The organism is Marinibacterium profundimaris (assembly GCF_002210095.1).
Lineage (GTDB): Bacteria > Pseudomonadota > Alphaproteobacteria > Rhodobacterales > Rhodobacteraceae > Marinibacterium > Marinibacterium profundimaris.
In genome coordinates this window covers 284,828-395,701 of sequence record NZ_AQQR01000002.1, presented here as the reverse complement: position 1 = coordinate 395,701, position 110,874 = coordinate 284,828, and the positions used below count along the sequence as shown (strand labels likewise).

113 protein-coding genes and 1 tRNA gene (2 of these 114 only partly in view) are annotated in these 110,874 nt (G+C 66.7%); 60 read left to right on the top strand and 54 right to left on the bottom strand.

Features of this window, described 5'->3' with window-relative positions:
• The 3 genes in view from ATO3_RS06830 to ATO3_RS06820 are tightly spaced (at most 55 nt apart) and all read left to right on the top strand, a layout consistent with a single transcriptional unit that may run on beyond the window.
• A protein-coding gene (locus tag ATO3_RS06830) for an ABC transporter permease (RefSeq protein ID WP_088649073.1) crosses the window boundary here: on the top strand, positions 1-717 show its 3' portion. The gene continues 99 nt to the left of window position 1, outside the view; 717 of the gene's 816 nt are visible here — the last part of the coding sequence; its start codon lies off the left edge, out of view; its stop codon occupies positions 715-717.
• The gene (locus ATO3_RS06825; RefSeq protein ID WP_088649072.1) at positions 714-2,300 is read left to right on the top strand and encodes an ABC transporter ATP-binding protein; all 1,587 of its coding nucleotides are present in this window, start codon (positions 714-716) and stop codon (positions 2,298-2,300) included. The genes ATO3_RS06830 and ATO3_RS06825 overlap by 4 nt, the downstream gene beginning before the upstream one ends.
• Before the next feature lie 55 nt (positions 2,301-2,355).
• Positions 2,356-3,261, top strand: coding sequence for a DMT family transporter (locus tag ATO3_RS06820; protein ID WP_088649071.1), 906 nt, complete (start codon positions 2,356-2,358; stop codon positions 3,259-3,261).
• A 105-nt stretch (positions 3,262-3,366) separates the two neighbouring features.
• On the opposite strand, the gene pncB is transcribed toward ATO3_RS06820, so the two are convergent.
• On the bottom strand, positions 3,367-4,656 hold the full coding sequence (gene pncB, locus ATO3_RS06815; protein ID WP_088649070.1) for a nicotinate phosphoribosyltransferase: 1,290 nt from the start codon (positions 4,654-4,656) through the stop codon (positions 3,367-3,369).
• Between the two features lie 235 nt (positions 4,657-4,891).
• Positions 4,892-5,482 (bottom strand): bifunctional nicotinamidase/pyrazinamidase, encoded by a 591-nt coding sequence (gene pncA / locus ATO3_RS06810; protein ID WP_088649359.1) that lies wholly within the window; start codon positions 5,480-5,482, stop codon positions 4,892-4,894.
• A gap of 124 nt (positions 5,483-5,606) precedes the next feature.
• Here pncA and ATO3_RS06805 point away from each other — a divergent pair, with 124 nt between their 5' ends.
• Positions 5,607-6,491 carry an aminoglycoside phosphotransferase family protein gene (locus ATO3_RS06805; RefSeq protein WP_158217916.1) on the top strand — a complete coding sequence of 295 codons (885 nt, stop codon included), beginning with the start codon at positions 5,607-5,609 and terminating at the stop codon, positions 6,489-6,491.
• A gap of 43 nt (positions 6,492-6,534) precedes the next feature.
• Positions 6,535-7,434 carry an oxygen-dependent tRNA uridine(34) hydroxylase TrhO gene (gene trhO, locus ATO3_RS06800; RefSeq protein WP_088649068.1) on the top strand — a complete coding sequence of 300 codons (900 nt, stop codon included), beginning with the start codon at positions 6,535-6,537 and terminating at the stop codon, positions 7,432-7,434.
• Between the two features lie 37 nt (positions 7,435-7,471).
• On the opposite strand, the gene ATO3_RS06795 is transcribed toward trhO, so the two are convergent.
• From ATO3_RS06795 to ATO3_RS06770, 6 genes are all read right to left on the bottom strand, one after another.
• Positions 7,472-8,257 (bottom strand): carnitinyl-CoA dehydratase, encoded by a 786-nt coding sequence (locus ATO3_RS06795; RefSeq protein ID WP_198963223.1) that lies wholly within the window; start codon positions 8,255-8,257, stop codon positions 7,472-7,474.
• 5 nt (positions 8,258-8,262) lie between these two features.
• Positions 8,263-10,323, bottom strand: coding sequence for an acetate--CoA ligase family protein (locus tag ATO3_RS06790; RefSeq protein ID WP_233152052.1), 2,061 nt, complete (start codon positions 10,321-10,323; stop codon positions 8,263-8,265).
• A gap of 22 nt (positions 10,324-10,345) precedes the next feature.
• Positions 10,346-11,506 (bottom strand): acyl-CoA dehydrogenase family protein, encoded by a 1,161-nt coding sequence (locus tag ATO3_RS06785; RefSeq protein ID WP_088649065.1) that lies wholly within the window; start codon positions 11,504-11,506, stop codon positions 10,346-10,348.
• Between the two features lie 101 nt (positions 11,507-11,607).
• Complete coding sequence (locus ATO3_RS06780; protein ID WP_088649064.1) at positions 11,608-12,363, bottom strand: class II aldolase and adducin N-terminal domain-containing protein; 756 nt, start codon at positions 12,361-12,363, stop codon at positions 11,608-11,610.
• Positions 12,364-12,670: 307 nt separating this feature from the next.
• Entirely contained in the window at positions 12,671-14,068 is a 1,398-nt protein-coding gene (locus ATO3_RS06775; protein WP_088649063.1) for an aspartate aminotransferase family protein, read from the bottom strand.
• 87 nt (positions 14,069-14,155) lie between these two features.
• The gene (locus ATO3_RS06770) at positions 14,156-14,839 is read right to left on the bottom strand and encodes a GntR family transcriptional regulator (protein ID WP_233152051.1); all 684 of its coding nucleotides are present in this window, start codon (positions 14,837-14,839) and stop codon (positions 14,156-14,158) included.
• Positions 14,840-14,987: 148 nt separating this feature from the next.
• Here ATO3_RS06770 and ATO3_RS06765 point away from each other — a divergent pair, with 148 nt between their 5' ends.
• The 5 genes from ATO3_RS06765 to ATO3_RS06745 are packed head-to-tail and all read left to right on the top strand — an operon-like array spanning position 14,988 to position 20,269.
• Positions 14,988-16,070, top strand: a complete 1,083-nt coding sequence (locus ATO3_RS06765) for a polyamine ABC transporter substrate-binding protein (RefSeq protein WP_088649061.1) — start codon at positions 14,988-14,990, stop codon at positions 16,068-16,070.
• A 54-nt stretch (positions 16,071-16,124) separates the two neighbouring features.
• The gene (locus ATO3_RS06760; protein ID WP_088649060.1) at positions 16,125-17,246 is read left to right on the top strand and encodes an ABC transporter ATP-binding protein; all 1,122 of its coding nucleotides are present in this window, start codon (positions 16,125-16,127) and stop codon (positions 17,244-17,246) included.
• A 1-nt stretch (position 17,247) separates the two neighbouring features.
• Entirely contained in the window at positions 17,248-18,129 is an 882-nt protein-coding gene (locus tag ATO3_RS06755) for an ABC transporter permease subunit (protein WP_088649059.1), read from the top strand.
• Positions 18,126-18,944 carry an ABC transporter permease gene (locus ATO3_RS06750; protein WP_088649058.1) on the top strand — a complete coding sequence of 273 codons (819 nt, stop codon included), beginning with the start codon at positions 18,126-18,128 and terminating at the stop codon, positions 18,942-18,944. Before ATO3_RS06755 ends, ATO3_RS06750 begins: the two co-directional genes overlap by 4 nt.
• Positions 18,941-20,269 carry an NAD(P)/FAD-dependent oxidoreductase gene (locus ATO3_RS06745; protein WP_088649057.1) on the top strand — a complete coding sequence of 443 codons (1,329 nt, stop codon included), beginning with the start codon at positions 18,941-18,943 and terminating at the stop codon, positions 20,267-20,269. Before ATO3_RS06750 ends, ATO3_RS06745 begins: the two co-directional genes overlap by 4 nt.
• A gap of 58 nt (positions 20,270-20,327) precedes the next feature.
• Here ATO3_RS06745 and ATO3_RS06740 read toward each other — a convergent pair whose 3' ends face one another.
• Positions 20,328-21,020: a flagellar hook capping FlgD N-terminal domain-containing protein gene (locus ATO3_RS06740; RefSeq protein ID WP_088649056.1), complete on the bottom strand. Its 693-nt coding sequence runs from the start codon at positions 21,018-21,020 to the stop codon at positions 20,328-20,330.
• An 8-nt stretch (positions 21,021-21,028) separates the two neighbouring features.
• Positions 21,029-22,666, bottom strand: coding sequence for a flagellar hook-length control protein FliK (locus ATO3_RS06735; RefSeq protein ID WP_088649055.1), 1,638 nt, complete (start codon positions 22,664-22,666; stop codon positions 21,029-21,031).
• A 112-nt stretch (positions 22,667-22,778) separates the two neighbouring features.
• Between ATO3_RS06735 and ATO3_RS06730 the strand changes: the two genes are divergently transcribed.
• The 7 genes from ATO3_RS06730 (at position 22,779) to ATO3_RS06700 (ending at position 27,087) form a co-directional block, all read left to right on the top strand.
• Entirely contained in the window at positions 22,779-23,102 is a 324-nt protein-coding gene (locus ATO3_RS06730; RefSeq protein WP_088649054.1) for a rod-binding protein, read from the top strand.
• Position 23,103: 1 nt separating this feature from the next.
• Positions 23,104-23,463 carry a flagellar biosynthesis protein FlgN gene (locus ATO3_RS06725; RefSeq protein WP_088649053.1) on the top strand — a complete coding sequence of 120 codons (360 nt, stop codon included), beginning with the start codon at positions 23,104-23,106 and terminating at the stop codon, positions 23,461-23,463.
• 202 nt (positions 23,464-23,665) lie between these two features.
• Entirely contained in the window at positions 23,666-24,493 is an 828-nt protein-coding gene (locus tag ATO3_RS06720) for a flagellin N-terminal helical domain-containing protein (protein ID WP_088649052.1), read from the top strand.
• Positions 24,494-24,616: 123 nt separating this feature from the next.
• Complete coding sequence (locus ATO3_RS06715; RefSeq protein WP_088649051.1) at positions 24,617-25,444, top strand: flagellin N-terminal helical domain-containing protein; 828 nt, start codon at positions 24,617-24,619, stop codon at positions 25,442-25,444.
• Positions 25,445-25,514: 70 nt separating this feature from the next.
• Entirely contained in the window at positions 25,515-25,886 is a 372-nt protein-coding gene (gene flaF / locus ATO3_RS06710) for a flagellar biosynthesis regulator FlaF (RefSeq protein ID WP_088649050.1), read from the top strand.
• The gene (gene flbT / locus ATO3_RS06705; RefSeq protein ID WP_088649049.1) at positions 25,886-26,290 is read left to right on the top strand and encodes a flagellar biosynthesis repressor FlbT; all 405 of its coding nucleotides are present in this window, start codon (positions 25,886-25,888) and stop codon (positions 26,288-26,290) included. Before flaF ends, flbT begins: the two co-directional genes overlap by 1 nt.
• The gene (locus tag ATO3_RS06700) at positions 26,287-27,087 is read left to right on the top strand and encodes a DUF1217 domain-containing protein (protein ID WP_088649048.1); all 801 of its coding nucleotides are present in this window, start codon (positions 26,287-26,289) and stop codon (positions 27,085-27,087) included. Before flbT ends, ATO3_RS06700 begins: the two co-directional genes overlap by 4 nt.
• 46 nt (positions 27,088-27,133) lie before the next feature.
• On the opposite strand, the gene ATO3_RS06695 is transcribed toward ATO3_RS06700, so the two are convergent.
• Entirely contained in the window at positions 27,134-28,465 is a 1,332-nt protein-coding gene (locus ATO3_RS06695) for a FliI/YscN family ATPase (protein ID WP_088649047.1), read from the bottom strand.
• Between the two features lie 88 nt (positions 28,466-28,553).
• Here ATO3_RS06695 and ATO3_RS06690 point away from each other — a divergent pair, with 88 nt between their 5' ends.
• Genes ATO3_RS06690 through ATO3_RS06650 form a run of 9 tightly spaced genes read left to right on the top strand, consistent with a single transcriptional unit; the run spans position 28,554 to position 33,265 of the window.
• Complete coding sequence (locus tag ATO3_RS06690) at positions 28,554-28,967, top strand: FlgB family protein (RefSeq protein WP_088649046.1); 414 nt, start codon at positions 28,554-28,556, stop codon at positions 28,965-28,967.
• A gap of 43 nt (positions 28,968-29,010) precedes the next feature.
• On the top strand, positions 29,011-29,400 hold the full coding sequence (gene flgC / locus ATO3_RS06685; RefSeq protein WP_088649045.1) for a flagellar basal body rod protein FlgC: 390 nt from the start codon (positions 29,011-29,013) through the stop codon (positions 29,398-29,400).
• 25 nt (positions 29,401-29,425) lie between these two features.
• Entirely contained in the window at positions 29,426-29,722 is a 297-nt protein-coding gene (gene fliE / locus ATO3_RS06680; RefSeq protein WP_088649044.1) for a flagellar hook-basal body complex protein FliE, read from the top strand.
• Between the two features lie 4 nt (positions 29,723-29,726).
• Entirely contained in the window at positions 29,727-29,996 is a 270-nt protein-coding gene (locus ATO3_RS06675; protein WP_233152050.1) for a flagellar biosynthetic protein FliQ, read from the top strand.
• Positions 29,996-30,706 (top strand): flagellar hook-basal body complex protein, encoded by a 711-nt coding sequence (locus tag ATO3_RS06670; protein ID WP_088649042.1) that lies wholly within the window; start codon positions 29,996-29,998, stop codon positions 30,704-30,706. The genes ATO3_RS06675 and ATO3_RS06670 overlap by 1 nt, the downstream gene beginning before the upstream one ends.
• A 44-nt stretch (positions 30,707-30,750) precedes the next feature.
• Positions 30,751-31,536, top strand: coding sequence for a flagellar basal-body rod protein FlgG (gene flgG / locus ATO3_RS06665; RefSeq protein ID WP_088649041.1), 786 nt, complete (start codon positions 30,751-30,753; stop codon positions 31,534-31,536).
• A complete protein-coding gene (gene flgA, locus ATO3_RS06660; RefSeq protein WP_088649040.1) occupies positions 31,536-31,955 on the top strand; it encodes a flagellar basal body P-ring formation chaperone FlgA in 420 nt (139 codons plus the stop codon). Before flgG ends, flgA begins: the two co-directional genes overlap by 1 nt.
• Before the next feature lie 8 nt (positions 31,956-31,963).
• Complete coding sequence (gene flgH, locus ATO3_RS06655; protein WP_233152049.1) at positions 31,964-32,680, top strand: flagellar basal body L-ring protein FlgH; 717 nt, start codon at positions 31,964-31,966, stop codon at positions 32,678-32,680.
• Positions 32,681-32,692: 12 nt separating this feature from the next.
• Positions 32,693-33,265 (top strand): flagellar basal body-associated FliL family protein, encoded by a 573-nt coding sequence (locus tag ATO3_RS06650; RefSeq protein WP_088649038.1) that lies wholly within the window; start codon positions 32,693-32,695, stop codon positions 33,263-33,265.
• A 139-nt stretch (positions 33,266-33,404) separates the two neighbouring features.
• Here the strand turns inward: ATO3_RS06650 and ATO3_RS06645 are convergent, their stop codons facing one another.
• From ATO3_RS06645 to ATO3_RS06600, 10 genes are all read right to left on the bottom strand, one after another.
• Positions 33,405-33,794 carry a hypothetical protein gene (locus ATO3_RS06645; RefSeq protein WP_143747238.1) on the bottom strand — a complete coding sequence of 130 codons (390 nt, stop codon included), beginning with the start codon at positions 33,792-33,794 and terminating at the stop codon, positions 33,405-33,407.
• 29 nt (positions 33,795-33,823) lie between these two features.
• Positions 33,824-34,912 (bottom strand): flagellar type III secretion system protein FlhB, encoded by a 1,089-nt coding sequence (flhB, locus tag ATO3_RS06640; RefSeq protein ID WP_088649036.1) that lies wholly within the window; start codon positions 34,910-34,912, stop codon positions 33,824-33,826.
• A complete protein-coding gene (locus ATO3_RS06635) occupies positions 34,909-35,682 on the bottom strand; it encodes a flagellar biosynthetic protein FliR (RefSeq protein WP_088649035.1) in 774 nt (257 codons plus the stop codon). The genes flhB and ATO3_RS06635 overlap by 4 nt, the downstream gene beginning before the upstream one ends.
• Positions 35,679-37,763: a flagellar biosynthesis protein FlhA gene (gene flhA / locus ATO3_RS06630; protein ID WP_088649034.1), complete on the bottom strand. Its 2,085-nt coding sequence runs from the start codon at positions 37,761-37,763 to the stop codon at positions 35,679-35,681. Before flhA ends, ATO3_RS06635 begins: the two co-directional genes overlap by 4 nt.
• A 12-nt stretch (positions 37,764-37,775) precedes the next feature.
• Positions 37,776-38,504 carry a transglycosylase SLT domain-containing protein gene (locus tag ATO3_RS06625; protein ID WP_088649033.1) on the bottom strand — a complete coding sequence of 243 codons (729 nt, stop codon included), beginning with the start codon at positions 38,502-38,504 and terminating at the stop codon, positions 37,776-37,778.
• Between the two features lie 64 nt (positions 38,505-38,568).
• A complete protein-coding gene (locus tag ATO3_RS06620) occupies positions 38,569-40,833 on the bottom strand; it encodes a hypothetical protein (protein ID WP_088649032.1) in 2,265 nt (754 codons plus the stop codon).
• Positions 40,830-41,699 carry a flagellar motor stator protein MotA gene (gene motA / locus ATO3_RS06615; protein ID WP_088649031.1) on the bottom strand — a complete coding sequence of 290 codons (870 nt, stop codon included), beginning with the start codon at positions 41,697-41,699 and terminating at the stop codon, positions 40,830-40,832. The genes ATO3_RS06620 and motA overlap by 4 nt, the downstream gene beginning before the upstream one ends.
• A gap of 73 nt (positions 41,700-41,772) precedes the next feature.
• On the bottom strand, positions 41,773-42,393 hold the full coding sequence (locus ATO3_RS06610) for a MotE family protein (protein WP_088649030.1): 621 nt from the start codon (positions 42,391-42,393) through the stop codon (positions 41,773-41,775).
• The gene (locus ATO3_RS06605; protein ID WP_088649029.1) at positions 42,393-42,821 is read right to left on the bottom strand and encodes a hypothetical protein; all 429 of its coding nucleotides are present in this window, start codon (positions 42,819-42,821) and stop codon (positions 42,393-42,395) included. Before ATO3_RS06605 ends, ATO3_RS06610 begins: the two co-directional genes overlap by 1 nt.
• A gap of 9 nt (positions 42,822-42,830) precedes the next feature.
• Entirely contained in the window at positions 42,831-43,328 is a 498-nt protein-coding gene (locus ATO3_RS06600; protein ID WP_088649028.1) for a flagellar basal body-associated FliL family protein, read from the bottom strand.
• A 120-nt stretch (positions 43,329-43,448) separates the two neighbouring features.
• Between ATO3_RS06600 and fliF the strand changes: the two genes are divergently transcribed.
• Genes fliF through fliP form a run of 4 tightly spaced genes read left to right on the top strand, consistent with a single transcriptional unit; the run spans position 43,449 to position 46,707 of the window.
• Entirely contained in the window at positions 43,449-45,080 is a 1,632-nt protein-coding gene (gene fliF, locus ATO3_RS06595; RefSeq protein ID WP_088649027.1) for a flagellar basal-body MS-ring/collar protein FliF, read from the top strand.
• Complete coding sequence (locus tag ATO3_RS06590; protein WP_088649026.1) at positions 45,080-45,688, top strand: FliH/SctL family protein; 609 nt, start codon at positions 45,080-45,082, stop codon at positions 45,686-45,688. Before fliF ends, ATO3_RS06590 begins: the two co-directional genes overlap by 1 nt.
• Positions 45,672-45,965: a FliM/FliN family flagellar motor switch protein gene (locus ATO3_RS06585; protein ID WP_408630804.1), complete on the top strand. Its 294-nt coding sequence runs from the start codon at positions 45,672-45,674 to the stop codon at positions 45,963-45,965. The genes ATO3_RS06590 and ATO3_RS06585 overlap by 17 nt, the downstream gene beginning before the upstream one ends.
• Positions 45,966-45,969: 4 nt before the next feature.
• Positions 45,970-46,707, top strand: coding sequence for a flagellar type III secretion system pore protein FliP (fliP, locus tag ATO3_RS06580; protein ID WP_088649024.1), 738 nt, complete (start codon positions 45,970-45,972; stop codon positions 46,705-46,707).
• A 265-nt stretch (positions 46,708-46,972) separates the two neighbouring features.
• Here the strand turns inward: fliP and ATO3_RS06575 are convergent, their stop codons facing one another.
• The 7 genes from ATO3_RS06575 to ATO3_RS06545 form a co-directional block, all read right to left on the bottom strand.
• Positions 46,973-48,070 carry a flagellar basal body P-ring protein FlgI gene (locus tag ATO3_RS06575; protein WP_088649023.1) on the bottom strand — a complete coding sequence of 366 codons (1,098 nt, stop codon included), beginning with the start codon at positions 48,068-48,070 and terminating at the stop codon, positions 46,973-46,975.
• Complete coding sequence (locus ATO3_RS06570; RefSeq protein ID WP_088649022.1) at positions 48,070-49,074, bottom strand: flagellin; 1,005 nt, start codon at positions 49,072-49,074, stop codon at positions 48,070-48,072. The genes ATO3_RS06575 and ATO3_RS06570 overlap by 1 nt, the downstream gene beginning before the upstream one ends.
• Positions 49,075-49,076: 2 nt before the next feature.
• Positions 49,077-50,522, bottom strand: a complete 1,446-nt coding sequence (gene flgK / locus ATO3_RS06565) for a flagellar hook-associated protein FlgK (RefSeq protein ID WP_088649021.1) — start codon at positions 50,520-50,522, stop codon at positions 49,077-49,079.
• Between the two features lie 22 nt (positions 50,523-50,544).
• Entirely contained in the window at positions 50,545-51,834 is a 1,290-nt protein-coding gene (locus tag ATO3_RS06560; protein WP_198963216.1) for a flagellar hook protein FlgE, read from the bottom strand.
• Between the two features lie 159 nt (positions 51,835-51,993).
• The gene (locus ATO3_RS06555) at positions 51,994-52,833 is read right to left on the bottom strand and encodes an OmpA/MotB family protein (protein WP_088649019.1); all 840 of its coding nucleotides are present in this window, start codon (positions 52,831-52,833) and stop codon (positions 51,994-51,996) included.
• Between the two features lie 90 nt (positions 52,834-52,923).
• Positions 52,924-53,676 (bottom strand): maleate cis-trans isomerase family protein, encoded by a 753-nt coding sequence (locus ATO3_RS06550; RefSeq protein WP_088649018.1) that lies wholly within the window; start codon positions 53,674-53,676, stop codon positions 52,924-52,926.
• Positions 53,673-54,842 carry a M24 family metallopeptidase gene (locus ATO3_RS06545; protein ID WP_088649017.1) on the bottom strand — a complete coding sequence of 390 codons (1,170 nt, stop codon included), beginning with the start codon at positions 54,840-54,842 and terminating at the stop codon, positions 53,673-53,675. Before ATO3_RS06545 ends, ATO3_RS06550 begins: the two co-directional genes overlap by 4 nt.
• A gap of 473 nt (positions 54,843-55,315) precedes the next feature.
• On the opposite strand from ATO3_RS06545, the gene ATO3_RS06535 reads away from it, so the two are divergent.
• Genes ATO3_RS06535 through ATO3_RS06515 form a run of 5 tightly spaced genes read left to right on the top strand, consistent with a single transcriptional unit; the run spans position 55,316 to position 58,797 of the window.
• Entirely contained in the window at positions 55,316-56,143 is an 828-nt protein-coding gene (locus tag ATO3_RS06535; protein ID WP_088649015.1) for an ABC transporter substrate-binding protein, read from the top strand.
• 1 nt (position 56,144) lies between these two features.
• Positions 56,145-56,978, top strand: coding sequence for an amino acid ABC transporter permease (locus ATO3_RS06530; protein ID WP_088649014.1), 834 nt, complete (start codon positions 56,145-56,147; stop codon positions 56,976-56,978).
• Positions 56,975-57,703, top strand: a complete 729-nt coding sequence (locus tag ATO3_RS06525; RefSeq protein ID WP_088649013.1) for an amino acid ABC transporter ATP-binding protein — start codon at positions 56,975-56,977, stop codon at positions 57,701-57,703. Before ATO3_RS06530 ends, ATO3_RS06525 begins: the two co-directional genes overlap by 4 nt.
• A gap of 40 nt (positions 57,704-57,743) precedes the next feature.
• Positions 57,744-58,070 carry a hypothetical protein gene (locus ATO3_RS06520; RefSeq protein WP_088649012.1) on the top strand — a complete coding sequence of 109 codons (327 nt, stop codon included), beginning with the start codon at positions 57,744-57,746 and terminating at the stop codon, positions 58,068-58,070.
• Positions 58,071-58,107: 37 nt separating this feature from the next.
• On the top strand, positions 58,108-58,797 hold the full coding sequence (locus ATO3_RS06515; protein WP_088649011.1) for a L,D-transpeptidase: 690 nt from the start codon (positions 58,108-58,110) through the stop codon (positions 58,795-58,797).
• A 43-nt stretch (positions 58,798-58,840) separates the two neighbouring features.
• Here the strand turns inward: ATO3_RS06515 and ATO3_RS06510 are convergent, their stop codons facing one another.
• The 7 genes from ATO3_RS06510 to ATO3_RS06480 form a co-directional block, all read right to left on the bottom strand.
• On the bottom strand, positions 58,841-59,890 hold the full coding sequence (locus ATO3_RS06510; RefSeq protein ID WP_088649010.1) for an extracellular solute-binding protein: 1,050 nt from the start codon (positions 59,888-59,890) through the stop codon (positions 58,841-58,843).
• A gap of 39 nt (positions 59,891-59,929) precedes the next feature.
• Positions 59,930-60,736 (bottom strand): ABC transporter permease, encoded by an 807-nt coding sequence (locus tag ATO3_RS06505; RefSeq protein WP_088649009.1) that lies wholly within the window; start codon positions 60,734-60,736, stop codon positions 59,930-59,932.
• Between the two features lies 1 nt (position 60,737).
• On the bottom strand, positions 60,738-61,661 hold the full coding sequence (locus ATO3_RS06500; protein WP_088649008.1) for an ABC transporter permease: 924 nt from the start codon (positions 61,659-61,661) through the stop codon (positions 60,738-60,740).
• On the bottom strand, positions 61,661-62,749 hold the full coding sequence (locus tag ATO3_RS06495) for an ABC transporter ATP-binding protein (protein WP_088649007.1): 1,089 nt from the start codon (positions 62,747-62,749) through the stop codon (positions 61,661-61,663). Before ATO3_RS06495 ends, ATO3_RS06500 begins: the two co-directional genes overlap by 1 nt.
• A 221-nt stretch (positions 62,750-62,970) precedes the next feature.
• Positions 62,971-64,101 carry an acetylornithine deacetylase gene (gene argE / locus ATO3_RS06490; protein ID WP_088649006.1) on the bottom strand — a complete coding sequence of 377 codons (1,131 nt, stop codon included), beginning with the start codon at positions 64,099-64,101 and terminating at the stop codon, positions 62,971-62,973.
• A 115-nt stretch (positions 64,102-64,216) separates the two neighbouring features.
• Complete coding sequence (locus tag ATO3_RS06485) at positions 64,217-64,891, bottom strand: DUF1028 domain-containing protein (RefSeq protein WP_088649005.1); 675 nt, start codon at positions 64,889-64,891, stop codon at positions 64,217-64,219.
• Positions 64,892-64,895: 4 nt separating this feature from the next.
• The gene (locus tag ATO3_RS06480; RefSeq protein WP_088649004.1) at positions 64,896-65,312 is read right to left on the bottom strand and encodes a RidA family protein; all 417 of its coding nucleotides are present in this window, start codon (positions 65,310-65,312) and stop codon (positions 64,896-64,898) included.
• Positions 65,313-65,504: 192 nt separating this feature from the next.
• Between ATO3_RS06480 and ATO3_RS06475 the strand changes: the two genes are divergently transcribed.
• Entirely contained in the window at positions 65,505-66,776 is a 1,272-nt protein-coding gene (locus tag ATO3_RS06475) for a flavin-containing monooxygenase (RefSeq protein ID WP_088649358.1), read from the top strand.
• A 7-nt stretch (positions 66,777-66,783) separates the two neighbouring features.
• Positions 66,784-67,554, top strand: coding sequence for a carbon-nitrogen hydrolase family protein (locus ATO3_RS06470; RefSeq protein WP_088649003.1), 771 nt, complete (start codon positions 66,784-66,786; stop codon positions 67,552-67,554).
• 169 nt (positions 67,555-67,723) lie between these two features.
• On the opposite strand, the gene ATO3_RS06465 is transcribed toward ATO3_RS06470, so the two are convergent.
• Complete coding sequence (locus tag ATO3_RS06465; RefSeq protein ID WP_088649002.1) at positions 67,724-69,310, bottom strand: trypsin-like peptidase domain-containing protein; 1,587 nt, start codon at positions 69,308-69,310, stop codon at positions 67,724-67,726.
• 111 nt (positions 69,311-69,421) lie between these two features.
• Positions 69,422-70,963, bottom strand: a complete 1,542-nt coding sequence (locus ATO3_RS06460) for a helicase HerA-like domain-containing protein (RefSeq protein WP_088649001.1) — start codon at positions 70,961-70,963, stop codon at positions 69,422-69,424.
• A 292-nt stretch (positions 70,964-71,255) separates the two neighbouring features.
• Here ATO3_RS06460 and ATO3_RS06455 point away from each other — a divergent pair, with 292 nt between their 5' ends.
• Both ATO3_RS06455 and ATO3_RS06450 read left to right on the top strand, forming a co-directional pair.
• A complete protein-coding gene (locus ATO3_RS06455; protein WP_143747237.1) occupies positions 71,256-71,603 on the top strand; it encodes a hypothetical protein in 348 nt (115 codons plus the stop codon).
• A 102-nt stretch (positions 71,604-71,705) separates the two neighbouring features.
• Positions 71,706-73,058 carry a PepSY-associated TM helix domain-containing protein gene (locus ATO3_RS06450; protein ID WP_088648999.1) on the top strand — a complete coding sequence of 451 codons (1,353 nt, stop codon included), beginning with the start codon at positions 71,706-71,708 and terminating at the stop codon, positions 73,056-73,058.
• Between the two features lie 204 nt (positions 73,059-73,262).
• Here the strand turns inward: ATO3_RS06450 and ATO3_RS06445 are convergent.
• From ATO3_RS06445 to ATO3_RS06430, 4 genes are all read right to left on the bottom strand, one after another.
• Positions 73,263-73,338 (bottom strand) — tRNA-Thr (locus ATO3_RS06445).
• A 99-nt stretch (positions 73,339-73,437) separates the two neighbouring features.
• Positions 73,438-74,964 (bottom strand): heme biosynthesis protein HemY, encoded by a 1,527-nt coding sequence (locus ATO3_RS06440; protein ID WP_088648998.1) that lies wholly within the window; start codon positions 74,962-74,964, stop codon positions 73,438-73,440.
• A gap of 10 nt (positions 74,965-74,974) precedes the next feature.
• Positions 74,975-76,669, bottom strand: coding sequence for a hypothetical protein (locus ATO3_RS06435; protein WP_088648997.1), 1,695 nt, complete (start codon positions 76,667-76,669; stop codon positions 74,975-74,977).
• 52 nt (positions 76,670-76,721) lie between these two features.
• Positions 76,722-77,432 carry a uroporphyrinogen-III synthase gene (locus tag ATO3_RS06430; protein WP_158217915.1) on the bottom strand — a complete coding sequence of 237 codons (711 nt, stop codon included), beginning with the start codon at positions 77,430-77,432 and terminating at the stop codon, positions 76,722-76,724.
• Positions 77,433-77,561: 129 nt separating this feature from the next.
• Between ATO3_RS06430 and tsaD the strand changes: the two genes are divergently transcribed.
• From tsaD to ATO3_RS06405, 5 genes are all read left to right on the top strand, one after another.
• Positions 77,562-78,659 (top strand): tRNA (adenosine(37)-N6)-threonylcarbamoyltransferase complex transferase subunit TsaD, encoded by a 1,098-nt coding sequence (tsaD, locus tag ATO3_RS06425; protein WP_088648995.1) that lies wholly within the window; start codon positions 77,562-77,564, stop codon positions 78,657-78,659.
• A complete protein-coding gene (locus tag ATO3_RS06420) occupies positions 78,656-79,609 on the top strand; it encodes an NAD(P)H-dependent glycerol-3-phosphate dehydrogenase (RefSeq protein ID WP_088648994.1) in 954 nt (317 codons plus the stop codon). Before tsaD ends, ATO3_RS06420 begins: the two co-directional genes overlap by 4 nt.
• A 4-nt stretch (positions 79,610-79,613) precedes the next feature.
• Positions 79,614-79,886: a YciI family protein gene (locus ATO3_RS06415; RefSeq protein ID WP_088648993.1), complete on the top strand. Its 273-nt coding sequence runs from the start codon at positions 79,614-79,616 to the stop codon at positions 79,884-79,886.
• The gene (locus tag ATO3_RS06410) at positions 79,886-80,305 is read left to right on the top strand and encodes an EVE domain-containing protein (RefSeq protein ID WP_088648992.1); all 420 of its coding nucleotides are present in this window, start codon (positions 79,886-79,888) and stop codon (positions 80,303-80,305) included. Before ATO3_RS06415 ends, ATO3_RS06410 begins: the two co-directional genes overlap by 1 nt.
• 143 nt (positions 80,306-80,448) lie before the next feature.
• Positions 80,449-80,847 (top strand): DUF1761 domain-containing protein, encoded by a 399-nt coding sequence (locus ATO3_RS06405; protein WP_088648991.1) that lies wholly within the window; start codon positions 80,449-80,451, stop codon positions 80,845-80,847.
• 387 nt (positions 80,848-81,234) lie between these two features.
• Here ATO3_RS06405 and ATO3_RS06400 read toward each other — a convergent pair whose 3' ends face one another.
• From ATO3_RS06400 to ahcY, 3 genes are all read right to left on the bottom strand, one after another.
• The gene (locus tag ATO3_RS06400) at positions 81,235-81,576 is read right to left on the bottom strand and encodes a DUF2853 family protein (protein ID WP_088648990.1); all 342 of its coding nucleotides are present in this window, start codon (positions 81,574-81,576) and stop codon (positions 81,235-81,237) included.
• Positions 81,577-81,773: 197 nt separating this feature from the next.
• A complete protein-coding gene (locus ATO3_RS06395) occupies positions 81,774-82,334 on the bottom strand; it encodes a hypothetical protein (RefSeq protein ID WP_088648989.1) in 561 nt (186 codons plus the stop codon).
• Between the two features lie 273 nt (positions 82,335-82,607).
• A complete protein-coding gene (ahcY, locus tag ATO3_RS06390; RefSeq protein WP_088648988.1) occupies positions 82,608-84,002 on the bottom strand; it encodes an adenosylhomocysteinase in 1,395 nt (464 codons plus the stop codon).
• Positions 84,003-84,433: 431 nt separating this feature from the next.
• Here ahcY and ATO3_RS06385 point away from each other — a divergent pair, with 431 nt between their 5' ends.
• Complete coding sequence (locus tag ATO3_RS06385; RefSeq protein ID WP_088648987.1) at positions 84,434-85,027, top strand: HD domain-containing protein; 594 nt, start codon at positions 84,434-84,436, stop codon at positions 85,025-85,027.
• A 50-nt stretch (positions 85,028-85,077) separates the two neighbouring features.
• Here the strand turns inward: ATO3_RS06385 and ATO3_RS06380 are convergent, their stop codons facing one another.
• From ATO3_RS06380 to ATO3_RS06370, 3 genes are all read right to left on the bottom strand, one after another.
• Positions 85,078-85,380, bottom strand: a complete 303-nt coding sequence (locus ATO3_RS06380; protein ID WP_088648986.1) for a hypothetical protein — start codon at positions 85,378-85,380, stop codon at positions 85,078-85,080.
• A gap of 329 nt (positions 85,381-85,709) precedes the next feature.
• Positions 85,710-86,264, bottom strand: a complete 555-nt coding sequence (locus tag ATO3_RS06375) for an ActR/PrrA/RegA family redox response regulator transcription factor (RefSeq protein ID WP_088648985.1) — start codon at positions 86,262-86,264, stop codon at positions 85,710-85,712.
• Positions 86,265-86,333: 69 nt separating this feature from the next.
• A complete protein-coding gene (locus ATO3_RS06370; RefSeq protein WP_088648984.1) occupies positions 86,334-86,951 on the bottom strand; it encodes an SCO family protein in 618 nt (205 codons plus the stop codon).
• Between the two features lie 80 nt (positions 86,952-87,031).
• Here ATO3_RS06370 and regB point away from each other — a divergent pair, with 80 nt between their 5' ends.
• The 11 genes from regB to ATO3_RS06315 all read left to right on the top strand — a co-directional run bounded on the left by regB (position 87,032) and on the right by ATO3_RS06315 (position 102,354).
• A complete protein-coding gene (regB, locus tag ATO3_RS06365) occupies positions 87,032-88,429 on the top strand; it encodes a sensor histidine kinase RegB (RefSeq protein ID WP_088648983.1) in 1,398 nt (465 codons plus the stop codon).
• An 89-nt stretch (positions 88,430-88,518) separates the two neighbouring features.
• Positions 88,519-90,102: a PAS-domain containing protein gene (locus ATO3_RS06360; RefSeq protein WP_088648982.1), complete on the top strand. Its 1,584-nt coding sequence runs from the start codon at positions 88,519-88,521 to the stop codon at positions 90,100-90,102.
• A gap of 53 nt (positions 90,103-90,155) precedes the next feature.
• A complete protein-coding gene (gene tsaE / locus ATO3_RS06355) occupies positions 90,156-90,638 on the top strand; it encodes a tRNA (adenosine(37)-N6)-threonylcarbamoyltransferase complex ATPase subunit type 1 TsaE (protein ID WP_088648981.1) in 483 nt (160 codons plus the stop codon).
• Positions 90,635-91,633: an aminoglycoside phosphotransferase family protein gene (locus ATO3_RS06350; protein ID WP_088648980.1), complete on the top strand. Its 999-nt coding sequence runs from the start codon at positions 90,635-90,637 to the stop codon at positions 91,631-91,633. The genes tsaE and ATO3_RS06350 overlap by 4 nt, the downstream gene beginning before the upstream one ends.
• Positions 91,630-92,307 (top strand): nucleotidyltransferase family protein, encoded by a 678-nt coding sequence (locus tag ATO3_RS06345; RefSeq protein WP_088648979.1) that lies wholly within the window; start codon positions 91,630-91,632, stop codon positions 92,305-92,307. The genes ATO3_RS06350 and ATO3_RS06345 overlap by 4 nt, the downstream gene beginning before the upstream one ends.
• The gene (gene addB / locus ATO3_RS06340; protein WP_088648978.1) at positions 92,300-95,236 is read left to right on the top strand and encodes a double-strand break repair protein AddB; all 2,937 of its coding nucleotides are present in this window, start codon (positions 92,300-92,302) and stop codon (positions 95,234-95,236) included. Before ATO3_RS06345 ends, addB begins: the two co-directional genes overlap by 8 nt.
• Positions 95,233-98,631: a double-strand break repair helicase AddA gene (gene addA, locus ATO3_RS06335; protein ID WP_088648977.1), complete on the top strand. Its 3,399-nt coding sequence runs from the start codon at positions 95,233-95,235 to the stop codon at positions 98,629-98,631. Before addB ends, addA begins: the two co-directional genes overlap by 4 nt.
• A gap of 42 nt (positions 98,632-98,673) precedes the next feature.
• Complete coding sequence (trxA, locus tag ATO3_RS06330; RefSeq protein ID WP_088648976.1) at positions 98,674-98,994, top strand: thioredoxin; 321 nt, start codon at positions 98,674-98,676, stop codon at positions 98,992-98,994.
• A gap of 102 nt (positions 98,995-99,096) precedes the next feature.
• Complete coding sequence (gene hslV / locus ATO3_RS06325; RefSeq protein WP_088648975.1) at positions 99,097-99,654, top strand: ATP-dependent protease subunit HslV; 558 nt, start codon at positions 99,097-99,099, stop codon at positions 99,652-99,654.
• Positions 99,655-99,738: 84 nt separating this feature from the next.
• Positions 99,739-101,049: an ATP-dependent protease ATPase subunit HslU gene (gene hslU, locus ATO3_RS06320; protein ID WP_088648974.1), complete on the top strand. Its 1,311-nt coding sequence runs from the start codon at positions 99,739-99,741 to the stop codon at positions 101,047-101,049.
• Between the two features lie 93 nt (positions 101,050-101,142).
• A complete protein-coding gene (locus ATO3_RS06315) occupies positions 101,143-102,354 on the top strand; it encodes an MFS transporter (protein WP_088648973.1) in 1,212 nt (403 codons plus the stop codon).
• Positions 102,355-102,381: 27 nt separating this feature from the next.
• Here the strand turns inward: ATO3_RS06315 and ATO3_RS06310 are convergent, their stop codons facing one another.
• From ATO3_RS06310 to ATO3_RS06300, 3 genes are all read right to left on the bottom strand, one after another.
• Positions 102,382-102,978, bottom strand: a complete 597-nt coding sequence (locus ATO3_RS06310) for a Smr/MutS family protein (protein WP_088648972.1) — start codon at positions 102,976-102,978, stop codon at positions 102,382-102,384.
• Positions 102,978-103,982 carry a murein transglycosylase A gene (gene mltA, locus ATO3_RS06305; protein WP_088649357.1) on the bottom strand — a complete coding sequence of 335 codons (1,005 nt, stop codon included), beginning with the start codon at positions 103,980-103,982 and terminating at the stop codon, positions 102,978-102,980. The genes ATO3_RS06310 and mltA overlap by 1 nt, the downstream gene beginning before the upstream one ends.
• A 247-nt stretch (positions 103,983-104,229) precedes the next feature.
• Positions 104,230-104,886 (bottom strand): Tim44/TimA family putative adaptor protein, encoded by a 657-nt coding sequence (locus tag ATO3_RS06300; RefSeq protein ID WP_088648971.1) that lies wholly within the window; start codon positions 104,884-104,886, stop codon positions 104,230-104,232.
• Between the two features lie 129 nt (positions 104,887-105,015).
• Here ATO3_RS06300 and ATO3_RS06295 point away from each other — a divergent pair, with 129 nt between their 5' ends.
• Positions 105,016-105,558: an FxsA family protein gene (locus tag ATO3_RS06295; protein WP_088648970.1), complete on the top strand. Its 543-nt coding sequence runs from the start codon at positions 105,016-105,018 to the stop codon at positions 105,556-105,558.
• 54 nt (positions 105,559-105,612) lie between these two features.
• Positions 105,613-106,131 (top strand): protein-export chaperone SecB, encoded by a 519-nt coding sequence (secB, locus tag ATO3_RS06290; protein WP_088648969.1) that lies wholly within the window; start codon positions 105,613-105,615, stop codon positions 106,129-106,131.
• 164 nt (positions 106,132-106,295) lie between these two features.
• On the opposite strand, the gene dnaQ is transcribed toward secB, so the two are convergent.
• From dnaQ to ATO3_RS06270, 4 genes are read right to left on the bottom strand one after another with little or no spacing between them, the layout of a single operon-like run.
• Entirely contained in the window at positions 106,296-106,976 is a 681-nt protein-coding gene (dnaQ, locus tag ATO3_RS06285; protein ID WP_088648968.1) for a DNA polymerase III subunit epsilon, read from the bottom strand.
• Positions 106,969-107,559, bottom strand: a complete 591-nt coding sequence (gene coaE, locus ATO3_RS06280) for a dephospho-CoA kinase (RefSeq protein WP_088648967.1) — start codon at positions 107,557-107,559, stop codon at positions 106,969-106,971. Before coaE ends, dnaQ begins: the two co-directional genes overlap by 8 nt.
• Positions 107,556-108,389, bottom strand: a complete 834-nt coding sequence (locus ATO3_RS06275) for a shikimate dehydrogenase (RefSeq protein WP_088648966.1) — start codon at positions 108,387-108,389, stop codon at positions 107,556-107,558. The genes coaE and ATO3_RS06275 overlap by 4 nt, the downstream gene beginning before the upstream one ends.
• Entirely contained in the window at positions 108,386-108,985 is a 600-nt protein-coding gene (locus tag ATO3_RS06270; protein WP_088648965.1) for a Maf family protein, read from the bottom strand. The genes ATO3_RS06275 and ATO3_RS06270 overlap by 4 nt, the downstream gene beginning before the upstream one ends.
• Positions 108,986-109,437: 452 nt before the next feature.
• Between ATO3_RS06270 and hemJ the strand changes: the two genes are divergently transcribed.
• Together hemJ and rho are read left to right on the top strand one after the other, a co-directional pair.
• A complete protein-coding gene (hemJ, locus tag ATO3_RS06265) occupies positions 109,438-109,887 on the top strand; it encodes a protoporphyrinogen oxidase HemJ (protein WP_088648964.1) in 450 nt (149 codons plus the stop codon).
• A gap of 175 nt (positions 109,888-110,062) precedes the next feature.
• Positions 110,063-110,874, top strand: the 5' portion of a protein-coding gene (gene rho / locus ATO3_RS06260) for a transcription termination factor Rho (protein ID WP_088648963.1). 460 nt of this gene lie beyond the right edge of the window; the window shows 812 of its 1,272 coding nt (coding positions 1-812); it begins with the start codon at positions 110,063-110,065; its stop codon lies beyond the right edge, outside the window.

Genomic DNA, 110,874 nt, shown 5'->3' with positions numbered 1-110,874 from the left:
GACATCCCGAACAAGCTGCAGGGCCCCTCGGCCGCCCATTGGCTGGGCACCGATCACCTGGGCCGCGACATGCTGTCGATGACGATGGTGGGGCTGCGCACCTCGATCGCCATCGCCGCCATGGCGATCACCGTGGGGTTGATCTTCGGCATTCCGCTGGGGCTCGCGGCGGCGGCCAACCGGGGCCGCTGGCTGGACGAGGTCATCATGCGGGGCAACGACATCGTCTTCGCCTTCCCCTTCCTCGTCATGGCGATCCTGATCACCGCCGTCTTCGGCCCCTCGGCCGTCAACGCGGTGCTGGCCTTCGGCATCTTCAACATCCCCGTCTGCGCCCGTGTCACCCGTGGCGCGGCCCTGTCGCTGTGGCAGCGCGAATTCATCATGGCCGCCCGGGTGTCGGGCAAGTCGACGACGCGGATTTCGGTCGAACATATCCTGCCCAACGTGACCGACCTGCTGATCGTGCAGGGCACGATCCAGTTCGCGCTTGGCATCCAGGTCGAGGCCGCTTTGTCCTTCGTGGGCCTCGGCGTGCAACCGCCCACGCCCTCGCTCGGCCGGATGCTGGCCGATGCCCAGACGCTGGTCACCATCGCGCCGCTGATGGCGCTGGTGCCGGGGCTGGCCGTGGTGCTGACGGTGCTGGGGCTGAACCTGCTGGGCGACGGTCTGCGCGACATGCTGGACCCAAGGCTGAGGCTGCGCCGGACATGAGCCTGCTCGACATCCGCTCCCTCTCGCTGACGATCCGCGATTACCCGATCCTGCGGAACGTGTCCTTGTCGGTCGCGCCCGGCGAAATCGTGGCCGTGACCGGCGAAAGCGGGTCGGGCAAATCCATGACCGCGCTGGCGGTGATGCAGCTCTTGCCCGAGGGCACGGCGACCTCCGGCGCGCTGCTGCTGGACGGCACCGACCTGCTGCAAAGCTCCGAAGCTGCGATGTGCGCCATTCGCGGCCGGTCGGTCGGCATGATCTTCCAGGAGCCGATGACCGCCCTGAACCCGGTGAAGACCATCGGCGACCAGGTGGTCGAAACCATCCTCGTGCACCGCGCCATGAGCCCCGAGGCGGCCCGGCAAAGGGCCGAAGAGGTGCTCACCCGCGTCGGCCTGCCCAAGGACCGCTTCCCGCTCTCCCGCTTCCCGCACGAACTCTCCGGAGGCCAGCGCCAGCGCGTGGTCATCGCCATGGCCATCGCGCTCAAACCCCGGCTGCTGATCGCCGACGAGCCCACGACCGCGCTCGATGTCACGACGCAGGCGCAGATCCTCGACCTGCTCAAGCAGCTCGTCGCCGAGGACGGCATGGGCCTTCTGATGATCACCCATGACCTCGCCGTCGTTGCCGACATGGCCGATCGTATCGTCGTCATGCAGACCGGCGAAGTGGTCGAGGCCGCGCCGACGCAGGACCTGCTGCGCAACCCGACCCATCCCTACACGAAGATGCTCTTCGCCGCCTCCGCGCATCAGGTCGCCCTGCCGCCGCGCCCCGCGCCGGCGCCCCTGTTCGAGGTCCGCAACCTCGTGCGCAGCTACCGCACCGCGCGCCCGCATCCCTTCGCCCGCCCCGGCAGCTTCGAGGCGGTGAAGCGCGTCAGCTTCACGCTCGAGCGCGGCGAACGCCTGGGCCTCGTCGGCGAATCCGGCTGCGGCAAGTCCACCCTCACCCGCGCGCTTCTGGGGCTTGAGCCGGTCCAGGGCGGAGAGATCCTGCTCGACGGTCAGCCGCTCTGGGCCGACGGCCCGGCCAACCCGGCGGCGCGGCGGCGGATGCAGGTGGTGTTTCAGGACCCTTACGGGTCGTTCAACCCGCGCCACCGGGTCGACCGGCTGATCACCGAACCCTTTCACCTGCTGGACAATCCGCCCACCGGCGCCGCGCGGCAAACCGCCATCGGCGAGGCCCTGACCGCAGTGGGCCTCGGCCCCGGGGACGCGGGCAAGTACATCCACGAATTCTCCGGCGGCCAGCGCCAGCGCATCGCCATCGCCCGCGCGCTGATCGTGCGCCCCGACATCATCCTCTTCGACGAGGCGGTCTCGGCGCTCGACGTCTCGGTCCGGGCGCGGATCCTCGACCTGATCGCCGATCTTTGCGGCGCCTACGGGCTGACCTATCTCTTCATCAGCCACGATCTCTCGGTCGTCCGCTCGGTCACAGACCGGGTCATGGTCATGCAATCCGGCGAGATCGTCGAACAGGGCGCGACCGAAACGGTCTTCACGGCCCCGACCCACCCCTATACCCGCACCCTGATCGAGGCCGCCCCGGTGCTGCCCGAAACCGCATGAGCGCCGCCCCGCAGACCGGCAGGTCCGCCGCCCGCGTGGCCAGGGACCCCCGAAGATGACCAGCCGCTCAACCGACAATGTCCTGCTCGCGATCCTGCTGTCGCTTCTGGCGCTCACGCTGTTCCAGGCGATGGGTATGGTGGTCAAACATCTCTCGCCCCGGTTCTCCGCCGCCGAGCTTTCGGCCTGGCGCAATTTCTTCGGGCTCTTCCCCAGCTTCATGGCGCTGATGGCCTCGAAATCCTGGCACCGGGCCGGGCGGCCCCTGCGGATGCGGCAATGGAAACTGGCCTGCGGACGCGGGATCGCCGTGGCCGTCGCACAGCTTTCTTTCTACATCGCGCTCTCGCGCCTGCCCTATGCCACCGCGACGACGATCAGCTATTCCAACGCGCTCTTCATGATCGCCCTGGCGATCCCGCTGCTGGGCGAAAAGGTCGGGCCGGTGCGGCTTTTCGCGGTGCTCATGGGGTTCCTCGGCGTCGTTCTGGTGATGCGCCCGGGCTCCGGTACGTTCGAGCTCGCCTCGCTGGCGCCGGTGGCCGCAGCCTTTCTCTACGCGCTCTCGGGCATCACCTCGCGGCTGATGGATGACGACGTTCCCAGCCCGGTGATCAATCTCTATGCCATCGGCACCTCGCTGATCGCCTCCGTCGCGCTGACCTTCGCCACCGGCGGCTTCTCCCCGATCACCAGCTGGTCCGACGCGGGCTGGCTGCTGGCGATGGGCGGCTTCGGCGGCACGGCGGTGCTGCTGATCGTGATCTCCTTCCGGATGACCGAACAATCGAACCTGGCACCCTTCACCTATTTCGGGATCCCGGTGGCCTTCATCTTCGGCTGGATCTTCTTCGGGGAAACCCCGTTCCAGACGCTCTTCCCCGGGGGCCTGCTGATCATGGCCGGCGGGCTGATGGTGATCTGGCGCGAACGCCAGCTGAAGCGCCGCGCGCTGGCCTGAGCGCGGGATCGCGCCGCCTGTCCGGTGTGCACCGACTCCCCCTTTCGCGGGATCGCGGGGTCACCGGGGTGGGCGGGCGGGAGGTGGCCCCGCGATCCCGCCCTCTCAGACGATCACGTCCATCCGTTCCTGTTCGCCCACGTCGAAGACCCGCTTGTAGCGCGCGATCTCGTCTTCCGGCCCCATCGCCTTCTCGGGATTGTCCGACAGTTTCACCGTCGGCCGCCCGTTGGCCGACACCGCCTTGCACACCAGAGAGAACGGCGCCAGCCGGTCGCCCGGCACCAGCCCCCGGAAATCGTTGGTCAGCAGCGTGCCCCAGCCGAAACTCGCCCGCACCCGGCCCTGGAACTGGTGGTGCAGGTCGATGATCTTGTCCACGTCCAGCCCGTCCGAGAAGATCACCAGCTTCTGCGTCGGATCCTCGCCGCGCTCCTTCCACCAGCGGATCGCGGTTTCCGCCCCCGCCGCCGGATCGCCGCTGTCGATGCGGATCCCGGTCCAGCCGGCCAGCCAGTCCGGCGCGTGTTTCAGAAAGCCCTCGGTCCCGTAGGTGTCGGGCAGGATCATGCGCAGGTTGCCCTCGTGCTCCTCGTGCCAGTCCGACAGCACGTCGTAGGGGGCCCGCGCCAGCGCCGCGTCATCCTCGGCCAGCGCGGCATAGACCATGGGCAGCTCATGCGCGTTGGTGCCGATCGCCTCGACCTCGCGGCGCATGGCGATCAGGCAGTTGGAGGTGCCGATGAACTTGTCGCCCAGCCCCTCCATCATCGCCTGCACGCACCAGTCCTGCCAGAGGAAGGAATGCCGCCGCCGCGTGCCGAAATCGGCGATCTTCAGCGTCTCGACCTCGCGCAGCCGCTCGATCTTCTCCCAGACCCGCGTCATCGCCCGGGCATAAAGCACCTGCAGCTCGAACCGCCCCATGTCGTTCAGCACCGCCCGTCCGCGCAGCTCCATCAGCACGGCCAGCGCCGGGATCTCCCACAGCATGACCTCGGGCCAGGTGCCCTCGAAGGTCAGCTCGTACTGATCGCCGCGCCGCTCCAACTCGTAGGCGGGCAGGCGCAGGTTCTCGAACCACTCCATGAAGTCCGGACGGAACATCTGCCGCTTGCCGTAGAACGTGTTGCCGCGCAGCCAGGTGCTTTCGCCGCGCGACAGCGACAGCGATCGGATATGATCCAGCTGCTCGCGCAGCTCACCCTCGTCGATCAGCTTGGCCAGCGGCACCGAGGTGGTGCGGTTGATCAGCGAAAAGGTCACCCGCGTGTCGGGCCGGTTGCGAAAGACCGACTGGCACATCAAGAGCTTGTAGAAATCCGTGTCGATCAGCGAGCGGACGATCGGATCGATCTTCCATTTGTGATTGTAGACGCGCGTCGCGATGTCCAAGGCCCGGACCCTCCAGAGATGCGCGGGACCTCCGCCCGTGCCGGGGCGCACAAAATCAGGCTTCCGCACCGGCTGCAACCTGTGGCCGGGCCGCGCCGCCCCCACCCGAGGCCCCGCACGCTCAGGATCGGCCGCGCAGTTGCTACGATGCGCTGCTTCTCAGGCAGACCCGCGCGCCCGGTGCGATTGGCAAGATCCCGCCCGTTTGCCCCTTCGGGACAGTGGGGCGCTCCGGTCAGACCAGCTTCACGCCCGCCGCTTCCATCCCGGCCTTCGCCGCCGCCAGCGAGCCGTCCAGATCGATGGCCCGCGTCGCCGCAAGGTCCACGGTCACGTCGAACCCCAGCTTCGCGGCATCCACCGCCGAGAAGTTCACGCAGAAATCCAGCGCCAGCCCCACCAGGGTCAGCTTTTCGATCCCCCGCGTCCGCAGGTAGCCCTCAAGCCCCGTGGGCGTTTCGTGGTCGTTCTCGAAAAACGCCGAGTAGCTGTCGATCGCACGGCGGAAGCCCTTGCGAACAATCAGGTCTCCGCCGGTGCGCAGCTGCGGGTGAAACGCGGCGCCCGATGTCCCCTGCACGCAATGCACCGGCCACAGGACCTGCGGACCATAGGGCATGTCGATCATCTCGTAGGGCGATTTGCCCTCGTGCTGGGCCGCGAACGACGAATGATCCGCCGGGTGCCAGTCCTGCGTCAGCAGCACGGCGTCGAAATCGTCCATCATCTCGTTGATGCGGGGCACGATCGCGTCGCCATCCGCGACGGCCAAGGCGCCACCGGGGCAGAAATCGTTCTGGACGTCGATCACCAGAAGGGCATGCATGGTCTTTTCTCCTCGGACTGGGGCCGATTACCGGGGTAGGCGGCGGCCCGCCGCCGGTCAAGCGATGCTGCGGCTCTCGCCAAATCCGGCAAATCGCGGTAGCGGATCTGCCAAGGAGAGCGTCATGCACGGTGATGAGATCAGGGTGAGCACCGCGCTCGCCAAACAGCTGGTGGATCGCGAACTGCCCGAGTTCGCGGGGCAGCCCGTGCGGCCCCTGGCCGCGACCGGGACGGACAACTGGATGTTCCGCCTGGGCAGCGACAGGATCCTGCGCCTGCCGCGCCGGCCCTCGGCCGTGATGCTGCTGCGCCGCGAATGGGAGTGGCTGCCGCACCTGAAGGACCTGCCGCTGCGGGTGCCGAAGCCGCTGGCGCTGGCAGACCCCTCCGAGGACTATCCCTGCCCCTGGATGGTGCTCGACTGGCTGCCCGGCGATACCATGGCCGCGCGCCCTCCGGAGGATACCGAAACCGCGGCACTCGGCCTTGGCCGGTTCGTGCGCGCGCTGGCCGATCTGCCCGGCGGGACAGGCCCCATCGCCGGATCCGCCAATCACAACCGCGGCGTGCCGCTCGACGTGCTCGATGCCACCACGCGCCGCGCCATCGGCGATATCGCCCGCGATTACCCGGTGGCCGAGCTTTCCGCGATCTGGGACGACGCGCTGGCCGCCCCGCGCTGGACCGGCGCGCCGGGGTGGGTGCACGGGGATCTGTCGCCCAACAACCTTCTGGTGCAGGAGGGCCGCCTGTCCGGGGTGATCGATTTCGGCCTGATGGCGCGCGGCGACCCGGCCGTGGATCTTGGCCCGGCCTGGGCGCTTTTCGACGGCCCCGCCCGCGAAACCTTCCTCGATGTCGCCGGGCACGATCCCGACACGGCCCGGCGCGGCCGCGGCTGGGCGCTTTACGGTGCGGTGATCAACCTGTCCTACTACGGCGACAGCCACCCGACCCTGTCGCGCCAGGCCCGCGCGGTGGTCGAACGGCTTCTGGGCGCGGCTTAAGCGCCTCTTGAGCGATCCGGGCGCCGGGTTTATGCCCCGCGCCATGTACACGATCGCAGCCCTGTATCACTTCACCCGATTCGACGACCCCGCCGCGCTGAAACCGCCGCTTCTGGCGCTGTGCGAGGCGGAGAGCGTGAAGGGCACCCTGCTGCTTGCGCGCGAAGGGATCAACGGCACCATCGCCGGCCCCCGCGCTGGCATCGAAGCGGTGCTGGCCCATATCCGCGCCCTGCCCGGCTGCGACGGGCTGGAGTGGAAAGAGGCGCAGGCCGATCAACCGCCCTTCGGCCGCATGAAGGTGCGCCTGAAGAAAGAGATCGTGACCATGGGGCAACCGGATGTCGATCCGCTGGCGCGCACCGGGCATTACGTCGACCCCGCCGACTGGAACGCCCTGATCCGCGACCCCGACACCGTGGTGATCGACACCCGCAACGATTACGAGGTCGCCATCGGCACCTTCGAGGGCGCCATCGACCCGCAGACCCAATCCTTCGGTGATTTCCCCGCCTGGTGGCAGGCCCATCGCGAAGAGTTCAGGGGCAAGCGTGTCGCCATGTTCTGCACCGGCGGCATCCGCTGCGAGAAATCCACCAATTACCTGCTGAACGAGGGGCTGAACGAGGTCTATCACCTCAAGGGCGGCATCCTGAAATATCTCGAGGACATGCCCGAGGAGGACAGCACCTGGCAGGGCGAATGTTTCGTCTTCGACAACCGCGTCAGCGTCGGCCACGGGCTGAGGAAAGGCCCGCACGAGCTGTGCCACGGCTGCCGCCGCCCGATCCTGCCCGAGGACCGCGCGCGCCCCGAGTTCGAGGAGGGCGTGTCCTGCCACCTGTGCATCGCCGAGACGACGGAGGCCGACAAGACCCGCTTCCGCGAGCGCCAGAAGCAGATCCGCCTGGCTCGCGCGCGGGGCGAAGAGCACCTGAAATAGGTGCTTCCCCGGCCCTTCCGGGCCGGGTCAGGTCAGCTCAGCGCCCCTTCCAGACCGGATCGCGCTTTTCCGCAAAGGCGCGCGCGCCTTCCTTCTGGTCCTCGCTTTCATAGAGGATATCGACCGAATCCAGCTGCCGCTTGGTGATCCGGTTCATCATGTCCTGGAACTTCGTGTCCTCGGCCTCGCGCACGATCTCCTTGATCGCCGCATAGACCAAGGGCGGCCCGCTTTCGAGCAGCCTTGCCACCTCCCAGGCCCGGTCCATCAGCTGATCGGCGGGGATGATCTCGTTCACGATGCCCCAGTGCTTGGCCTCGTCCACCTCGAACCAGCGTCCGGTCAGCAGGATTTCCATCGCCACGTGGTAGGGGATGCGCTTGGGCAGCTTGACGGTGCCGGCATCGGCCACGGTGCCCGACCGGATCTCGGGGAAGGCGAACCGCACGTGATCCGCGGCCAGGATGATGTCAGCCGACAGTGCCAGTTCGAACCCACCACCGCAGCAGATGCCGTTCACGGCGGCGATCACCGGCTTGTTCATCGCCCGCATCTCCTGCAGGCCGCCGAACCCGCCGACGCCGTAATCGCCATCCACGGCGTCGCCGTCCGCTGCGCCCTTCAGGTCCCATCCGGCACAGAAGAACTTCTCCCCCCCGCCAGTGACGATCGCCACGCGCAGCTCGGGATCGTCGCGGAACTCGCGGAACACCTCGCCCATCCGGCGGCTGGTCTCCAGGTCGATCGCGTTCGCCTTGGGCCGGTCGAGCACGACCTCAAGGATCCCGCCCTCGCGCCGTGTCTTCAACGGAGCATCCGTCATCTCTGTCATCCTTCCTCGCCGCTGTCCCCGCCGCCATAGCGGATCAGCGCATCCACCGCCACGGCCCCGCCGGGTCCGCAGATCAGCGGGTTGATCTCCAGTTCCTGCAGCGTCGAGGCCTCGGCCTCCACCAGCCGCTGCACCGCCGAGATGGCGTCCATCAGCGCATCCATGTCCACGCCGCAGCGCCCGCGATAGCCTTCGATCAGCGGCCAGCAGCGCAGACGTTGCAGCGCCCCCAGCACCATCTCCGGCGGGCTCGGCACCAGAAGCGACACGCTGTCCTTCAGCATTTCGGTCAGCACGCCGCCCGCGCCCAGCGTCAGCACGAAGCCATGCGCCGGGTCGCGCAGCACGCCCACCAGAAGCTCCACGCTGCCGCCGCGTACCATCTGTTCGACCAGCACGCGGTCGGTGCCGATATCGGCGGCGGTGGCGGCGACCTCCTCGGCCGTGATCCCCAGATGCACGGCCCCGCTGTCGGATTTATGCGCCAGCCCCAGCCCCTTGACCGCGAAGGGCCCCGAGAGACCCGCCAGCTCAACCGGCTGCCCGGGTGTGATCACAACATGCCGGGGCACATGCACGCCGGCCTTCGCCAGCCGCGCCTTGCCCTCGACCTCGTCCATCACCCGGCTGCCCTCCAGCGCCCCGGCCCGCAGCGCCGGACCCGCATCCGGATCCTCGCGCCGCGCGGCGGCGGCCACGGCGTTCAGCGCCTCGGCCATGCCGTTGAAGGGCACGACCCCGCCCTCCATCAGGTGCATCGCCACCTCGCGCGGCATCAGCTCGGGCAGCGAGGCGACCACGCCGAAGGGCTTCCCGCTGGCCTCGCGCGCTCCGATGGCCGCCTGCGTGGCGCAGATCCAGTCGCTGGCATCCGTCACCGGGTAATCGACGACAGACAGCGTCATCGCCTGCGCGCCGCTGGCCATGGCGCCCCAGGCCCGGGTCATCGCCGGCACGTCGCGCCAGATATAGGTGTGGTAATCCAACGGGTTGGCCAGCGCCACCATGGGCCCAAGCGCATCACGCAGCGCCGCCCTCTGGCCCGTCTCCAGCGCCGGAAACTCCAGCCCCCGCGCCGCCCCCATGTCGGCCATCAGGCTCGCCTCGCCCCCCGAACAGCTGATCGCCCCGATGCTGCGCGCAGGCAGCGGCCCGGCGACATGCAACAGCTTCAACGTCTCCAGGAACGACGGCAGATCGGACAGCCGAGCAAAGCCCAGCCGGTCCAGAAGCGCCTGCGCCCCGGCATCCGACCCGGCCAGCGAGGCGGTATGCGACACGGTCGCCGCCCGCGCCTGCGCCGATTGCCCGACCTTCAGCACGACAACCGGCACCCCGCGCGCCCGCGCCGCCTCGGCCAGCGCCTCCCAGTCTGCGATCTCGCCGAAGCCCTCGACATGCAGGCCCAGCGCCGTGATCCTCGGATCCTCCAGCAGCGCCGTGGCGATCCGCGCCTGGCTCTGCTGCGCCATGTTCCCGCAGGTGATCATCATCGCCAGCGGCAGCGCGCGCTGCTGCATGGTCAGGTTGATCGCGATGTTCGAACTTTGCGTCAGCACTGCCACGCCGCGCGCCACCGGCGCCATGCCGTGCTGATCCGGCCAGATCGCCCCGCCATCCAGCGCATTGACGAACCCGTAGCAATTCGGCCCCAGGATCGGCATCTCGCCCGCCGCCGCCACCAGCCGCGCCTGCAGGTCCACGGCGCCGGCATCCTCCGCCTGCGCCTCGGTAAACCCGCTCGCGAAACAGACCGCCCCGCCCGCCCCCATGGCGCGCAGCTCGGCCACCGCGTCGACACTGGCGTGACGGTTGATGCCCAGGAACACCGCATCCGGCGCCGCCTCCAGCTCCGACAGCGCCGTCACCACCTTCGCCCCCTCGGGCGCCTTGCCCCGGGGATGCACGAAGGTGATCTCGCCCGAGAACCCGACACGCTCGGCCGCCCCGGCGACCGCGGCGCCCCAGGCCCCGCCGCCCACGACGGCAATCCGCTTCGGGGCCAAAAGCCGCCCTAACCGGCCGGGCGCCACGTCCCTGTCTTCATCTTTGCCCAAATACCTCAATCCGACGCCCGCCTCACGCGCCCAACGCCCGCAACAGCTCGCGCGAGATGATATGGCGCTGGATCTCGCTGGTGCCATCCCAGATCCGCTCGACCCTTGCGTCGCGCCAGAACCGTTCCAGCGGGTAATCGTCCATCAGCCCCATGCCGCCGTGGATCTGGATCGCCGCATCCGTCACATGCGCCAGCATCTCCGAGGCAAAGACCTTCGCGCTGGCGATCTCGCGGTTCGCCGGCAGGCCCTTGTCCAGCCGGTCGGCGGCGGCCAGCGTCAGCAGGTCGGCGGCGTCGATCTCGGTGATCATGTCGGCGATCTGGAACGACACGCCCTGGAACTTCCCGATCTTCTGCCCGAACTGCTCGCGCTCGGCGGCATAGGTCAGCGCATAGTCGAACACCCGCCGCGCGCGGCCGACCGACATGGTCGCCACGGTGATCCGCGTCGCGTAAAGCCACTCGTTCATCACGGCAAAGCCGCCGTCGACCTCGCCCAGCACCTGCGCTTGCGGCAGGCGGCAATCGTCGAACTCCAGGATCATGTTCTTGTAGCCGCGATGACTGACCGATTTGTAGCCGTCCCGGATCGTGAACCCCGGCGTCCCCCGGTCCACGAGAAACGCGGTGATCCGCTTCTTCGGCCCCTTCGGCGTCTGGTCCTCTCCGGTGGCGACAAAGACGATGACGAAATCCGCGTGATCGGCGCCGGAAATGAAATGCTTCGTCCCGTTCACGACCCAGTCGCCGCCATCGCGCCTTGCCGCACAGGTCATGCCGCGCACGTCCGACCCGGCGCCCGGCTCGGTCATCGCCAGCGCATCCATCCGCTCCCCCCGCACGGCGGGCATCAGATAGCGCTCCACCTGCTCGCCCTCGCAGGCCATCAGGATGTTCTGCGGCCGCCCGAAGAAATGGTTCAGCGCCATCGACCCGCGCCCCAGCTCGCGCTCGACCAGAGCGAAATCCACGTGGCTCAGCCCCGCGCAGCCCACGCTTTCGGGAAAGTTGCAGGCGTAGAAGCCCAGTTCCAGCGTCTTGCGCTTGATCTCCGCCGCGATCTCCGCCGGCACCTCGCCGGTTCGCTCCACCAGCTCCTCGTGCGGATAGATCTCCGCCTCCACGAAACGCCGCACCGTGGAGACGATCATCTCCTGCTCGTCACTCAGCCCGTATTGCATGTCTTGTCCAATAGTCGTCCGACCGCCCCGAGGCGGTCCTGTCATCCCCAAAACCGGGCCCGCTCCCGGACCCGGCGCACGCCGTCACGCGGCCGCCCCAGTCAGCCCGCGTAATCGGAGCCCTCGGCATCCAGCAGCAGCTTGATCTCCGACAGGTGCCGGTCCGCCTGCTCGGGATAGCTTTCGATCTCGGCGGCGGTCTTCTCGGCCACCTCGTCCGAAAGCACCCGCAGCGGCTGGCCGGTCTGCAGCGCGCGGATATAGGTCTCGGCCGCGCGCTCGAAGTAATACATGCGGTTGAACGTCTCGGCGACGGTCTGGCCGATCACCATGATGCCGTGATTGCCCATGATCAAAACCGTCTTCTTCGGATCGCTCAGCAGATCGGCGCAGCGCTTCGCCTCCTCCTCGAAGGCGAGCCCGCCGTAATTCTCGTCGATCGTCTGCCGGCCGAAGAACATGGCCGAATTCTGGTCGATGGGCAGCAGCCGGCTGTCGGCCAGCGAGGCCAGCACGGTGGCGTGGATCGAATGGACATGCATGGCGCAGCGCGCATGCGGGCACAGTCGGTGCAACGTGCCATGCAGGCCCCAGGCGGTCGGGTCCGGCGCGTCGGGCCTGTCCATGGTCGCGGGATCGTTGGCGTCGATCTCCAGAAGGTTGCTTGCCGTGATGCGGTCGAAATGCATCTGGTTGGCATTCATCAGGAATTTCGTGCCGTCGTCGTTCACGGCCAGCGAGAAATGGTTCGCCACCGCCTCGTGCATGTTCAGCCGCACGGTCCAGCGGAAGGCCGCGGCAAGGTCCACGCGTTCCTGCCAGTGGTCGAGGTTCGGGCGAAGTTCGGCGATGCTCATGGAAGGATGCTCCGGCTGCGGTCTCTGGGCGCCAAGGTGCACCCCTTTGCCCCGCTTTGCAAACGGACGCCGCGTCCTGGACGTGGCGTGACCTTTCGCCCCTGCGCCGCCGCGACCGGGCCTGACCGGACAAGACCGGATCGGTCCCGACCATCCCGGCGCGCGCGCTCCCTGCATGCGAAAGGCCGCGCCAACCCACGGGTCCGCGCGGCCTTCATGTCTTGCCAAAAGGTAAATCCGCCTCTGTAACCCCTTGAAATCACAGAAACCGCAACATGTCCCACGCGTGGGACATGCCGGCGTCCGGTCAGGACGGTTTGACCATCAGCCCCTTTTCCTCAAGGCTATCCAGCGTCTCGGACAGGGCGGTCCGGGCGCGCTCGATCAGGGTGTCGATCTCGGTTTCCGAGATCACCAGCGGCGGCGAGATGATCATCCGGTCGCCCACGTGGCGCATCACCAGGTTGTTGGCAAAGCACCGCTCGCGGCAGATGAACCCGGCGGTGCCCGCATCCGCCGCGAAGGGCGCGCGCGAGGCCTTGTCCGGGGTCAGCGCGATCGAGGCCATCATGCCCACGATCTTCGCCTCGCCCACCAGAGGATGATCGGCCAGCGCCTCCCATTTGCCCTTCAGATAGGGCCCGGTCACGTCGCGGACCTGGTCGACGATCTTTTCCTCTTCCAGGATCCGCAGGTTCTCCAGCGCCACGGCGCTGGCCACCGGATGGCCCGAATAGGTGTAGCCGTGGTTGAACTCGGTCCCCGCGATCACGCTGGCCACCTCGTCCGACACGACCGACCCGCCGATCGGCTGGTAGCCCGAGCTGAGCCCCTTGGCGATGGTCATGATGTCGGGCCGGATATCCACGGTCTGGCTGCCGAACCAGTTCCCGGTCCGCCCGAAGCCGCAGATCACCTCGTCCGCGATCAGCAGGATCTCGTACTTGTCGCAGATCCGCTGAATCTCGGGCCAGTAGGTGGCGGGCGGAACGATCACGCCGCCGGCGCCCTGGATCGGCTCGGCGATGAAGGCAGCGACCTTGTTCTCGCCCAGTTCCTTGATCGCGGCTTCCAGTTCCTGCGCGCGCATCAGGCCGAAATCCTCGGGGGACATGTCGCCGCCCTCGGCCCACCAGTTCGGCTGGCCGATGTGGTGGATGCCCGGGATCGGCATGCCACCCTGCGCATGCATCCCCACCATGCCGCCAAGGCTGCCCGAGCCCATGGACGACCCATGATAGGCGTTCCAGCGCGAGATGATCACGGTCTTCTCGGGCTTGCCCTTCTCTTCCCAGTAGGTGCGCACCATGCGGATGTTGGTGTCGTTCGCCTCGGACCCGGAGCCGGCGAAGAAGACGTTGTTCAGATCGCCCGGCGCCAGCTCGGCGATCTTCTGGGCCAGCGCGATGGCCGGCACGTGCGTCGTCTGGAAGAAGGTGTTGTAATACGGCAGTTCCTTCATCTGCCGCGCCGCGACCTCGGCCAGTTCGTCCCGGCCATAGCCGATGTTCACGCACCACAGGCCGGCCATGCCGTCGAGGATCTCGTTGCCCTCGCTGTCGGTCAGCCAGACACCCTTGGCCCGGGTGATCACCCGCGCGCCCTTGGCCGCCAGGCCCGAGCCCTGCGTGAAGGGATGCATGTGATGCGCCGCATCCAGGGCCTGAAGCTCGGACGTGGGCATGTGGTTGGTGATGGCAGACATGAATGCGGACTCCGGTTTTCGGGGGGTGTCCGCAGAATATGATCAAATTTTTCGGAGTCAATCAGAAGACGCCGAATCGCCGTTCCGTCACGGGTGCGGCGCCCCCTCGCGAAGCACTTCGAGCACCTGGGTCATGCCGTCCGTTACGTCACGGTCCATCGCCCGGGCCGCGGCCTCCGGGTCGCTTGCGGCGAAGGCGTCGAGGATCTCGCGGTGGCGGTCGGGCAGGTTCTGCGTCCCGAAGCGGCCACAGACCACCCGCAGCGACGGGCCGAAGCGCAGCCACAGCCGGTCGACCGTCTGCGCCAGGATCGGCGCGCCGGCGGCCTCGTAGAGCAGGTGGTGAAATCGGTGGTTGTGGCGCAGGTAGCCGGCGATGTCCCCGGCCGAGATCGCGGCGTCGAGGGTGCGGTCCGTCGCGGCCAGCTCGTCCAGCAATTCCGGGGTTTGCCGGGCGCAGGCGCGGCGCGTCAGCTCGGGTTCGATGCGGCGGCGGAGGAACTGGATCTCTTCGACATCCGACGCGCCCAGCTGCGGGACCGACACCCGCCGGTTGCCCTGGAAGATCAGCCCGCCATCCGAGGTCATGCGCCGAATCGCTTCGCGCACCGGGGTCATGCCGGCGCCGATTTCCGAGGTCAGCCCCTGGATGGTCACCGGTTGACCCGGCCGCAGCTCTCCGAACAGGACAAGCGCGCGCAGCGCCCGGTAAACCCTTTCGTGTTCAGGCAAGTCGGCGGTGCCAGGGGGTATGGATGCCTTTTCGTTCATCACGTCTTCGCGGCTCTGCCTCATTCCACATCAACGCCGCTTGCGCGTTCGCCTGTGCCATGGAAACATAAGCCAGCTGCGTGGAAAAGCGCAACTTGATCAAAATATGACGGGCGGGACACACCCGGCCTGATTTGGGGAGATTGACATGAAACAGCACCTGCTGACGCTGACCGCCGTGGCGGCACTGGCCACTGCGGCCGCCGCAGACGAGGTACGGGTCTACAACTGGTCCGACTATATCGACGAGGACCTGCTGACCAAGTTCGAGGAAGAGACCGGCATCGACCTGGTCTACGACGTCTTCGACAGCAACGAACTGCTCGAGACCAAGATGCTGGCCGGCGGGTCGGGTTACGACGTGGTCGTGCCTACGGGTACCTTCCTGCAGCGCCAGATCATGGCCGGCGCCTTCCAGCCGCTGGACAAGTCCAAGCTGCCGAACATCGACAACATGTGGGACGTGATCGAAAAGCGGACCGCACAATATGATCCGGACAACGAATATTCCGTCAACTACATGTGGGGCACCACCGGGCTGGGCGTGAATGTCGGCAAGGTCAAGGAAATCCTGGGCGAGGATGCGCCTCTGAACTCCATGGACCTGGTCCTTGATCCGGCGAACATGGAAAAGCTGGCCGAATGCGGCGTGCATTTCCTGGACGCCCCGACCGAGATCCTGCCGATGACGCTGAAGTACCTCGGCGAGGATCCCGACAGCCACGACCCCGACGTGATCGCCAAGACCGAAGAGGTCCTGATGGGCGTCCGTCCCTACATCCAGAAGTTCCACAGCTCGGAATACATCAACGCGCTGGCCAATGGCGACATCTGCGTCGCGGTCGGCTGGTCGGGTGACGTGCTGCAGGCGCGCGACCGCGCGGCCGAGGCCGACAATGGCAACGAAATCGCCTATTACCCGTTCAAGGAAGGCGCGCTGATGTGGTTCGACCAGATGGCGATCCCGGTCGATGCGCCGAACCCCGAGGCGGCCCATGCATTCCTGAACTTCATCATGGATGCCCAGAACATGGCCGCCGCGTCGAACTATGTCTATTATGCCAACGGCAACCTCGCGAGCCAGGAATTCCTGAACGAGGACGTGATCGGCGACCCGGCGATCTACCCCGACGAGGAAACGCTTGAAAACCTCTACACGGTGACGCCCTACCCGCCGAAGGTACAGCGGACCGTGACCCGCCTTTGGACCAAAGTGAAATCGGGCGTCTAAGCCCCCTGGCCGGGGCGGCGCGCCTGCCCCGGCCTGTCCTGCCGGAGTGATCCCTTGTCCCAAACCGTTTTCGCGCCCTGGACCGACCCGGCGGCCAAGCCCCTGATACGCTTCAAGAACGTGACCAAGCGTTTCGGCACGTTCACCGCGATCGAGGAACTGACGCTCGATATCTACGAGCGGGAATTCTTTGCACTGCTGGGCCCTTCGGGCTGCGGCAAGACCACGATGATGCGGATGCTCGCCGGGTTCGAGGACCCGACCGAGGGCTCGATCGAGCTGGCCGGCGAGGACATCGTCAAGGTGCCGCCGAACCAGCGCGCCGTGAACATGATGTTCCAGTCCTACGCGCTGTTCCCGCACCTGACCGTGCGCGACAATATTGCCTTCGGCCTCAAGCGCGAGCGCAAGCCCAGGGACGAGGTCGACGCCCGCGTCGAAGAGATGCTGCGGCTGGTGCAATTGCAGCCGTTCGCCTCACGCAAGCCGCACCAGATTTCCGGGGGGCAACGCCAGCGGGTGGCGCTGGCGCGGTCGCTGGCCAAGGCGCCGAAGCTGCTGCTTCTGGATGAACCGCTGGGCGCGCTGGACAAGAAGCTGCGCGAAGAAACCCAGTTCGAACTGATGGACATCCAGGAAAAGACCGGCACGACCTTCGTGATCGTCACGCACGACCAGGAAGAAGCGATGACCGTGGCCTCGCGCATTGCCGTCATGAAGGACGGCGCGCTGATGCAGGTGGCGACGCCGTCGCAGATCTACGAGAATCCGAATTCGCGCTATGTCGCCGGTTTCATCGGCGATGTGACCATCCTGGAAGGCAAGGCGACGAAGCTGGGTGACGCCTATGAGGTCCGCTGGGCCGAAGGCCAGCCGCCGCTGCGCGCGAAATCCACGCTGGATCTGGCCGACGGCGCCGAATGCCAGCTGGCGATCCGGCCGGAAAAGGTCGAGATCCACGGCGAAAAGCCCAGCGACGACAACGTGTTGCAGGGCAAGGTGATCGACATCGGCTATCTTGGAAACATCTCTACCTACCACGTGGAGCTGGCCAACGGGCAGATCATCCGCGCGCAGAATTTCAACACCGAGCGCGACACGCGGCGGGCCTTTACCTGGGACGACAACGTCTGGGTGAACTGGACCGAAAACTGCGCCGTGCTGCTGGATCACTGAGATGCGGCGCTTTCTTCTCATCGCCTTTCCCTATGTCTGGCTGCTGGCGCTTTTCCTGATCCCCTTCGCGATCGTGCTGAAGATCTCGCTCTCGGACGTGGCGCTGGCGCGGCCGCCCTACATGCCGCAGTTTTCCTGGGACGAGGGCATCGGCGCCTTCCTGTCGCAGCTGGATTTCGAGAATTTCACCTTCCTGACGACCGATGACCTCTATTGGAAGGCCTACCTGTCGTCGCTGAAGATCGCCGCGATCTCGACGGTTCTGACGCTGTTCGTCGGCTACCCGATTGCCTATGGCATGGCCCGCGCGCCCGAGGCCTGGCGCCCGACGCTGATGATGCTGGTGATCCTGCCGTTCTGGACGTCGTTCCTGATCCGGGTCTATGCGTGGCGCGGGATCCTCAGCCAGGAGGGGTATCTGAACCAGGTGCTGATGTGGACAGGCGTGATCAGCGAGCCGCTGACGATCCTGAACACCAACATCGCTGTCTATATCGGTGTGGTCTATACCTACCTGCCCTTCATGATCCTGCCCATTTACGCCGCGCTCGACCGGCTGGACGGATCGCTGATCGAGGCGGCCGAGGATCTTGGCTGCTCGCGCCGCTCGGCCTTCTGGCTGGTGACCATCCCGCTGTCACGGCCGGGGATCATCGCCGGGTCCTTCCTGGTCTTCATTCCGACACTGGGCGAATTCGTGATCCCCTCGCTTCTGGGCGGGTCCGGGACGCTGATGATCGGCAAGGTGCTGTGGGAAGAGTTCTTCAACAACCGCGACTGGCCGGTGGCCTCGGCGGTGGCGATCATCCTGCTGCTGATCCTGATCGTGCCCATCGTGCTGTTCCAGAAGAACCAGCAGCGCCAGGCGGAGGCCGAAGGATGAGCAGGCTTTCCCCCTTCAACGTCGTCTCCCTGACGCTCGGCTTCGCATTCCTCTACCTGCCGATGCTGATCCTGATCGTCTACAGCTTCAACGAAAGCCAGCTGGTCACCGTCTGGGCCGGGTTCTCGACCAAGTGGTACGGCGAACTTGCCCGGAACGAGGCCTTTCTCGATGCGGCCTGGGTCACCCTGCGCGTGGCGTTCTTCTCGTCGACCATCGCGACGGTGCTGGGCACCATGGCGGCCTATGTGCTGGTGCGCGGCGGGCGGTTCTTCGGGCGCACGCTGTTCTCGGGCATGATCTATGCACCGCTGGTGATGCCCGAGGTGATCACCGGCCTGTCGCTGCTGCTGCTGTTCATCGGTCTGGGGCTGGACCGCGGGATCCTGACCATCGTGCTGGCGCATACCACGTTTTCAATGTGTTACGTGTCGGTGGTCGTCTCCTCGCGGCTGGTCACCTTCGACCGTTCGCTGGAAGAGGCGGCGCTGGACCTGGGCTGTTCCCCAGCCGAGGCCTTCCGCCTGGTGACCCTGCCGATCATCGCGCCGGCGGTGATCTCGGGCTGGCTTCTGGCCTTCACGCTGTCGCTCGATGATCTGGTGATCGCGTCCTTCACCGCCGGCCCGTCGGCCACGACCCTGCCGATCAAGATCTTCTCGGCCGTGCGCCTGGGCGTCACGCCGGAAATCAACGCGCTGTCGACGATCATGATCGGCATCGTGACGGTGGGGGTCATCATCGCCTCGATCTCGACCAAGCGGGCGCGGGTCAAGGCCGAGGCGGACGAACGGATGGCGCAGCGCACCGCATGACACGTATCTTTCCGGACTACACCTATGGCCCGGGCCCGCGGGCCAAGTGCTGGTGGGACGAGACCATCGCCGCACCGGACTGGCCGACCTTCGAAGGCGAGGCACGGGTCGACGTGGCCATCGTCGGCGGCGGCTTTACCGGCATCAACGCCGCGCTGAGGCTGGCCGGGGCAGGCCTGTCGGTCACGGTGCTGGAGGCCGGCCCGCCGGGCTTTGGCGCCTCGGGGCGCAATGGCGGGTTCTGCTGCCTGGGCGGGGGCAAGATCTCGAACGCGGCGCTCACCCGGCAGTTCGGGGCGGAGGGGCGTCGCGCCTACCGCGCCGCCGAGATGGCCGCGATCGAGCATGTCGCGGCGCAGCTGAAGCTTTTCGGGATCGACGCCGACACCCATTCAAAGGGCGAGACGGTCCTGGCCCACAATGACCGCGCCGCGTCGCATTTCATAAAGGAAGCCGCCAGCGTGGCCGAGGATTACGGGGTGGAGCCCGGGATCCATTCCGCGCAGGATCTGACGTCGATGGGCATGGCCACCAGTGCCGCACGCGGCGGGTTGTCGATCCCGCTGGGCTTCGCGCTGAACCCGCGCAAGTACCTGTTCGGCATTGTCGATGCGGCCATTGCCGCCGGCGCGACGCTGGCCGCGCACAGCCGGGTGACGTCCATCGCGCCCGAAGGCGACGGCCATGTCCTGCGTACCGAACAGGGCCGGCTGCGCGCCGATCGTGTCATCATCGCCACCAACGGCTATTCCAGCGAGGACCTGCCCGGATGGCTGGCCGCGCGCTACATGCCGGCGCAATCCAGCGTGCTGGTCACCCGGCCCCTGACGCAGGCCGAGCTGGAGGCGCAGGGCTGGACCTCGCACCAGATGGCCTATGACAGCCGCAACCTGCTGCATTACTTCCGGCTGATGCCGGACAACCGGATGCTCTTCGGCATGCGGGGCGGGATCCTGTCCTCGCCCCGGGTCGAGAAACTGTCGCTGCAGCGCGTGCGGCAGGATTTCGACGCGATGTTCCCGGCCTGGAGCGACGTGGAGTCGCCCTTTGGCTGGTCGGGCATGGTCTGCCTGGCGCGGAACCGGACGCCCTATATCGGTCCGGTCCCCGGGCGCCCGGGGCTTTTCGCGGCGATGGCCTATCACGGAAACGGCGTGGCCATGGGGTCTTATGCCGGGCACATGGTGGCCGGGGACCTTCTGAACCAAGACGCCGATGCCGTACCGGCCGCGATGCGTCGGCCCATGGGCCGCTTCCCCTTCGGCCGGTTCCGCCGGGTCGTCGTCCCGGCGGCCTATCTTGCCATGAAAGTCGCCGATCTCTGATGCATCGCGCGGGCGGCCCCTTGCAGGGCGGCCCGCGCGACATGCGGTGCAAAGGGTGTCAGGTGTCGTCCGGCGGTTGGCGCAGACCGGTGATGGCAGAGCTGTCCACCTGGATCCCACCCTTGAGGATAACCACCGTCCGCCCGTCCAGCGCCTGCGCCTCCTCGATTTCGGAGTAGGTAAGCGCCGCTTCGTCGAGCAGCTTCTCGTCGTCGGCCCAGCTTTCCACGTGGAAGCGGTACTGCCCCTCGGGCAGCGGAATGCCATCGCGGGTGACGCCGTTCCAGTTCACCGGCTCCGCCGAAACGGGCAGGACACGGCGATCGACCTCCATGCCCTGAGAATTGTAGACCACAAGGTAAACGGTATCCGACGCGGCGGCCGGGTTCGGCGTGATGCTGATCGGCTGCCCGTCGTAATAGGCTCCGGCATCGCTGCGCGCCTCCAGCCCGATCATGCCCGACAGAAGCTCCATGTTGGTCATGGCGATCTGGGTTTGGACGATGCCGAGGTTCTCGTTGGTGAGAACCTGTTGTTCCACCATCGAGAATTGCGCCAGCTGCGAGGCATACTCGGTGGAATCCAGTGGCTCCAGCGGGTCCTGATAGCGGGCCTGGGCGGTCAGCATCTTCAGGAAGGTTTCGAAATCCGACGACAGGGTCGCCTCGGACGTGGTGGTGGTCGTGTTGGTGGCCGCCGAAGCCGGCGGGGTGGCCAGGGAGAAGGCCGAGGAAGTGGCGAGATCGCTCATGTCAGGTCCTAGATTCGGAGGTCGAGGCCGCGGTCACCGGTGACGCGGGCGGTCGTGTCGGGCTGTCCGGTGTCGGAGGCCAGGGCAACGGGATCACCGCCGCTGCCCCCGGACGGCGCGCTGTTCTGGTCGTTGCCGTCCCCGGGCTGTCCGGCGCTGCCGCCGGTGCCGAAGGAAAAGGCGATGTTTTCATAGCCCATGTCGCGGAAGGCGGCGCTGAGGTCGTCGGCATGGCGGCGCATCAGGTCCATCGTGTCGGCCCGGTCACCGCTGACCGTCAGGATCACGCCGCTTTCGGTGACTGACAAGGACATGCGGACATGTCCCAGCTCTTTTGGGTTGAGCGCAATGTCGACGGATCCGTCGGCCGCCGCGGTGATCGAGGCCGCCATCTGGCGCCCGATGTCACGGGCAAGCTCGGGCCGGGCCGTCTGCGTGTGCTGTCCGGGCGGAAGGCTCTGCTCAAAGCTGCGCGTGGGCGCATCCGCCGCCTGCAGCACCGGCGAGGCAACGGAGCCGTCCGACCCGCCCAGGCTCGCCTGCCCCTCACCCCCGCCAAGACCCGCCGCCTGGGCGGCGGCAGAGAGGTTGGCGGCGGGGGAGCCCGTTGCCGCTCCGCCTCCGGCCGTCAGGGCGGCGGTGGCCGCGGCTGTCGCGCCGGACGCCGCCGGAGCACTTCGGATCGGCGCCGGGCCGTCGTCGGAGCGCCGGGCCTCGCGCGAGCGGCCCTCGGGCGCCTGGCCGGGCTGCGGCACCTGTGTCAGGCCCGCGGCGCCCGCCTGTCCCTGGGCGGCCAGCTGCACACCCACCGTGGCGCCAGGCGGACCGGAAAGGGCGACTTGTGCCGGGGTCCCGGCCTCGCCGGTGGTCTGAGCCGCGCCGAACGCCTGCGCCGAGCTCTGGATCGTCCCACCCGCAAAGGCAGACCGGGCCGCGGCCGGGTCAGGGGCGGTGGCTCCGGAGCCGTGCGCCGCAATGGCACCGACCCGGGCGGCGGTCCGAAGCTCGGCCGCGACCCGGGCATCCGGCGTGCGCAGCGCGGCCTGCTGCATCTGCTCCTCGGTCAGCGCACGGCCGGCCTCCCGGCCGGTGCCGCCCAGCGCCGCGTCCTCGGTCCCGGCCGGAGGCAGGGCAGACGTGGCCACCGAGGGCGGACGGACCAGCACCGCCGGGACCTCCTGCGCGGCGGGGGCCCGGCGGGACCCGGGCTCTGCCCCGGTGACGGGGGAGGCAAGATCGCCACCAGCCCCGCTGCGCGCCTCGGCAACGGCCAGCAGGTCGGGGCGGGTCTTGCCCTCGGCAGTGGCCGCTTCGGCCAGGTCAGCGCCGTTGGGGGCGACCGGCTTGCCTGGGGTCGCTATGTCAGTCTCTGATTCGGCGGCGAGCGCCAGGGCATCGGCATCCCCTCCATCGGGAAGGCCCGCGGCGGGATCGCCGGCGGCCTCCTCTCCGGGCAAGGGCCCTGTGCCGGCAGTGCCGGCCGGCAATCCAGGGGCAAGGCCGGGCGGGACAGCCTCGTTCAGCGCAAGAAAGACATTGGAGAATACCGTTTCGCTCTTGGGTGTCCCGATATCGGACAGGCGAACGGCCCCCTTCGCGCCGCCGTTGGCAGGCGCGGCACCCAGTATGGACAGCAGGTCGGACATGACGTCTCCAGGATTTCTTCCCACGAAAGCACTTTGACCGAAAGCGATTACCGGTTTCTTTACTGCTCTGTGTGAAAACGGAAAAAATGTTGAACGAATTCGAGGTATCGAAATGATCAGCTTTCCCTCCGCTCCACCGGCCTCCCGATCCGATCCTCCCTCCCTGCCTCCGGCACCGGATCCCGCTGCACCATCCGTGCAGGACAGAATGGCGGAAACGGATCCGCTGCGCCGGGCGGCGGAAGAACTTGAAACGGTTTTTATTGCGGAAATGCTGAAATCCGCCGGATTGAACGACACGCCCGACGGTTTCGGCGGCGGCGCCGGAGAAGAGCAGTTCCAATCCTTCCTCGTCCGCGCCCAGGCCGAACAGATTGTCCGCTCCGGCGGGGTCGGGCTGGCCGAATCCCTTTTTCACGCATTGAAGGACGACTGACATGTCACGGGACAAGATCGATTCACTCATCGAAGAGCTCGACCAGCTGCTTGACGCCGAGCGCCGCGCGCTCGTCTCCGGCGAACTCGAAGAGCTTGCGCGGCTGCATGACACCAAGGAGCGGCTGGTCTCGGGCCTGAGCACGCTGGACCGGATGGAGGCCGCCGAGCTGAAGGACCTGCGCGATAAGATGACCCGCAACCAGGCGCTTCTGGACAGCGCGATGGAGGGCATTCGAAGCGTCGCCGAACGGATGGCGGAACTGCGGCGTCTGCGGCAAAGCCTGTCGACCTACGACCGCGACGGAAAGCGCCGCCAATACGAAACCCCGACGGAGCAGAAACTCGAGAAACGCGCCTGAGCCCTTTAACTTAAATCCGTCAGAAGTCTGGAGACCGATTTAGCACTCCATTAGCATCTTAAGGCCAAAACTGCACTCGCATCCACAACGATGGATGGCGCGCCAGGGAACCTGATTGGCGCAAAGGTCAGAATGACGCTCAAGCCCGCAAAGGGGTGTAACCGGGCAGTTATTGAGGCCCAAGGACGCAAGGAACCTAACTATGTCCAGTATTCTGACCAATAGCAGTGCGCTTGTTGCTCTGCAGACTTTGAAATCCGTCGGCACCGACCTGGCCAAGACCCAGGACATGATCTCCACTGGCCTGGAGATCGGATCGGCCAAGGACAATTCGGCCATCTGGGGTATCTCGAAAGTGATGGAATCCGACGTTTCCGGCTTCAAGGCCGTGTCGGATTCGCTTTCGCTGGGTGAATCCACCGTCGCCGTCGGCCTGGCCGGCGCCGAGCAGATCGTGGATATCCTGAACGAGATGAAGGAGAAGGTCGTCGCCGCAACCGGCGAGAACGTCGACCATACCAAGATCTCGGCCGATGTGGACGAACTGAAGGCGCAGATCTCCTCGATCATCCAGGCGTCGCAGTTCAACGGCACCAACCTGCTGAACACCGCAGGCAACGCCGGCATCACCGTGCTGTCTTCGCTTGACCGTGACGCGTCGGGGTCGGTGACCGCGGCCAACATCACCGTGGCATCGGTCGACTTCGAGACCAACCTTGACCTGACCACCGTGGACGTCACCAGCTCGACCGCTGCGGACGCCTCGATTGCCACGATGGAGACGCTGATCCAGACCGCGGTCGACGGGGCTGCCGCCCTTGGCGCCTCGGCCGCCCGGATCGAGGACCAGAACGAGTTCGTGACCAAGGTCATGGACGCTATGAAGGTCGGCATCTCGTCCCTGGTCGATACCAACATGGAAGAAGCTTCGGCCAAGCTGAACGCGCTGCAGACGCAGCAGCAGCTTGGCGTGCAGGCCCTGTCGATCGCCAACCAGGCGCCGCAGACGATCCTGTCGCTCTTCCGGTAATCGAACCGCATCGCCCCGGCCGATCATCGGCCGGGGCTTTCAGCCGTCCGAATGACGTTCAAGCCCTGAAACGGGGCGTAACCGCGGGTTAAGAAGGCCCAGCGGGATGCAAGGAATTATCAAATGTCCAGTATTCTCACGAACTCAAGCGCCCTGGTGGCACTGCAAACCCTCTCCTCGATCAGCAAGAACCTCGACAAGACACAGGACATGATCTCAACCGGCCTCGAAATCGGGTCGGCCAAGGACAGTTCGGCCATTTGGGCCATTTCCAAGGTCATGGAATCCGATGTCGCCGGGTTCAGGGCGGTGTCCGACAGCCTGTCGCTGGGTGAATCGACCGTCGCCGTCGGCCTGGCCGGTGCGGAACAGATCGTGGACATCCTGAACGAGATGAAGCAGAAGGTCGTCGCAGGCACAAGCGGCAACGTCGATCATGCCAAGATCACCGCCGACGTGGACGAGCTGAAGAACCAGATCACCTCGATCATCCAGGCCTCGCAATTCAACGGCAGCAACCTGCTGAACACCGCCGGCAACGCCGGGATCACGGTGCTTTCGTCGCTTGACCGGGATGCCTCGGGCAGCGTCACGGCGGCCAGCATCACCGTGGCCTCCGTCGATTTCGAGACGAACCTTGACCTCGCTACCGTCGACGTCTCGAGCGAGACGGCCGCCGATGCCTCTCTCGACGATATCGAAACGCTGATCCAGACCGCCGTAGACGGGGCCGCCGCGCTGGGTGCCTCCGCCTCTCGGATCGAGGATCAGAACGAGTTCGTGGGCAAGGTCATGGATGCCATGAAGATCGGCATATCGGCCCTTGTCGACACGGATATGGAAGAAGCCTCGGCCCAGCTCTCTGCGCTCCAGACGCAGCAGCAGCTGGCGGTGCAGGCCCTGTCGATCGCCAACCAGGCGCCTCAGACGATCCTGACGCTCTTCCAGTAATCGCTTTGCCCCGGCCCGGCGGGCAAATGCCGGGCACCCCTTCATTCCCCAATCTGAATAGGTTCACACCGTGACCAACATTTCTGCTGCACGCCAGGGCTACGGTTCTGCCAGCGCACCCACCCGGTCCTATAAATCGATCGAGTACGATGTGCTGGCCCAGATCACCCGCCGCCTCAAGGCCGCTGCCGACAAGGGACCAAGCGGGTTCGCCGCCCTTGCCTCGGCCCTGCACGACAACAAGCGTCTCTGGAACGTCTTCGCACTCGACGTTGCAGATCCCAACAACAAGCTGCCGGACTCGCTTCGGGCCCGGCTGTTCTATCTGGCCGAATTCACCCACAGCCATACCACCGCCGTGCTGCGGCGCCGGGCCCAGGTGACACCGCTGATCGACATCAACATGGCGATCCTCCGCGGCCTCAGAGGGGGGGCCGACTGATGGCAGGACTCGTACTCAAGCTCGGACCCAAGGAAAGGATCCTGATCAACGGAGCGGTGATCGAGAACGGAGACCGGCGTGGCCGGTTGCAGATCCTGACCCCGGATGCCCGCATCCTGCGCCTGCGCGATGCGATCCATCCCGAAGAGGCGACAACACCGGTGCGGCGCGCCTGCTATTCCGCGCAGCTGCTGTTGTCGGGCGATCTTAACCCGGCGGAGGCGCGCCTGCCGCTCCTGCGCCGGATCGAGGAGCTGAGCCAGGTATTCACCGACCCCGACAGCCGCGCCGCGCTGGCCGAGGCCACCGACGCGCTGATCGAGGATCGCCACTACCGGTGTCTCAAGGCGCTGCGCGCACTGCTGCCAAGGGAGGACCGCCTGCTGGCGTCCCACGTATCATGACCTATCAACCCATCGTCGCGGGCACCGGCCTTCAGGGCTGGCGCTTTCTGCAAGCCACCTACGACAACCAGTTCAAGGCCTTCACTCAATCGGCCGAGCTTCAGAGGGATGTCGATTACTTCCGGGAGAACCTCGCGAAGATCACGACGGCCGAGGAGCTGGTCGCCGATCGGCGGCTGCTGAGCGTGGCGTTGGGCGCCTACGGGCTTCAGGACGACATCAACAACCGTGCCTTCATCCAGAAGATCCTGGAAGACGGCACGACCGCGGATGACGCCCTGGCCAACAGGCTGGCGGATGATCGCTACAAGGACCTGTCCGAGGCCTTCGGCTTCGGCCCCGGGCAGGTCCAGCGGACGCAGCTGTCCTATTTCGCCGAAGAAGTGATTGACCGATACGAGGCGCAGTCCTTCGAAATCGCTGTCGGCAACACGGACGACACGATGCGGATCGCACTGTACGGAGAGCGGGTGCTGCAGGACATGGCGCTGGAGGACAAGAGCGAGAATGCCCTGTGGTTCAACATCATGGGCGAACCGCCTTTGCGCAAGCTGTTCGAGACGGCGCTTGGCCTGCCCAAGGGCATCGGCACCGTCGATCTCGACCGGCAGCTCGTCTACTTCAAGGACAAGGCCCTGCGCATGTTCGGAGACGATTCCGTCGCGCAATTCGCCGACCCCGAGAAGCGCGAGAAGCTCGTCACCGCCTACATGGCCCGCGTGCAGATCGAGCAGAACGCAGCGGCCTTCAGCTCCGGTGCGGCCGCGCTGCAGCTGCTGCAGGCCACCCAGCGATAAACCTTATCCCGCGGCCGGTTCAGCCGGCCGCGGGATCCCCTTCGCCCTATCGGCCCGATCCGCTGCCCGAGCGGCGCAGGATCAGGTTCAGCCGATCGAAGCTCGACGCGATATCGCCGGCCTCGGCCCGGGCGAGGAACCCGTCAAGCTCAGGCCAGGCGCGCACCGCCTGGTCCAGCAGCGGATCGCTGCCCGACGCGTAAAGCCCCGACTGGATCATCACCTCGGCCTGCTGATACGCGCCCAGCAGGCGCCGCGCCTCGCCGATACGCTCGTTCTCCTGCGGGTTGGCGGCATCGGGCAGGCTGCGCGACACCGATTGCAGCAGGTCGATCGCCGGATAGCGGCCGCGCTCCGCGATGGCCCGCGACAGCACCACGTGGCCGTCAAGCACGCCGCGCAACATGTCGGCCACCGGCTCCTCCATGTCCGACCCGGCCACCAGGACCGAAAAGACCGCTGTGATGTCGCCCTGCGCGTTCATCCCGGTGCCGGCGCGTTCGCACAGGCCGCCGATCATCGCCGCGGTCGAGGGCGGGTAGCCGCGCAGCGCCGGAGGTTCGCCGGCGGCCACGGCGATCTCGCGATGGGCCTCGGCAAATCGGGTGACGGAATCGGCCAGCAGAAGCACCTGCTTGCCCTCGTCCCGGAAATGTTCGGCCACCGCCATGGCGGACAGCGCGCAGCGGCGGCGCATCAGCGGCGACTGATCCGACGACGCGGCGACGACGACCGACCGCGCCATGCCCTGGGGGCCCAGGACATCACGCACGAAATGGCCGACCTCGCGACCGCGTTCGCCGATCAGCGCGATGACGACGACGTCAGCCTCGAGCTGGCGCGCAAAGCTGGCCATCAGCTGCGATTTGCCCACGCCGGAGCCCGCAAAGAGCCCGATGCGCTGGCCGCGTACGATCGGCAGCAGCGTGTTGAACACGCATTGCCCGGTGTTCAGCCGCGCGCCCAGCCCGCGCCGCGCCGCGGCCGCGGGCGGACCGGCATGGATATCGCGGCTGTGCAGCCCGCGCACCAGCGGCATGCCATCCACCGGCCGACCCATCGGATCGACCACCCGGCCGATCCAGCAGGCGTCCGGCGCGAAATCAGGCGGCGCGCTCAGCCGCACCGAATCGCCGACCGCCACATGGGTCGAGGGGCCGTCGGGCAGCGCCCGCACGCTGTCCTTGCACAGCCCCACCACCTCGGCCGCCAGCGCCGTTCCGCCGCGCCGCGAGATGCGCAGGTGATCGCCGATTCCCGCCGTTTCCGACAGGCCGGCCACGTCCACCAGCCCGCCCTGCACGCCCGTGACATGGCCCAGCGGGAAGCATGCGCGCGCCCTGCCGATCCGGGTGGCGAGTTTCTGCATTTCCATCATGGTCTCGGTTCTCCGGGTTAACCCTGAGAACGGTTTCTAAAGGAATCGGAGTTAAGCCTTGATTGAAACCGAACGAGGGAGAAGCCCGATGTTCAGCAACCTGACCGTCTTCAAGACCGCGCATGCCATGGCCGTTCACGCCGGTGCGCGGCAAGCGTTGATCGCCCAGAACGTGGCCAATGCCGATACCCCCGACTATCGGCCGCGCGACCTGCCGTCCTTTGCCAAAACATTCGATTCGCAGCGCGGCGCGGCCAATACGGGCAGTGCCACGGCCGGCGGCATGCGTGCCACCCGGCCGGGCCACGGCGCCACGCTGGCCGCGGTGAATGTCGCCGACCTGCAGCCCCTGACCGAGGATGGCGCGGACCCCAACCGCAACGGCGTCTCGCTCGAAGAGGAAATGGTGCGCGGCGCCGAGGTGCGGAAGGACCATGACCGTGCCATCGCCATCTACCGCTCGGCCATGACCGTGCTGCGGATGAGCCTGGGCAGCCGCTGAGCCCCGCGACGCCCACAGGACACAGGACCAGGAGACCGGACCGATGAGCGATTTTTCCAATTCCCTGATGATCAGCGCCGGCGCGCTGCGGACCCAGGCCACGCGCCTGCGGCATGTGGCGGAAAACATCTCGAACGCCGACACGCCGGGCTATCGCCGCAAGTTCACGACCTTCGAAACCGATACCAATCCCGATGGCGTGACGACCGTGCAGCCCGGCGACGTGCAGCTCGACCGCAGCGATCTGCGCCAAGTCTACGACCCGTCGCACCCACTTGCCGACGACACCGGCCATTACGACGGCTCGAACGTCGACCTGATGATCGAGATCGCCGACGCGCGTGAGGCCCAGCGCAGCTACGAGGCCAACCTCAAGATGTTCGATCAGTCGCGGCAGATGTCCTCCGCACTGATGGAGCTGTTGCGGAAGTAATCCGCCAAAACCAGGAGAGACCAGAATGGACTTGAACGCGATTTCCGCGGCCCGGGGCTATGCCCAGGCCAGACCCGCAACCGAAGCCGATACCGCGACAGCGGCGGTCACCCCCGCCGAGGCGGCGAAGGAGGCCGTCACCGACTTTGCCCAGACACTCGCCGAGGGCGAAGCCGTCGCACGGTCTGCGATGACCGGCGATGCCGATCCTCACGCGTTGGTGCATGCGCTGGCCCAGACCGAGCTGGCGGTCGAGACCGCAATCACGGTCCGCGACAAGGTGGTCGAGGCCTACCAGGAAATCCTGCGGATGCCGGTCTGACCCCGTGGATGAGGCCATCTTTTTCGATGTCCTGCGGCAGGGGCTCTGGGTCGCGGTGGTCATCGCGACCCCGATCCTGGTCGTCGCCCTGGCCACCGGCCTCATCATCGGCCTGTTCCAGGCGCTGACCTCTATCCAGGAAATGACCCTGACCTTCGTGCCGAAACTCGCGGCCATCGTCGCGGTGTTCTGGATCTCGATGGGCTTCATGACCGAAACGCTGGTGGCCTTTTTCGAAACCCAGCTTGTCCCCCTCATCATCGGAGGTTCCTGATGGACGCATCGTCTTATGCCACGCTGTCCCGCCAATCCGGCCTGATCAAGGAAATGCAGGTCGTGGCCAACAATATCGCCAATGCCTCCACCACGGGGTACCGGGCCGGCGGGCTTGTCTTTTCTGAATACATCAAGGGCGACGGCGACGGCGCCATTTCGATGGGCCATGCCGGCGCCCGGATGACCGACCTCGCGCAGGGCCCGCTGACCCGGACCGAAGGCACCTTCGACCTCGCGATCGAGGGCGACGGGTTCTTCCTGGTCCAGACGCCGGACGGCCCGCGCCTGACCCGCGCCGGCGCCTTCACCCCCAACGGCGAAGGGCTTCTGAGCACGGCCGAGGGGCACCAGGTGCTGGACGCGGGCGAGGCGCCGATCTTCGTCCCGGCCGAGGCCGACGGCATCCACATCGCCTCGGACGGCACGATCAGCGCCGGCGGCCAGCCGCTGGGCCAGATCGGTGTCTTTCTGCCCAACGACCCCCAGGCGATGAGCCGGGCCCGCGGTGTGCTTTTCGACGCCCCCGGCGGCTATGAAGGCGCGCCCGACGCCCGCGTGATGCAGGGCGTTCTCGAAGGGTCCAACGTCAACGCAATCGAGCAGATCACCCGGATGATCGAGGTCCAGCGCGCCTATGAAATGGGGCAGAGCTTCCTCGAAACCGAAGACGAGCGGATCCGGGCCGCCGTCAAGACAATGATCAAGTAACGAGCAGATAAAACGTCAGAAAATGACATATGAAGTGAGGCAGAATGCGCGCATTGAAAATCGCCGCAACAGGCATGAGCGCCCAGCAATTGCGGGTGGAGACGATATCCAACAACCTGGCAAACATGAACACCACCGCCTACAACGCACGGCGGGCGGAGTTTTCGGACCTGCATTATCAGCAGGTGTCCCGCGCGGGGTCGATCAACGCCAATGACGGCACCGTGCTGCCCACCGGCGTGCAGGTCGGCCTGGGCGTGCGGCCGTCCTCGATCACCGTTCACCTGGCCCAGGGCGCCCTGTCACAGACCGGCAACGATCTGGACATCGCGATCGAAGGCCGCGGCTATTTCGAGGTCACGCTGCCGTCGGGCCAGGCCGCCTATACGCGGGACGGATCGTTCAAACGCTCTCCCGACGGGCTGATCGTGACATCGGACGGCTTCCCCGTCGTGCCCGAGATCACCATCCCGACCGATGCGCGCAGCGTGTCGATCAACGCCGCGGGCGAGGTCTATGCCTATTTCAACGACAACACCGCCGGCCAGCTGCTGGGCGAATTCACCCTCTCGGGCTTCGCCAATTCCAAGGGGCTCGAGGCGATGGGCAGCAACCTCTTCACCGAGACCGAAGCCTCGGGCCCCGCGCTGGTGACCAACGCCGGGGAGGACGGTCTTGGCTTTCTCCGCCAGGGTTACCTGGAGGACAGTTCTGTCGATGCCGTCCGCGAGGTGACCGAACTGATCGAAGCCCAGCGCGGCTACGAGATGAACGCCAAGGTCATCTCGGCCGCGGACCAGATGATGGGCGCAACCACACAGGTGAGATAATGCGCAGCCTTTTCCTCCTCCTTCTCCTCGCGGTGCTTGGCACGTCTGCCATGGCGGACGTGCTGATCCCCCTGCGCACGATCCGCGCGCAGGAGATCGTGACCCGATCCGATTTCCGGGTCGAACCGGTCGATATTCCCGGTGCCTGGCCCGCGGAGAAGACGGTGGACGGGCTGGAAGCACGGGTCGCCCTCTATGCCGGGCGCCCGGTGCTGGGCAATGACCTCGGCCCGCCGGCCGTTGTCGAAAGAAACGATGTCGTGACGCTGGTCTTTGCGCGCGGCGGCCTGCTGATTTCGGCCGAGGGCCGCGCATTGTCGCGCGGCGGGGTCGGGGATTCGGTCCGGGTGATGAACCTGTCGTCGCGGACGACGGTGACCGGACTGGTGCAGGAAAACGGGATGATCGAGGTACGCTGATGCGACAAATGACATGGGCCACCGGGCTGCTGATCTGCGCCCTGGCCGGCTGTGACCTGGACCCGACGGGCAAGCCGAATTTCACGCCGGTCGAGGATGGGGACGAACAGGTCGCGATGCGCTGGCCGGGCTTGCCGATGTATGCCGAACCCAACCGCGTGGTCGACGGCGCCTCTTTGTGGAGCGGGTCGCGGCAATCGCTGCTGGGCGACCGGCGCGCGAGCTCGCGGGGCGATATCCTCACGGTGGTGATCGAGATCGACGAAAGCGCCGAGATATCCAACGATACGGCCCGCGAACGCAGCGGGTCGGAAAGCTTGTCGGTGGAAGGCCTTTTCGGCCTGCCGCAGCGCATCAACGACGGCCTGCCCGACGGGGCCAGCCTGGATGACGCGGTGGCGATCGGATCCTCTGGGTCGAGTTCGGGCAAGGGATCGGTCAAGCGCAACGAGAAGCTGGAGCTGCGCGTCGCGGCGACCGTGGTAAACGTCCTGCCCAATGGCGTGCTCGAAATCGAGGGTACGCAGCAGGTGCGCGTGAACTTCGAGCTGCGCGAACTGATGGTGGCGGGTTTCGTACGGCCCACCGATATCTCGCGCCAGAACCAGATCACCTACGACAAGATCGCGGCGGCGCGGATTTCCTACGGCGGACGCGGGCAAATCACCCAGGTCCAGCAGCCGCGGTACGGGCAGCGTGCGCTCGACTACGTTCTGCCGTTCTGAGGAGGGACCGCCATGGGCAAGTTGCTTCCCATCCTTATGTTGCTGGTCGGCGTCGGGGCCGGGATCGGCGCCGGCATCGTGCTGGCGCCCGCGCCCGAACCCATGGAAAACGCGGAAGCCGGCGGCGAGGGTGTCGCTGATGACGGCGCCGCCGACAGCACCGGCGAAGACGAAGAGGGCGCGGCAAGACCCGCGGCCCGGCCGGCGGCCAAGCCGGCGCCTTCGGGCGGGGCCGACGCCGAAGATGGCGAAGACCCGAATGCGCCGGAATTCATCAAGCTCAACAACCAGTTCGTCGTGCCTGTCGTGGCCGCCGGCCGGGTCGAGGCCCTGGTGGTGCTGACGCTTAGCCTGGAAACCGCATTGGGCCTGCGCGAGGCGATATACAATCGAGAGCCGAAGCTGCGCGACGCCTTCCTGCAGGTGCTGTTCGACCATTCCAACATGGGCGGCTTCCAGGGTGCCTTCACCCGGTCCAACAACCTTGACGTGCTGCGCCGCGCGCTGCTGGAGGTGGCGCAGCGCGAGTTCGGCCCCAATGTCTTCAACGTGCTGATCGTCGATATCGCGCGGCAGGACGTCTGACATCCTTGCCCGCTCAGGCCGGGCAACATCCAAGAAAAACGAAATCTTCGGGCCCGGGGCAGTCGGGCCTTAAGCCGTTTCCGACACCGCGTCTTGCCTGTCGGAACAGCCGGTTGCGCGCCGGTCCCTCGCGTCCGGATCAGTCGTGTGGCAGGGTGTCCAGCCAGGGCGCAAGTGCCGCGTCACGTTGACGTTGGGCGCGCTCGCGGGCGGCCTCGGCCTCCAGCCGTTCCTGCGTGATCTCGATCGCGCGCTTGCGGCCGAAGGCCCGGCGCACCTTCACCATCGCCGTTTCCTTCCGCGCCAGGATCCGCGCCAGGTCACTGTTCAGCCGCGACCTGTTGCGCTCGATATTCTGCTCGAACAGAACATCCGCCCCCAATAGCTGCATCGGCCCCGGCGTCCTGGCGTGGTCGCGCGCCTCCTGCGCCATCGCCTCCAGCCGCGCAAGCTGGCCCCGGCAATGCGCCTCGGCCTGCAGAAGGGCGCGGATACTGGCGAACTCCGCCTCGTATTTCGCGCGGGCCACGGGAAGGATCCTGCCAAGCCGGTCACGGGTCATATCTTCGATTTCGCCTTCTTGCGCATCGCTTCCGCGAAGCGGATCGCGACCGCCACGGCGCGATAGAGATCCTCGGGGATTTCCTGGTCGAGCTCCACCGTGGCATGCAGCGCGCGGGCCGTGGGCGGATCGCTGTGGATCGGCACGTTGTGCTCTTCGGCGGCGCGGCGAATGGTCAGCGCGACCTCGTCCACGCCCTTGGCCACGCAGACCGGCGCGGCGCCCGGCAGGCGGCTCCATTGCAGGGCGACAGCGTAATGGGTCGGGTTCACGATGACCACGTCGGCCTTCGGCACCTCGGCCAGCATCTGGTTCATCGCAATGTCATGGGCCTTGCGCCGCCGCGCCATCTTCAGGTGCGGGTCGCCCTCCGATTCCTTGTTCTCGTCGGTGACCTCCTTGCGACTCATGCGATTTTTCCGCATGAATTCAGCATGTTGCCAAAGCGCGTCGATCACGCCCAGCGTTCCGGCGATCAGGCAGACGAAGATCATGAATTCCACGAACAACCGCCCCAGCTGCGCCACCGCGATACCCGGGCTGGAATGGATGACCCCGATCAGCCGGTCCGACCGGGCGATCAGGAAGAGCCCCACGCAGATCGTGTAAAGCAGCAGTTTCGTCGCGCTCTTGAAGAACTCGAACAGCCCGGAGCGGCCATACTTGTTCTTGGCATTGCTGATGGGCGAAATGCGCGAAAGCTTCGGCTTGATCCGGTCGGGCGCCACGACAAAGGCACGCTGCGCCAGGATCGCCAGCAGCACCGCCGCAGCGGGCAGGGCGAACCAGCCCCAGAGCGCGCGACCGGTGCCAAGGATCAGCATCCCCATCGGCCCGCTTGGCGGCCCCTCGAAGAACAGCCCGGCCAGGTCGTCAGACCGGTCGATGAAGGTCATCAGCCCGCTGCCGAGCTCCCGCATCGACCCGGTGCCAAGCGATACGGCGGCGACGACCAGCCCGATATAGGAGGCCGCGACGGCCAGGTCGGTGGATCGTGGAACATCGCCCTTCTCCCGCGCCTTGCGGATCTTCTCGGGCGATGCCTCGTGCGACTTCTCGGTTTCGTCCTGGCCCTTCTGGCTCATGGCAGAAGCCCGCCGCCGCTGCCGAAGAAGGCATGCATCTCGCGGATCCAGACTCCCAGCAGCACGGGCGCGGCCACCAGCAGCAGAACCATGCCCCCCCAGGTGATCGCCGGCGCGCCGACAAAGGCAACCATCAGCTGCGGCATGGCCCGGTTGATGACGCCAAGTGCCAGGTTGTAAATGAAGGACGCGATCACGAAGGGCGCCGCCAGCAGGAAGGCGAGTGAGAAGGCCTCGGCCACCCGCGACAGGCCCCAGGCCGACACTGCCTGCGCATCGGGGCGCAGGCCGATCGGGAAGAGATCATAGCTGAGCAGCAGGAATTCCGCCGCGCGGACATGCAGGCCGGTCATCACGGCCAGCGCCAGCCCGCCCATAACCAGAAGGTGCCCCATCGCGGGCGAGGGATCGGCATTGGCCGCGCCCAGGATCTGGGACAGGGATGTGGATTGCGCGGCGATGGTGCCACCGGTCTGCAGGGCCAGGATGAACAGCCTGATGCTGATGCCCAGGCCCAGGCCGATAGCACTTTCCAGCAGGGCCAGCCCGCCATATCCCAGGATATCGCCGGGCGGGGTCGCCGGCGGGACGGCGGGCGCGACAATTGCGGTGAAGGCCACCGCCATAGCCAGCCGCACACGCACCGGCACCGCCCGTTCGCCAAAGGCCGGCAGCACCGACACCAGCGCCGCGACCCGCAGGAAAACGATGCCACCATGCCACAAAAGGCCGCCGAACAGCTCGGCAATCTCGGGTGGCAGTCCCGTCATGCGGCCACCACGCCCACCAGCGACGGCTTCGCTTCCAGCCCGATTTCCTCGAACGACAGGACCGGTGCGCTCAGCCCGTGGGCCTGCATCACCGTCCGCAGAAAGCGCCGCCGCCGCACCGGTGTGACCAGTGCCGCGGTGATCCCGCGCGACGAGATCTCGTTCAGCCGTTCGCCGAGGTTGCCGGCCAGACGGTTGAACTGTTCCGGCGGCAGGGCGATGTCGATCCCACCCGAGCCGGTGTCGACCTGGTGCGCGGCAAAGGCTTCTTCCCATTCCGGGGCAAGCTGCAGCAGCGGAATGGTGCCGTCGGGGCGCTTCAGGTCGGCGACCAGCTGGAAGCCCAGCCGCTGCCGGACCAGTTCGCAGATCCCTTCGGGCTGGGTCACGGTCAGCCGCGCCTCGGATATGGATTCGAGGATCAGAGGCAGGTTCCGGATCGATACCTGTTCGTCCACCAGCAGACGCAGCACCGCATGCAGCGTGTCCATCGGCACCTTGTCGGGGATCAGTTCGTCGATCAGCTTGCGGTTGGCCTCGGACCGGGCGGGATCGCTGAGCCGCGTGAGCTCGGTCAGAAGCCGCCGCAGGGCCTTGAGCGTCAACAGGCGGCTGAAGTTGGACTTGATGACCTCCAGCAGGTGGGTCGCCAGGATTTCCGGCGGCGTGACGATGGTGGCGCCGCTCATCGCGGCCTCGTCCTGCCTGGTGGGCGCGATCCAGCGGGCAGGCGCGCCATAGACGGGCTCGGTCACGTCATGGCCTGGCGGCAGGGCATCGGGATTGTCCGGCAAGAGCGCCAGGACCATGTCCGGGTTCAGCGCGCCGGTGGCCTGTTCGACGCCCTGGATGCGCACGCGGTAGGTGCCGACGTCCAGCGCCGGTTGGTCGGTCAGCCGGATCTCGGGCAGGATGATCCCGTAGGAGGTGGCCACGTGGCGTCGCATGTTGGCGATCCGCGTGTCCAGCCCGGTGCCCGGATCCAGCACCATCGCCACGAGGTCGGGCGCGAATTCCACGTGGATGTCGTCGAGGTCGAGAATATCGCCCATCGGCTTGGCCTGGGCCGGGGTCGCCTCGGCCTTCGCCTCCTCTGCGGCTTCGGCGGCCTGGTTGCGCCGGCTGATGGCCCGCGCCGCAAGGCCCAGGATCACACCACCGACGATGAACGGCAGGAAGGGCAACCCGGGCACGAGCGCGAAGATCACCATCAGCACCGCAACGGTCGACAGGGCGGCCGGATACTTGCCCAGCTGATCGAAGACGGCGATATCCGTCGCCCCCTGGTTGCCGCCGCGCGCCAGCAGCAGAGCCGAAGCGATCGAGATCACCACCGCCGGGATCTGCGTCACCAGCCCGTCGCCGACGGTCAGGATCGCGTAGGTCTCAAAAGCGGCGCCGATCGGCATGTCATGCACGACGATGCCCATGGCGAGCCCCATCACCAGGTTCAGCAGCGTGATCAGCAGGCCGGCGATCGCATCGCCCTTCACGAACTTCGACGCGCCGTCGAGCGAGCCGAAGAAGGTCGTCTCCTGCTGTTCCATGGTGCGGCGGCGCTTGGCCTCGGCATGGTCGATGGCGCCGGCGGACATGTCGCTGTCGATGGCCAGCTGCTTGCCGGGCATCCCGTCCAGGGCAAAGCGCGCGCCGACCTCGGCCATCCGCGCGGCGCCCTTGGTGATGACCATGAAGTTCACGATCAGCAGCACGCCGAAGACCACGAGGCCGAGGAACACGCTACCGCCCATGATGAAGGCGGCGAAGCCTTCGATCACACCGCCGGCGGCGTCTGGACCGGTGTGGCCCTGGCCGATGATCAGCTTCGTGGACGAAACGTTGAGCGACAGGCGCAGCATCAGCGAGGCCAGCAGGATCGTCGGGAAGGCCGAGAAATCCAGTGGACGTTCGATGAAAAGCGTCACGGTGAAGATCAGGATCGCGAGCGAGAACGACCCGGCCAGGCCGATGTCGAGGATCCAGGCCGGCATCGGCAGGATCATCATGATGATGACGGTCATCAGCGCCAGCGCAAGAAGGACGGTCGGGCTGAACAGCGATTGCAGTGTCACACGGGGCATGAACCGTCTCCGTCAGTCAAAGGAAATCAGCGCGCCGCCGGAACCGGACAATGGCACCAGCGACCCGGCGCTCCGGTGTCCGCCCGGCGCCGCGCCGATCAGGCTGCCCGGTGCTTGCGGCGTCCGGGGCCGCGCCGCGGATCGGGGCAGAAGTGCCGTCCGGCCTGTGCCAAGGTCGTCCGGCAGGTCGAGCTCGGCGAAGATCTGGCGGAAGCGCGCCTTGTACCGGTCCGCGAATTTCTTTGTGCGGGAATGATAGGCGCCCGCCGCAGCTTCCCAGTTCCCGAATTCGCCATGCAATTCCGCAAGGAAGCGCGCGGCGTAAAGCGCGTTTCGATAGGGGTCGAACATGTCCTCGATCGATACGAAGGCCTCTCCGTGCCAGCGGTAGTTGATCTGGAAACAGCCGACATCGAAGTTGCGCGCCCCGCTCTTCACCTGCCGGAAGGCGAAGGCCAGCGCCTCGTCCTCGTGATCGAACCAGTGGCCGGCGCCGGCGACGTTTATCGCCCAGGGCCAGGGCTGCACCTGCCCGTCGCGGGGGCGTCCGGTTTCCACGCGGGTGACGGTGCGCAGCACCTCCGCCGGGACCCCGGTCTCGGACGAAGCACGCTCCGCCGCCGCGTCACAGACGTTGCGCGCCGCCGCAAGCGGCAGCGTGTTCAACAGGAAAATCGCCAAGGCGATGGGCCAGGCACGCAGCCGCGCGGGCGCGGCCGGTCGGCGCAGGACATCAGGCATTCTGCCAGCTCACCCTTTCTGGTGGATCCGGACCCAAGGCTAGCTCCGGGGCTTTGAGATTCGGTTACTGACCGCTTGCCTCAGCGTCTTCGGACAGCAGCCCGATGTCGCGACGCAAGGCTTCCGCCTGCTCCAGCAGGGTGCGCGCGGCGGCAAGCGAAAGGTCGGTCGGCGAGGCCGGCCCCTCGGTCAGGCGCTGCGAGGCAGCCTTGCGCGTGGCATAAAGGCCCTCCTGTTCGTCTCCCGACGGCGGCAACCCGGCAAGCCATTCGGACCGCAGCGCTTCTTCGGGCGATTCCAGCGCATCGAACAGCTCGGCCGCCTCGGAATGCAGCCCGCTCATCTGCAACGCCTCGGCCCGAAGCGCATCGGCCGCGGGTCCGGTGCGCCCGACCAGTTCCAGAAGTGCCCGGCGCGGCTGACCCGCATCGAGCGCGGCCTGGCCGCGCAGCATCGAATATTCCTCGGCCGGGGCGCCGGGCAGCGGACCGTCGAGCAGCGCCATCACCCGTTCCGGAAACCCGAGCCCGAGATAGCGGCGGGCGATCTGCATCACCAGGTCGGCGGGCAGGGCCCCGGCGCCGGCTCCCGTCGTGGCCAGCGAATATTCCAGGAAGGTCAGGTCATCGGCGGATTCGGTCAGAAGCGTGAGGATCTTGACAAGAGTCTCCTGCGTCCCGGCGCGGTCCAGCTTTTCCGTTGCCGCGAAGGCCGCGGGGAAATCGCCGGCCAGCGCCAGGGCCAGGGCGCGGGTGCGGGCAAGCTGCGGGCCGATCTCGGCGCGGCGCAGTTCGGTGACGTAGGATTCCAGCAGATTCACCGTGTCGTTCGGCAGGGACTGGCGCATGTCGAAGTGGCGATTAACCAAGGTGATCAATGCGTCAGGCGATTCGGCCACGCCACTGTGCGCGACCTCCTCGACGATGGTGTCGGCTTCGTCTTCGGCGCCATTGAGGCGCGCAAGCTCCGCCTCAGCCAGTTGCATCGGCGGGCCGTCCTGCAGAGCGGCACGGTTGATCATGCGCAAAAGCAGCTCCGACGTTTCGGCGTCGCCGGCATTGGTGAAGCGGCGCACGAGGCCCGGGCCGATATGGCTGCGGATATGAACCGGAAGCTCGGCGAAAGCGCGCAGGATGGCGCCGGAATTGACATCGTCCTGCGACGTGATCGGATTGGCGTAGACCGACCACAGCGCCACGACGGAATCGCAATGCACCTGGTCGTCGAGCGGATGCGGCTTGGCCAGCCCGCCTTCGTCCAAGAGGCGGGCCAGGGCGATCGGTACCGACAGGTCTCCGGCCTCGGGGCCGGCCAGTTCCAGCATCTGCCGCGCCTCGGCGCCGAAGCCGAAATAGAGATAGGTGCGCGCCAGGCCGGTCACGTCCGCGGGCGAGAGGTCGTCGAATTCTCCGGCCATGCGCGCGCGATAGGCGCCGACCTGGTGGCCGAATGGCCGGTCATCGCCCCAGGCCTTCAGGTCGACCTTGCGCGGGTCGAGACAAGCGCCATGCGAGCCCGACAGCGCCTGTGGCGTGGTCACCAGGACCATGTCGCGGTCGACGCTGGTGGTCGCGCGGATGTTCGAGGAAAGCGGCGTGCCGTCCTCCGGCTCCGGCCGATCCAGCTGTGCCGCGATCTCGGCCAGGGCATCGGGATCGATCTCGACGAGGCCCTGGGTCGCGGCGCGGGACAATTGCTCGCGCAGGGCCCGTTCCGAGCGGCTCAGATCCGGGCCGGGATCGGGTTCCGGGGACACCGCCTGATTGGCGGGCGGGTCCGAGGCAAGCTGTCCGGTCACGGGATCGCCGACGGCGGCGGCTGCACTCGGTGAATGGCCGTTCATCGTCAGCTGCGCCGCGGCGTTGCCGGCCAGCAGCGGCAGGGCGGTCGGCATGCGCCGGGGATCCCGTTCGATCTCGATGACCGGAACAGGCTGCTCGATCAGCCCGAACCGGACCGGGTCTTCACTGACCTGATTGCCGATATCCAGCACCACGTAAGCTCCGTCATCGACGAAGCTGGTCACCGGACAGTTGCAGGCAAGATCGAGCGTCAGGGGATCCCCGGGCCCGGCCTGTGAAAGGCTGGCCAGCCGGTCGCGGGGGATAAGGCGGAAGACGCCCGACGTGTCGAAGATTACATCCGGGTCGTCGATGAAAAGCCGTGCCACCGGCCCGTCCTGCTCGATCCGCCAGGTCGCGCCATCGGGCAGGCGCGTGACCAGGCGAGTGAAGGTCGCGTGTTCACCCGATTGCACCGTCAGCGTCTGGGCCAGCACGGGCCCCGCGCCCAGAAGCAGCAGGGCCGAAATCAGGAACCTTGGTATCATGCGGCATCCTGTTTGACGGCCTTCAGGGCCTCTTCCAGTTCCGAGAACCCGGGACGGAAATGATGCGGCGTGTTCTGACGCCCGACCTCGATACAGATCGGCGGTGCGTGGTTGTGCAGGTTGGCGACAAGGACTTCGCGGATCAGCTGATAGAAGTGTCCATCCTCCTCGACCACGGTCTTGACCTTGGCGGCGAAGGGGCCGACGAGCCCGTAGGCGAGGAACACGCCCAGGAACGTGCCCACCAGCGCGCCGCCGATCATCTTGCCGAGGATCTCGGGCGGCTGGTCGATCGAGGCCATGGTCTTGATCACCCCCAGCACGGCGGCCACGATGCCCAGCGCGGGCAGGCCGTCGGCGACATTCTGCAGCGCGTGGCTGGAATGCAGCGCATGGTGCTGGTTGGCCTCGATCCGCTTCTCCAGCACCTCTTCGACCTGGTGTGGATCGTCGTAGTTCATCGAGGCGGAGCGCAGCGTGTCCGCGATCAGATCCACCGCCTCGTGATCGTCGCGGATCTTGGGATACTTTCCGAAAAGGTCGGAATTCTCCGGATCCTCGATATGCGCCTCGAGCGAGACGGGATTCTGTCTAGCGATCCGGATCAGGGAGAACAGGAGGCACAGAAGATCCCGGTAATCGTCGGGCTTCCATTTCGGCCCCTTGAAGACCTTGCCGATATCCTTCGCCGTCTGCTTGACCGCGCTCATGTCGTTGCTGATGAGGAAGGCACCAATGGCAGCCCCGCCGATCATCATCATTTCGAAGGGCAGGGACTTGAGAATGATCCCCAGCTTGCCCCCGGCAAGCAGATAGCCGCCGAAGACCATCACGAAGATCACAACGATTCCGATCAACCCGAACATGTACTGCCTCTTGGATTCTTGCCTCGGATCCAGAGTGGACCCTTGACCTTAAGAATTCGCTTAACCCGAAAGGTTACTCGATCGGTGCCTGGGCATTTCTTCCCGCCATGAGGACAGAGATCGTGTAGGCCACCTCGGCGCTCAGGCCGGTCATGATCTGCGCCGCGGCTTCCGGGCGCATGCGGGCCAGGAAGCCGGCGGCGAATTCCGGGGCCATCTCTTCGAAGAGTGCAGCGGCCTCCTTCGGTTTCATCGTCTCGTAAACCACTGTCAGGCGGGCGATATCCTTTTCGACCGCGCCATCTGCCAACGACAGGGTCTCGCGCAGAGCGGCCTCGGCCTCGACCAGGGCCTGCAGCTTCTCGGTCACGGCCTGGTCGGCGATATCCAGCGCATGTGCGCGCTCTTCGAGCATGCGTTCGCGTTCACTCAGACGCGCCTCGCGTTCGCGGAAGGCGTCGAGCATCTCCTGCATGCCGGAACGATCGGGCAATTGCAGCGCTGCATTGCGTTCGTCCCCGCCGGACGCGTCATGCCCGTCGCCGTCGGACACCCTGTTGGCCTCGGCCCGGGCCAGTGCCGGACCCGCCTCGGTCACCAGGCGCAGGGCGCCAGAGCCGATCAGCAGCGTGGCGATCATCAGCAACGACCCTCCGCGCGAGCGCAGGATCTTCGGCTTGCGAATCTTGCCCATCAGGCGGCCCCTTTCCGGTCGGCGGCATGGCGCATGAACATCGGACCCTCGGGGGCCCTGGTGACAGGCTCCTCGGCCCGCGGCGCCGGGTCTGCCGCCGGAGCCGGGGCCGCCGCATCCGGGGCGGGGGCGGGCGGCGCGGCTTCGGTCACGTCGTGCATCGAGGCCATCATCAGCTCCAGACGCTGGGCCACCGCCTCGGCCCGGTGGGTAAGGTCGGCCAGCGCCTCGGTCGAGTCGCCCGATGCCGACTGGGCCTGGTTCAGCGCCTTGCTGAGATCGTCGACCTGAGCCGACAGCACGGCCACCGCCCCACCAACGCCCTTTTCCAGATCATTGAACTTGGTCAGGCGCCTGGCCAGCACGAAACAGTAAAATCCGGCTCCAAGGGCGCCTGCAACCAGCAGGATGTCGGCAATAAGCTCCACCTCGTTCTCCTATGTCAGTACGAATTCCATGATCAGCAGGTCGCGGACCATGTCGCGTCCGGTGACGATCTGAATGCGCCGCAGCATCTGCGCGCGCAGCCGCGTCAGGGCCATCGGATCGTCGATATCCGATACTTCCAGCGCCCTCAGGTAGCCGTTCAGAACATCTACGATCCGTGGCAGCAGGACCTCCACGTCGGGCTTGTAGGCCTTGCTGACCTCAAGCTCGGCCGAGAAGCGCAGCAGCTGCCGCCGCCCACCGCCGGTGAAGGACACGACCATGCCGGGCACCTCGATGAACTCGATATCGTCGGTGGCAACCACGTCCGGTTCCGGCGCGGCGCCCTCTTCGTGCGCGTCGGCCTGCGGGCCGAAAGGCAGCATCCCGGAGCTTACGGCGAAGAACCCGCCGCCGGCACCGACAAGCAGCAGGACCAGGCCGACAAGCAGCGGGCCCTTGCCCCCTTTCTTCGGTTCTTCCGTCGGTTCTGCGGCAGCGTCCGTCATCGGTCTTTCCTTGCTGAGCGTCTGCCTTGTCATAGCCCGGGAGGGACTAACCGATTGTTAAGCGAGATCGTCCAAAGATGACCTCAATCCCGGCAGGACGTCGGGCAAAAGGAGGTTGACGTGCAGCAGATCTTGGGTGCCTGGGCAGGGCTGGACCCGCGGAAGCGGATCATGGTCGTCGTGACCGCGCTTCTCGTGGTGGCGACCCTTTACGGGATGAGCAGACTGGCCGCGCGGCCCAACATGGCGTTGCTCTACGCCGGGCTCGACGCGACATCGGCGGGCGACGTGGTGCGCGCTCTGGACCAGCAGGGCGTCGCCTACCAGGTGCGGGGCGATTCGATCTATGTGCCGATGCGGGACCGCGATGCGCTGCGGATGACCCTGGCCGGAGACGGCCTGCCTGCGACAGGCGGCCGCGGCTACGAACTGCTTGACGGACTGTCGGGCTTCGGCACCACCTCGCAGATGTTCGATGCCGCCTACTGGCGCGCGAAGGAGGGCGAGCTGGCGCGCACAATCGTCGGCAGCCCGCATATCGCCCAGGCCCGCGTGCACATTGCCAACGGGTCATCCAACCCCTTCCAGCGCAGTGTGACTCCCACCGCCTCGATCGCCGTCGTGCCCTCGGGCGGTCCGATCTCGGCCGAGCAGGCGCAGGCGCTGCGGTTCCTCGTGGCCTCGGCGGTGGCGGGGCTGGATATCGCCGACGTGGCGGTGATCGATTCGAACGGCAAGGTGATCGGCGCGGCCGAGGAAACCGTCGCCACCAGCGCCGCGCAGGACCGCGCCGAGGATCTGCGCGAGAAGGTCCTGCGCCTGGTCGAGGCCCGCGTCGGCCGCGGCAACGCGGTGGTCGAGGTGACGGTCGACACTGTGACGGAAACCGAATCGATCCGCGAACGCCGCTTCGACCCGGACGGCCGCGTGGCAATCAGCACCGATACCGAGGAGCGGTCGAACACGTCCACGGAAACCAACGGCGCCGTCACCGTCGCATCCAACCTGCCCGACGGGGATGCCGCCGGCGGCGGATCCGGCCAGGCCGAAACGAGCGAGACGCGCGAACGCATCAACTACGAGGTTTCCGAGGTTGAACGAGAAGTGCTGCGCAGCCCTGGCGCTGTGCGGCGGCTGACCATCGCGGTCCTGGTGAACAACCTGATCGTTCCGGACGAGGCCGGCGCGCCGCAGTCCGTTCCCCGGGAGGAGGCCGAGCTTGACGCGCTGCGCGAACTCGTCGCCTCGGCCGTCGGATTCGACGCGGAGCGCGGCGACGTCATCACCCTGAAGACAATGGAACTTCCCGCGCTCGAGCCCGAGGGCACGACGGCACAGGGCGGATCCCTCCTCGATCTTACCGGGGTCGACATCATGCAGCTCGCGCAGGTGGGGATCCTGGCCCTGGTGGCCCTGGTGCTTGGGCTTTTCGTGGTGCGCCCGATCCTCGCTGGTTCAGCGCCGGCCCTGGCCTCGGACACGATGCCCGCGCTTCCGCCGGCAGATGGCGGATCGGATTACGGCAGCGCGCTCGACGGCGAAATCGACGGGGACTCCGACTCCTTCCTGCCCCCGCTCATGGGCGGCGGCATGGGGGGCATGGGGGGCATGGACGACGGAATCGGCGGCCTGCCCTCTCTGGGTGGCGGCGACGACAGCCCGGCCGACCGCCTGCGCAACCTGATCGGCGAACGCCAGGACGAAACCATCGAGATCCTGCGCAACTGGCTTGAAGACGAGGAGAATGCCTGATGCCGATTTCCCATCTTCTCGAGGATTTCAAGACGACCGATCCGGCCGAGACGGCCACCATCCTGATGAGCAATCTCGAGCTTGAGGAACAGCGCCTGGCCGCCTTCGAAAAGGGCTATTCCGCCGGCTGGGAAGACGCGGTCGCCGCCGATGCCCAGGGCCGGACCCAATTGTCGGCCGCGCTGAGCCAGAACCTGGAGGACGCGGTCTTCTCCTACCACGAGGCTCTTACCCAGATGCAGCAATCGCTGATCCCGGTCTTCGATGCGATTGCCGAGCAATTGCTGCCCGGGATGATCCGCAGCGGCCTTGCCCCGCATATCGTAACCGCGATGCAGGACATCGCGACCCAGGCCATGGGCCGCCCCCTGGTTCTGGCGGTGCCGCCGGGCACCGAACAGGCGATCGCCCCCCTTCTGCCCGAGACCGGCAACCTCGACGTCATCATCGACGAAGATCCAGCCCTGGCCGAGGGACAGGCACGCCTGCATCTCGAGGACGGCGGAGTCGAGATCGATCTTTCCGCCCTGGCAGACGAAATCCGCGATGCCCTGGCGGCCCATGTCTTTGAAACCCGCAAGGAGACCTCCAGTGACCGAACTGCCTGATGGCGATGCCCGCCCCGATTCCCATAACCCCTTTTCCGCCGTCCCGATCGAGATCGTCGTGAGCGTCGGCAAGGCCCGTCCCCTGGTACGCGACCTCATGCGGCTCGGCGAAAACGCGGTCCTGGGTCTTGACCGCCGCGTCGAGGACCCGGTCGAACTTTATGTCGGCGACAAGCTCGTCGCCCGCGGTGAGCTGGAAGAGCTTGAGGGCGATGTACCCGGCCAGCTGGCCGTGCGCCTGACAGAGATCGCCAATCTTCGTGACGAACTGGGATAAGCCCATGTCCCGCATGGTCTGGGCCGCCGGGCTTGTCCTGCTGGTCTGTACCCTGCCGGCCGGCCTTCACGCGCAGGAGATCTCGGTCTCGCTGGGCGACGGCGAATCGCTGACGGCGCGGTCCATCCAGCTGATCCTGCTGATCACCGTCCTCAGCATCGCGCCGGGGCTGGTGATCATGATCACCTGTTTTCCGTTTCTCGTCACCGTCCTTTCGATCCTGCGCCAGGCCATCGGCCTGCAGCAGGCGCCGCCGAACATGCTGATCGTCAGCCTCGCGCTGTTCCTGACCTATTTCGTGATGGAGCCGGTGTTCATGACGGCCTGGCAGGCAGGGATCGAACCACTGCTGTCGGAAAGCATCGATACCGAAACCGCCTTCGTGCGGACCATGGATCCGTTCCGCGACTTCATGGCCGCCCGTCTGGATCCCGACACCTTCACGGCCATGGCCACCCTGCGCCCCGACGCCGATCTCGACGCGCCGGCCCGCGATGCGCAGCTGTCGCTGCTCGTCCCCAGCTTCCTGCTGTCGGAAATCGCCCGCGCCTTCCAGATCGGCTTTGTCATCTTCCTGCCGTTCCTGGTCATCGACCTGGTGGTCGCGGCGATCCTCATGTCGATGGGGATGATGATGGTGCCCCCGGCCGTCGTTGCCCTGCCGTTCAAGCTGGCCTTCTTTGTGGTCGCCGACGGCTGGAGCCTGATCGCCGGCGCCCTCGTCCGCAGCTACTTCAACTGAACAGCCACTGGCAGCATCTGCCAGGCGGGTCCCGAGGGACCCGCCTGGAGGAGTGCCGTCCCCACAGAAGATGGGGAAAGGCCAGAGGCGACGCCAGCCTCGCCAATGCGCGCCGGCTCCGGCAGTCGCCCGGCCGGAGAAGGTTCCGCGGCGAACTTGACCGCCCTGACAAATGCGAATGCGCCTCGGTCGAAAGACCGACCGGCGCAAGAAAAAGGGACCGCGCAAAGCGGTCCCTTGGGGCGCGGTGGCAGGGGCCGGTGCGTCAGCGCACCACGAACTCCGCATGCAGTGCCCCGGCCGCCTTGATCGTCTGCAGGATGTCGATCATGTCCCGCGGGGACACGCCCAGCGCGTTGAGCCCCGCGATCACCTGCGCCAGGGATGTCCCCTCGGGCACCTCGGCCAGGCTGATGCCCGGATCCTCCTGGATGCCGGCATTGGTGCGCGGCACCACCACCGTCTCGCCCCGGGCAAAGGGATTTGGCTGCACCGCGATCGGTGCCTCCTCGACCCGCAGGGTCAGCCCGCCCTGAGACACCGCCACCCGCGAGATCCGCACGTCATCCCCCATCACGATCGTCCCGGAGCGCTGGTCGACGACCACGCGCGCCTTGCGTTCGGGCTCGACCAGGATGTTCTCCACCCGCTGCAACGCATGAGCCGTCGAGGCCGTCCGCGTGGCACCGATGTTCAGCTCGATCGTGCCGGAATCCGTCATCACTGCCACATTGCGGCGGAATTCGCGGTTTATGGCGCTCTCGATCCGGCCCGCGGTGGTGAAATCGGGCTCTCGCAGGGCCAGCCGCACGGTGCTGAGCGAAGACAGCTGGAACTCGATCTCGCGCTCGACCCGCGCGCCGGAGGGGATCAGCCCCGAGGTGGGCACACCAGTGCTGACCTCGGCCGCATCACCTCCGGCGGAAACGCCGCCGGCCAGTACGGTGCCCTGGGCCACGGCATAGATCTGGCCATCCGCGGCGTTCAGCGGTGTCATGATCAACGTGCCGCCCAGCAGGCTCTTGGCATCGCCGATCGCCGACACCGTCACGTCGATCTGCGACCCGGCCCGCGAAAACGGCGGCAGGCTGGCCGTCACCAGCACCGCCGCCACGTTCTTGGGCCGGAATTGTTCGCCCGTCACGTTGACACCAAGACGTTCGAGGATCGTCGCCATGATATCTTCGGTGAAGGGCGCGTTTCTCAGCCCGTCGCCGGTCCCGTTCAGCCCGACGACCAGCCCGTAGCCGACCAGATCGTTGCCTCGGACCCCGTCGAATTCCACGAGATCCTTGAGCCGGACCGGGGCGGCCGACACGGTGGCGGGCAGGACGAGCAGGAGCAGAAGAACGATCAGTCGCATCAGAAGTAATTCACCAGGCTTAGGCGCGACATGCGCGCGGTCACGGCGTACAGGCTTTCCAGCCGCAGCTGGACATCGTCCAGCCGTGTTGCCGTCTCGAAGGGATCGGCGCCGACAAGGGACAGGCGCGCCTGTTCAAAGCCGATCCGGGCGGCGGCGTTGCGGGTCAGGGTGGTCTCGATCCGCTCCTGCGCCGCGCCGATGTCGGATTGCAGGGCGGTCAGCCGGGATTGCGCCGTCAGCATGATCCCCGACGCCGCATCGAAGACCTCGACCTGTTCGAGATGGTCGAAACCCCAGGCCGGATCGGTGGCGACGGCGGCAAGGGCCAGGCCCTTCATCACCTCCTTCAGGGGGTCGGAATCGGCGCGCACCGACATGTTGACCAGAAGGTCCTCGCCGATCGGAACCGGAGAAATGTCGTTGGTCGAGCCCTGGTAGGCCATCGCATCGAACCCGGCCGGATCACTGAACCAATCCTCAACCGCTGTCACCAGGCTGGCGGGGTCGGTGATCGGGGGCAGCGCCGCAAGCATCGTGTCGATGAAGACGGTCGACGAGATCAGTGGCAGCGTGTCGGTGGCGGCGCCGGCAAAGAGGCTGCGGCCCGCCGAGGTCCCGTTGAGCGAGGCGATCACCGCTTCGAGATCGTTGCGCGCGTCCATCGACGCGTGATCGCGCACATCCTGATAGGCGGTGGTCGCCGCGGGCAGCGTGCTTTGCACCGAGGAACCCAGCAAGCTGGCGACGCGGTCGAGCACCGATTGCGTCGAATCGGCGAACTGGCTCGCCTCTTTCGCGGCCAGGTCGTAGCCGTCCAGCAGGCGCAGGTTCTTTTCCACGTCGGCGTAATACCCCAGGTCCCCGGCCAGGTGCACGCCAACGTCGGCCACCATGCCGGTGCTCAGCTCCTGCGACAGCTGCAGCAGGTCGGCCTTCATCCGGGTGCTTTGCAGCCGCAACAGCGAGGACTGGGCGAGGTCGCCAATCGAATACTGGCCCATGATCAGATCTCCATCAGGGTCTGGAGCATGCTGTCGATCGTCTGCATGACCTGCGCGTTGGCGGCGTAGACCTGTTCGACCAGCATGAGCGATGCCAGTTCGGCATCTGTATCCACGCCATCGGCGTCCAGAAGGGCCGACATCTCTGTCTGCCGGATCGCGGCAAAGCTGTTGTCGGATTCCGCCCGTGCGCGTTCGGTGCTGATCAGGGATGTCACGTAATCCGCAAGCCCGGTGGCCGAATAGCTGCCGGTACCGACGCTGGTCGGTGCGGTACGCGCCCCTTCCATCGCGCCCATCAGGTCCTGGATCAGGTCCGCATTGCCGATCTCGCCGGGGGCCGCGGCGCCCAGCCCGTCCCGCAGGCGCCAGCTTTCGCCGCCCTGGTCCGGATCCACCGCCGCGTTCAGAGCCAGCCGCTGCGCGAGGCCCAGTTCGTCCGCCGGGTTGAAGGCGGAGCCACTGTCGGTGAAAAGCCCGGGATCGCCGGGCGCACGGGTGGCATCAAGCGCCGGATCCTCGAACCGTTCGACCAGGTCGCGGGCCATGCCGTCCAGCCGGGCCTGCATCTCCACCCCGGTGACATCGCGCACCTCGAAGGCCGCCATCAGGGACCCGCCGCGCAACGCGCTGCGGTCCGGATCGACGCTGATGTCGCGGCCGTTCAAGGTCAGCCCGTAGAGCTGCCCGTTGTCCAGCGTGGCATACTGGGTCACCAGGTTGACCTGGGTAAACCCGATTTCGGCCGGTTCGATGTCCAGCAGGATCGCGCCCCCCGCCGAGTACAGGGAAATCTGCCCGTTTTCCCGCTCGACCTCCTTGACCGGAACGATCTTCGCCAATTCGTCGATCATGTTCTGCCGCTGGTCGACCAGCGGCGCCGCCGACTTGCCGGAAATCATGGTCTTCGAGATGGATGTGTTCAGTTCGTCGATGCCCGCGAGCAGGTCGTTCATGCGGACGACCTGGGCGGCGATGTCCTTCTCGGCATCGTTTCGCAGGTCCTGCACCGCAGTCGCGGCCTCGTTGATGACATCGACAAGCTCGCCCGCCGAATGCGCCGCCTGATCCAGGCGAATGCCGGAATCCGGGCGGCTGGCGGCTTCCAGCAGGTCGGCCTGAAACCGGGTCATCCGGGCAGAGAGCGACGATTCGTCGTCGGGCAGGCCGATGATGTCCTCGATCCGGGCGTAGAAGCGGGTCATCGTGCTGGTGCTGGCCAAAAGCGCGTCGGCCTCGCGCCGGTTGGCCAGAAGGACCGGGTCGACGAACCGCGTGATCGACTGGACCTTGACGCCGGACCCGTTGTGGTCCGACGTCAGGCCGAGAGTACGCACGCCGTAGCCCGGGGTCATCGAATTTGCGATGTTGTCCGAGATCAGGCGCGATGTCAGCGAAGCCATGTTCAGGCCGCTGAGCGCGTTGTAAGATGCGGCAGTGAGGGACATGAGCCGGTCCTCCTAGAAGCGCTTAGCGCTTGATGTTGGTGGTTTCTTGCAACATTTCGTCGACGGTCTGGATGACCTTCGCGTTCGAGGAATAGGCCCTTTGGGTCTGGATCATGTCGGTCAGTTCAGAGGCGATATCCACGTTGGACCCTTCGCGGGCATAGGCCGAGACCGTCCCCACCGGCCCGTCGCCGGCATCCCACAGGAAGTATGACCCGCTGTTGTTGCTGGGGCGATAGGTCTGCTGATTCAGCGGCACCAGCCCATTGGGATTGGGCACGTTGATCAGCGGCACCTGGTACAGCGTGTCGGTCACGCCGGTGTCATACAGCACGTTGACCATGCCGTTCTCGTCGATCTCGACCGAGACCATGTTGCCCACGGGCGATCCGTCCTTGGTGATCGAGATCGGCGCGAAGCTGTCGGATAGCTGGGTCACGCCGAAGGGATCGTTGACCGCGCCGATGTCGATTTCGATCGGGCCGGCGGCGACATTGACCAGCACCGTGCCATCGACCGGGTCGTAGGGGCCGCCGGTGGTGGTGGCGACCGACTGCAACGTGCCGCCGGCGGTCCGGCTGTCTTCGAACGTCATGACATATTCGCCGATCGTCACGCCCGGCTGGGCGCTGTCGGTCAGCACCACGGTCCATTCGTTCGACGTGCCGGTGGCCGGCACCGTCGGGGTGAATGTCATCGTGATGCTCTGCGACCGGCCGAGGTTGTCGAAGTATTCCACCGTCAGTTCGTGCGGCTCGCCCGAGGCGCCGGTTTCGGTATCGACCGCGGGCAGGTTGAGGCTCATGGCGACGGATGTGGTCGGGTCGCCCGACAGGTTCAGGCTGAACTGGATCGGCTCAAGCCCGTCGGCGGTGTCGCGCGGATAGTTTGGGATGGTCCCGTCCTGGTTCGCGGGCCAGCCCATCAGCAGCAGCCCGGTTTCCGTGGCCAGGTAGCCGTCTTCGTTGATGCGGAAACTGTCGCCCCGGCTGAGCAGCATATCGGAACCGCCTGCGGCGAACTCCGGCTCCCAGGTGGTGGGAACGAAGCCACGGCCGCTGATGGCGATATCGGTGGGGTTCTTGGTCGACACCAGCGCACCGGATTCGTCGATCAGCCGGGTCGTCGAGGCGGCCACGCCGCCGGCCGTATAGGCGGCGCCCGATCCCATGACCATGGCATTGAAGCTGGTCTCGACCCGCTTGTAGCCAAAGGTCGATCCGTTGGCGATATTCTCCGAAATGGCCGAAAGCTGCGTCGAATTGGACTGCAAGCCGGAAACACCGGCGTTGAGCGAGGACGACATGGACATGTAAGCACCTTTCTGTTGCTGCAAGCGCGTCTTGCGGCAACAGCTAGCGTGCTCGGGATTAAGGCCGCGCTAACAGATCAAATCCCACCTATCTCCTTCCCGCCCCGGTCCCCCCGGATCGCCTCCCGCGCCGCGACGCAAGCGGGCGGCAGAGCGATCTCAGTTCCGCAGCAGGATCACTTCGATCCGGTCGTTGCGGACCGACATCGGGTCCTTCGCGACCAGCTCGCGGTCGGAATGCCCGGTCACCCGGCGCAGGCGCTTCGGTGGAATTCCAGCGAATTCAAAGAGTTCGCGCACCCGGTGCGCCCGCTGCGTCGACCTGTCCCACGACGGGTTGGAGGCCAGAACGACCGGCTGCGCGCGCATGTGCCCCTCGATCGCGATGGTGTTGGCCACCGGCGTGATCGACCGCGTCACCATCCGCACGATGTCCCGCAAAAGGGCGGTCGGGCGTTCGCCTTCGCCCTCGAACAGCGGCCCGTCGTCGGTGGCGAAGATCTCGATGATCAGCCCCTCGTCGGTGACGCGGGTGACCACGTGCTTGAGCATCTCGTTGGTGACCATGCTTTCACCGCCGCGGCCCATCAGGGAGTCCTCGACATCGGTGAAGGCCTGGTCCTCCTCGGCGCCCTCCTCACCTTCCTGGAGCAGGCCGCTTTCGCCGCGCGACTTGTTGGATTCGGTCGGATGAACCGACGCCGCGCCGGTGCCCATTTCGAGGAAACTGTCCTGCGAGAACACGCTCTGGCCGCCGAACATGCCGTCGCCGCCGCCGGTCACCCGGCTGATCGGAACGGTCGGCGAGAAGTAGTCCGCCAGACCCTTGCGTTGCTTTTCCGTCGTTGCGTTCAGCAGCCACATCAGAAGGAAGAAGGCCATCATCGCGGTCACGAAGTCCGCGTAGGCGACTTTCCAGGCCCCACCATGGTGCCCGCCGCCGCCAACGACTTTCTTTCTCTTGATGATGGCCGGCGCTTCGTTGCCTGGCGCAGCCATGTCACCCACCTTTTCTCACCCGGGAACAGGGATAGCAGGCAGGCTCTTAAGGGCGGCTTAACGTCTCCATTTGTCGCGATTGCGCAGTCCCTATTGCCCGGCGGCCTGCGCGAACAGACGCCCGGGCCGACCTGGCGGCAGGGGCAGGCCCGCCAGCTGCAGAAGGTGCCAGCCCAGAACCAGGTTGCTGGACAGGACCGGTAGGCCAAGCTGTTGTTCCAGAAGCGGAATCGCCTCCATCGTGCGCAGGTTGGTGCAGGACAGGAACAGCCCGTCGACCTCGGCCTGACCGGCGACCTCGGCCGCCGCCCGCAGAACCGAGTCGCGATCGATCCGGCACACGATCGCCTCTTCCGAGACACCGAAACTGCCGAAGGCCGGCGTGGTCAGACCCCGCTCGTGCAGCACCGCCCGCAGCCGTTCGGACACCGGCGCGACATAGGGCGACAACAGGCCCAGCCGCCGCAGACGCAGCGCCCGGCAGGCGGCAACAAGCGCCGACACCGGCTCTGTCACCGGGCAGAGCAACCCGCTTTCGGCCAGCCGCGCCGCGATCCGTTCGGGCCCGATCTGCGCGGCCCCCGACGTGCAGCCGTAGGCCAGCGCGCACAGTTGCGCGCCGCGCGGCATCAGCCCGGCGGAGGCGCCAAGATGCGTCTCCATCGCCGCAAGGCTTTCGGGCGTCACGTCCCGGCCCGAGGGCACCCGCGAGACCAGCAGCGTCACGTCCCCGGGCAGCAACCGTCGGAAATCGTCCTCGAGCGTCTCGTCCTCCTGCAGCACGACAAGCCCCAGCTGCGCCGGCCGTCCGGGATCCAGCCGGAAGGGCAGCGCACCGGTCATGCGCCGATCTCGGGGATCTCGGTGCCCGAGGGCGCCGACAGCCAGCGCGCGCCGGTCTCCTCGATCACGATGTTTTCCTCGTGGACCATGATCCGACCCTCGCCCAGCGCCAGCACCGGTTCAAGCGTCAGCACCATGCCGGGCCGCAGGACAGTGTCATCCGCCGGCATCAGCGACGGCGGCTCGGTCAGCTGCATGCCCAGCCCGTGCCCCAGCCGGCCGGGCGTGCCAGTGCCGCCGGTCAGCACCTTGTCCATCGCCCGCGCCAGGTCCCGCGCTCGCTGTCCGGGACGCGCCGCGTCGAACCCCGCGGCCGTCGCCTCGATCAGCCGGGCATGGGCGGCGCGCACCTCGGCGCTGGCCGACCCGATGGAGACGTTGCGGTTGAAATCGCAGAAATGCCCGTCATGCACCGCGCCGGTGTCCAGCATCAGGACATCGCCCCGCTGCAGCGGCCGCGCGCTGGCCGGAGAGATCACATCCGCATATCCCCCCGGCCCCGCGCCACCGGCGAGGTAGGAGACCCAGTCCGCCCCCTCCTCCAGGCAGAGCCCCTGGAACTGGCGAAAGACCGTCTGCAGCGGCACGCCCTCGGCGGCGATCTCGGGCAGGCGGTCAAAGGCGCGGCCGGCGATGGCGGCGGCGGTTTCGATCTTGGCGATCTCGGCCGGCGATTTCACCATGCGCAGCCGCCGCATCAGCCCGCCATCGCCGACGAACCTTCGCCCGCCCACCCGCTTCTGCAGATGCGACCAGGATGACAATGGCATGCGCAGATGCGTTTCGCCCTCGTCGGGCACGCCGATCCGCCCGCTGTCCGGCACCAGCCCGCGCAGCGACCGCGCCAGCAGGCCGATCCCGTCGTCGTCGTAGTCGGGTGAGCTCCACGTCCGGATATCGGTGATCCATCCCTGCCCCATCAGCGGCGCGCCGATCTCGGGGATCACGGCAACAGGCTCCTGCCCCAGAGGAACGATGACGAACCAGGGCCGCGTCGGGCTTTCCCAGAACCGGGTGAGAAACCCAGTGACATAGCGGATCTCGGGCTCTGTCGTCAGCAGGATCGCGTCCAGCCCGGCCTTGGCCAGGCCGGCCCGGATGCGGGCTGTGCGGGTTCGGAACTCGTCTGTGGGGAACCCCCGGTCGGGGAGCGGAGAGGTCTTCATGTCTCAACAGGGACACCGGATCGCGCGGTCCGTCAATCATGGAAAACCATAGCTTTGGCCAAGTGTTCCGCCATGATCAAATGTCCGCACAGGCAGAAGAATTTTCGGTCGGGCCGCCGGACCAACGGGCCTGATGCCGCGCGCCCGCCGGCGTCTCATGCCCCCGTTCGGACAGCAGATCGGCCATCCGCGACCGGGCCGCCGGGCCGCGGATGGTCAACACGTGGATGACCCGAACCCGGGCTGCGCATCCTCCGTCGGCTGGCCGGCAAGGATCATGGCCTGCGCGCCGTCGTCATTGCCGATCCCTTCGGCAATCGGATCGACGTCAGCGCAACGCTGAACCGCTAACCGCGCCCCGGCGATTGCGGCACCACGGGTCCCGGCGACGCTGTCGGGGCTGGACAAACGCCCTGCGCGCACAGAACCTGCAAGCCGGACATTCGCGACACGTTCAACGAGGATCACAGCCCATGAAACCGCTCTCCCTCGCGCTCGCCGCGGGCCTTTTCGCCTCGGTCTCCGGCGCGGCGCTGGCCGCCGGGAACGCCTGCACCGCCGGCAAGACCCTGACCGACGGCAAGCTGACCGTCGCCACCGGCAATCCGGCCTATTACCCTTGGGTCGCCGACGACAAACCGGAAAGCGGCAAGGGCTTCGAATCCGCCGTCGCTTATGCCATCGCCGCCGAAATGGGCTTTGCCCCCGGCGACGTGCAATGGGTCCGCACCTCGTTCGACGAGGCGATCCAGCCGGGCGCGAAGAACTTCGATTTCAACATGCAGCAATTCTCGATCACGCCCGAGCGCGAGGAGATGGTCGATTTCTCGCTGCCCTATTACACCTCCGCCATGGCGGTTCTGACCACCAACGCCGCGGTCTCCAACGGGGTCGAACCAACGGTCGACTCGCTCAAGGGCGTGATCTGGGGCGCTGATGCCAACACCACCGCCGTGCCCATGCTGATGGAGATCGTCGGGCCGGACCGCGACCCGATGCTGTATGGCGACAATGCCGACGTCACCGCCGCGATCCAGGCGGGCCAGATCGACGCCGCGCTCTTCGACCTGCCCACTGCGCTGTACCTGGCGGCGGTGCTGGTGGAGGACGGTACGGTGCTGGGCCAGTTCCCGGCCGACCGATCCGACAACCCCGACCAGTTCGGCCTGCTGATGGAAGAAGGCAGCGCGCTGAAGCCCTGCGTCGACGCCGCAATCACCGCCCTGACCGACAGCGGCAAGCTGGCCGAGATCGAGGCGCAGTGGCTGCAGGAAGCCACCGGCGTGCCCGTCATCGACTGACATGAGCCTGCCTCCGCAGGGCGCGGCACCGACCCGCCGCGCCATCTACGAATCCCGCCTGCGCCGCCGGTCCAACCTGATCGCGGCCGGATCCACCGCCGTGATCGTCGCGGCCATCATCCTTCTGGTGCCGCTGGCGCCGGGCTGGGAGGCCGTGAAGAAGAGCTTCTTCAACGGCTCGGTCTTCGCCCGTACCTTCCCCGGTCTTCTCGAAGCCTTCCTGCTGGACATCGCCATCTTCGCCTGGTGCGCGCCGCTGATCGCGGTTCTGGGCCTGGCCATCGCGCTCTGCCGCGACGTGCGCAACCCGGTGCTGTTCCCGCTTCGGGCCTTCGGGGCGCTTTACACGGATATCTTCCGGGGCCTGCCGGTGATCCTGGTGATCTACCTCGTGGGCTTCGGCATTCCCGGTCTGGGCCTGCCACGTCCGTGGAATTCGCCCTATATCTGGGGTTCTCTCGCCCTGATCGTCGTCTATGCCGCCTATGTGGCCGAGGTCATCCGCTCGGGCATCGACAGCATCCACCAAAGCCAGCGCGCTGCCGCGCAGTCGCTGGGCCTGTCGGAGGCCGACACGATGCGCTACGTGATCCTGCCGCAGGCACTGCGCAACGTGGTGCCGGCGAACATGAACCTCTTCATCGCGCTGCAGAAAGACGTGGCGCTGCTGTCCTTCATCGGACCGGTCGAAATCTTCCGCCAGGCCGGTGTCTACAAGTCGCTGATGGCGAATTTCACACCCTATGTGGGCGCCGCGCTGATCTTCCTTGCCGTGACGATCCCCGCCACGCGCTATGCCGATTACCTCATGGCGCGGCAGAGGGGACAGCGATGAGCTTTCTCGACATTCGCGGCGTGACCAAAAGCTTCGGCGACAACCGGGTGATCCGGGGCATCGACCTGTCGGTGGAAAAGGGCGAACTGGTCTGCCTGATCGGCGCCTCGGGGTCGGGCAAATCCACCCTGCTGCGCTGCATCAACCTGCTGGAGCCGGTGGACGACGGCGAGATCGTCCTGGACGGCATCGACATCGCCGAGCCCGGGCTGGATCCGCGCCCGGTGCGGCAGCGGGTGGGGATGGTGTTCCAGTCCTACAACCTCTTCCCGCACATGACGGCCGTTCAGAACGTGATGCTGGCCCCGCGCCGGGTGAAATCCCGGACACCCGCGCAGCTGGAGGAGCCGGTTCGCGCGCTCTTCCGCCGCTTCGGGCTGGAGAGCCACATGGACAAGTATCCCGACGCCCTGTCGGGCGGGCAGCAGCAGCGTGTCGCGATCATCCGCGCGCTCGCGATGGAGCCGGAGATCCTGCTGCTGGACGAGATCACCTCCGCCCTCGATCCCGAGCTGGTGGGCGAGGTGCTGGACGTGCTGCGCCAGCTGCGCAGCGACGGGATGACCATGATGCTCGCCACCCACGAGATGGGGTTCGCCCGCGAGGTGGCCGACAAGGTCTGCTTCCTGAATGAAGGACAGATTCTCGAAAGTGGGACACCCGGGGAAATCTTCACCGCGCCGAAACACGAGCGCACGAGAAGTTTCCTTGCCCGCGTGCTCTGATCCATGGACAGCGGCGCCCGGATGGGGAAAAACATCCCCCATGCGGATCCTCTATCGAAGCCTTTGCGTGCTGCTTGTCGTCATGCTGCTGCCCTGGGGGGCATGGCTTTCGGCCGCGCCGGTGGCGGCCGTGGCCAGGGCGGCCGAGCTGCACGGGATCACCGAGACCCACGAGACCGCCGCACCGACCGGCAAGCGCTGCCGGACCGCGACCCTGCCGGGCACCCATTGCGCGCTGCCCGCGATCCTGCCCGGGGATCCTGGCGCGCTGCGTCCCGACGGCCGCGATCCGCATCACCCTGCCCCGGGCTGGGCGGTGACCGGCCACCAGCCGCAGCCCCCAAGGAGCCCTCCGCGCCCGATCTGACCGGACCCGTACCGTTCAGATCACACAGGAGAAAACCATGTTCACCCGACGCAGCTTCGTCGCCATGGGCGCGGCGACGGCGCTTGGCGCCTGCACGACCGACACCGTCACGCGCAACGCACCGCTGGAACCGGTCATCCCGCCGCTTCCCGCCTTCTACGGCCCCATCATGGACGAGCCCTTCCCGATCCCGGCGGTGCCCGAAGGCGTGGTGCCGCCCCGGCTCTGGCGGCGCGAGGTCGCCAACCCCTGGCCGGATCGCAAACCCGGCACCATCGTCGTCGACCCTGACGCCGCCATCCTGCATTTCGTCGAAACCCGCGATACGGCGATGCGCTACGGCGTCTCGGTCGGCGCGGCGGGCTTCGGCTGGGACGGGATCGCGCGGCTGCAGTTCGCGCGGGAATGGCCGCGCTGGAAGGTGCCCGATACGATGATCGAGCGGCACCCCCACCTGGCCCCCTATTCGGTGGCCAACGGCGGCATGGATCCGGGGCCGGACAACCCGCTGGGCGCCCGTGCGCTGTACCTGTTCGAGAACGGGCGCGATACGCTCTACCGCATCCATGGCGGATGCGAGCCGGAATACCTTGGCAAGGCGGTGTCGTCGGGGTGCATCCGGATGCTGGACCAGGACGTGATCGACCTGCACAAGCGGTCCGTGCACGGGGCGACGGTGATCGTACAGCCGTCGCTGAAGCCCCAGGGGCTGGCCTCGGTCTACTGATGCGCGGTGGTGGCGGGGACGCAGGTCGCCCCCGCCCTTCGGCTTACTTCTTCAGGTTGGTCCAGATCTGGTCATAGACCTCCTGGATCTCCTGCGGGCAGGCCTGCACGAAGACGCCGGGGCCGGCATCGGCCGGCGGGTTGGCCTCGGGCTGGGTCTTCAGCTCGGGGTCGAGGAAGTCTTCCACGCCATCGACGCCCGCCACGTAGCGGGCATAATTGGTGACCGCGGCGATGTTCTCGGGCTCCAGCAGGAAATCCATGAACAACAGCGCGTTCTCGCGGTTCGGCGCGTCCTTCAGCAGCACGACATTGTCCATCCAGACCACGTAGCCCTCTTTCGGGAAGGCGTATTCGATATTCGCCCCTTCCGCGCGCGCGCGGGCGGCAAAGCCGTCCCAGATCTGGCCGACGGCCACGTCGCCCGACACCAGCACTTCCTTGGCGGTGTCCGAGTTGAACGAGGCCCAGTGCGGTTTCGCCGCCTGCACCATCTGGTTCAGCGCCTTCAGCTGGTCGCGGTCGGTGGTGCATTGCGGGATGCCCATGTGCAGCGCGGCCATGGTCAGCACCTCGCCCTGGGTGTCCAGCATGTTGATCTGGCCCGACAGCTCTTCGGGCGGATCGAAGAGGATCGCGGTGGTGTTGATATCGCCGTCATAGACATCGCGGCTGACCGCGAACGAGGTCGAGCCCCACTGATAGGGGATCGAATGCTTGCGGCCCGGATCGAAGGACGGATCGGCCCATTCCTCGGAAATGTTGCCCTTGTTCTTCAGCTCGCCGTCCGCGATCACGTCCAGCATGCCCTCGTTGGTCATGATCTCGACCATGTAATCGCCGGGCACGGCCACGTCATAGGTGCCCATGCCCCCGGCCTTCAGCGCCGCCAGCAGGGATTCGTTGCTGTCATAGGTGTCCATGACGACGTTGACGTCATATTCCTCGGAAAACTTGTCCAGCAATTCCTGCGGGATGTATTCGAACCAGTGATAGATCACCAGGTCGCCCTCGGCCGCCACGGCCCCGGCGCCCAGCGACAGAACGGCCGCCGCGGCCGTCGTCGTCAAAGCCCTCTTCACAATGGATGTCATGTCTGTCTCCCTGTTTTGCTTATGTCTGTCGGGTACTCGTCATTTCGTGGCGTCCCGGCGGCTGACCAGCCAGGACAGCGTGACCATCACCACCGAGATGCCCAGCAGCATGGTCGAGATCGCCATGATATTCGGTTTGATCCCCTGTTTCACCGCGCCGAAGATCGCTGTCGGCAGGGTTTCGACCCCCGCGCCCTTCACGAAGTTGGTGATGATGAAATCGTCCAGCGACACGATGAAGGCCAAAAGGAAGCCCGACACGATCCCCGGCGTCATCAGCGGCAGCAGCACCCGGCGGAAGGCCAGCGTCCTGGTCGCATAAAGGTCCATCGCGGCCTGTTCATAGGTCGCTTCGATCCCCTGCATCCGGGCGGAAATCGGCAGGTAGGCGAAGGGGATGCAGAAGGCGATATGCGCCAGCAGGATGGTCAGCAGGCCGCGGTCGAAGCCGATCGCGTTGAAGAAGATCAGCGTGGCGACCGCCGTCACGATCTCGGGCACCATCAGGGGCAGCGACACCAGCCCGAAGGACACCGTGCGCAGCCGGAACCGCCCGCCGCGCAGGATCGCGGTGGCGGCCAGCGTGGCGATGCATGTCGCCACCGTCGCGGCGATGATCGCGATGATAAAGCTGTTGCGCGCGGCGTATTTGAACTTCTCCGAATCCGGCCCGGTGAAGACATCGACGTACCAGCGCAGCGAGACACCGTCCCAGTTGGTGATCGAGGGCGAGGCGTTGAAGCTGTAGATCGTCACGATCACCAGCGGCGCATAAAGGATCGCGAGGCAGAACAGCGTGACCGCGCGAAAGCCGGGAAAGACCCTCAGATCGTATTTCGCGGCCATCTCAGCGCGCCTCCTGCCGGCCCTGCTGCCGGGCGGAAAACAGCAGGATGATCAGCACCAGCGTCAGCAGGATCATCGAGGCCGCCGCACCGAAGGGCCAGTTGCCGGCGTTGCCCTTGAACTGCTCTTCGATCAGCGACCCGATCATGAAGTTCCGTGCCCCGCCCAGCAGGTCCGGCGCCAGGAAGGACCCCAGCGACGGCACGAAGACCAGGATGCAGCCCGCCACGATCCCCGGCTTCACCGCCGGCAGCAGGATCCGGCGCAGCACGGTCCAGCGCGGCGCGTAAAGATCGGCGGCCGCCTCGGACAGGCTGAAGTTGTAGCGTTCGACCGCGGCATAGATCGGCAGCACCATGAACGGCAGGTAGGAATAGAACAGCCCCAGCTGCACGGCGAGGTTTGTGTTCACGATATGCAGCGGTTCCGAGATCACGCCGATGCCCAGCAGCGCCTCGTTCAGCGGACCGTTGTCGCGCAGCAGGAATTTCATCGACACGGTGCGGATCAGCAGGTTCACCCAATAGGGGATCGTCACCAGGAACACCCAGATCGGCCTTTGGCGCGGCGCGCGGGTCGCGATGAAACAGGCGGTGGGAAAGCCGATCGCCAGGCTCAGCAGCGTCGCCACCCCGGCCTGCCAGATCGAGCGCCAGAAGATCAGGATATAGGTCCATTCGATGCGGGGCGGTTCGTCCCCGAACAGACCCCGGTTGAAGAAGAACTGGTCATAGGCCTCCCAGGAAAACTCCCAGATCACGCCGCCGCGGAATTCCTTCGTCAGGAAGGAATAGACCAGCATGATGCCCACCGGCGCCACCACCAGGATCAGCAGCGTCGCCCAGGCCGGCAGCAGCAGCCAGACCCGCGCGCCGGCATAGGTATCGCTTTGCGACGACCCGCCGGATGCCGCGCCGCCCGCCATCAGTCGGTCAGGAGGCGCGCGGCCCCCTGCTCCATGTTCAGGAAGACACCGGCGCCGGGTTCAAAGATCCGCGCGCGGCCCCGGTCGGAGTTCGAGGTGCGGATGCGGAATTCCTCGCCTCCGGCCAGGTCGACGATGGTGGTGATGTCGGTGCCGACGAAGATGTTCTCGCGCACGGTGGCCTTCAGGCTCTCGACCCCCGGCTGCGCCGCCACGATCACACGTTCGGGCCGCAGCGACAGGTGCACCCTGGCCCCCCGCGCCACTCCGGCCGAGGCATCGCAGGTCAGCGTCTGCCCCCCGGGCAGGTGACAGGCGGCCCGCCCGCCCTGAACCTCGTCCACGGTGACGGGCAACAGGTTGGTTTCGCCGATGAAATCCGCGACGAAGGTGTTGCGCGGCTGTTCATAGATCTCGCGCGCGTCACCGAGCTGCTGCAATTCGCCCGACGACATCACCGCGATGCGGTCGGACATGGTCAGCGCCTCTTCCTGGTCGTGGGTCACGAAGATGAAGGTGATGCCGGTGTCGCGCTGGATGTGCTTCAGCTCGATCTGCATCGCCTTGCGCAGCTTCAGGTCCAGCGCCGACAGCGGCTCGTCCAGCAGCAGCACCTTGGGCCGGGGCGCCAGCGCCCGGGCCAGCGCCACCCGCTGCTGCTGCCCGCCGGACAGCTGCGCGGGCTTGCGCGCGGCGAATTGCGACAGCTGAACCATCTCCAGCGCCTCGCCGGCGCGCTTGCGGACCTCCTGCATCGGGTGGCCAAGCATTTCCAGCCCGAAGCCCACGTTCTCCAGCACCGACATGTGCGGGAACAGGGCGTAGTTCTGGAACACCGTGTTGATCGGGCGCTTGTGCGGCGGCAGCTTCTCGATCTCTTCCCCGAACAGAAAGATCGCGCCCTCGGTCACGTCCTCGAAGCCGGCGATCATCCGCAGAAGCGTGGTCTTGCCGCAGCCGGAGGGGCCCAGGAGGGTGAAGAATTCATTGTCCCGGATCGACAGGGAGACGCTGTGCAGCGCGGTGAAATCGCCGTATCGCTTGACCGCGTCGCGGATGTCGATCGCATCGGTGGTTGAGGTGTTCAAACGTCTGCCTGCCAGCTGCTGCCTGTGTTCCGGACAGTGTCCAGCCGCATCCCGCACCCCTGATCGCGCGATGCGACGGGGGCCTTGCGGCAGCGATGGCCAAATGCCCAGGCACTTGCGTGGCAGGCCTGACGCCGTCTGTCACCCTTCAGGCGGCAGGCTCCGCTGCATGACAGGGCAGTCCTGCCTGTTTATTAGGCAAACCGCCCGCGCGACTCGCGTCATGCGAGCGTGTCGAGCAGCCGGTCCAGCATCCGCTCGCAGGCCTCCAGCTGCGCGCGGTCGATGTATTCGTCGGGCTTGTGCCCCTGCCCTTCCATCGATCCCGGCCCGCAGACCACGGTGGGAATCCCCAGCGCATCGAAGAACCCCGCCTCGGTTCCGAAGGCGACCTTGGTCAGGCTTTGCGTCTGCGCCAGCCGCTGCACCAGGGTTGTGACGGGCGCATCCGGCGCGGTGTCGAGCCCGGGATAGGCGGTGAGCGTCTCAAGCTCGATCCGCGCGCCGTGGCGCTGCGCGGTCTCGTCGACAAGGCGTTCGATCCGGGCGAGCAGGTCCCCGGGCCGGTCGGCGGCGAGGTGGCGGAATTCGAAGGTCAGCGCGGCCCGGTCCGGCACGATGTTCAGCGCGGTGCCGCCCGACAGTATCCCGGCATGCACCGTGCTGAAGGGCACCGCGTAGTCGGTATCGCGCGCGCCGGTTTCGGCCAGTTCGTCCTGCAGCCCGCGCAGGCCCAGCACCAGGTCGGCTGCCGGATGCAAGGCATTGGTAAAGCACGGCGCCAGCGCCGAATGCCCGGCCTCGCCATGGCAGATCGCGCGCAGCGCCTGCTTGCCCTTGTGACCGATCGCGACCTCCATGTTCGTGGGCTCGCCGACGATACAGGCGCGCGGTTGCCCCAGCGCCGGGGTTAGCGCGTCGATCATCTGCGCGATGCCGACACAGCCGATTTCCTCATCGTAGGAGATCGCCAGTTTCAGCGGCTCCCTCAGCTGTCTTTTCGAGGCCCGGTCGGCCACGGACAGCATGGCGGCGAGGAAGCCTTTCATGTCCGTGGTGCCGCGCCCGTAAAGCCTGTCGCCCTCGGTGGTCAGGCGAAAGGGATCGCGGGTCCAGTCCTGTCCCTCCACCGGAACCACATCGGTATGGGCCGACAGCAGCACGCCGTCGCCCGGCGGCCCGATGGCGGCAAAAAGTCCGGCCTTTTTGTGTCTCATATCTGGGACACGCGTGACGCAGAAGCCGCGATCCTTCAGGTAGCCTTCGATGAAATCAATCAAATCGAGGTTAGATTTCGCACTAACAGTGTCAAAGGCGATCAAACGCTTCAGAATCGAGAGTGTCTCATTCATGGGACAATTCCGTGTATTGATCCGATCACGCCGGCGCCGCCGCCTCTGCCTTCATCGCGCCTTGGCGGGAGCATCCGCCTGGCACGCACGCCTGCCAGCCGTCGGGACGGCCCGGTCACTCGTCGCCGGGCACGCCGTAGGACGGCGCCGCGCGCGGGTCCAGCGCGCGTTGGACATAGGCGTCCAGCTGGGGCTTGTAGACCTGCCATGCGGTTGCGACGGTCTCGATCGGGCACTCCTCGGTCCAGTCGCAGCGCAGGTCGGCGACCGGCCAGGCGACCTTGTCGACCAGCATCATGCCCGCCGAATGCACCGGCCCGGCCTCGCCCCCAGCGGCAAGGCCTGCGCGCATGGCGGCGATCAGCCGGTCGCCCAGATGGCCGGTCGACCCGACAAAGCCCTCCACGATGGCCGCCGGCACCCCGTCATTGGCCAAAAGGTTCCCGCCCGAAGCGACGTCCCGGCCTTCGGCCTGGGTCCAGATGCCCAGGGAATTGGGGCCCGAGTGAATCGCGGTGTTCCCGGCAGGATCGACGGCAAGCACCTGGCGATACTCGATGAATTTGCCCCGGCGCTGCACCTCGGCGATGGCTTCGGGCGCCGACAGGCCGCCCTGCATCAGGTCCAGCGTCAACGGTCCCAGCGTCGGGTCGGTCACGTTCTGCGACGCGACCGCCCCAACACCCGCCCGCGCATAGGCGCAGCGCGCGGCCACGGCCGGCGAGGAGGAGGAAATGGCGACGCCGAACATTCCGGTCCGGGCACAGCGGGCGACAAGCGAGAAGGTCATCGGCTCAGTCCGGGATCACGGCGGTGCCGTCGATTTCCACCAGCCATTCGGGCCGGGCCAGCGCCTGCACGACAAGCCCGGTCGAGACCGGGTGCACCCCCTGGATATATTCGCCCATGGTCCGGTAGACGGCCTCACGGTGGCGTACGTCGGTGATGTAGACGACGACCTTCACCAGGTGCTCCATGCTGCCGCCGGCCTCTTCGATCAGCTGGCGGATGTTCTGCATCACCTTGTGGGTCTGTTCGACCGGATCGTGGCTGTCGATGTTCTTTGCATCGTCAAGGTTCTGCGGACATTGCCCGCGCAGCCAGACGGTGCGGCCGCCGCGGGTCACCACCGCCTGGGCCAGGTCGTTGTCGAGCGATTGCTCGGGGTAGGTGTCGCGCGTGTTGAACGGGCGGATGCGCTCGTGGGCCATGGGATCTCCTGTCGTTGCGCCGGGTCGCAGCATCTGCGCAGGCTGCGTGGCGGGCAAGCCTGTTGTTTCTTTCCGCAGAACAGAAGTACGCCAAGGGACCCTGGCCATAAACCAGCCATGGCGCCCCTATTAACGGGTTTCGGCCAAGCGGTCCGCTCGCTTAGTCTGCTGTCCAGGGTGCGTACAGAGAGGATCGGAATGGAAAAGACGGATACGGTCGTTGTCGGCGGCGGGCAGGCAGGCGTCGCGATGAGCGAACATCTGGGTGCGCTTGGCATCCCGCACCTGGTGCTGGAACGGCATCGCATCGCCGAACGCTGGCGGTCCGAACGCTGGGATTCGCTGGTGGCCAACGGACCGGCCTGGCATGACCGGTTCCCGGGGATGACATTCCCCTGCGGCCCCGATGACTTTCCCGACAAGGACAGCGTGGCGGATTACTTCGTCGCCTATGCGAAACAGATCAACGCGCCGCTGCGCACCGGGGTCGAGGTGACGCGGGTCAGCCGGCTGGACGGGCGGCGCGGCTTTCGGGTGGAAACCTCGGACGGTGAGATCGAGGCGCGCCACGTGGTGGCGGCGACCGGCCCGTTCCAGCGCCCGGTGATCCCGCCGATCATCCCCGCCGACGCGCCGGTCTTCCAGATGCATTCCAATTCCTACCACAACCCCGGCCAGCTGCTCGAGGGCGGCGTGCTGGTGGTGGGCGCCGGATCGTCGGGCGTGCAGATCGCCGAAGAGCTGATGACCGCCGGGCGCGATGTCTACCTGTCGGTCGGGCCGCATGACCGCCCGCCGCGCAGCTATCGCGGCCGCGATTTCGTCTGGTGGCTGGGGGTTCTGGGCAAGTGGAACGCCGACACGCCGGCCCCGGGGACCGACCATGTGACAATCGCCGTCAGCGGCGCCGACGGCGGCAAGACCGTCGACATGCGCAAGCTGGCGCACCGGGGCATGACCCTGGTCGGCATGACGGCGGGCTATGAGAACGGCACGCTGCGCTTTGCCCCGGATCTGCGCGAGAACATCCTGAACGGCGACGCAAATTACCTCTCGGTCCTCGACGAGGCGGACGCCTATGTCGCCGCCAACGGGCTGGACCTGCCCGAAGAGCCCGAGGCGCGGGTGATCCCCGGGGATCCCGACTGCGTGAGCACGCCCATTCGGGCGCTGGACCTGGCCAGGCAAGGCATCACCACGGTGCTTTGGGCGACGGGCTACGCGGTGGATTACGGCTGGCTCAAGGCCGACACTTTCGACGACAAGGGCCGCCCGCTGCATCAGCGCGGCGTCTCGCGCGAAGCGGGGATCTATTTCGTCGGACTGCCCTGGCAGACGCGGCGGGGGTCGTCCTTTATCTGGGGGGTCTGGCACGATGCGAAGTTCATCGCCGACCAGATTGCCATTCAGCGCGGATACATGGAGTATCACGCCGATGCGGCCAAGATGACCGCCGACGCATGAGGTCCCCATGAAGATCGCCCTGTACCAGAGCCCGACCACCGATGGCGACGAGGACGCCGCCTTTGACCGGGTCGGCCGGATGCTGGGCGCAGCCGCTCTGGCGGGGGCGGGGATGGCGGTCTTCCCCGAACTGTACCTGCCCGGCTACAACCGCCCCGATCTTCACCCCGCCCGCGCCCAGGTGCAGGGTGGCCCGTGGGAGGAGCGGCTGGCCGGGCTCGCGCGCGAGGCGGGCTGCGGGCTGGCCATCGGCTGGGCCGAACGCGACGGCGAGGCGGTGTACAACGTCGCCAGCTGCTACGACGCGACGGGCCGCAAGCTGGCCCATCACCGCAAGCTGCAGCTGTTCGGGCCGATGGAGAAGGGCGTCTTTCAGCCCGGCGACCGCTATTCCATCTTCGATCTGGGCGATCGCAGGGCCGCGCTGCTGATCTGCTATGACGTGGAATTCGCCCATCATGTCAGGGCCTTGCACGAGGCCGGCGTCGATCTGCTGCTGGTGCCCACGGCCAATCCGGCCGGCTTCGGCGTGGTCAACGACGCGCTGGTGCCGGCGCGGGCCTATGAATACCGGATGACGGTGGTCTATGCCAATTACCACGGCGACGAGGCCGGGTTGGCCTTTGGCGGCGGGTCGGTCATCGTCGGGCCGGACGGCCAGCCGCTGGCACGTGCCGGGACCGGGGAAAGCCTGCTGGTCTGCGACCTGGCGGGGCTTTCGGTGCTCGATCCCGGCATACTCAGCACACAGGATCAGGACCGGCGCGAGATCGGCTGACAGCGCGCCGGCGGCGTGCCCTGGCAATCCCGACCACCCGTTTCATGTGAAGAGGATGATCGCGCGACGGCAAGTCCCGTGTCACCGTTGCCGTCATCGGGGTGGAGGCCTTTGCGGAACGTTTTCGGGATGCAGCATGCCAGGGTCAAGGCATGTGGGCAGATCCGGATCAGTCGAAGCTGTCGGCCAGAAGCTGATGCAGCAACGTGACCGGCACGCCGATGTTCGACCCGCCGAATTCCGGCAGAATGGCCGCGTTCACCGCGATCACCCGGCCCCTGTCGTCCAGGACAGGCCCTCCGCTACCGCCTGACGTTGTCTCGGCGTCATAGATGACAGCGCCTGAATTGACCTGTGCGACGATGCCCCGGCTTGCCAGTGGCTGAACGAAACCTTGCTCGGCAAGCCGAGCGGCCATGGACCAGAAATCGGTGTTGCCGCTGTCCTCGACGGCCTTCAGGAAATCCGGTCCCGCCTGGGCCAGCAACGCCCTGAGCCCGGTTGGATAGCCGATGAGAACGACCTCGGTTCCGGCTCCGGGCAGGTCATCCGCAAGCGCAAGGCCGACACCGTTTGCCAGCGGCCTGTCCAGCGTGAGGATGGCAAGGTCGGCCGTGTCGCTGACCGTTTCCAGCACGGCCGCGTTCGGCCTGGGCGTATCGGGCAGGTACACCAGCAGTTTCAGCATTTCGGGCTCCAGCCCCCCGGCGGCAAAGGCCCGCATCCTGTCGCTGCTGCGCCACGGCTGGGCCACATGCCGGTTCGTGACCAGATGCGGGCCCTCGGCAATCAGGAACCCCGTGCCGGTGAACTGGAATTCAAGCGGTGCACCGGTTCCGTCCGGTGAAATCTGAGGTTGCCCGAAGGGGGTCATCAGGGGCTGGCCATCGGCGCCAAGAACATGACGAAGGAGCTTGCCGCTTTCCTGGTGGCGCAGCCCGTATGCCCCCTGCAGGAAGGCGACCGAGTTTGCAGAGGCCCGTATTATGCGCGCCGAGGCGCCGGACTGCCGTTCCAGTTCGGACAGGCGGTCCGCATTCGTTGTCAGCCGGGCGTCGAGCTCTGCGCGAAGGCCTGCCAGGTCGTCCGGGGTCAGCGCGTCCTGGGCGGTCTGCGCCAGGATGGTCGAGATCGCCTCGATCCGGAGCGCTTCCTGCCGCATGGCTTCTTCGAAACGGCGGTCATTGGCATAGAGCAGATAGCCGAAGCCAGCGAGAAGCCCGATACTGAGGATGACCGACACTCGGAAGAACAGCGTCGTATGCCACAGAACCCGCCGTCCCCCATCAAGCAGGGCGAAGGATGCGCGTCGGCCCAGCGGCCGGCGACTGGACCGCGCATAGGCCACCGCGTCGCCCACGATGTCGTCGATCGTCCAGTGGCGCGGAAAGGAGCGGTTGCAAAGCCGGAACCGGCACATGGGGCCGTGTTCTCCGAATTCGATCATGTCGCCATGCATCAGATGTGCCGCCTGGACCCTGCGCCCGTTGACCCAGATATCCGCATCGCCAAGGGCTTCCAGCCAGTAACTGGCCTCTGACAGCGTCAGGCGGGCAAGGGCGACCGGAACGGGATCCGTTTCCTCGGGGGTGGTCAGCTGCAGTGAACGCGCGTCGTCGACCGAGGCGATCAGCTCATCATCCAGAAGCCACGTGGTCTCGCCCCGCGTCGGCCCTGTCAGGCTTTCAAGAAAGGCGTGCGGACCGTGTCGGGCTGGCCTTGGGGCCTGCTGCGATAGGGATGATGGGCTGTCCATTCTTCGGCAACTGCCCTCCGTTGAATCGTCGATGGGCGGGGTGTGATGATACGGGTTGGACGCATGCTGGTCCACACTCCGGTGCCGGCCCCGGGAGTCGCCGCCGCCGCCTCACCGCGCCCGAAACAGACCTCCGAGAATGCCGCGCACGATGCGGCGGCCGGTGGTGCCTTTGAGCTCCTTGATCACCACCGAGCCGATCGCCGCACCAAGGCTCTCACCCGTTTGCGAACGCACGGAGGAGGAGCGGGACACGCGCGTGCCGGTGTAACGCCGGGCAGCGCGAAACTCGCGCTCGCTCTCCTCAAGCTGGTCTTCCCCGGTCTCGGCCCGTTCGGCGGCGACAGCGGCACGCTCCGCCCGCTCGGCGAGGATCTCGTAGGCGGACTCGCGGTCGAAGACCTGCTCGTATTTCCCTGCGACAGGCGACGCGGCGATGACACGCGCGCGCGCCTCCGCGTCCAGCGGCCCAAGCTGTGAGGATGGCGGACGGATCAGCGTCCGCTGGACCACGCCCGGCACGCCCTTTTCCTCAAGAAGCGAGGTGACCGCCTCGCCGACGCCGACGTCGCGGATTGCGGCCTCGGTGTCGAAGGCCGGGTTCTCGCGGTAGGTTTCGGCTGCCTGCTTCAGCGCCTTGCGATCGCGTGCCGTGAAGGCGCGGAGCGCGTGTTGCACCCGGTTTCCCAACTGCCCGAGCACATCCTCGGGCACGTCGGCCGGGTTCTGCGTGACGAAGTAGACCCCAACCCCCTTGGACCGGATCAGGCGCGCCACCTGCTCGACCTTGTCGACAAGAGCCTTCGGCGCGCCGTCGAAGAGCAGATGCGCCTCGTCGAAAAAGAAGACGAGCTTCGGCTTGTCGGGATCGCCGACCTCGGGCAGCTCCTCGAACAATTCGCTCAGCAGCCAGAGGAGGAAGGTCGCGTAGAGGCGCGGGCTTGTCATCAGCGTGTCTGCAGCGAGGATGTTGATCCGCCCGCGGCCGTCCTGATCGTTCCGCATGATGTCGGACAGGTCGAGAGCAGGCTCCCCGAAAAGCCGGGCGCCCCCCTGGTTTTCAAGCACCAGAAGCCGCCGCTGGATCGCGCCGATCGAGGCCGGGGAAACGTTGCCGTAGCGCAGCGACAGCTCGGCGCGGTGCTCGCCGACCCAGATCAGCAGCGCCTGGAAGTCCTTCAGGTCGAGAAGCGGCAGCCCCTGTTCGTCCGAAAGGCGGAAGGCGATGTTAACGATACCTTCCTGCGCTTCGGTCAGATCCATCAGGCGGGAAAGAAGAAGCGGCCCCATCTCTGCGACCGTCGTACGCACCGGGTGGCCCTGCACGCCGAAGAGGTCCCAGAACGTGACCGGAAACCCCTCGTAGCGATAGGCATCGAAGCCGATCCTGGCGGCGCGCTTGGTGAAAGCCTCGTGCAGCTTGACGTCCTCCCGGCCCGGCGCGGCGAGGCCGGACAGATCGCCCTTCACGTCCGACAGAAAGACCGGCACACCCGCGGCAGAGAAGCCTTCGGCGAGGATCTGGAGGGTGACGGTCTTGCCGGTGCCCGTCGCGCCGGCGACAAGACCATGGCGATTGGCATAGTCGAGCCGAAGGAACTGCGGGTTGCCATAGCTCGCACCGCCACCGCCCACGAATAGCCTGCCGTCCATGGGGCGCCTCCTTATTCCTGGTAAATTCCCCTCGACGTTACCCGCGTTCTGTCGTGATGGAAGCAAAATACCGGCGGCCCGGTCCGGCGGTGGCCAGAACGGGTGCACGGGCTGCCAGGGCGCAATGCGGCGGCCGGGCGCCTCGGCCTGCCGGTCACAGCGGAAGACACAGCGCCTTTGGGCTTTGTCTGGCGTACGTCCGACGGATGATGCCGGACCTCACGTTTGTTCCCCTGATCTCCTTCTGAAATCATTCGCTTACCATTGACCCCGGCATGTGCGAAAAGGCGGCATGTGTCGGCGGATTGTCCTTGGTGGGTTGCTTGCTCTCGGCGTGCTTGTCGCATTGTCGAGCGCGATCTCTGCCGCCCTCATGGCGCCCGAACGCGGCGCGGTCCAGCGAGAGGTCCATGCCCTGATCTATGGCGGGGATCTTGTGGATCTATGCGGGGAAGAGGCGCGGCACGACCACCGCTGCCCACTTTGCCATGGCCTGCCCGATGCGCCCGAAATCCGCCTCGCAGTGCGGACCTTCCTGCTGGAACCGCATGACGCCTGGGGGCAGAGCGACGATCTTCATCGCGCCGCCCAGGCGCGCAACATCTGCCACTCCACCCGGGCTCCGCCGATCTCCGTCTGACGGCCCTGCGCCGTCCTCTTTCCGAACCGCGCCGGTGCGGGCGACCTGCACCGCGATCTATCTTCATGCCCGGCCAGGCGCCGGGTCAATCGGATGTGTCTCATGACGGAACAAACCTCTCGCGCGGCCTCTGCCGCGATCTATCGCGCCGTGTGGCGCTGGCACTTCATCGCGGGACTTGTGATCCTGCCCTTCGTGCTGATCCTCGCGATCACCGGCGGCATCTATCTCTTCAAGGACGAGATCAACGACGCCGCCCATTCCCGCCTGCGTCTTGTCACGCCCGCCTCGGTCCAGATGGCCGCCGCTTCGGTGCTTGCCGCCGCCGCGCTTGAGGCCCATCCCGGCGAGATCAGGTCATACAGCCCGCCAGCCGGTGCCGACCGCAGCGCCGAGGTCGACATTCTCGGACCCGACGGGCTCAAGAACACCGTCTACGTCGATCCCTACTCGGCCGAGGTGCTCGGGACGCTCTGGGATGCCGGCGCGGCGGGAAGCCCGGCGATGTACGTCGTCCGGAAACTGCATTCGCTGGAATATGTCGGCTGGTTCGGCAACCGGCTGATCGAGATGGCCGCCGGCTGGATGGTGCTGCTTGTGGCCTCGGGGATCTATCTTTGGTGGCCCCGCGGAAAGGGGCTTGGAACGGTCAGCATCAAGGCCAGCCGCGGGCGTCCCTGGTGGCGCGACCTGCACGCGGTGACGGGCCTATATACCGGCGTCTTCATCGTTTTCCTTGCAATGACCGGGCTGCCCTGGTCCGGCGTCTGGGGCGGCAAGTTCTACGATATCGCCAACGAACTGGGCCTCGGCATGCCCGAGGGCTACTGGTCCGGCCTGCCGGCGTCGACGGTCCCGCTTGCGGATGCCACGGACCGGGCGCCCTGGATCATCGAGCAACAGCCCGTCCCGCTGTCCGGCGCCGCATCCGGGGTGCCGCAGACCCTGGACCAGGTGATCGCGACCGTTGAAAAGCGGGGCATCGTGCCGGGCTATGCCGTGTCGATGCCGAAGGGGCCCGAGGGCGTGTTCACCGCCTCCGTCTATCCGGACGACATCACCTACGAGCGTGTGATCCACCTGGACCAGTACAGCGGCGAGGTGCTTTACGATGCCGGGCTTTCCGATCTCGGCACGCTGGGACGTTGGGCCGAATGGGGGATTTCCGTCCATATGGGGCAGGAATGGGGGCTGGCGAACCAGGTCGTGCTGTTGCTGGCCTGTATCGCCATGATCGGCCTGAGCGTGTCCGGCGCAACCATGTGGTGGAAGCGCCGCCCCTCGGGTGCGCTTGGCGTGCCGGAGGTCCCGGCCGACCTGCGCATTCCCCGGACCCTCTTGCTGATGGCGCTCGCCGCGGGGGTGTTTTTTCCGCTCGTCGGCCTGTCGATGCTGGTGCTGGTGACGGTCGAGCTCGCGGTCTACCTGGGCAGGCGTCGAAAGCACCTGGCCTGACCCATGGCACGGCGCCGGCATTGACCGGCGCCTGCTTGCGGGCGTGTCGGGCAGGATGGTGAAGTCGCGGGCAAGGATGTTGCTGACGGTTGCCGAGCGAAGGGCGCGATGCCCAAGGCTGACGTCCGCGTGGTGTCCTCATCCGGGCACCGAGCTCTGTCTATGACAGTTTTCAAATTATAAACAGGAATTACCTGATATAAGTGGTGCCGCTGAAGGGACTCGAACCCCCGACCCCATCATTACGAATGACGTGCTCTACCAGCTGAGCTACAGCGGCGCCGGTCGGTGAACCGCAGGCGGTTCGGCGACCTCCACGATGACATGGGCATGTCATCGTGGGGGGCGCATTAGCACCTTGGGCGCATGGGGGAAAGAGTTATTTTCGGGTCGGATCGGGCTCCACCGTCTCGCCTTCGGTCGGGGGCACGACATCCGGCCGCGGGGGGACGTCGGTGGCGGTGACTTCGGTCTCCATCACCGGGTCGGCCGCCGGTTCCATCGGAGGCGTAACCGGCGCGGGCGGCGTGTCCTCGCCCACGATCAGGGGCAGCATGTTCTCGCCCTCGGCCCCCGCGACGGCGTCATGCGGCGCCTCGCGCCAGCTGAGAGTGTCGAAGGCCCCGCAGTTGGAACAGATCGGCATCCAGCCCTTGTGGACCTGCGAGCAGCTGTCGCAGACCCAGCGCGTGCCGCGCGGCGCGGTGACGGCCTTGCCCAGCCAGGCGCGCACCTCGGCTTCCGGCGCGCCGAGGCCACGTTCGATCGCCGCCATCATGGTCAGCACGCGCACCGTCGGCTTGGTTTCGACCAGATCGCCAAGGGCGCGGCGGGCGGCGGGGAAATCCTCGGCCGCGATCAGCAGTTCGGCGGCGAGCATCCTGGTTTCCGGATCGTCCGGGTTCACGTCGGTCAGGGCCTTGAAGCGTTCGACCCGTTCGGCGGCGGTTTCCTCCGGCGCGATCTCGGCGAAGGCGGCGGCAAGGTCGGGGTGCGGATGCACGCCCCAGGTCTTCTTCAGGATCCGGGCAGCGTATTTGCCGTTGCCCTGGCCGATATAGGTGCGCGCGGCCATGACGGCGGCGGGGATCAGGTCGGGCGACTTCTTGTTCGCCGTGATCGCCGCCTCGCGCCGTTCGATGGGCGTGTCGTCGTCCAGGATATCCTGCGCCTCGGACAGGGCCAGCACGGCCTCGCGCCGGGTGTAGACGTCACGCGGCAGGGCACCGGATTTCAGCTTGGCGTTCAGCGTGTTGCGCGCGCCCTTCCAGTCATGCGCCTCGGCCTGAAGCCGCAGCAGGATGTCCTGCACCTCTTCATGGCGCGGCTTAAGCTCGAACGCCTTTTCGGCCAGCTTCAGCGCGGTTTCCTTGTCGTCCTCGGCCAGCTTCTGTTTCAGGATGCCGCGCACGCCCACGAAACGCGTGTCCTTGTCGGTCAGCAGCTTCTTGTAGGCATCGGCGGCCAGCTGGGTATCGCCCGCCATCTCAGCGGCCTGGGCGGTGATGATATTGGTGATCTCGGGCTTGGACAGCAGCTTCTCGGCCTTCTGCGCCTTGGAGATCGCCACCTTGCCCTCGCCCCCGGCAAGCGCCATCAGGCTTTCCGACAGGGCGCGGTAGCCGCGGCGTTCGCGCGACCGGTCGAAATACCGCGACAGGGCGGTTTCATCGCCGGACAGGAAGCGCAGCAGCGCCACCACGAAGGAGGCGACCTTCAGCACGATCCACAGGCCGACCATCAGGATCAGCAGGGCGATGACGGATTCGAGCGGCCCGAAGGTGTATTCGATCCCGGCGATGGTGACCTGCACCCCGCCTTCGGTTTCGATGAGGTAGGACGCCCCGAGACCCAGCGCCGCGATGATGGCGACGAAGATCAGAACCTTGATAAGTGACCAGAGCATGGGGGATCCTTCAGTTCGTGTTCAGGGCTGCGGCGACGTCGTTCAGCGCGACCAGCGCATCGCGCCGTTCCGTCGCCTGCGCGACCCAGTCGGTCATGGCATCTGCGGCGGGCTCGGGCAGGGCCTGCAATTCGGTCAGGGCCGTGGTGATGTCCTGCCGCTGCAACGCGGCCTCGGCCCGGCTGAGGATGGCGTCGGCATCGTCGCCCTCCTTCGGGCTGGTGGAGCGGGCGCCCAGTTCCCGTTGCAGGAACGCGCCGATGCCCTTGGTGCTTTCCGGGTCGGCCCGGCGCGCGGCATCCAGCGCGTCGCGCGCGGCCGGCGGGAATTCGGACATCAACGAACCCAGCGTGGCCACGCCCTCCTCCGCCGGGGCCGACAGGCCTTCGGGGATGTCGAGGCCGGCCTCGCGGATCGGCTCCAGCTTGTCGGCATAGGCGACGCCGTCGTCCAGCGCACCGCGCACGATGGCAATCGCCGATTGCGCGGCGGCCACGACCTGGGCGCGGTTGGCCTGTTCCTGGATCTGCGCGGTCTGTTCCGACACCACCTTGGCGTCGTCGACCATCGACTGCGCCTCGGCCAGCATGGCGTCGATCCGGGCGCGTTCCTCGTCCACGAGGCTTTGCATCCGGTCGCTCTGCTCGGCCATCAGCGCATCGAATTCCTCGCGCACCGTGTCGCGTTCGTCGGCAAGATCGCGGCGCACGCCGTCAAGCTCGCGTTCGTAGGCGGCGATGGCATCGTCCGACAGGTTTTCGGCAATGGGACGCTTTTCCAGGTTCGAGACACGGACATCCAGCGAGTCGAGCCGCGTCGTCAGGTTCTCGATCCCCTGCGCGGCCTCGGCGCGGGCGGCTTCGATACTGTCCTGAACCGCGGTGATGTCGTCACCCAGGGCCGAGATGCCGTTTTCCAGCGGCGACAGGTCGGGCAGCTGGATATTGTCGACGGCACTTTGCACATCCGCGATCTGCGTCGACAGGCCGTCCACCCGGCCGGACAGGTCGGTGACCTGCTGACCGGTCGTGGTCAGCTGTTCGCCCTGGCTGGTGGTGGTGTCCTCGAGCGTGGCGATCGGGCCGGCGTAATCGGGTTGCTGCAGCGATGGCGGCAGGCTGGACTCGATGTTGTCGGGCAGGCCGTAGCGCGCGGCGCCAAAGCCCAGCACCGCGGCGATCACGCCCCCGAGGAAGACGGGGAAGAACCCGCGCTTTTGCACCACGGTCTTTTCCACGACCTTCTCGGTCGGTTCGGACGGGGTGGGCGCGGGTTCGGGCGCCGTTTCGCTCTCGGGCTCGGATTTCAGGTCCTCGTCGGTGACGAGGATCGGCTCCGCCGGGGGCAGGTCGTCATAGGTTTCGTCGGTCGCGGGATCGGTTTTGTCATCCGAAGCGGTGTCGGTGGTGTCGTCCGGTACAGTGTCCAGCGTGTCTTCCGACAGGGTGTCGTCGGAGGTGTCGGGCGTCTCCGGGTCGGTGACTTTGTCGTCAGTCCGGCTCTCGTCGCGGATCTCTTCGAACTCGGCATCCACGATATCGGGATCTTTCGGTTTCGCACCGCCCTCGACCGCCTCGGGACCGCTGTCGGTCTCGCTGCCGGATCTGCCGTCCGACGTATCCTCCCAGGGGCCTCCGCTCTTCCCGTCCGTCGTCTTTTTGTCGGGAATCTCGGCGCCCTGGTTTTCGTCTTTTTTGTCAGCCAATGGTGCTTCCCCGTCGATTCTCTATTATCGCAGTGCCCTGCCTGAAAGAATATTAGTGCTCGCCTGCATACCCCTCAACCCGACAAAGGCCGAGGGCGAGGGCATTTAGTGCCGCATCCATCTCCTCCCGCCCGGGCGATTCGCAGATATGCAGGCTGGCCGTGTCAAACCCGTGAAACGCCTCGGCGACGGCTGAACTGAGTGCGACGACGTGCAAAGGCGCAAGCGGTTTAAGGTTGGCTACCAGAAGCCGGGCGCTGCGCGGTGAAAAAACAGGCAGAATGACCGGATCGGCGCCATTCAGCGCATCACGGGCCCGTGAAGAGAGCGGCTGCGCGACCTGGTCGTAGATCACCGCCTCTGTCGTGGGCAGCCCGGCGCGTGTCAGCCGCCCGGCAATGTCGCCGCGCGCATGGGTGCCGCGAAGGTGCAGCAGCGGCGTCTCCGGCGGATGGCGGGACAGGGTTTCAACCAGCTCGTCGGCGGTCAGTCCGGCACAGGTCGCCGGCCATCCGTTGGCGCGCGCGGCCTGCGCGGTTGCCTCCCCGACGGCGAAAACCGGCAAATCCCGCAGCAGATCCTGCCGCGCGGCCTCGGCCACGCCATGGGCGGAGGTAAAGATCAGCCCGGCGGCCTCTGCCGGCGGCTGCACCGCGCGCCCCTCGATCCGCATGACCGGAGAGATCACGACCCGCAGCCCGGGACAATCGATCCGTGCGGCGAGCGCCTCGGACGCCTCCTGCGGGCGGGTCAGAAGCAGCACGGGGCGGCGGCCCGATCCGGTCGCTGCGTCCTGTCCGTCTGTCGGGCCAGCCACGGCTCCGGATCTGGCGGGATTGTTTGCCACGGGCCCGAGTGTTACCTGCCGGGTGTTCCCGATGCAACGGACGCCATGACCCAAGCCCCGCTTACCCTTCTTGGTCTTGAAAGCAGCTGCGACGATACCGCGGCCGCCGTGGTGCGCCAGGATGCGAAGGGCGTGTCGATCCTGTCCTCCGTCGTGCATGGCCAGGCCGAGATGCATGCCGATTTCGGCGGCGTCGTCCCCGAGATCGCCGCCCGCGCCCATGCCGAAAAGCTGGACCTCTGCGTGATCGAGGCGCTGGACCAGGCCGGGCTTGACCTGCGTGACCTGGACGCGGTGGCGGTGACGGCCGGGCCCGGGCTGATCGGCGGGGTGATGGCCGGGGTGATGATGGCCAAGGGCATCGCGCTTGGCGCCGGGCTGCCTCTGGTCGGGGTGAACCACCTGGCCGGCCATGCGCTGACGCCGCGGCTGACCGACGGGCTGGCCTATCCCTACCTGATGTTGCTGGTCTCCGGCGGACATTGCCAGTTCCTGGTGGTGCGCGGGGCGGAGGATTTCTCGCGCCTGGGCGGCACGATCGACGATGCGCCGGGCGAGGCGTTCGACAAATCCGCGCGGCTGCTGGGCCTGCCCCAGCCTGGCGGGCCCTCGGTCGAGGCCGAGGCCGCGAAGGGGGATGCGAAGCGTTTCGCCTTCCCGCGTCCGCTGCTGGACCGTCCCGATTGCAACCTGTCGTTTTCCGGGCTGAAGACCGCGTTGCTGCGCGCGCGCGACGGGATCGTGGCCGAAAAGGGCGGGCTGACCCGGGCCGATCGGGCCGACCTCTGCGCCGGATTCCAGGCCGCCGTGGCCGATGTGCTGGCGGAAAAGACCCGCCGCGCGCTGCGCATCTACCTTGAAGAGGCGCCCGGGACCCCGGCCCTCGCGGTGGCCGGTGGCGTGGCGGCGAACCAGCGGATCCGCGCCGCGCTGGAAGATGTCGCGGCCGAGGCCGGCGCGGTCTTCACCGCCCCGCCGCTGCGGCTGTGTACCGACAACGCGGCGATGATCGCCTATGCCGGGCTGGAAAGGTTCGGCGCGGGGCAGCGCGACGGGATGGACCTGTCGGCGCGCCCGCGCTGGCCGCTGGACATGTCGCGCCCCGGGCTGGTGGGCGGCGGGCGCAAGGGAGCCAAGGCATGATCGGCGTCATGGGCGGCGGCGCCTTCGGGACGGCGCTGGCCGTGGCGCTCTGCGGATCGCGGGATGTCGTCCTCTGGGCGCGGTCCGACGCGGCGGTCGAGGCGATGCGCGTGACGCGCCGGAATGCCGATCACCTGCCGGGCGTCGACCTGCCCGAACGGCTGCGCGTGACCTCGGACACCGCCGATCTGGCGGGCTGCGACGTGGTGCTGCTGTCCGTGCCGATGCAGAAATTGCGCGGATTGCTGGCCGACCATGGCGCCGCAATTGCCCATGCCCGCCCCGTCGCCTGCTGCAAGGGGATCGAGCTGGAGACCGGCCTTGGCCCGCACGAGGTGATCGAGGCGCAATTGCCCGGCCGCTCCCCTGCCCTGCTGACCGGCCCCAGCTTTGCCGCCGATATCGCGCGCGGCCTGCCGACCGCCTTGACACTGGCCGCCGATATTGACGCGCAGGCTCTGCAGGCGCAGCTGTCGACCCCGGTGCTGCGGCTGTACCGGACCGACGACCTGACGGGTGCCGCGATGGGCGGCGCGCTGAAGAACGTGATGGCCATCGCCTGCGCGGCCGCCATCGGCGGGGGCCTGGGCGACAGCGCCCGCGCCGCGCTGATGACACGCGGCTATGCCGAGATGACGCGCTATGCCACCGCCCACGGCGCCCGGGCCGAAACGCTGGCCGGGCTGTCGGGCCTTGGTGACCTGGCGCTGACCTGCATGTCCGAAGGCTCGCGCAACTACCGTCTTGGCCTTGCCATCGGCGCGGGCAAGGGGTTTGATCCGGCCGGAACCGTCGAAGGCGCGGCCACCGCCCGGGCCGTCGCGGGCGTCGCGGTCCGGCGCGGAATCGACATGCCGATCACGCAGGGGGTCACCGCCCTGCTGGACGGGACAGAGACGCTTGGCGGCGTGATGGACAGGCTCCTCGCGCGGCCGTTGAAAGAGGAATAAACCAATGCTCATCGCCCTTTACGCCAAGGACAAGCCCGGCGCGCTGCAGGTCCGCAAGGACAACCGTGACGCGCACCTGGCCTATATCAAGGAAACCGGCGCCGTCGCGATGGCCGGCCCGCTTCTGGACGAGGCCGGCGGGATGTGCGGCTCGCTCGTGGTGCTCGACCTGCCCGACATGGCCGCCGCCGAAGCCTGGGCCGAAGGCGACCCCTATGCCAAGGCCGGGCTTTTTGCCTCTGTCGAGCTGACCGCCTGGAACAAGGTCATCGGCTGATGGCCTACTGGCTCTTCAAATCCGAACCCTCAACCTGGGGTTGGGCTGACCAGGTCGCCAAGGGCGAGACGGGCGAGGAATGGGATGGCGTGCGCAACTACCAGGCCCGCAATTTCATGAGAGAGATGAGGCTGGGGGATCTCGGCTTCTTCTACCATTCGCAGAAGGAAAAGGCGGTGGTCGGCATCGTCGAGGTCTGCGCCGAGGCGCATCCCGACAGCACGACCGACGATGACCGCTGGGACTGCGTGGACATCAAGGCGGTCAAGCCGGTGAAGACCCCCGTGACGCTGGACATGATCAAGGCAGAGCCGGGGCTGGACGACATGATCCTGGTGAAGAACTCGCGCCTTTCGGTGCAGCCGGTGTCGGAAGAGGAATGGCAGATCATCTGCCGCATGGCCGGGGTTTCGGCCTGACCGTCGCACGGGTCTGAGCGCTGCCCGTGTCCCGGTGCACGGGCGCCGGTTCAACTCTGCCGTGCAGCGCGGACTTGTGTTGCACTGCGGCATTGAGGCAAACTTCGCAGAACTTCGATCGGAGCCCTCAGCGGAGCGAACGAATGGAACTCTTGAAAATCCTGCTGGCGGCAGCGGCAAGCTACGTCTTCGGTGCGCTTTGGTACATGGTCCTGTCGAAACGCTGGATCGAGGCCTCGGGCGTGGGGATCGATGCCAAGACCGGGCGGCCGGCCAATGCCTCGGACCCGGTGCCCTATGTCACTGCGTTCATCGCCTCTGTGATGGTGGCGGGGATCATGCGCCACACCTTTCAGGGCGCGGGTATCACGACCCCGGCGATGGGCAGCGTCGCGGGCCTGGGCTTCGGGCTGTTCCTGGTGTCTCCGTGGATTGCCACCTTCTACGGGTTTTCCGACCGGCCGCGCGCGCTGGTGCTGATCGACGGCGGCTATGCCACGATCGGCTGCGGTCTGATCGGGCTGGTTCTGACACTTTTCTAAGGTGGTCCGGATAGCGACTGGTTGTTCGGCGTTAAAACAAGGTCTTCTACCGAACGCGTCACCCATAGGCCTGACCGTTGCCTTGCGCCGGCCCCAGACAGGATGGCGGTCGGTCGCAGGCAGGAAAGAAAGTCCAGCGCGGGCCGGCAATCGCACCGCACACGCAGCTTCGCGATCTGGCCTGTTCACAAACGAAAACGGAGGGTTCCGGCGCTGCAGAACCCTCCGTACCCCCGCGTGCTCCCAATCCACCACACGCATAAGAGTTGTTGGGTCCCGTCATCCTGACCGGACCCTTTCTGGATAGCGCAATTGCCCGATTGCCGCAAATGGCAAGTCCGTCAAATGCAATCGTTCCTCCGGCGGGCTCCGGTGGCGCGACCGGGATCAGGAATAAACCGATTCCCTGCCGAAATGCCGTGTCAGCAGATAATAGACCACCGCGCGATGCTTGTGCCGTTCCGATCGCCCATAGGTTTCGATCACCTTTTCGATCCCTTCCATCAACTCGGGACCTTCGGCAAGTCCCAGTTTTTTAACAAGGAAATTGGTCTTCACCGTCTCCAGCTCTCCGGGCTGGGTGGCGGCAACGATGCTGGAATCCTCGTTGTAGATCGACGGACCGCAGCCGATCGTCACCTTGGTGAGAAGATCCATGTCGGGTTCTACCCCGCATTTCGATTTCAGATCTTCGGCATATTTTTCAATAAGTTGATCGCGCTTTCCCATCGTTCATTCCTTCCCCCCTGGATTGCGGGAAATCTCCCGCCGGGATCACAGTACCGAGCGGCGGGAATGCCACCAAAGGAAAACGAGTCTCGCGGCTATTCCGGCCCCAATTCGCCAGTTGCGCGAAAGCGGGCTGCACGAACGCAAACGGGCCTCCCGAAGGGAGGCCCGGTGCATGACTGAAAAGTCAGTCAGGATCAGTTGGTCACGGTCGATTCGTCGGAATCTTCACCGTCTTTCAGCATCGAGTCGTGCGCAGGCGAGTCCATCATCAGGTCGCCGATCAGGACATCGTCGTCCAGGCCTTCGACACCGCTTTCATCGAATTCCGGCAGCTCTTTCAGCTCTTCCTTCGGGATCGGAAGCATGAAGCTGCCGTCCTCGGTCATCTCGAACCGGTCGAGGCCGATGGCCACGGTGTATTCGCCGATGCTGAGGAAGCCGCCGATGCCGATCACGGCCGCCGGACCGTCGGGCTCGGACACCACGTAGTCGATATCGCCGATGCGCTCGTCATCGGGGCCGTAGACGATGGTGCTGAGCACGTCGCCGACGGTCATCTGTTCGATCGTGGCATATTCACGGGTGACAGCCGGGGCGTCGCCCATGTCGGTGCCCATGCCGGTGGTCGGTTCGGACTGCATCTCGGTTTCCGGTGCAGTGCTGTCCAGCGTCGGCGCTGTCGTGTCCTGCGCAAATGCGGTCCCGGCCATGAGAGCGATTGCTGCGACGCCAAGGGTCATATGCTTCGGTTTCATCTGATTTCCTCCAGTTACCATTCATCCGCTTGTGGACAGACAATGCAGAACGCGGGCCGGCGTTCCCGTTTGAGAGGCAGATATATTTCACCGCGAAGTGGGAACTTTTCGGGCCTTTCCGGCTTTCCATGCGCGCGAGAAAAGGTGACGTAAGGTCATGGGAAACAACAAAAAATGGGGACCGGCGCGCGCCGATCCCCATTTGAGGCAAGTCTTTCAAGCACTTGCCGCAGCGCCGCAAGGCCGGGGGCCCGGGCGCGGCGGCACGCGCCGTCAGTAGCGGTAGTGCTCGGGCTTGAAGGGGCCCTCGGTGGTGACACCGATGTAGGAGGCCTGCTCGGGGCTGAGGGTCGACAGTTTCACGCCGATCTTGTCCAGGTGCAGCCGCGCAACCTTTTCGTCGAGGTGCTTGGGAAGGACGTAGACCTTGTTGTCGTATTGCTCGCCCTTGGTCCACAGTTCCATCTGGGCCAGCGTCTGGTTGGTGAAGGACGCCGACATAACGAAGGACGGGTGGCCGGTGGCGTTGCCAAGGTTCAGCAGGCGGCCTTCGGACAGCAGGATGATGCGGTTGCCCGAGGGCATCTCGATCATGTCGACCTGGTCCTTGATGTTCGTCCACTTGTGGTTCTTCAGGTTGGCGACCTGGATCTCGTTGTCGAAGTGGCCGATGTTGCCGACGATCGCCATGTCCTTCATCGCGCGCATGTGCTCGATGCGGATGACGTCCTTGTTGCCGGTGGTGGTGATGAAGATATCGGCGCTGTCGACCACGTCTTCCAGCGTCGTCACCTCGAACCCGTCCATCGCGGCCTGCAGGGCGCAGATCGGATCGATCTCGGTCACTTTCACCCGGGCGCCAGCGCCGCGCAGCGACGCGGCCGAGCCTTTGCCGACGTCGCCATAGCCGCAGACGACGGCGACCTTGCCGGCCATCATCGTGTCGGTGGCGCGGCGGATGCCGTCGACCAGCGATTCCTTGCAGCCGTACTTGTTGTCGAACTTCGACTTGGTCACACTGTCATTGACGTTGATCGCCGGGAACGGCAGCTGGCCGGCCTCGACCATCTGGTACAGGCGGTGCACGCCGGTGGTGGTCTCTTCCGAAACGCCCTTGATCATGGCGCGCTGCTTGGTGAACCAGCCGGGGCTCTCGGCCATGCGCTTCTTGATCTGCGCGAACAGCGCGACCTCTTCCTCGGACGTCGGGGTTTCGATCAGGTCGGTCTCACCGGCCTCGACCCGCGCGCCCATCAGGATGTACAGCGTCGCGTCGCCGCCGTCGTCGAGGATCATGTTGCAGCCGCCGTCTTCGAACATGAAGATCTTGTCGGCGTAGTCCCAGTATTCCTCCAGCGTTTCGCCCTTGATGGCGAAGACCGGGATGCCGGCGGCGGCGATGGCCGCGGCCGCGTGGTCCTGGGTGGAGAAGATGTTACAGGACGCCCAGCGAACCTCGGCGCCAAGCGCGACGAGTGTCTCGATCAGGACGCCGGTCTGGATGGTCATGTGCAGCGACCCGGCGATGCGTGCCCCGGCCAGCGGCTTTGCCTCGCCATACTCCGCGCGCAGCGCCATCAGGCCCGGCATCTCCGTCTCGGCGATGTCCAGTTCCTTGCGGCCGAATTCCGCGAGCGAAATATCTTTGACGATGTAGTCCTGGCTCATAGTGCATTCTCCACGGCGTTTTGAAAGCTTGTCGGGGGCCTATCATTCCTCGGCTGGGCAGGCAACGCGGCAAGGGGACAGTCCCGGGGTTATGGGGGGTATGATCGAATTGCGGGCAGAAATTGAACAGCCCCGCAATCGCGGGGCCGGCCTGTCACGGCGGGCCCGCGATTGCGGCCCGCGGCCAGGGCCGGCAGGTGGACGTCATCCTCGGATCCGTCCCCGGCCCTGCATCCGGATTGGCACATGACATCCTTATAAGGCCCCCGTAGTGCCTGGGCTTACCCTGCCGCAACGGTCACGGCGACAGGGCAAGGATGCCGCTGGCGCAGGCAGGCGCAACCATCCGCGGGGTGCGGCGCGACGAAGCCCTGTAACCGTCCAACCACCCTTGGTAAGAGGTCGGCCCAACAAGCGATTGAAGTAGTGTGATGCCCAAACAAACCCGCGCCTGGCAAAGAATGCTCTCCGGCCGCCGCCTGGATCTGCTCGATCCGACGCCGGTGGATATCGAGATCGAGGATATCGCCCACGGGCTGGCCTTCGTGGCGCGGTGGAATGGACAGACGGCGGGCGACTACGCCTATTCCGTGGCAGAACATTCCATGCTGGTGGAAGAGATCTTTACCCGCATGATCCCGGGGGCGCCCGTGAAATGGCGACTTGCGGCCCTGCTGCACGATGCGCCGGAATACGTGATCGGCGACATGATTTCGCCGGTGAAGGCGGCGGTGGGCCCGGAATACGGGGCGCTGGACGACCGGCTTGCGGCGGCGATCCGCATCCGGTTCGGCCTGCCGGCGGCGATCCCGGTGCGGGTCAAGCAACAGATCAAGAAGGCGGACAAGGTGTCGGCCTGGATGGAAGCCACGCAGATCGCCGGGTTCTCGGAGGCCGAGGCGTCGCGCTTCTTTGGCCGGCCGGCGCCCGAGCTGATGGACGGCCTGGATATCGTGCTGCGGCCGCCGGTCTCGGTGCGCGCCGATTTCACCCAGCGCCACGCGGCGCTGATGGCCCGGCTGTGATCCGCTGACCCCGATCGCCGGCCCCTCCCCTGGGCCGGTGGGCAGGCGGGTCACCCCGCGATACCCTCTGCGGAGACCTCCGATGTCTGCCATCCCTGGCCGGTGGCCATGATGCAGGCAAAGCCGTCGGCCCGGGTCACGAAGACCGTGAAGCTTCCGTTTTGCGAACTCCAGACCTCGACCAGTCGCTGGGCGCTTTGCAGCCCGCCGCCGGTAAGCGATTCCGAGTATTTGGTTTCCAGCGTCTGCACGAGAACGTCGCGCGGCAGACAGCGCGGGTTTTGGGCCAGGACCGGCGGTGCAAGGGCGGCAACCCCGAACACGACGGCCATGGCGAGACTACGCTTGTACATGGCTTACCTCCAGTTTTCCAAAAGCGCGGGGAGAGGACCCGCGCCCGATGCGTCGTGGGAAAAGTATGGAGGTGACGGAATGAATGGCCCCTTAAGGCGGCCCGTTTTCGCCCCGATCCGGCCACGCCAGAGCGACCCGTGCGGTCGATCCGCGATCTTTTGCAGCGCGGCATCAGGGGCTTATGCGTCCCGTGAAAATTCCTCACAGGACATCGAAAATTCGCGACATCCCGCGAAAAGCAAGAGAATTGAGCCAAACGTCCCTGATTCTCGACCCTCCGCGGAATGCTGCAACTGCATCCCGATTACATGCCGGGACCTGCCCGCCCCTAGCGCGGAGAGCGTTTCGCCAGGATCCGCTGCAGCGTCCGGCGGTGCATGTTGAGCCGCCGCGCCGTCTCGGACACGTTGCGATCGCACAGCTCGTAGACCCTCTGGATATGTTCCCAGCGCACGCGGTCCGCGCTCATCGGGTTTTCCGGCGGCGGCGGCAGTTCGTCGTTGGTGGCCAGCAGCGCGTTGGTGATGTCGGTCGCGTCGGCGGGCTTGGACAGGTAATCCGTCGCGCCGATCTTGACCGCGGCCACCGCCGTCGCGATAGCGCCGTAGCCGGTCAGCACGACGACACGGCAATCGGGCCGTTTCTCGCGCAGCACCTCGACCACGTCGAGCCCGTTGCCGTCTTCAAGCCGCAGGTCGACAACGGCGAAGGCCGGCGGCCGGGCGGTGGCGATGGCACGTCCGGCGGCGACCGATCCGGCGGTCTCTATCTCGAACCCGCGCTTCTCCATCGCCTTGGCCATGCGCCGCAGGAAGGGTTCGTCGTCGTCGACCAGCAGCAGGCTCTTGTCCGGCCCGATGTCCTGAGGCGCTCCGTCGGCCATGTCTTGTCTCCACCCAAGTGTCAGGGAGCGATTATTACCCCCCTGACGGGAAATATCAAATGCCGGCTCTCAGCCTGCGTTCTCGACGAAACAGCCCACCGCATCGGCCAGCTGTTCGGGCGTCAGATCGCGGCGGAAGAAGCCGACCGTACCGTGGTCCGGCAAGGTCAGGTAGGAAAAGGTGGAATGGTCGACCAGGTAATAGTCGTCGTCGCCAGGCTGTTTCTTGTAATAGGTCTTGTAGGCCTTGGACGCCGCGTCGACCTGGTCTGCGCTGCCTGTCAGCCCGATCATCTTTTCGTGCATCACCTCGGCGAATTCGCCCACCACCTCGGGTGTGTCGCGCTGCGGGTCGATCGAGATGAAGACAGGTGTCACGCTCTGGCCGCGCTCGGCCAGGATGTCGATCGTCTCGGCGTTGCGGGACACGTCCAGCGGGCAGACATCCGGGCAGAAGGTGTACCCGAAGTAGATCAGCGACGGCTCTGTGATCACATCGGCCTGCGTCACCGTCGCGCCGCTGCCGTCGATCAGCTCGAACGGGCCGCCGATCTCGCCCCCCGCGACGGCGCCGCCGTTGCACTGGGCGAAGGGATCATCGGGGCCGCGCATCTGTGTGATCACATAGGTGCCGGCAACGACAAGAACGGCCAGGGCGGTTGCGGCGATGGCGATAAGACGGGTCATGCGATCTCCCAAGAAAGTTGAACGCCCGCGCCGGGCGCCGTATCAGGATGTACTGCCGGGCAGAACCGGGACGGGTGCGCATGCAGCAATCGGAGCTGAACTTAAGACTGGGTCAACAGCGCGGCAACTGGATCCGCCTGCGGACTCTCATCCTGCTACGATGGGTCGCCATCGTCGGCCAGGTCACCGCGATCACGGTGGCCGAGCGGACCTATCACCTGATGATCGACCTTGGCCCCTGCCTGATGGCCGTGGGCGTGGCGGTGATCGGCAACCTGGTCGCGATGTTCGTCTATCCCGAGAACAAGCGCCTGACGGAAACCGAGAATTTCCTGATGGTCCTGTTCGACCTGCTGCAGCTTTCGGCGCTGCTGTTTCTGACCGGCGGCCTGCACAACCCGTTCTCCGTTCTGCTGCTGGCGCCGGTCACGATTGCCGCCAACGTGCTGTCGCTGCGGTCCACCATGCTGATCGGCGGTACCGCGATCGTGATCGTTACGCTGCTGGCGGAATTCCACCTGCCGCTGCGCACCGAAGAGGGCGTGATCCTGCGGGTGCCGGACATTTTCGTCTTCGGCAGCTGGCTGTCGCTGATCATCGCGACGATCTTCATGGCGCTCTATTCGCGGCGCGTGTCGTCCGAGATGAATTCGATGTCCGACGCCCTGACCGCGACCCAGATGGCGCTGGCCCGCGAGCAGAAGCTGACCGACCTTGGCGGCGTGGTGGCCGCCGCCGCGCACGAGCTTGGCACCCCGCTGGCGACGATCAAGCTGGCCTCGGCCGAGCTGATGGAAGAGCTGGACGACCGCCCGGACCTGCGCGACGATGCGGCCCTGATCCGTGAACAGGCCGACCGCTGCCGCGACATCCTGCGCGACATGGGCCGCGCCGGGAAGGACGATCTGCACCTGCGCCAGGCGCCCCTGTCGGCGGTGCTGGAAGAGGCGGCCGAGCCGCATATGCATCGCGGCAAGTGCATCCATTTCGAGGACGGGCCGGGCGAGGGCGGTGCCCTGCAGCAGCCCTCGATCCTGCGGATGCCCGAGGTGATCCACGGCATGCGCAACCTGATCCAGAACGCCGTCGATTTCGCGCGCGGCAATGTCTGGGTCGAATCGATGTGGACGGAAAAGGAGATCTCGGTCCGGATCCTGGACGATGGCGACGGCTTTCCGCCGCATCTGATCGGGCGGATCGGCGATCCCTTCGTGCGGCGGCGGCGGGGCGAGGCAGAGCCCCCGGCCCGGCCGGAATACGAAGGCATGGGACTGGGCCTGTTCATCGCCAAGACGCTGCTGGAACGCTCCGGGGCCGAGCTGAGCTTTGCCAACGGGACCGACCCGTTCACCGGCGATCTGCCCAGCGCCGAACGGCGCGGCGCCATCGTCGAGGTGGTCTGGCCGCGCGACAAGATCGACGGGCGTTCGGGGAGCAACGCGGTGCCGCTGGGGGCGAACCGTCCGATCCGGGCCTGAATGCCGGTCCGGACGCGTCCCGATTAAGGGCACGTTAACCTCTTCTGGTCCACGATGCCTGGAATGAAGGACGCGACGGATTTGGGGTCATGGTACTGACAGATGTCTTGGAATGGGCGGGCCTTGCGGCGCTTTGCGGGGCGGCGGCCCTGGCGGCGTCGATCTGGCTGCAGGCGGAAACCGCGCGTGCGGGATCCCGCAGCCGGCAGGTCGCCCGCCTGCCCGAACAGCCCGAGCCGGTGTTCCTGTTCGACGAGGACATGCTGATCGACTCCAGCGCCGCGGGCCGCGCCCTGCTGGACGGCGACGACACAGACGGCCGGCGCGCCGACCTGTCCGACCTTGCCGTGGTGCGCGAGGTGCTGGGCAAACGCTTCTACGGGCTGGAAGAAATCGACGCGGTCGAGGACGAGGCCGTGTTCGCCGCCCGCGATACGCTCGATGGCTACGAACTGCTGGTCGAACGGCTGGACGGCATCCTGCGGCTGGAGGTGCGCGGCATCGACCAGCCGGGCAAGAACGACGCCCGCGCGCCTGCCGCGCTGCATGCGCTCGAGGCGGAATATGAAACGCTCCGCAGCACCATGAACCTGGCCCCCTACCCGATCTGGCGGGTCGATGACGGGGGCGAGGTCAGCTGGTTCAACGGGGCCTATTCCGATCTGTTCCACCGGACTCACGGCACGCGGCCGCAACCGGGGCAGCGCCTGTTCCAGTCCGGGCTCGACAGCAAGCCAAGCGGAAGCCGGATCCGCGCGTCCATCTCGATCCCGGGGCAGGACAGTTTCTACTGGTACGACGTCTGGATCGCGCGGCACGATGGCTATCGCATGTTCTACGCGGTGGATGTGGGCGCCGTCGTGAATGCCGAGATCGCACAGCGCAACTTCGTGCAGACGCTGACGAAGACCTTTGCCCAGCTGTCGATCGGGCTGGCGATCTTCGACAGGAACCGGCAGCTGGCGCTGTTCAACCCGGCCCTGATCGACCTGACCTCCCTGCCCGCCGATTTCCTTTCCGCCCGGCCCAACCTTCTCAGCTTCTTCGACCGGCTGCGCGACGCCCGGATGATGCCGGAACCCAAGAATTACGCCAGCTGGCGCGAACAGATGGCCGACCTGGTGGCCGCCGCCGCCGATGGCAGCTATCGCGAGACCTGGTCGCTGCCCTCGGGCTCCATCTACCAGGTCAGCGGCCGGCCGCATCCCGACGGCGCCATGGCCTTCCTCTTCGAAGACATCACCGCCGAGGTCTCTCTGACCCGCCGCTTCCGGTCCGAACTGGAGGTGAGCCAGACGATCTTCGACCATATCGACGATGCCATCGCGGTCTTCGGGGCCAACGGGGTGCTGACCCTGTCCAACGCCGCCTATCGCGACCTGTGGCATGTCGACCCGGATGCCAGCTTTGCCGAGGTCACGGTCTTCGACGCCACGCGCGACTGGCAGACACAGTCGCGGCCGACACCGGTCTGGGGCGACCTGCGGGATTTCGTCTCGGGGACCGGCGAACGCTCCACCTGGTGGGCCAACGTCGCGATGAACGACGGAACCGAGGTGATCTGCACCGTCCACCCGATCCAGGACGGCGCGACGCTGGTCTGTTTCCGCAGTTCCGCGGTTTCGAAAACGGGCCCTGTCACGCCCGGGCTGATACAGGCCGACGCGTTGTGATCCGGGCCTGATCTTCGCTTGCGGGTCCCGGCGACGGGGGGCATTCTGCGCTCATGTCGCCGGACCCCGTTTCACTGCCCCCCACCCTGCCCTCGCCCGACGCCACCGCAGATTGCGCGGCGGCACTGGGCCGGTGCCTGACGCCCGGCGACGTGGTCCTCCTTGACGGCCCGGTCGGCGCCGGAAAATCCCATTTCGCCCGCGCCCTGATCCAATCCCTGCAGGACGAGCCCGAAGATGTTCCCAGCCCCACCTTCACCCTCGTGCAAAGCTACGACACGGTGCGCGGTCCGGTCTGGCACTGCGATCTCTACCGGATGAGCGGCCCGGACGAGCTGATCGAGCTGGGCCTGCTGGAGGCCTTCGACGACGCGATCTGCCTGATCGAATGGCCCGACCGCCTGGGCGACCTTGCCCCCGCCGACGCCCTTTGCATCACGCTGACCCCTGATCCGGACCTGCCCGATTGCCGCCACCTGCGGATCAGCGCATCCGGCGACAGCTGGACCAGCCGCCTGACCGGGCTTGCCGCATGACGACGCCCGACCAGAAGATCGCCGCCTTCCTCTCCGACGCCGGCTGGTCAGATGCGACCCGTGAGCCGCTGGCCGGCGATGCCTCCACCCGCCGCTACGACCGGCTGACGGACCCGGCGTCAGGCGGGACCGCGGTGCTGATGATCGCCGCGCCCGAGGACGAGGCCAGCGTCGCCGCCTTCACCCGCCTGGCCGGGGCGCTGACAGACGCCGGCCTGTCCGCTCCGCGGATCCTGGCCAAGGACATCCCCGCCTGCCTCCTACTGATCGAGGACCTGGGCGATGACACCTTCACCCGCATCATCAAGGCCGATCCCGCGCGCGAACGCGACCTTTACGCCGTGGCGACCGACCTGCTGGTGCCCCTGCGCGACATGCCGGTGACGCCCGAAATGACGGTGTTCGACAGCCAGACCCTGGCCGAGATGACCGCCATCGCCTTTGAACGCTACGCCGCGCCGATTACGGGCGAGGATGTCGGTCCCACCCTCATCCCGCGCCTCGCAGAGATCCTGCAGGACACGCGGCTGGGCGCGCCGGTCTTCCTGCACCGCGATTATCATGCCGACAACCTGCTCTGGCTGCCGGACCGCGACGGCCCCGCCCGCGTGGGGCTTCTGGATTTCCAGGACGCGGTGGCGGGCCCCGTGGTCTATGACCTCGTCTCGCTCCTGCAGGATGCGCGGCGCGACGTCTCGCCGGCGGTGGAACTGGCGATGATGGACCGGTTCCGCGATGCCGCCGGGCTGGAAGATCACGATTTCCGCTCCGCCTGTGCCGTCATCGGGCTGCAGCGCAACCTGCGCATCCTGGGCATCTTCGCCCGCCTCGCCCAGGATCGCGGCCGGCTGCATTACCTTGACATGATCCCGCGCGTCTTCGCCCATGTGGAACGCAATCTCGACCATCCGGCGCTGGCCATGGTGGCGGACACGATAATCGACGCCCTGCCCCGGCCCACCGCCGAAACACTCTCGCGGCTGGCCGAACATTGACCCTGCCCGTCCTTCTTTTCGCTGCAGGGTTCGGCACCCGGATGGGGGCGCTGACCGCCGACCGGCCCAAGCCGCTGATCCCGGTCGCGGGCCGGCCCCTGATCGACCGCGCGCTGGATCTCGCCCATGACATCACCCCGCCCAGGATCGTGGCCAACCTGCATTACAAGGCGCAGATGCTCGCCGATCACCTGGCGCCGCAGGGTGTGATCACATCGCTGGAATGGCCCGAGGTGCTGGAGACCGGAGGCGGGCTGCGCCAGGCGCTGCCGCTGCTGGGCGACGGGCCTGTGATCACATTGAACCCCGATGTGGTCTGGGCTGGGCCGAACCCCTTGGCACAGCTGCTTGCGGCATGGGAGCCTGCGCGGATGGATGCGCTGCTGCTCTGCCTCGATCCCGCCTGCACGGTGGGCCGCACCGGGCCGGACGACTTCACCATGGATGCCTGTGGCCGGCTGACGCGGGGGCCGGGTGTCGTCTATGGGGGCGCGCAGATCATCAACCCCGCCGGCCTCTCCGACATTCCGGAGAAGGCGTTTTCGCTCAACCTGATGTGGGACCGGATGATCGACCAGGGGCGGTTGTTCGGGCTGCGCTATCCTGGCCGCTGGTGCGATGTGGGCCGCCCCGAGGGCATCGCCCTGGCCGAGGGGCTGATCGCGGATGTTTGACCCCGGTGACCGGTCGCGCCTGTTCGCCCTGCCCCCCGGCGCCGATTTCCCGGCCGAGCTGCTTGCCGGGATCGAGACACGGATGCAGGGCCAGCCGCCCGAGGCCTGGGCGCGGGTTCTGCTGATCGTGAACACCCGCCGCATGGCGCGGCGGCTGCGTGATCTCTTTGACGCCGGCCCGCCGCGGCTGCTGCCGCAGATCCGGCTGATCTCGGACCTCGACACTGGGCTGACCGGCCTGCCGCCCGCGATCCCGCCCTTGCGGAGGCGGTTGCAGCTGGCGCAGCTGGTGGCGAAACTGGTCGAGGCGCAGCCCGACCTTGCCCCCCGCGCGGCGGTCTATGACCTGGCCGACAGCCTTGCGGATCTGTTCGCCGAAATGCAGGGCGAGGGTGTCAGCCCCGAAACGATTGCCGGGCTGGATGTCAGCGACCTGTCGGGCCACTGGGCGCGGGCCCAGAAATTCATCTCGATCGCCGGGGCGCTGGCCGATCCGGAGGCGCCGGAAGCCGAGGCGCGCCAGCGGCTGATGGCCGAAGCCCTTGCCGCGCAATGGGAAACTGCCCCGCCGGAGACGCCAGTGATCCTGGCCGGTTCGACCGGATCGCGCGGCATGATGCAGATCCTGATGCGCGCGGTGGCCCGCCTGCCGCAGGGGGCCGTGGTGCTGCCCGGCTATGACTGGGATCTGCCCGGGGCGGTCTGGCAGGGCATGGGCGACGCGCTTTCGACCGAGGATCATCCGCAATACCGCTTCAAGGCGCTGATGGACCAGATGGACCTTGCGCCGGGCGACATACGCCGCTGGACCGATGCCCCGCCGCCGGCGCCCGAGCGCAACCGCGTGCTGTCACTGGCCATGCGGCCGGCACCCGTCACCGACGCCTGGCTGAGCGAGGGACCGTCGCTGCCCGATCTTGGCCCGGCGATGCAGGATGTCACGCTGGTCGAGGCCAGCGATCCGCGCGAAGAGGCGCTGGCCATCGCCATGCGCCTGCGCCAGGCGGTCGAGGACGGGCAGAGCGCGGCGCTGATCACGCCCGACCGGATGCTGACCCGGCAGGTGGAGGCCGCGCTGGACCGCTGGAACATCGTGGCCGACGACAGCGCGGGCCAGCCGCTGCACCTGGCGCCGCCGGGGCGGTTCCTGCGGCAGTTGGCCGACCTGGTCGCACAGCCGGTGACGCCGGAAAGCCTGCTGGCGGTGCTGAAACATCCTCTGTGTCACAGCGGGCCGGGCCGGGCGTCGCACCTGATTTACACGCGCGACCTCGAACTTTGGCTGCGCCGCAACGGGCCGCCGCATCCCGCGCCCGAAACGCTGGACCGCTTTGCCCGCGACATGGTCGACCGCAAACGCACCCCGCCGCCCGAAACCTGGCGCAGCTGGGTGGCCGAAACACTGCTGACGGCCCATGCGCCCGATCCCGCGCCGCTGACCGACCGCATCGCCGCCCTGCGCGCGCTGGCCGACCGGGCGGCGGCGGGCGCGGAAGGATCGGACAGCGGGCAGCTTTGGGAGCAGAACGCGGGGCAGGAGGCGGAGAAGGTCATCGACGCGCTCGCCCTGCATGCCGATGCGGGCGGAGACATGTCGGGGCGCGATGCGGCTGACCTTCTGGCGGCGCTGTTGCAGCGGGAAACCGTGCGCGACCGGGACAAGCCGCATCCAGGCGTGATGATCTGGGGCACACTGGAGGCACGGGTGCAGGGCGCGGATCTGCTGATCCTCGGCGGGCTGAACGAAGGGTCCTGGCCCGAACCGGCGCGGCCGGATCCCTGGCTGAACCGCGCCTTGCGGCACCAGGCGGGGCTGTTGTTGCCGGAACGGCGGATCGGGCTGGCGGCGCATGACTTCCAGCAGGCCGCCGGCGCGCGCGAGGTCTGGCTGACCCGCGCGCGGCGGTCGTCGGATGCCGAAACGGTGCCGTCGCGCTGGGTGAACCGGCTGGTGAACCTGATGGGCGGGCTGCCGGGCCGTGGCGGGCCAGAGGCGCTGGCCGCGATGCGCGCGCGCGGGCAGGTCTGGCTGGGCCGGGCCAAGGCGCTGGAACGGGCCCCGCGGATCGCCCCGGCGCCGCGCCCCTCGCCGCGACCCCCGGTAGAGGTGCGGCCCGATCAGCTGTCGGTGACGCGGATCAAGACGCTGATCCGCGACCCTTACGCGATCTACGCGCGCCACGTGCTGAAACTGCGCCCGCTGGATCCGCTGATGACGGAACCGGATGCGCTGCTGCGCGGCACGGTGATCCACAAGGTGCTGGAGGATTTCATCAAGGGCAGCTGCGCGGACCCATCGCAGCTGAGCACCGAGGCGCTGATGTGCCGGGCCGAAGAGGTGCTGGAGCAGGAGGTGCCATGGGCCGCCGAGCGCCGGCTTTGGCGCGCCCGGCTGGCGCGGGTGGCGGAGTGGTTCGTCACCGGCGAACGGACCCGGCGCAGCCTTGCACAGCCCGAGGCCTTCGAGGTCTTCGGCGAGGCTGTGATCGAGGAGCCGCCCTTTACCCTGACGGGCGAGGCCGACCGGATCGACCGCGACGGGCTCGGCCGCTACGTGATCTATGATTACAAGACCGGGCGGCCACCCACGGGCAAGGAACAGCGGCTTTTCGACAAGCAGTTGCTGCTTGAGGCGGCGATGGCGACCAAAGGCGGGTTTCGCGGGCTTGAGGCCGGGCCGGTGGCCCGCGCGGTGTTCCTTGGGCTGGGCGGCAGCGGCAAGGAGGAACCCGCGCCGCTGGATGACAGCCCCGTGGACCAGGTGTGGGAGGAATTCCGCAATCTGCTGCGCGCTTGGCGCGACCCGGCGCAGGGTTATACCTCGCGCCGGATGCTGCAAAAGGACAGTGACGTGGGCGATTACGATCAGCTGGCGCGCTACGGCGAATGGGACATGTCGGACGATCCGGAACCGGAGGACATGACATGAGCACCGCGCGGGACGCCGCCAGCGAACGGCAGGTGCAGGCGGCGCGGCCCGATGCCTCGACCTGGCTGTCGGCCAATGCCGGGTCGGGCAAGACCCGGGTTCTGACCGACCGGGTGGCGCGGCTGCTGCTGTCGGGGGTGGAACCGCAGCACATCCTTTGCCTGACCTACACCAAGGCCGCCGCGTCCGAGATGCAGAACCGCCTGTTCCGGCGGCTGGGCGAATGGGCGATGCTGGAGGACGCCGCGCTGCGCCGCGAGCTGGCGGTGCTGGGCGCCGATGCGGCCGGCGACCTTGGCCAGGCGCGCACGCTTTTCGCCCGCGCGATCGAGACGCCGGGCGGGCTGAAGATCCAGACGATCCACTCGTTTTGCGCCGCGCTGCTGCGCCGGTTCCCGCTCGAAGCCGGGGTCAGCCCGAATTTCGCCGAGATGGAGGACCGGTCGGCCGAGCTGTTGCGGGCCGAGATCGTGGAGGACATGGCCGCCGGACCGCAGGCGCATCTGGTCGACGGGATTGCGGGATACCTGTCTGAGGGCCTCGACGATCTGACCGGCGCGCTGACGGGCAAGCGCGAGGCGTTCGATCGGACCCTGTCGCGGGAGGAGATCCTTGGTGTCTTCGGCGTGCCGGCGCATGTGACCGAGGATACGCTCGTGGACCAGGCGTTTGCGCCCGGTGATATCGAGATGCTCGGCGCGCTGGCCCGGGCGCTGCAAGGGTCGGGCAGCAATGACCGCAAGGCGGCGGCCAAGCTGGCCACCCTGCGCGAGGAAAACATCGCGGCACTGGCGGTGCTTGAGGACGTGCTGCTGACCGGAAGCGGTGCGAAACAGCCCTTTGCCGCCAAGATCGGAAGCTTTCCGACCAAATCGGCGCAGAAGGATGGCGCGGTGGCGCCGCTGATGCCGGACCTCGAGGCGCTGATGCAGCGGATCGAAGAGCTGCGGCCGCAGCGGCTGGGTCTGATGGCGGCGCGCAAGACCATGGCGCTGCACGACTTTGCCGCCGCCTTCCTGCCGGAATACGCGCGGCGCAAGCAGCTGCGCGGCTGGCTCGATTTCGACGACCTGATCCTGAAGGCGCGGGCGCTGCTGAACGATCCCTCGGTCGCGGCCTGGGTCCTGTTCCGGCTGGATGGCGGGATCGACCATATCCTTGTCGACGAGGCGCAGGATACCAGCCCCGCGCAATGGGACGTGATCGAAAAGCTGGCCCAGGAATTCACCGCCGGCGAAGGCGCGCGCGAGGTGGAGCGGACGATCTTCGTGGTCGGCGACAAGAAACAGTCGATCTATTCCTTCCAGGGCGCCGATCCGCGCGCCTTCGACAAGATGCAGGCCGAATTCGGCGCGCGGCTGAAGGCCGCCGGCCCGGGGCTGCAATCGCTGACGCTGGAATATTCGTTCCGCTCCTCGCCGGCGATCCTTGGTCTGGTCGACACGATCTTCGAAGGCCAGGAGGAGGCCGGCTTCGTCCGCGACAGCCTGCACCGCGCGTTCAAATCCGATCTTCCGGGCCGGGTCGAACTGTGGCCGGTGGTGCCCAAGGTGCAGGAGGAAGAGGACCGCGAATGGCACGACCCGGTCGACCGCAAGGGCGGGCGCCATCACGCGGTGATCCTGGCCGAGCGGATCGCCGCGCGGATCGAGGCGATGATCGGACAGGAGACCCTGCCCGACGCGGGTCGCGGCGGCTTGATCCGGCGCCGGGTGCGGCCCGGCGACGTGATGATCCTGGTGCAGCGCCGGTCCGATCTTTTTGCCGAGATCATAAGGGCCTGCAAGGCGCGCGGCCTGCCGGTGGCCGGGGCCGACCGGCTGAAGGTGGGCGCCGAGCTGGCGGTGCGCGACCTGGGCGCGCTGCTGTCCTTCCTGTCGACGCCCGAGGATGACCTGTCGCTCGCAACCGCGCTGAAATCGCCGCTGTTCGGCTGGTCGGACCGCGACCTGTATGCGGTGGCGCAGGGCAGACCCGGGTATCTGTGGGAGGCGCTGCGCAAGCGCGGGGATCACCCCGAAACGCTGGCGATGCTGGCCGACCTGATGGGGCAGACCGATTTCCTGCGCCCCTACGACCTGATCGAACGGATCCTGACGCGGCATGACGGGCGCCGGAAGCTGCTGGGCCGGCTGGGGCCCGAGGCCGAAGACGGGATCAACGCGCTGCTGGGCCAGGCGCTTGGATATGAACGCACCGGCGTGCCAAGCCTGACCGGCTTTCTCGGCTGGATGGAGACCGACGATCTCGACATCAAGCGCGAGATGGGATCAGCCGGGGACCTCATTCGGGTGATGACGGTGCACGGGTCCAAGGGGCTGGAATCGCCGATCGTGATCCTGCCGGACACCGGCAAGCGGCAGGCGCCGAAGCTGCCGGAAATCGTGGAAACCGCCGTGGCCGAGGATGCGGAGACGGGCGGGGCAGGGGCCATGGCCGCGCTCTGGCGGGTGAATGCCGACGCGATGCCACCGCTGATGGAAGACGCGCGCGATGCGTTCCAGGACCGGCAGCGGGCGGAACGGCAGCGGCTGCTGTACGTGGCGCTGACCCGGGCCGAGAAATGGTTGATCGTCTGCGCGGCCGGCGACCTGCCGAAGGATGGCGACAGCTGGTACCAGCAGGTCGAGGCCGGGCTGCACAGCGCCGGCGCGGTCGACTGGCCGATGGGCGAGGAAACCGGGCTGCTGTACACCCATGGCGACTGGGACGGGCTGCCTCTGGACGATCCCGAAGAGGTCGTCGCGCCCGAGGCCGATCTGCCCGAGCTGTTCCGGCATCCCGCCGGGCCTGCGCCGGAGCGCGAGGTGACGCTCAGCCCCTCCGACCTGGGCGGGGCCAAGGCGCTGCCGGGCGAGGCGGGGCTGGAGGAAGAGGCCGCCAAGGCGCGCGGCACGGCGATCCACCTGCTGCTGGAACATCTCGCCGGGCAGCAACCGGCGGGCTGGGACGCCATGGCGGCAAAGCTGCTTCCGGGTCTGCAGGCCGAACAGATCGCGCCGCTGATGGCCGAGGCGCGGGCGCTGTTGTCGTCGCCAGAGCTGGCCCCGCTTTTCGCGAGGGACACGCTGGCCGAGGTGCCCGTCACCGGGCATCTGGGCGCGCAACGGCTGCACGGGGTGATCGACCGGCTTCGGGTAAGCGATGAAAAAGTGCTCGCCGTGGATTTCAAGACCAACGCCGTGGTCCCCGGGTCGCCGGACCATGTCCCCGAGGGTCTGCTGCGCCAGATGGGGGCCTATGCCCTTCTTTTGCGGCAGATCTATCCGGACCGGCCGATCGAGGTTGCCATCCTCTGGACCCGCGCGGCACGGTTGATGACGCTGCCGGAACCCCTGGTGCTGGAGAGCCTCCAGCGCGCGGGCCTTCTTGACGATGGGGGGGCCGGTTCATAGGTTCCCCGTTCAAGGCGCATTCACCCGATCAGGAGCAAGACAATGGCCACTGTTGCCGTAACCGATACGACCTTCGATGAAGAAGTGAAGAATTCCGACGTCCCCGTTGTCGTGGACTTCTGGGCAGAATGGTGCGGCCCCTGTAAACAGATCGGCCCCGCCCTGGAAGAACTCGCCGCCGAATATGACGGCAAGATCAAGGTTGCCAAGGTCGATGTCGACAGCAACCCGAACTCTGCCGCCGCCATGGGCGTGCGCGGCATCCCGGCGCTGTTCATCTTCAAGGACGGCCAGGTTATTTCGAACCGCGCGGGCGCGGCGCCGAAAGCGGCCCTGAAAAGCTGGATCGACAGCTCGATCTGATCGGGCCTTCGGTTTCGAGACACTGAAAATTCGGCCCCAGCGCGCAGCGCGCCGGGGCCAGGACGGCGCGCCACAGGGCTGCGCCGATGCGGAGACCCCCACATGACAAGCGATAGCTTTCCGGGCTGGCATGGCACGACCATCATCGGCGTGAAGAAGAACGGGCGCGTGGTGATTGCCGGCGATGGCCAGGTGTCGCTGGGCGATACGGTGATCAAGGGCACGGCGCGCAAGGTGCGCCGCCTCAGCCCCGGCGGATCCGACGTGATCGCCGGTTTTGCCGGATCGACGGCCGATGCCTTTGCCCTTCTGGAACGGCTGGAAGCCAAGCTGGAAGCGACGCCTGGGCAACTGGCCCGCGCCAGCGTCGAGCTGGCCAAGGACTGGCGCACCGACAAGTACCTGCAGAAGCTGGAGGCGATGCTGATCGTCTCGGACGGCAAGGATCTTCTGGTGATCACCGGCGCGGGCGACGTGCTGGAACCCGAACATGACGTGGCCGCGATCGGATCGGGTGGCAATTACGCCCTCGCCGCCGCGCGCGCGCTGATCGACAGCGACATGGACGGCGAGGCGATCGCGCGCCGGGCCATCTCGATCGCCGCCGATATCTGCGTCTACACCAATGGCAACGTGCTTGTGGAAAGCCTCGACGCCTGAGCCATCATCGGCCGGTAACAGACCGACAGCTGCTCCCGGCCCGAGATTTTTCGTACGAAAAATCTCCCCCCGAAAGGATCACAGATGACCGACCTTACCCCGCGGGAAATCGTCAGCGAGCTCGACCGTTTCATCATCGGTCAGGCCGAGGCCAAGCGCGCCGTCGCCGTGGCCCTGCGCAACCGCTGGCGCCGCAAGCAACTGCCCGATGACCTGCGCGAGGAGGTCTATCCGAAGAACATCCTGATGATCGGCCCCACCGGCGTCGGCAAGACCGAGATCTCGCGCCGGCTGGCGAAACTGGCCCGCGCGCCCTTCATCAAGGTCGAGGCGACCAAGTTCACCGAGGTCGGCTACGTCGGCCGCGACGTGGAACAGATCGTCCGCGACCTGGTCGACAGCGCCATCGTCCAGACCCGCGAGCACATGCGCGAGGACGTGAAGGCCGCCGCGCACCAGGCCGCCGAGGATCGCGTCATCGCCGCCATCGCCGGCACCGACGCCCGCGAGGCCACGCGCGAGATGTTCCGCAAGAAACTGCGCAACGGCGAGCTGGACGATACCGAGATCGAGCTTGAGCTGGCCGACACCTCCAGCCCCTTCCCGATGTTCGACATGCCCGGCCAGCCCGGCGGCGGCCAGATGGGCATGATGAACCTGGGCGACCTCTTCGGGAAGGCCTTTGGCGGACGCACCACGCGGCGCAAGACAACCGTGGCGCAAAGCTATGATCTGCTGATCAGCGAAGAGGCCGACAAGCTGCTGGACGACGAGGCCGTGAACCGCGCCGCGCTGGAAGCGGTGGAGCAGAACGGCATCGTCTTCCTCGACGAGATCGACAAGGTCTGCGCCCGCGCCGAAACCCGCGGCGGCGATGTCAGCCGCGAGGGCGTGCAGCGCGACCTGCTGCCGCTGATCGAGGGCACGACGGTCTCGACCAAGCATGGCCCGGTGAAGACGGACCACATCCTGTTCATCGCCTCGGGCGCCTTCCACATCGCCAAACCGTCGGACCTGCTGCCCGAACTGCAGGGCCGCCTGCCGATCCGTGTGGAGCTCAAGGCTCTGACCGAGGGCGATTTCGTCCGCATCCTGACGGAAACGGACAACGCCCTGACCCGGCAATACACCGCGCTGATGGAGACCGAGAAGGTCGAGGTCTCGTTCACCGAGGATGGCATCGCGGCACTGGCGCGCATCGCCGCCGAAGTGAACCAGAGCGTCGAGAACATCGGCGCGCGGCGGCTTTATACGGTGATCGAGCGGGTCTTCGAAGAGCTCTCCTTCACCGCGCCCGACCGCTCCGGCGACACGGTGACCGTGGATGCCGATTTCGTCGAGAAACACCTGGGCGAGCTCACGAAATCCACCGACGTCAGCCGCTACGTGCTCTGACCCGGCGTCCGGGTCCCGGCCCGGCCCCAAAGCGACATGCCCCCGGTCGGTTCGCGCTTGCGCCCGGCTGAAACCGGGGGCACTTGGTATCCCATGTCACTGGGTTCCTTCCTGAGGCAGAACGCGCAATGGCTTGGGGCCGGTGCGCTTCTGACCTTCCTGTCGAGTTTCGGCCAAACCTTCTTCATCTCGGTCTTCGCGGGCGAGATCCGCGAGACGTTCGGCCTGTCCCATGGCCAGTGGGGCGGGATCTATACGCTGGGCACCGGGATGGCCGCCGTGGTCATGGTGTGGGCCGGCGGTCTGACCGACGTGTTGCGGGTGCGCCAGCTGGGCCCCTTCATCCTGGCCGGGCTGGCGATGGCCTGCCTGGCGATGGCCTTCAATCCCTGGGCCGGGCTGCTCTTTGTCGTGGTCTTCGCGCTGCGTTTCTTCGGGCAGGGCATGTCCAGCCATATCGCGCTGGTCGCCATGTCGCGCTGGTTCGATGCCACGCGGGGCCGGGCGCTTTCGGTGGCGACGATGGGCTTCGCCCTGGGCGAGGCGCTGTTGCCGCTGACCTTCGTGGCGCTGATGGTCTGGGTGGACTGGCACCTGTTGTGGATCGCCTCGGCCGTGGCCATCCTGCTGGCCGTGCCGCTGCTGATGCGGCTGTTGCGCCAGGAACGAACCCCGCAATCCCATGCCGAGCGCAGCATCTCGGTGGGCATGCGCGGCCGGCACTGGACCCGGAAGGACGTGCTGACCCATCCGCTGTTCTGGTTCATGGTGCCCGCGATCCTCGGGCCGCCGTCTTTCGTGACGGCCTATTTCTTCCACCAGGTCCACCTGGCCGACATCAAGGGCTGGGTCCATGTCGAACTCGTGCGGCTGTTTCCCGTTTACACCGCCCTGTCGCTTGGCATTGCCATCGGCTCGGGCTGGGCGCTGGACCGGGTCGGGGCCGTGCGGCTGATGCCCTTCATGCAGGTGCCGATGGTGGCGGCCTTCATGATCTATGCCGTGTCGGACACGCCGGGCACGATGCTGATGGGGCTTGCCTGCATGGCGATCACGACGGGCTGCATGGCGACGCTGCCCAATGCCTTCTGGGCCGAGGTCTTCGGCACCGCGCATATCGGCGCGATCAAGGCGATGGCGGCGGCGGTCATGGTTCTGGGCTCGGCGATCGGGCCGGGGGTGACCGGGCTGCTGATCGACCTCGGACTGGGGATTCAGCGGCAGTTCATCGGGGTGTCGGCCTATTTCGTGCTGGCCACGGTGATGATGATGATCGGCATCTCCCGCGCGCGGAAGGATCTGTGACCCGCCGAAGCCGGGGAGCATCCTGCCTCAGCGCTTCCGCCTGAGGTAGACGTAATAGGCCCCGGTTCCGCCGTGGCTGATATGCGCCTCGGCCACCTGCAGTACGGCCTGCGCCAGCGGCGGGCGCGACAGCCAGTCGGGCACCTGGTGTTTCAGCACCCCGCGCGGCCGGGGGATCGGGCCATGATCCTCGCGCGAGGTCTTGCCCTTGCCGGTGATTACCAGCACCAGCCGCTTGCCATCCGCCTGCGCGCGCAGGATGAACCGCGTCAGCGCGGGATGCGCCCTCTCCAGCGTCATGCCGTGCAGGTCGATCCGCCCCTCGGGCACCAGCTTGCCGCGCCGCATCCGGGTGAAGGCCTTGCGATCCATTGACAGCCCCGCATTCGCCAGCCGGTCGCCCACAGGCTTCTTCAGGTCATGCGGCGCCGGCCCCCGCCGCGCGTGCTGGCCGACATCGAAAGGCTCGATCTCGGGCCGGTGCACATGCGGCGGTTTCTGCGGCTTGGGTTTCGGCTTTGGCGTCTCGGCCTGGGACTTGCGCTCGGGGTGCAGTCTTTCGGTCCGGGCCGCCACCTGTTCCCACAGGGCGGCCTCCTCTGGCGACAGCTTGCGTTTCGTCATCACGCGCCGTCCGGCAGCAACGCATAGGCCCGCTGTATGGGCAACAGCACCACCATCCGCCCCGGATCCCGCAGCTGACCGGCGGCCAGCCCCGCCGCCGCGCCCGTGCCGACGAAGATGTCCGCCCGCTGCGCCCCCTGGATGGCCGAGCCGGTGTCCTGCGCCACCATCAGCCGGTGCATCGGCGCAGCCCCCGCCTTTTCGATCCAGACCGGGGCGCCCAGCGGGGTAAAATCGGGATCGACCGCGATCGACCGCAGCGGCGTGATCGACCGGTTCATCGCGCCCAGAGGGCCCATGTCCGCCGGCACCTGCGTCACCTCGCGGAAGAACACGAAGGACGGGTTGTGATGCAGCAGTTCCTCGCCGATGCCGGGGTTGCGCTGCACCCAGGCGCCGATGACCTTGGCGCTGACCTGGTGCGCGGCATAGATCCCGCGGCGCACCATCTCCTTGCCGACCGAACGGTATTCGTGGCCGTTACCCCCGCCCCAGCCGACGCGGACGTAGCTGCCATCGCTGAAATGGATCCGGCCCGATCCCTGGATCTGCAGGAAGAACAGCTCTACCGGGTCGTCGACCCAGGCGATTTCAAGCCCGCGGTTTTCCATCACGCCGCTGGTCAGGATTTCGCGCCGGGTCAGCCAGCGCGGGGTATCGCGCGCCTCGGGCGGCATGCGGTACAGCGGATAGCGGAAGCGGGGCGTGGGCGTGCGGGAGCCTTCGAGCTCCGGTTCGAAATAGCCGGTGAAAAGCGGCTTTTCCCCATCCTCGATCAGGGTGGGGCGAAAGAAAAGCTCGAAGAACAGGCGCGCCTGTTCGGGCGGATGGCCCTGGGCCACGGCGCAAAGCGCGCGCCAGTCGGCATCGTCGAAATCCATGCAGGTGTTCAGAAAGACCGAAAGCGCGGCGGCATGATCATCTTCGGCCCAGCCGTCGAGGTCGTCGAACCCCAGGATCGTGTAATCGGGCGCGGGTTCGCCCGGCATGATCGACCGCGACATCGGCGCGGGCACCGCAAGCGGGGCGGTGACGGGGTCGGGCTCGGTATCGGGGAGCAGATCGTCCGCGTCGCGGGCCAGCGCGGCGAGGTCCAGGTCCTTCTCGGACAAATCCGTGTCGGAAAAGGCGCTGGGGACGAGGCCGGCCGGGTCGTCCCCGGTCTGCGACTGCGCGCCGCCGGGCATGGGCCCGGTCCATGCCGCAAGGGTCAGCCCCAGAGCGGCCGCGCGCATCGCCCCCAGCATGGGTTCACCCGTCGGTCGCGACCAGGAGCCAGTTCGGATCGTCCGACCCCATGGTCCGCGCGAAGGTCCAGCTGTCCTTCTGACGCTTCACGCTGGTGGGGCTGCCTTCGATGATCTGGCCGTCGCGGTCCTTCACCACCGAGGTAAGCTCTCCGGTGAAGCGCATGGTGATCTCGGCCAGGTTGCTGTCCCTGTCGAACCGGGTCTCGGCGACGGACATTTCGCGCACGCCGATGAAATCGGCCTCGATCGTCAGGCCCTGGTCCTCGCGCTGCGCGACCACGTCGACGAAGGTCTGGAACACGTCCTCGGCCAGGTAGGGTTCGATTGCATCGAGCTCGCCCCGTTCAAAGCCCATCACGATCATTTCATAGGCGCCACGGGCGCCCCCCATGAATTCCGAGACAGAGAAGCTGGGTTCGATCCGCTTCATCGCGGCGAAATCCTCGGCCATCTGGCTGCCCTCGGGCACGTGATCGGTGATGTCGCGATCCGGTCCGCCTTCGATCACTTCGAAGTCGGGGCGCGACGGCTTGTCCGGCACCTGGCTGGCGGGCGGTTTTTCAAAACCTTCGCGTGTTCCGAGCACGCTGCGCAAGCGCAGGATCAGGAAGACGGCAATCCCGGCGAGCACCAGAAGCTGGATCAGGGGGGAATTCATCAAGCGACCTCGTTTCGGACATTGGGCATTGAGCGCCCGGTCATCGTCCTTATGTAGGGGACGGGTGGTTTCAAGTCCACCGTCCCGCCCTCAGATGCCCCCGTGTTCCATCGTGTCAAGGAGACTTCGTTGCCGCTATTTCTTGTCTTTCTGCTCGTCCCGCTGATCGAGATCGGTCTGTTCATCCAGGTCGGGGGGCTGATCGGGCTCTGGCCGACGCTGGCCATCGTGGTGATCACGGCGATGCTGGGCACCTGGCTGGTCAAATCGCAGGGGCGGCAGGCGATGCAGAAACTGACCGGCGCGTTCAACGATCTGCGCGACCCGTCCGAGCCGCTGGCCGACGGGGCAATGATCCTGTTTGCCGGCGCGCTGCTGCTGACGCCGGGCTTTTTCACCGATGCGGTGGGCTTTGCCCTGCTGATGCCGCCGGTGCGTCACTGGATCTTCCGCCAGGTGCGCGCCCGGGTGAGCGTGCAGAGCTTTTCCAGCCATACCAGCTTTTCCTCCCGTCCCGGTCCCGGCGGTCCCCGGGGGCCGATGGGCAGTGGCCATCCCGATGACATCATCGACGGCGAATTCACCGAGATCCGACCAGGGGAGGAGCCCCGCAAGGGCCCGTCATCCGGCCGGGCCTCGGGCTGGGTCGAGAAGGACCCGGACCAGCATTGAGCACACCCCGCCAAGCTGATAATGAGCCGCAAACCTTAGTCTAGGAGACGTCGCATGACCGACAATCCCGATCCGCAGGGCGCCACCGACGGCCAGCCCCAGCAACCGCAGGTGCAGATGCGCGTGCTGGGCCAGTTCATCCGTGACCTGTCCTTTGAAAACGTGATGGCGCAGAACGGCGGACGCAGCGAGGGTCAGCCGGACATCAACGTTCAGGTGAACCTGGATGCCAAAAAGCGCAACGTGGCGAACCAGTACGAGGTGTCGATCAAGCTGACCACCACGGCCAAGGCGAAGGAAAGCGGGGATTCCCTGTTCCTGATGGAAATCGACTATGCCGGGATCTTCCACGTGGAAGGCGTTCCGGAAGAGCAGCTGCACCCGTTCCTGATGATCGAATGCCCGCGCATGATCTTCCCCTTCCTGCGCCGCATCGTGTCCGACATCACCCGTGACGGCGGCTACCCGCCGCTGAACCTGGACAACATCGATTTCGTGCAGCTCTACCGCCAGGAAATCGCCCGCCGCCAGGCCGCGGCCCAGGCGCAGGCGGCCGACGCCCCGACGCAGTAAGCGTTTTCATCGGTTCAAAGACAGAAGGGCGTCCCGCGAGGCGCCCTTTTCTGTTTCGGCGGGCCGGCGTCACCGCTGTGTCAGGTATTTGCCGCAAAGGTGAAACAGCAGGGTGTGCGAAAAAGGCAGCCCGGTCGCTCGGAGGCATGGACGGGTTGCCGGGGTTACTGGCGCCAGAGGGGGCTGTCGCCAAGCGTGTCGACGAAAGCCTCGTGCGCGGCGCGTTCGGCGTCTGTCAGCAACGAGGGCAGGGGCGTCGGCCGGGGGCGCGGGCGCCAGCTGTCGGTGCCGGAGTCACCATCGTCGGACCGCCGGGTCAGCACCAGGTCGGGCTGGCGGCCGCCGATGAGCTCCAGGTAGACCTCGGCCAGGATTTCACTGTCGAGCAGGGCGCCGTGCAGGGTCCGCGAGGAATTGTCGATGTTGAAGCGGCGGCAGAGCGCGTCGAGCGTGGCGGGCGAACCGGGGAAGCGTTTGCGGGCGATGGCCAGCGTATCGACGGCCTGGTCCATGGGCAATTGCCGCAGGCCCATCCAGCGCAGCTCGGCGTTCAGGAACTTCATGTCGAAGCTGGCATTGTGGATCACCAGCCTGGCATCGCCGACGAAATCCAGGAAGGCCTGGCCGATCTCGGCGAACTTGGGCTTGTCGCGCAGGAACTCGTCGCCCAGCCCGTGCACCTGGAACGCCTCTTCGGGCATGGAGCGTTCCGGGTTGATGTACTGGTGATAGGTATTACCGGTGGCCACGTGGTTATAGAGTTCCACGCCGCCGATCTCGACGATGCGGTCGCCGGTTTCGGGGTCGAACCCCGTGGTTTCGGTGTCGAGAACTATCTCACGCATTCATCCGCTCCCTGATCTGTCGCACGATGTCGTCCACCTGTGCGCGGGCATGGTCCGGCGTGTCAGTGACGATCACGAAATCCGCCTTCGCGCGTTTTTCGGCGTCCGCCATCTGTTTGGCGCGGATCTGCTCGAACTGCGCCTCGGTCATCGTGCCACGGTCCAGCACCCGCGCCTTCTGGGTTTCGGCATCGACCGAGACCACCGCGCTGGCATCCATCCGCGCCTCGCCCCCCGTTTCATAAAGCAGGGGAATGTCGAAGACGAGGATATCCGCTGTCGCCTGTTCGGCAAAGGCGGCGCGGTCGGCGGCGACCAGCGGATGGACGATGGATTCGATGATCTTCAGCGCAGCAGGATCGGCCGCGATGATCGCCTTCAGCCGGGTGCGAGAGACGGCGCCATCCTCGATCGCCTCGGGAAAGGCCTTGGCCATGGGCGCCACCGCGGCACCGCCGGGCGCATAAAGCCGGTGCACTGCGGCATCGGCATCCCAGACGGCGCAGCCGGCATCGGCGAACATCTTCGCCGTGGTGCTCTTGCCCATGCCGATGGAGCCGGTGAGGCCGAGGCGGAAGCTCATGCCAATACGGCGTCGCGGGTGGCCTGATCGACCTGCGGGCGGGGACCGAACCAGCGTTCGAAGCCCGGCACCGCCTGATGCAGCAACATGCCCAGCCCGTCGACCGTGGTGCAGCCGGCGGCTTCGGCGGCTTTCAGCAGGCGGGTCTGCAGCGGCGCATAGACCAGATCGGTCACCACGGTGCCCGGCCGCAGCCCGTCGAGCGGCACGCGCATCTCGGGCTTGCCGGTCATGCCAAGCGAGGTGGTGTTCACCACCAGCCCGGCACCATCCACGATATTGCCAGCCTGGACCCAGTCGACCACCTGCACGCGCTGGCCGAAATCCTCTTTCAGCTTCTCGGCGCGCACGCGGGTGCGGTTGGTCAGCAGGATCTCGTCCACGCCGGCATCGGCCAGGGCCGAGACCACCGCGCGGGCCGCGCCGCCGGCGCCCAGCACCACGGCGGGGCCGGCCTTGGGGTCCCATTCGGGCGCGCCGGCGCGCAGGTTTTCCATGAAGCCGTAGCCGTCGGTGTTGTCGGCGTGGATCTTGCCGTCGGGGCGGAAGATCAGCGTGTTCGCGGCCCCGATCAGCGTGGCGCGGTCGGTGATCTGATCGGCAAGGCCCAGCACCGTCTCCTTGTAGGGGATCGTGACATTGGCGCCGACAAAGCCCATCTTCGGCAACATCTTAAGGACCTGGGCCAGATCATCCTGCGCGATATCCATGGGGATGTAATGGCCCCGCACCCCATGGGTCCGCAGCCAATGCGCGAATAGCCTGGGCGATTTGGAATGGGCCACGGGGGATCCGATCACCCCGGCCAGCGGAATGCGCGTGTCGCTCATCTGTCGATATCTCCCCGGTCGGCCAGAAAGGCCAGCAATTCCAACAGGGGCATACCCAATACGTTGAAATAGTCGCCGTCAATCCGCGTGAAGAGCCGCACGCCTTCTTCCTCGAGCTTGTAGGCGCCCACGGCGTGGCGGATGCTGTCCCAGTTGCGGCGCACGTAGCCGGTGACATAGGCCGGGTTCAGCCGGGCCATGGTCAGGTGAACGGTGCCGACATGGCGCCAGACCGGGCGCGCTTCCTGGTAAAGTACGGCCGCCGAATACAGCGTATGGCGCGATCCCGACAGCGCCATGATCTGCGCCTCGGCCTCTTCGGGGGAGGCGGGCTTTGACAGAAGCGCGCCGTCGTGGCTGAGCACCTGGTCGCAGGCCAGCACCCGGGCGCCCGGCGCCTTGTCGGCCACCTTGCGCGCCTTCATCTCGGCCAGGGTGTCGGCGATGTCGCGGGGCTTCGCGCCCTCGGCGACAAGCGAGGCCTTGATGCTTTCTTCGTCGATGCGGGGCACCTGGACCGAGAAGGGAATGGCCGCGTTGGTCAGCAGCGTGGCGCGGATGGCAGAGCCGGAGGCGAGGATCAGCGGTTGGGTCATGGGCACCTGTTCGGCCGGCCGGGCAGGCGGGCCCGGCGTGGCCCTGTGGATAAACCGGTGGACGAAGGGTAGAAGCGCCTGCGGAGGACTTGTATAAAATTTTGCCTTTCGATCAAGTCCACGCGTTTCGCCCTGATTTCAGCGAAGCGCTCGCGTTTTCTCCGGATGGTATAAGGATAAATCGCGGCTGTGGATAACTTTGGTCACGGGGATAACCCCACGATTCGTCCACAATCTTACCCCGCGCGGCGATCTGTTAACCTTTTGTTAATACGCGATTCTTTCATGGTACCCACTGCAAGGCCCTGATCTTGCGCCAAGTTTTCCCAAGCGAGGACAGAGTCCGGGAGAACAGCGTAATCCCCAGACGGCAGGGGGGCCTACAATCACATCATCCTTTCTTTTCTCTTAATTTATTATAAGGGAGGGAGCCCAACCGGGATGAGGATAAAATGACCGACCTTCTCGCCACCCTGTACCCCTGGGCCAAGTCCCTTCACATCGCGGCGGTGATCTCGTGGATGGCGGGGCTTTTCTACCTGCCACGGCTGTTCGTGCATCACGTGGAGCAGGTAGAGACAGTGGACGGCCTTCCCCCGGTCTTCGAGATGATGGAGAAGAAGCTTCTCAGGCTCATCATGAACCCGGCGATGATCGCGACATGGGTGTTCGGCCTGATGCTGGTCTTTACACCCGGCATCGTGGACTGGAGCGCGATCTGGCCCTGGACCAAGGCTGCTGCGGTGATCGCGATGACGTGGTTCCATCACTGGCTGGGCCGGCGCCGGAAAGAGTTCATCGCGGGCGAAAACCGGCTGACCGGCCGCCAGTACCGGATGATGAACGAAGTGCCGACGGTTCTGATGCTGGTGATCGTGTTTTCGGTTGTCTTAAAGTTCTGAAACCGCGCTCGCGGGGTGACTTTGCGTCGCCCCGATTTCGACTTTGTTTGACAGCTGCGGTCACGGTGCCTATGTAGCCTGTCAACGCGCCCGTCCGGGACCGCGTGATTCCCGACGATACCAGTACAGGACCGGCCAGGTATGCCGGCCTCAGGAACGTGCCCAGGATAGTTTCATGACAATCGAATCCCTCAACCTTGCTGATCTGAAGGCCAAGAGCCCGAAGGATCTTCTGTCGATGGCGGAAGAGCTTGAGATCGAGAACGCCTCGACGATGCGCAAGGGCGAGATGATGTTCCAGATCCTGCGCGAACGCGCGGACGAGGGCTGGGAAATCTCGGGCGATGGGGTGCTTGAGGTGCTTCAGGACGGGTTCGGCTTCCTGCGGTCGCCTGAGGCGAACTATCTGCCCGGTCCGGATGACATCTATGTCTCGCCCGACATGATCCGGCTGCACAGCCTGCGGACCGGGGACACGATCGAAGGCGTGATGAAGGCGCCGAACGACACGGAGCGCTATTTCGCGCTGACCAATGTCACGAAGATCAATTTCGAGGATCCGGACAAGGCGCGTCACAAGATCGCCTTCGACAACCTCACGCCGCTGTATCCCGACGAACGTCTGAACATGGAGCTGGACGATCCGACGGTGAAGGATCGCTCGGCCCGGATCATCGACCTGGTCGCGCCGATCGGCAAGGGGCAGAGGTCGCTGATCGTGGCGCCGCCGCGGACGGGCAAGACCGTCCTGCTGCAGAACATCGCCCATTCGATCGAAGCGAACCATCCGGAATGCTACCTGATCGTCCTGCTGATCGACGAACGCCCCGAAGAGGTGACGGACATGCAGCGGTCGGTGAAGGGCGAGGTGATCTCCTCGACCTTCGACGAACCGGCGACGCGGCACGTTGCCGTGTCCGAGATGGTGATCGAAAAGGCCAAGCGCCTTGTCGAGCATAAGCGAGATGTTGTGATCCTTCTGGACTC

Coding starts and splice junctions, on each gene's coding strand:
- ATO3_RS06515 (WP_088649011.1), top strand. CDS start 58,108: ATGTTCACCCGACGCAGCTTCGTCGCCATGGGCGCGGCGACGGCGCTT.
- ATO3_RS06525 (WP_088649013.1), top strand. CDS start 56,975: ATGAGCTTTCTCGACATTCGCGGCGTGACCAAAAGCTTCGGCGACAAC.
- ATO3_RS06825 (WP_088649072.1), top strand. CDS start 714: ATGAGCCTGCTCGACATCCGCTCCCTCTCGCTGACGATCCGCGATTAC.
- ATO3_RS06635 (WP_088649035.1), bottom strand. CDS start 35,682: ATGACGGGACTGCCACCCGAGATTGCCGAGCTGTTCGGCGGCCTTTTG.
- dnaQ (WP_088648968.1), bottom strand. CDS start 106,976: ATGCGTGAGATAGTTCTCGACACCGAAACCACGGGGTTCGACCCCGAA.
- ATO3_RS06575 (WP_088649023.1), bottom strand. CDS start 48,070: ATGCGACTGATCGTTCTTCTGCTCCTGCTCGTCCTGCCCGCCACCGTG.
- ATO3_RS06770 (WP_233152051.1), bottom strand. CDS start 14,839: ATGAACGAAAAGGCATCCATACCCCCTGGCACCGCCGACTTGCCTGAA.
- ATO3_RS06740 (WP_088649056.1), bottom strand. CDS start 21,020: ATGAGCGATCTCGCCACTTCCTCGGCCTTCTCCCTGGCCACCCCGCCG.
- ATO3_RS06315 (WP_088648973.1), top strand. CDS start 101,143: ATGTCACTGGGTTCCTTCCTGAGGCAGAACGCGCAATGGCTTGGGGCC.
- hslV (WP_088648975.1), top strand. CDS start 99,097: ATGACAAGCGATAGCTTTCCGGGCTGGCATGGCACGACCATCATCGGC.
- ATO3_RS06775 (WP_088649063.1), bottom strand. CDS start 14,068: ATGTCTGCCATCACCAACCACATGCCCACGTCCGAGCTTCAGGCCCTG.
- ATO3_RS06785 (WP_088649065.1), bottom strand. CDS start 11,506: ATGCAATACGGGCTGAGTGACGAGCAGGAGATGATCGTCTCCACGGTG.
- ATO3_RS06275 (WP_088648966.1), bottom strand. CDS start 108,389: ATGAGCGACACGCGCATTCCGCTGGCCGGGGTGATCGGATCCCCCGTG.
- ATO3_RS06375 (WP_088648985.1), bottom strand. CDS start 86,264: ATGGCCGACGGAGCGCCTCAGGACATCGGGCCGGACAAGAGCCTGCTG.
- ATO3_RS06805 (WP_158217916.1), top strand. CDS start 5,607: ATGCACGGTGATGAGATCAGGGTGAGCACCGCGCTCGCCAAACAGCTG.
- ATO3_RS06745 (WP_088649057.1), top strand. CDS start 18,941: ATGACACGTATCTTTCCGGACTACACCTATGGCCCGGGCCCGCGGGCC.
- ATO3_RS06505 (WP_088649009.1), bottom strand. CDS start 60,736: ATGGCCGCGAAATACGATCTGAGGGTCTTTCCCGGCTTTCGCGCGGTC.
- ATO3_RS06755 (WP_088649059.1), top strand. CDS start 17,248: ATGCGGCGCTTTCTTCTCATCGCCTTTCCCTATGTCTGGCTGCTGGCG.
- ATO3_RS06360 (WP_088648982.1), top strand. CDS start 88,519: ATGGTACTGACAGATGTCTTGGAATGGGCGGGCCTTGCGGCGCTTTGC.
- ATO3_RS06450 (WP_088648999.1), top strand. CDS start 71,706: ATGACGGAACAAACCTCTCGCGCGGCCTCTGCCGCGATCTATCGCGCC.
- fliP (WP_088649024.1), top strand. CDS start 45,970: ATGTCCCGCATGGTCTGGGCCGCCGGGCTTGTCCTGCTGGTCTGTACC.
- ATO3_RS06465 (WP_088649002.1), bottom strand. CDS start 69,310: ATGGACAGCCCATCATCCCTATCGCAGCAGGCCCCAAGGCCAGCCCGA.
- hslU (WP_088648974.1), top strand. CDS start 99,739: ATGACCGACCTTACCCCGCGGGAAATCGTCAGCGAGCTCGACCGTTTC.
- ATO3_RS06530 (WP_088649014.1), top strand. CDS start 56,145: ATGAGCCTGCCTCCGCAGGGCGCGGCACCGACCCGCCGCGCCATCTAC.
- ATO3_RS06455 (WP_143747237.1), top strand. CDS start 71,256: ATGTGTCGGCGGATTGTCCTTGGTGGGTTGCTTGCTCTCGGCGTGCTT.
- ATO3_RS06600 (WP_088649028.1), bottom strand. CDS start 43,328: ATGACGGACGCTGCCGCAGAACCGACGGAAGAACCGAAGAAAGGGGGC.
- ATO3_RS06405 (WP_088648991.1), top strand. CDS start 80,449: ATGGAACTCTTGAAAATCCTGCTGGCGGCAGCGGCAAGCTACGTCTTC.
- ATO3_RS06460 (WP_088649001.1), bottom strand. CDS start 70,963: ATGGACGGCAGGCTATTCGTGGGCGGTGGCGGTGCGAGCTATGGCAAC.
- flgA (WP_088649040.1), top strand. CDS start 31,536: ATGCGCAGCCTTTTCCTCCTCCTTCTCCTCGCGGTGCTTGGCACGTCT.
- ATO3_RS06535 (WP_088649015.1), top strand. CDS start 55,316: ATGAAACCGCTCTCCCTCGCGCTCGCCGCGGGCCTTTTCGCCTCGGTC.
- addA (WP_088648977.1), top strand. CDS start 95,233: ATGAGCACCGCGCGGGACGCCGCCAGCGAACGGCAGGTGCAGGCGGCG.
- ATO3_RS06385 (WP_088648987.1), top strand. CDS start 84,434: ATGCCCAAACAAACCCGCGCCTGGCAAAGAATGCTCTCCGGCCGCCGC.
- ATO3_RS06510 (WP_088649010.1), bottom strand. CDS start 59,890: ATGACATCCATTGTGAAGAGGGCTTTGACGACGACGGCCGCGGCGGCC.
- ATO3_RS06420 (WP_088648994.1), top strand. CDS start 78,656: ATGATCGGCGTCATGGGCGGCGGCGCCTTCGGGACGGCGCTGGCCGTG.
- flgK (WP_088649021.1), bottom strand. CDS start 50,522: ATGTCCCTCACTGCCGCATCTTACAACGCGCTCAGCGGCCTGAACATG.
- ATO3_RS06610 (WP_088649030.1), bottom strand. CDS start 42,393: ATGGGCAAGATTCGCAAGCCGAAGATCCTGCGCTCGCGCGGAGGGTCG.
- ATO3_RS06350 (WP_088648980.1), top strand. CDS start 90,635: ATGACGACGCCCGACCAGAAGATCGCCGCCTTCCTCTCCGACGCCGGC.
- trxA (WP_088648976.1), top strand. CDS start 98,674: ATGGCCACTGTTGCCGTAACCGATACGACCTTCGATGAAGAAGTGAAG.
- ahcY (WP_088648988.1), bottom strand. CDS start 84,002: ATGAGCCAGGACTACATCGTCAAAGATATTTCGCTCGCGGAATTCGGC.
- ATO3_RS06695 (WP_088649047.1), bottom strand. CDS start 28,465: ATGATGGAAATGCAGAAACTCGCCACCCGGATCGGCAGGGCGCGCGCA.
- flhB (WP_088649036.1), bottom strand. CDS start 34,912: ATGAGCCAGAAGGGCCAGGACGAAACCGAGAAGTCGCACGAGGCATCG.
- ATO3_RS06690 (WP_088649046.1), top strand. CDS start 28,554: ATGTTCAGCAACCTGACCGTCTTCAAGACCGCGCATGCCATGGCCGTT.
- ATO3_RS06370 (WP_088648984.1), bottom strand. CDS start 86,951: ATGACCCGTCTTATCGCCATCGCCGCAACCGCCCTGGCCGTTCTTGTC.
- ATO3_RS06650 (WP_088649038.1), top strand. CDS start 32,693: ATGGGCAAGTTGCTTCCCATCCTTATGTTGCTGGTCGGCGTCGGGGCC.
- mltA (WP_088649357.1), bottom strand. CDS start 103,982: ATGTCGCGGTCGATCATGCCGGGCGAACCCGCGCCCGATTACACGATC.
- flgC (WP_088649045.1), top strand. CDS start 29,011: ATGAGCGATTTTTCCAATTCCCTGATGATCAGCGCCGGCGCGCTGCGG.
- ATO3_RS06380 (WP_088648986.1), bottom strand. CDS start 85,380: ATGTACAAGCGTAGTCTCGCCATGGCCGTCGTGTTCGGGGTTGCCGCC.
- tsaD (WP_088648995.1), top strand. CDS start 77,562: ATGACCCAAGCCCCGCTTACCCTTCTTGGTCTTGAAAGCAGCTGCGAC.
- ATO3_RS06570 (WP_088649022.1), bottom strand. CDS start 49,074: ATGGGCCAGTATTCGATTGGCGACCTCGCCCAGTCCTCGCTGTTGCGG.
- ATO3_RS06560 (WP_198963216.1), bottom strand. CDS start 51,834: ATGTCCATGTCGTCCTCGCTCAACGCCGGTGTTTCCGGCTTGCAGTCC.
- flhA (WP_088649034.1), bottom strand. CDS start 37,763: ATGCCCCGTGTGACACTGCAATCGCTGTTCAGCCCGACCGTCCTTCTT.
- ATO3_RS06670 (WP_088649042.1), top strand. CDS start 29,996: ATGGACGCATCGTCTTATGCCACGCTGTCCCGCCAATCCGGCCTGATC.
- ATO3_RS06440 (WP_088648998.1), bottom strand. CDS start 74,964: ATGCTCTGGTCACTTATCAAGGTTCTGATCTTCGTCGCCATCATCGCG.
- secB (WP_088648969.1), top strand. CDS start 105,613: ATGACCGACAATCCCGATCCGCAGGGCGCCACCGACGGCCAGCCCCAG.
- ATO3_RS06620 (WP_088649032.1), bottom strand. CDS start 40,833: ATGATACCAAGGTTCCTGATTTCGGCCCTGCTGCTTCTGGGCGCGGGG.
- ATO3_RS06555 (WP_088649019.1), bottom strand. CDS start 52,833: ATGGCTGCGCCAGGCAACGAAGCGCCGGCCATCATCAAGAGAAAGAAA.
- ATO3_RS06310 (WP_088648972.1), bottom strand. CDS start 102,978: ATGACGAAACGCAAGCTGTCGCCAGAGGAGGCCGCCCTGTGGGAACAG.
- flgH (WP_233152049.1), top strand. CDS start 31,964: ATGACATGGGCCACCGGGCTGCTGATCTGCGCCCTGGCCGGCTGTGAC.
- flgG (WP_088649041.1), top strand. CDS start 30,751: ATGCGCGCATTGAAAATCGCCGCAACAGGCATGAGCGCCCAGCAATTG.
- trhO (WP_088649068.1), top strand. CDS start 6,535: ATGTACACGATCGCAGCCCTGTATCACTTCACCCGATTCGACGACCCC.
- coaE (WP_088648967.1), bottom strand. CDS start 107,559: ATGAGCTTCCGCCTCGGCCTCACCGGCTCCATCGGCATGGGCAAGAGC.
- ATO3_RS06500 (WP_088649008.1), bottom strand. CDS start 61,661: ATGGCGGGCGGCGCGGCATCCGGCGGGTCGTCGCAAAGCGATACCTAT.
- ATO3_RS06300 (WP_088648971.1), bottom strand. CDS start 104,886: ATGAATTCCCCCCTGATCCAGCTTCTGGTGCTCGCCGGGATTGCCGTC.
- ATO3_RS06750 (WP_088649058.1), top strand. CDS start 18,126: ATGAGCAGGCTTTCCCCCTTCAACGTCGTCTCCCTGACGCTCGGCTTC.
- ATO3_RS06715 (WP_088649051.1), top strand. CDS start 24,617: ATGTCCAGTATTCTCACGAACTCAAGCGCCCTGGTGGCACTGCAAACC.
- ATO3_RS06545 (WP_088649017.1), bottom strand. CDS start 54,842: ATGAAGACCTCTCCGCTCCCCGACCGGGGGTTCCCCACAGACGAGTTC.
- ATO3_RS06470 (WP_088649003.1), top strand. CDS start 66,784: ATGAAGATCGCCCTGTACCAGAGCCCGACCACCGATGGCGACGAGGAC.
- ATO3_RS06410 (WP_088648992.1), top strand. CDS start 79,886: ATGGCCTACTGGCTCTTCAAATCCGAACCCTCAACCTGGGGTTGGGCT.
- ATO3_RS06720 (WP_088649052.1), top strand. CDS start 23,666: ATGTCCAGTATTCTGACCAATAGCAGTGCGCTTGTTGCTCTGCAGACT.
- ATO3_RS06795 (WP_198963223.1), bottom strand. CDS start 8,257: ATGACGGATGCTCCGTTGAAGACACGGCGCGAGGGCGGGATCCTTGAG.
- ATO3_RS06700 (WP_088649048.1), top strand. CDS start 26,287: ATGACCTATCAACCCATCGTCGCGGGCACCGGCCTTCAGGGCTGGCGC.
- ATO3_RS06400 (WP_088648990.1), bottom strand. CDS start 81,576: ATGGGAAAGCGCGATCAACTTATTGAAAAATATGCCGAAGATCTGAAA.
- ATO3_RS06590 (WP_088649026.1), top strand. CDS start 45,080: ATGCCGATTTCCCATCTTCTCGAGGATTTCAAGACGACCGATCCGGCC.
- tsaE (WP_088648981.1), top strand. CDS start 90,156: ATGTCGCCGGACCCCGTTTCACTGCCCCCCACCCTGCCCTCGCCCGAC.
- ATO3_RS06780 (WP_088649064.1), bottom strand. CDS start 12,363: ATGAGCATCGCCGAACTTCGCCCGAACCTCGACCACTGGCAGGAACGC.
- ATO3_RS06625 (WP_088649033.1), bottom strand. CDS start 38,504: ATGCCTGATGTCCTGCGCCGACCGGCCGCGCCCGCGCGGCTGCGTGCC.
- ATO3_RS06820 (WP_088649071.1), top strand. CDS start 2,356: ATGACCAGCCGCTCAACCGACAATGTCCTGCTCGCGATCCTGCTGTCG.
- ATO3_RS06550 (WP_088649018.1), bottom strand. CDS start 53,676: ATGACCGGTGCGCTGCCCTTCCGGCTGGATCCCGGACGGCCGGCGCAG.
- motA (WP_088649031.1), bottom strand. CDS start 41,699: ATGTTCGGGTTGATCGGAATCGTTGTGATCTTCGTGATGGTCTTCGGC.
- ATO3_RS06725 (WP_088649053.1), top strand. CDS start 23,104: ATGTCACGGGACAAGATCGATTCACTCATCGAAGAGCTCGACCAGCTG.
- ATO3_RS06730 (WP_088649054.1), top strand. CDS start 22,779: ATGATCAGCTTTCCCTCCGCTCCACCGGCCTCCCGATCCGATCCTCCC.
- ATO3_RS06480 (WP_088649004.1), bottom strand. CDS start 65,312: ATGGCCCACGAGCGCATCCGCCCGTTCAACACGCGCGACACCTACCCC.
- regB (WP_088648983.1), top strand. CDS start 87,032: ATGCAGCAATCGGAGCTGAACTTAAGACTGGGTCAACAGCGCGGCAAC.
- pncA (WP_088649359.1), bottom strand. CDS start 5,482: ATGCATGCCCTTCTGGTGATCGACGTCCAGAACGATTTCTGCCCCGGT.
- ATO3_RS06270 (WP_088648965.1), bottom strand. CDS start 108,985: ATGACCCAACCGCTGATCCTCGCCTCCGGCTCTGCCATCCGCGCCACG.
- ATO3_RS06485 (WP_088649005.1), bottom strand. CDS start 64,891: ATGACCTTCTCGCTTGTCGCCCGCTGTGCCCGGACCGGAATGTTCGGC.
- ATO3_RS06520 (WP_088649012.1), top strand. CDS start 57,744: ATGCGGATCCTCTATCGAAGCCTTTGCGTGCTGCTTGTCGTCATGCTG.
- flbT (WP_088649049.1), top strand. CDS start 25,886: ATGGCAGGACTCGTACTCAAGCTCGGACCCAAGGAAAGGATCCTGATC.
- ATO3_RS06765 (WP_088649061.1), top strand. CDS start 14,988: ATGAAACAGCACCTGCTGACGCTGACCGCCGTGGCGGCACTGGCCACT.
- addB (WP_088648978.1), top strand. CDS start 92,300: ATGTTTGACCCCGGTGACCGGTCGCGCCTGTTCGCCCTGCCCCCCGGC.
- hemJ (WP_088648964.1), top strand. CDS start 109,438: ATGACCGACCTTCTCGCCACCCTGTACCCCTGGGCCAAGTCCCTTCAC.
- argE (WP_088649006.1), bottom strand. CDS start 64,101: ATGAATGAGACACTCTCGATTCTGAAGCGTTTGATCGCCTTTGACACT.
- ATO3_RS06395 (WP_088648989.1), bottom strand. CDS start 82,334: ATGAAACCGAAGCATATGACCCTTGGCGTCGCAGCAATCGCTCTCATG.
- ATO3_RS06415 (WP_088648993.1), top strand. CDS start 79,614: ATGCTCATCGCCCTTTACGCCAAGGACAAGCCCGGCGCGCTGCAGGTC.
- fliE (WP_088649044.1), top strand. CDS start 29,426: ATGGACTTGAACGCGATTTCCGCGGCCCGGGGCTATGCCCAGGCCAGA.
- ATO3_RS06735 (WP_088649055.1), bottom strand. CDS start 22,666: ATGTCCGACCTGCTGTCCATACTGGGTGCCGCGCCTGCCAACGGCGGC.